Here is a 112,764-nt window from a genome sequence, read left to right as displayed (position 1 = left end):
TCCGTCGGCCGCTTATTTTTTTTATAAGATAGTGGTTTCGGCTTTTTGGTGGGGGGGGGGGGGGGTCCCCTTGCCCCCCCCCCCCTCCCGCCTTTCCTTGCTACGGTGGAACCACCCCGACGAGACGCGCCGTACCGGGCAGGCAAAGACGACGCATCCGTGTTCGTTCGCATGTTGTCGTCGGAGGTTCTGCCGTGGCCTGGGTTCTGTTGATCATCGCCGGTCTGCTCGAAGTGGGCTGGTCGATCGGGATGAAGTACACCGAGGGGTTCACCCGGCTGTGGCCGAGCGTGTTCACCGGCCTCGGAATCGTGGCGAGCATGGTGCTGCTGTCCCATGCCGCGAAGACGCTGCCGATCGGTACGGCGTACGGCGTGTGGGTCGGCATCGGCGCGGCCGGTGCGGCGATCCTGGGCATGGTCGTGCTGAACGAGCCGGTGACCGCCGCCCGGATCTTCTTCGTCTGTCTGCTGCTGGTCGCGGTGGTGGGGCTGAAGGCGACCTCCGGGCACTGAGGCTACCTCCGGGCAGCGAAGGTGCCTCCGCAGCGAAGGTGCCTCCGGCCCCTGAGTGCGTGAGGCGCCGGGGGGCGGGGGCCGGGGGCCGGGAGGTCGGGGGATCATCCGCCCGGGTGGCCGGGGGCTCAGCCGCTCGGGTGGCCGACGCTTTGGACGCCTTCGATGAAGCCGCCGCCGAAGGCCCCCGTACCGCCGTCGCCGTTCTCCCCGGGAGCGCCTCCGCCTCCCTCGGTGCCCGTGCCGTTTCCGGCTCCGCCGTCGCCGCCGGTCGCCCCCTCGTTCGTACCGCCTGTTCCGTCCGTACCGCCCGTTCCGCCGCCCGTGGTGCCTTCGGTTCCGTTTCCGGTGGTTCCGGCTCCCGCTCCGGTCCCGTTGTCGTTGCCCGGCGGGGCGGGGGCGGTCGGCGGGGCGGGGGTGGTGTCGGCCGGGGTGCTGGGGGAGGCGCCGGAGGGGGAGCCGTCCGGGGTGGCCGGTCCGGTGGTTCCGTTCTCCTCGTCGCCGGGCGCCTGCGGTTCGTCGGAGCCGGGGGCCGTCTCCAGGTCGAACTCCTGGGCCGGGGAGGAGCGCAGGGCCGCTTCCGTGTAGGCGGCCCAGGTCTCGGCCGGGACGCCTCCGCCGTTGACGCGGGGCAGGCCGAGGGCTCCGTACAGCGGGGTCTGGGCGCCGGAGTCGGGGTCCTGGCCCATCACGGCGACGACGGTCGCGAGGTCGGGGGTGTACCCGGCGAACCAGGCGGCCTTGTCCTCCTCGGCGGTACCGGTCTTGCCCACGGCGGGGCGGCCCGCGGCCTGGGCGGCGGAGCCGGTGCCGCCCTCCACGACGGAGCGGAGGAGGGCGGTGGTGGTGTCGGCGGCCTCGCGGGTGACGGTCTGCTCCGCCTTCCGGTCGGGCAGCTCGATCTCCGTACCGTCCTTGCTGACCTTGTCGACGAGGGTGTACGGGCGGTGCCGGCCGTGGTCGGCGAGGGTCGCGTACGCCTCGGTGAGGTCCAGGACGCTGGCGGTGGCGGGGCCGAGCGCGATGGAGGGGGAGGCGGTCAGGTCGGGGGTCTTCGCCGGGATACCGAGGGCGACCGCGGTCTCCCGCACCTTCTCGGGGCCGACGTCCTGCGCCATCTGCGCGTAGACGGAGTTGACGGACTTGTCGGTGGCGGTACGGACGGTGATCTGCCCGTAGTCGACGTCGTCCTCGTTGGCGGGGTCGTAACCGGTGGAGCCCTGGGCGCCCTGGACGGTGCGCTTGTTGGTGCCGTCGTAGTACGTCTCCGGGGTGATGCGCCGGCCGTCCTGGGTGGCGGAGCCGTTGGCGACGGCGGAGGTGAAGACGAACGGCTTGAAGGTGGAGCCGACCTGGTAGTCGCGGCGGGTGGCGTTGTTGACGTACTGCTGGGTGTAGTCGATGCCGCCGTACATCGCGACGACCTCGCCGCTCTCCGGGACGATGGAGGCGCCGCCGACGCGCACGTTCCGGTCGGCCTCGCGGTCCTTGCTCCGCTTCGCCATGACGTTCTTCTCGACCGCTTCGACGAGGGCGTCCTGCTTCTTCTTGTCGAGGGTGGTGGTGATGCGGTGGCCGCCGGTGGCGAGGGTCTCCTCGTCGATGATCCCGTTGCCGGTCAGGTACTCCTCGACGGCCTGCACCAGGTAGCCGCGCTGTCCGGAGAGGCCGGTGGAGGGCTTGGCCTCGCCGGGGACGGGGAACTCGGTCGTGGACCGTTCGCCGGAGTCCAGCCAGCCCTCCTTGACCATGCCGTCCAGGACGTAGTTCCAGCGGCTGAGGGCGGCGGGCTTGTTGCCGGGGCGGGCGACGACGTCGTACGCGCTGGGGGCGTTGAGGAGGGAGGCGAGGTACGCGCCCTCGGCGGTGGTGAGGTCCTCGACGTTCTTGCCGTAGTACGCCTGGGCGGCGGCCTGGATGCCGTAGGCGTTGCGCCCGAAGTAGCTGGTGTTGAGGTAGCCCTCGAAGATCTGGTCCTTGCTCTGCTCGCGGTTGAGCTTGATCGCGATGAAGAACTCCTTGGCCTTGCGGACGACGGTCCGCTCCTGGCCGAGGTAGTAGTTCTTGACGTACTGCTGGGTGATGGTGGAGCCGCCCTGCTTGCCCTTGCCGGTCACCGTGTTCCACCCGGCCCGGAACATGGCCCGTACGTCGACGGCGGGCTGGTGGTAGAAGTCGCGGTCCTCGGCGGCGAGCACGGCCTGCTGGACGGTGTCGGGCACCTGGGAGAGCTTGATCTTCTCCCGGTTCACCTCGCCGTCGCGGGCCAGGACGGTGCCGTCCTGGTAGAAGTAGACGTTGGACTCGGCGTCGGCGCCGGCGTTGGCGGCCGGGATCTCGACGAGCTGGTACCCGGCGAAGAACCCGCCGACGAGCAGGAGGGCGAGGCCCAGGAAACCACCGACGAGCATCCGCCAGGTCGGGAAGAGGCGGCGCCAACCGGTCCGCCTGGGGCGTTTCGTGCGCCCCTTCTTCTGTCCCGGCTTTCCCGGGCTTCCCGAGCTCCCCGGGCCTTCTGAGCTTCCCGGGCCTCCTGAGCTTCCCGAGGCTGAGGGGTCCCGAGGGGCCCAGTTCTGTGGCGCGTCGCTCATGTCGGTGGGGGCTCCTCGGGTGCGGTCAGTTCTCCCATAGTGCCCGTTTCGCCGGGAAACCCTCGTATCATCCTCCGATCTCCCCCGTTCTCCGTCTCCGTGCTCCCTCCTTCGCCGCTTCCGGAAAAGCGGTCGCGGCCGTTCTCGCCCCTGTACTAGCGTCGGTCGCTTTGGTGTCGAGAGAGGGGGAGGGGACGGCGTGCGGCTGTACGCAGTGGTGGCGGCGGGCGGGTTCCGGCGTTACGCCACCTACCGGACGGCGACGGCCGCGGGGGTGTTCACCAACACCGTCTTCGGGTTCATCCTGGCGTACACCTACACCGCCCTGTGGGCCGAACGCCCGCAGCTCGGCGGGTACGACACCTCCCAGGCGCTGACGTACGTCTGGCTCGGGCAGGCCCTGCTGATGGCCTGCGCCATGATGGGCGGCGGCTTCGAGGACGAGCTGATGGAGCGGATCCGTACGGGGGACATCGCCGTCGACCTGTACCGCCCCGCCGACCTCCAGCTCTGGTGGCTGGCGGGGGACCTGGGCCGGGCGGTGTTCCATCTGCTGGGCCGGGGGGTCGCACCGATGTTCCTGGGGGCGCTCGCCTTCGATCTCGCGCTCCCCGGCTCACCGTGGACGTGGCTCGCGTTCCTCGTCTCCGTCCTGCTGGGCATCGTCGTCAGCTTCGCCGTGCGCTACCTGGTCGCGCTGTCGGCGTTCTGGCTGCTGGACGGGGCGGGCGCGATGCAGATCGCCTGGCTGCTGGGGCTGTTCTTCTCCGGGATGCTGCTGCCGCTGAACCTCTTCCCGGGGCTGCTCGGCGAGGTGGCCCGGATGCTGCCGTGGTCCTCGCTGCTCCAGATCCCGGCCGATGTGTTCCTCGGCAAGCACACGGGGTGGGGGCTGGTGGAGGTGTACGCGTTCCAGGGTGGCTGGGCGGTGGCGCTGCTGCTGGCGGGGCGGCTGCTCCAGACCGTGGCGACGAGGAGGGTGGTGGTGCAGGGTGGCTGACACGGTGGCGGTGCGGACCGAGGAGAGCCGGGAGGCGGGAGGCGTCGCGTACTTCGCGTACGAGGAGCGGCCCCGGCTGCTGGAGGGCGTGCGCGCGTACGGGCTGATCGTGGCGATGTGGGTGCGCTCGACGATGGCGTACCGGGCCTCGTTCGTCATGACGACGCTCGGGAACCTCGCGGTGACCGCCTTCGACTTCGTCGCGATCCTGCTGATGTTCACGCACGTCGACGCGCTGGGCGGCTACACGCTCCCCGAGATCGCCCTGCTGTACGGGGTCTCGGCGACCGCGTTCGGGCTCACCGATCTGCTGCTCGGGTCGATGGACCGGCTGGGCCGGCGGGTGCGCGACGGAACGCTGGACACGCTGCTGGTGCGGCCGGTGCCGGTGCTGGCCCAGGTGGCGGCGGACCGGTTCGCGCTGCGCCGGATGGGGCGGATCGTCCAGGGGCTGGTGGTCCTCGGCTATGCCCTCCTCACCCTGGACATCGCGTGGACGCCGCTGAAGGCGCTGATGCTGCCGCTGATGGTGGTGAGCGGCGCGGCGATCTTCGGGGCCGTCTTCGTGGGCGGGGCGGCGTTCCAGTTCGTCGCCCAGGACGCCTCGGAGGTGCAGAGCTCCTTCACGTACGGCGGGACGACGCTGCTCCAGTATCCGCCGACGATCTTCGCGAAGGACCTGGTGCGCGGGGTGACGTTCGTGGTCCCGCTGGCCTTCGTCAGCTGGCTGCCCGCGCTGTATGTGCTGGACCGGGAGTACCCGCTGGACCTGCCGCAGTGGGTGGCCTTCCTGCCGCCGGTGGTCGCGGCGGGGTGCTGGGCGATGGCGGGGCTCGGATGGCGGGCGGGGCTGCGGGCGTACCGGAGTACGGGCAGTTGAGGGAGTTGAGGGAAGGAAACGGAAAGGAAAGGGAGTCGGGAACGGTGGACGGGTTCGCACAACAGGTCACGGGCGTGGGCGGCGAGGGTTTCATCACCCTCGACGGCGTCGAGAAGGTCTTCCAGGTCCGCCGGAAGGCCGGTCTGCTGCGCCGGGAGCGGCAGGAGGTCCGGGCCGTGGACGGCATCAGCTTCCAGGTGGCGCGCGGCGAGATGGTCGGCTACATCGGCCCGAACGGGGCGGGCAAGTCGACCACGATCAAGATGCTGACGGGCATCCTCACCCCCAGCGGCGGCAGCCTGCGCGTGGCGGGCATCGACCCCTCCCGGGAACGTACGCGCCTGGCCCACCGCATCGGTGTGGTCTTCGGCCAACGGACCACCCTCTGGTGGGACTTGCCGCTGCGCGACTCGTACCGGCTGATGCACCGCATGTACCGCATCCCGGACCGGCGGTTCCGGGAGAACCTGGACCGCTGTGTCGAACTCCTCGACCTGGGCGAGCTGTTGGACGTACCCGTACGGCAACTCTCCCTGGGGCAGCGGATGCGCGGCGATATCGCGGCGGCCCTGCTGCACGATCCGGAGGTGCTCTACCTGGACGAGCCGACGATCGGGCTCGATGTGGTCTCCAAGGCCAAGGTGCGCCAATTCCTGAAGGAGTTGAACGCGGACCGGGGGACCACGGTCCTGCTGACGACGCACGATCTGACCGACATCGAGCAGTTGTGCCGCCGGGTGATGGTGATCGACCACGGCCGTCTGATGTACGACGGTTCGGTCGCCGGTCTCCATGAGGTGGGGGAGAGCGAGCGGATGCTCGTGGTGGACCTGGAGCGCGAACTCCCGCCGATCGTGCTGGAGTCGGAGGGGTCGGGGCCGGGATCGGGGCCGGTTCTGCGGGCGGTCAAGGTGGAGGGCCCGCGACAGTGGCTGGCCTTCCCCGCCTCGATGTCGGCCGCCCCGCTGGTGGCGCGGATCGCGGCGGATTACCCGTTGCTGGACCTGTCGGTGCGGGAGCCGGACATCGAGGCCGTGATCGCGAAGATGTACGAGGCGGCGCCGTGAAGATGTACGAGGCGGCCGCCGTGAGGTGTGCCCTTCGCACGGCCCTTTGAGGTGCCCCTCGCACGGCCCTTTGAGGTGCCTTTCCGGCCGACGCGCGCAGGTCCTGGGCCTGCACGTCTGTGCTGGGAACGGGTGCGTTCAATAGGCTGCGCGGTATGACAAGTGAACGTCCGGAAATGCGTGCCTCCGATGCTGAGCGTGAGCGGATCGCCGAGTTGCTGAGAGAGGCCGTGGCCGAGGGCCGGCTGGAGATGGACGAGTTCGAGCAGCGCCTCGAAACGGCCTATGCAGCCCGTACGCACGGGGAGTTGGAGCCGCTCGTCCGGGACCTTCCGGCCCCCGGCACGGCGGTGACCCCGGTGGGCTCCTCCGCCCCGGCCCCGCTGCGGGGTTCCGCCGCGAGCTGGCCCGCGCGGATCGGCGGCACCGCCACCTCCAAGGGCGCGTTCGCGTTCTGGAGCGGCTTCAGCCGGAAGGGCCGCTGGACGGTGGGCCGGAAGTTCACCGCGTTCGCGATGTGGGGCGGCGGCGAGATCGACCTGCGCGAGGCGAACTTCGAGGACCGCGAGATCGTCATCCGCTGCTTCACGATCATGGGCGGCCTCCAGGTGACGGCCCCGCCGGAGCTGAACGTGGACGTCCGGGGCATCGGCATCATGGGCGGTTTCGGCGAGGGCCCGAACGAGGACGGCGAGCCCGCCCCGGACGCCCCGCACGTACGGATCACCGGCTTCGCCCTGATGGGCGGCGTCGGCGTGGAGCGCAAGCGGACGAAGGCGGAGCGCCGTCGGCTGAAGGAGGCCGAGGAGATCGAGAAGGCCGAGCGGGCGGTACGCGAACGGCAGCGGCTGGCCGGCCTGGACAAGGGCCCGGAGGACGGCGGGGGACGCAAGGAGCTGGGCTGAGCGGGGCCTGGGCTGAGCCGGGCCTGGGCTGGTCTGACCTGGGCTGGGCTGGGCTGGCCCGGCCCCCGGCCCGGCCTGAGTCGGCCTTGGCCTGTCCTGCCTGTCTCCGTACGTCACCCCCGTACGTCACCCCTGTACGTCACCTCACAGCTCGTCGGACTCCGGCGTGCGGGCCCGCTCCACGGTCGTCAGGTCCACCCGCTCGCCGAGCGCCCGGTACCCGGCGTCGTTGAAATGCAGGTGGTCGCCGGAGTCGTACGCGGCGCGGAGCCGGTTCGGCGCGTACGGGTCGCGTACGGCCTCGTCGAAGTCCACGTACGCGTCGAAGACGGAACCCGCCCGGATCTCCGCGTTGACCGCCAGCCGTACGGCGTTGCGCTCGGGCGTCCAGGTGGGGAAGCCCTCGAAGGGGGTGAGCGTCGCGCCGACGACGGTCAGCCCCTGGGCCCGCGCCTGCTCGGCGAGGGTGCGCAGGCCGGCCACGATGCGCCGGGGGTCGGTCTCCTGGGGCGCCTGCTGTACGTCGTTGATGCCGAGGGCCACGATCACGGTGCGCGCCCCGGTGACGGAGAGCACATCGCGCTCGAACCGGTCGGTCCCGGCCTGGCCCGCCGAGCCCTGGGTGAGGAGCCGGTTGCCCGCGATGCCCGCGTTGGCGACCCCGTACCGCCCGCCCAGCCGGTCGGCGAGGACATCGGTCCAGCGGGTGTTGGCGTCGGTCGTGGAGCCGCTGCCCGCGGTCAGCGAGTCCCCGATGACGACGACGGTGCCGGGTGCGGCCTCGTTGCGGACGTCCACGGCGGTGAGGTAGCGCCAGCGGGTGGTGGACCAGGTGCCCTTGTTGTCGGCGAGGTAGGACGTCTGGTGGGTGTTGGGGTGGTAGGTGACCGGGCCGCTCGCGCGCGGGGTGCGGAAGCTGACCTGGAGGTCGGAGTCGGGGGCGACCGGTACGACGACCGGGTCGCTGACGACCCGTCCGCCCGCCGCGATGGTGACGGCGGAGGCGCCGTCGAACGTCACCGGGCGGGTGTTGACCGTGGCCCGGTCGACGAGGAGCGGGGTGGTCCCGTACAGGTTGGAGAGCGTGATCCGGGCCGCGTCCCCGCCGACGCTGGTGTGCACGACGTTACGGATGGTGCTTCCGGGAAAGCCCTTGCCGGTGTCCGGCTCCGGGCCGACGGGTGCGGTGGTCCAGGTGGCGACCCAGTTCCCGGCGGCGTTGGCGGGGGCGACCGGGTTGCGGGCCGCCGCGTGCGTCTCGGCGGGCGGGGGCGCGGCGGGCCGGGTCCCGGCGAACAGGTGGGTGCCGAGCACGGCGGCGACGGCGGCCAGTACGGCGGTGCCCGCCACGAGGGCGATGAGCAGGGCGTACCCCTGGCGGCTGGGCATGTGCGGCGGTTCTCCTTGTGATGATCGTGCTGGTCCCATGATGCGACAGGCCGCGGGGAACTCGACGTGCGGCCCGGGAGTAGGGGAAGTAGGGACAATGCGTACGTCACGGGGGCGAGGCGTACGCGGACGGGTGGAGCGCATGGAACGGACCGGTTCCGGAGGGCAGGACGCGGTGGAGCAGCCAGGGGAGTCAGGGCAGTCAGGGGAGCCGGGGAAGCCAGGCGAGTCGGGGGAGTCCGGGGAGTCCGGGGAGCCTGGGCAGGGCCCGGACTCCGGAGGGGCTGGTTCCGGAACGCGGGCCGGTTCCGGAGCGCGGGCCGGGACCGGGACCCGGACCCGTAAGGAGCTCGGGGCGGCGCCGGTGACGGGCGGGTCCGGGAAGGCCGGGTCCGCCGGTTCCGGCGGGTCCGGAGGCTCCGGTGGCTCCGGTGGCTCCGGTGGGGCCCCCTTGGCTGCGGGCCCGCTCGCCTCGTTCGCGTACACCGCCGCCGACGAGGAGAAGCAGCGCGGCGTCCGGCGCATGAAGATCACGGCGACCGGCCTCCTTCTCTTCGTCGCGCTCGTCTATGTCCTGGCCACCTGGGCGGAGCACTCAGGTGTGGAGGGCTGGCCGGGCTACGTCGCGGCGGCTGCCGAGGCGGGGATGGTGGGCGCTCTGGCGGACTGGTTCGCCGTCACGGCGCTCTTCCGGCGCCCGCTCGGCCTGCCCATCCCCCACACCGCCATCATCCCCACCAAGAAGGATCAGCTGGGACAGTCCCTCGGTTCCTTCGTCGGCGAGAACTTTCTCTCCGGAGACGTCATTCGTGACCGAATTCACGCTCTGGGGGTCGGCCGGAGGGTCGGCGCGTGGCTGTCGGAGCCGGAACACGCGGACCGGGTCACCGCCGAGCTGGCGACCGCGCTGCGCGGCGCGCTGACTGTGCTGCGGGACTCCGACGTCCAGGCGGTGGTCGGCGAGGCCATCACCCGGCGGGCCAACGCGGTGGAGGTCGGCCCCGGTCTCGGCAAGATGCTGGAGCGGGTGGTGGAGGACGGCGGCCACCGCAAGGTCGTCGACCTCGTCTGCGTACGGGCGCACGACTGGCTGGTGGAGCACGGTGCCTCGGTGATGGACGCGGTGCAGGGCGGGGCGCCGGGGTGGACCCCGCGCTTCGTGGACAAGCGGGTGGGCGAGCGGGTCTACAAGGAGCTGCTGCGGTTCGTCACGGAGATGCGGGACATGCCGGGCCACCCGGCGCGCGCCTCCATCGACACGTTCCTCACCGACTTCGCGGCCGACCTCCAGGGCGATGCCGACACCCGGGCCCGGGTGGAGCGGCTGAAGTCGGAGATCCTGGGCCGGGACGAGGTGCAGGACGTCATCGCGTCGGCCTGGTCCTCCGTCCGTACGATGATCATGGCGGCGGCCGAGGACGAGCGCAGCGAACTGCGGCTGCGGGCCCGCGCCTCCCTGATGTCGCTGGGCGCCAAGCTGTCGAGCGACGAGCGGCTCCAGGGCAAGCTGGACGGCTGGCTGGAGGACGCGGCGGTGTACGTGGTCACGACGTACCGGGCCGAGATCACCTCACTGATCAGTGAGACGGTGGCGAGCTGGGACGCGGACCAGACGTCGAAGAAGATCGAGGCCCACATCGGCCGCGACCTCCAGTTCATCCGCATCAACGGCACGGTGGTGGGCGCGCTGGCGGGCCTGGCGATCCACACGGTGTCGCGGGCGCTGGGGGGCTGAGCCGTTTCACTGGGCTATGGGGGCTGTGGGGGCCGTGGGGCCTGAGGGGCTTTGCGGAGCTGTAGGGCCTTACGGAGCTGTGGGTTCCGGGTGCGTACCCGTCCTGTCGTACGGGTACGCACCCGGCTTACGCGGGGGAGTTGCCCGGTAGTACGGGCGTGGCGCGGCGAGTGTTCAACGCGGCGCGGACTTCTTTTGGAGAGCCCTCAGACCGTGGAGCGGCGGGTGACGGCCCAGGAGGCGGCGGCCACACCACCCGCGACGGCGAAGACGGCGGGCCAGGCGCCCACCTTCTTGGCCAGCGGGTGCGAACCGGCGAAGGCGGCGACGTACGCGACCGTCAGCGCGGTGGCCGCACGCGGTCCGGCCTGCCGGTTCCACTCGTACGCGGAGAGGGCCCCGGCGGCGGCGAGCGCGACCCCGCCGAGCGGACGCTTCTTGGTCCACCGGGCGACGCCGTAACCCCCGACGAGCCCGCTCGCCGCCACTGCCGCTGCCGGAACCTTCGCCATCGCCGCCACCATCACTTTCGTATCCGTATATCCGTGTGCCCGTCTCTCCGAGCGAGGCTAACCTCTGGCCGCTGACGGTTACGAGGGGGAGGGGCGGCACATGGGGACGACCGCAAGGACGATCACGGTGACGGGCAGGGACGAGGAAGACCGCCCGGTGCGCCTGTTCTGCACCGACAGCGCTGATGACGGCGAGGGCGACGCCGGGGGCAGAGGCGTCGACAGCCCGCCCCTCCTCCTGCTGCACGGCCTGGCCGGCCACTGCGGTGAGTGGGACGCGCTGACGGCCAGGTTCGCGGCCACGCACCGGGTGGTCGCGTTCGACGCCCGGGGCAGCGGGGCGAGTACCCGCCGCCCGGCGGACGTCTCCCGGGCCGCCCATGTACGGGATGTGGTCGAGGTCGCCCAGGCGCTCGGCCTCCCCACCGGCCGACTGGTCCTGGTGGGCCAGTCCATGGGCGGCCTCACGGCCCTGCTCACGGCGGCGGCCCACCCGGAGCTGGTCCGCGCCCTGGTCCTGATCGAGGCGGGGCCGGGCGGCCCGAGCCCGTCGCTGCCGGAGACCATCGGGGCCTGGCTGGACTCGTGGCCGGTCCCGTTCCCGGACGCCGGGGCGGCGGCCGCGTTCTTCGGAGGGGGAGCGGCGGGCCGGGCCTGGGCGGCGGGGCTCGTCCCGGGCCCCGGGGGACTGCGTCCGCGCGTGGACCGGGACGTCATGGTCGCCACGGTCCAGGAGAACGCCCACCGCGACTACTGGGACGCGTGGGACGAGGTGCGCTGCCCGGTGCTGGTGGTGCGGGCCGGGAAGGGGATGCTGAAGCAGCGGGAGGCGGACCGCATGGCCGAGCGCCGCCCGGGGACGCGGATCGCCGTGGTCCCGGACGCGGGGCACGACGTACACCTGGACGATCCGGCGGCGGTGTACGGGGAGATGGCGGCGTTTCTGGCGGAGGTGGGCGGGGGAGGGGCCCGGGCCTGAGGCTGAGGACCGGGCTCCGGGTGGCTGGACGTCACCGGTATAAGGTCTGGACCCGGCACACGAGGGTCATGGCTGGGCCGACGCCACTCGGTGGGCTCAACCACCTTAGGAAAGAAGGCGAGTTGAAGAGCACGACGTTCCGTATCGGCGGGGACCTGGAAGTACACCGGCTCGGGTTCGGAGCCATGCGACTGCCCACCGAACCGGCCCCCGACCGTGCGAGATCCCTCGCGGTCGCCCGCCGGGCGGTCGAGCTGGGCGTCACCTTGATCGACACGGCCCACCTGTACGGCGGGGGCGCCAACGAGGAGCTGCTCGCCGAGGCGCTGCACCCCTACCCGGACGATCTCCTGATCACCACGAAGGTCGGCGTCGCACGCTCGGCGGACACGGGGGAATGGGGCCTGGACGCCCGCCCGGCCGTGCTGCGGGAGCAGGTGGACCTGGCCCTGCGCCGACTGCGCGTCGAGCGGATCGAACTGCTCCAGCTGCACCGTATCGACCCGGAGACCCCGCTCGCCGAACAGCTGGGAACGCTGGGCGAGTTGCAGGCCGAGGGCAAGGTCGGTCACCTCGGCCTCTCCGAGGTGACGGTCGACGAGCTGAACCAGGCGCGGGCCCTCATCGACGTGGTGAGCGTGCAGAACCGCTACAACCTCCTGGAGCGCGAGCACGAACCGGTGCTCGCCGCCTGCGAGGCCGCCGGAATCGCCTTCCTGCCCTGGTGCCCCGTGGCCCACGGTGACGCGGGCGCGAACGCGGAGGTGGCCGCCGTGGCGGCCGAACTCGGCGCCACCCCCACCCAGGTCTCCCTGGCCTGGCTCCTCGCCCACTCACCGGTCATGCTCCCCATCCCGGGCACGGCGAGGGTGGCCCACCTGGAGGAGAACGTCGCGGCGGCCGAAGTGGCCCTGAGCCAGGAGCAGTACGACCGGCTGAAGGGGTGAGACGGACAGGGGGATGGGGAGGGGGCGGCAGGGGGCAGTGAGGGCACAGGGGCGGTGAGGGCAGAGGAGCGGTGAGGGCGGCGAGGCCCTCCGGGGCGGGACTGACTCCTCCCCGGAGCCCCGCCCCGCAGGGCGTGAGGCTCCCGTGACGCGTGTGACTGCCTTCACACCCCTGCCCGTTCTCTGTTTCTCCTGGTCCGGATGGCGTGAAACCAGCCCCGAGGGGCCCCTGTGAGTGTCGAAGCGTGGGCCGTGAAGCCCCCTGGAGGGGCGATTTGCCCCGTTCATCTCCCGTACATCTGGCGCCGTAGAGGCAGCTCACGGCAGGGGATCGGCAGCACCAACCGGGTTTACATCCCTTACCGCGACGGCCGTATTGCGGCACTTTTCCCGCTAAGGGGTCATGGGTGGAGAACATCCGTAATGTCGGACCTGTTTACAGCGGGCGTCACTGTCCGAAACGGATTGTTGACGGAAAGAATGGCCCCGGGATACGTTTTTCGGCGTAAAAGGCAAGCCATGCAGACGGGAATCGGTGAAGGATTGTGGGAATAGTTGCCCAGGCTCTCAACGAATACCGATTAAGCGAGTCGGAGGCGGATAAGGTAGGTGAGTTGTCCGCGCTCGCCGCGCATTTGTCGGGCTCGCTCCCCATCGTCGCTTCGGGGCTCCTCCTGGATCTCCCCGAGGGTATGCGAAAAACGGTTCTCGATTTCGGCGCGGACGAGGGGACCGACGGATTCTGCCTGCTTCGCGGTGTCCCGGTGGGTGAGCTCCCGAAGACTCCGCAGGCTCATGAAGCGCACGTACTCGACAGGCACCCCACCAACGGGACCCTCATGCTCGTCGCGGATCTCCTCGGCTCGCTGACCGGGTATCAGGACGAGAAGTCCGGTGCCCTGTTCCATGACGTCCATCCCGTACGAGGGGAGGAGACCCGGATCGAGAACAGCGGTTCGGTCGCCTTCGACTTCCACACGGAGAACGTGCACCACCCCTTGCGCCCCGACTACCTGGGCCTGCTCTGCCTGCGTCAGGACCACGAGCGGATCGCCGCGACCCGTGTCTCGTCCGTACGGGACGCACTGCCCCTGCTGACGGACGAACAGGTGGCGGAGCTGCGGAAGCCGCAGTTCCACAGCCTGTACCCGACCTCCTTCGCGCGGAACATCGCGGGGCCGCGCCCCTCCGCCGGGCCCCACCCGGTGATCTTCGGACCGGCGGACCGCCCGTTCATGCGCTTCAACTCGCACAACACCCAGGGCTCCGAACCGGAGGCACGGGCGGCGCTGCGGGCCCTCACCGGGGCGCTGGAGGAGGTCTGCCGTGATCTGGTGCTCGCGCCGGGCGACCTCGTCGTCCTGGACAACCACGTCGTCGTGCACGGGCGCAGCGCCTTCACCCCCCGCTACGACGGGCATGACCGGTGGCTCCGGCGCTTCTACTCCCTGCGCACCACCCCTCTGTGGGCTCAGCGCATGATGTGGCACCCTCGCGTGCTGCCCGCGATGACGGAGATCCGCGGGGTCCTCTGACCCGGCGGACGATGCCCCGGCCGCCGGGAGCCGGGGCCGTTCGATGTGAAATGGTGAATGAGGAAGAGTGGAACTGTACGAAGTGCTCGGCCTGCTCCTTGCCGCCGCGGCGGCCGGCTGGGTGGACGCGGTGGTCGGTGGTGGCGGGGTTCTGCTCATCCCGGTGCTCCTGCTGACCTTCCCCCAGTACTCGCCGGCGGTGGCGCTGGGCACGAACAAGATCGCGGCGGTCATGGGCACCACGACCGCCGCGTACATGTACCAGCGGCGTACCGCACTCGACCGCTCGGTGCTGCTGCCCGCCGCCGGACTCGCGGTCCCCTTCGGCGCCCTCGGTGCCCTGTCCGCGTCGAGCGTCCCCACGAGCTTCTTCCGGCCCGTCATCATGGCCCTGCTCGTCATGGTGGCGCTCTTCGTCGCCTTCCGGCCCAGCTTCGGGGTGCAGCAGCGGGACATCGTCGTCACTCCGCGCCGCCGCACTGCGGCGATCCTCATCGCGGGTGTCGGGATCGGCTTCTACGACGGGGTCTTCGGGCCCGGCGTGGGCACCTTTCTCATCATCTCCTTCACCACCCTTCTCGCGACACAGTTCCTGGAGAGCGCGGCCATGGCGAAGGTGATCAACGCCTCGTCCAATCTGGGGGCCCTCGCGGTCTTCGCCTGGCAGGGAAACGTCCTGTGGGCCCTCGGGCTCGGAATGGCCGTGGGAAACATCGCCGGCGCGATGATCGGATCACGTACCGCGATGAAAAGGGGGTCCGGGTTCGTTCGGATTGTTCTGGTTCTCGTGGTCACTGGAATGGTGGCCAAGATGGCTTTCGACCAGTTCGTCTGACAGAAACTCGGCATCTGACAGAAACGCACTGTCCGGCAGGAACATGCGGTCCGGCAGAAACATGCCGTCCGGTAGAAACTCATCGTCTGACAGGAGCCGCCCTCTGGCAGAAACCCACCTTCTTGCAGAAACTCGCCCTCTGACAGAAACCCACCAGTCGACGGAAGAGGTTTTATGGCAAGGGAATTATCCGGGCTGCTGACCCTGACCGACTTCGAAGACGCCGCCCGATCCGTTCTTGACGCCGCCTCCTGGGCCTATGTGGCGGGCGGAGCCGACACCCAGCTCACCGTCCGTGCCAACACGGACGCCTTCGACCAGGTCTGGCTGCGCCCCCGCGCCCTCGGCGGTTCGGGCGCGAAGCCCGACACCTCGGTGACCCTGCTCGGGCAGCGGCTCGCGCTCCCGGTCCTCCTCGCCCCGACCAGCCCCCAGCGGCTGCTCCACGAGGACGCCGAGATCGCGACCGCCCGCGCCGCCGAGTCCGCCGGCACTGTGTCGATCGTCAGCACCGACAGCCATCACGTGTTCGCCGACGTGACCGGCTCCGTCGGAAGCGACTCCTGGTTCCAGCTGTACGCCTACCGGTCCCGGGACGACGTCGCCGCGACGATCGCCCTGGCGGAGGAGGCCGGAGCGACCGCGCTCGTGGTCACGGTCGACGCGAGTTACGCGGCACGCCGCATCAGCACCCGGCGCGCGGGCTTCCGTACCCCGGCCCACGTCGACTTCGGCAACCTGCGCTCGCTGGGGGTGCTCACGGGGGAGATCCCGGAGGGCGCCCGCATCGACCGGCTCCCGCTGACCTGGGACGACCTGGAGTGGATCCGGAGCCGTACGAACCTGCCGATCGTGGTCAAGGGCGTCCTGCGGGCCGAGGACGCCGAACGGTGCGTCGGCCTCGGCGTGGAGGGCGTGATCGTCTCCAACCACGGTGGACGCCAACTCGACGGAGCGGTGCCCAGCCTGATCGCCCTGGAACAGGTGGCCGCCGCGATCTCCGACCGCGCGCTGGTGCTCCTGGACGGCGGTGTCCGCTCCGGCGTCCATGTGGTCAAGGCCCTCGCGCTCGGCGCGGACGCGGTGTGCATCGGCCGCCCCTACCTCTGGGGCCTCGGCCTGGCCGGCCAGCAGGGGGTCGAGGCGGTGCTCGACCTCCTCCGGAGCGAGATCGAGGACACGCTGCTCCAGCTCGGCGCGGACTCCGTGGCGGACATCGACGCGGACTTCGCGATCAGGGCCCGCTGAGCCACGGCTCCGGGCCATGCCCTGAGCCACGGCTCCGGGCCATCCGCCGACCCCTTCCCCAGGCAAGGAGACACCCTGTGACCGTCCATTTCTCGCGCGGCATCCCTCCGCTCGAAGCGATCCCCTCCCTCGCCATCGCCGAGCTGACCGGCACGATTCTCTCCACGGAACCGGACCGGGTCTTCCAGTACGCGCCCATCGGCCACCACACCGGAGACCGCGAACTCCGGGACCAGCTCGGCGCGTTCCACTCCGTCGACCCCGACCGGATCTTCGTCACCAACGGCTCGCTCCAGGCTCTCGACCTGCTCGCCGCCCACCTCCTCAAGGACGCCCCCGGCAACCTGGTCCTGGCCGAGGCACCGACGTACGACCGCGCCGTCCAGATATTCGAGCGGCACGGCGGGCGGGTCTCCGGGGTGCCGCTGCGGCACGACGGACTCGACCTGGACGTCCTGCGGGAGCGCCTGCGCACCGAGGTGCCCGCGTTCGTCTACGTGATCCCCGACTTCCAGAACCCCAGCGGTGTGACGACGAGCGAGGAGAAGCGGCGCGAACTCGTACGCCTGTCCGCCGAGTTCGGCTTCACGATCCTGGAGGACATCCCCTACCGGGAACTCCGCTTCGACGGCACCGCCCCCACGCTCCTCGGGGAACTCGCGGACGAGGTCGACGGCGCCCGGGTGCTGACCATGGGGTCGCTCAGCAAGATCCTCAGCCCGGGGCTGAGGGTCGGTTACGTCATCGCCCCGCCCGGTGTCCCGCGCGCTCTGGCCGCACTGGCGGAGAGCACGTACCTGTCACCCGCCCCGCTGCTTCAGACGGTGGCCGCACGGGCCTTCGAGAGCGGGCTGGTGCGGCAGAACATCGAGGAGGTACGGAAACTGCTGCGCCCGCGCCACGACGCCGCGGTCGAGGCGGTGCGCAAGGTCCTCGGTGACGTCGCGCTGTGCGTGCCCGAGGGCGGTTACTACATCAGCGTGCACCTGCCGGTCCGGACCACCGAGGAGAAGTTGCTCGCCGCGGCGTCCGCTGAGAACATCGCCCTGACCCGCGGCTCGGCCTTCTACCCGGCCGACTCGGCACCCCCCGCAGGAACGGTGTTCCTGCGCCTGCCGTTCCAGTCGCTCGACGGCGAACAGTTCACGGCGGGCGTGGCCGGGCTCGCGGCGGTGGCGCAACGGGCCGGGTAGCGGCCCGGGCGGCAGACACGGGGTACGGGAAGCGGCGGGAGCCGCACGTCGGGGGAAGGGCACGATGACCACGGCCGGGCAGAGCACCGAGGACGGCGCCGGGGAGGATCCCGTACAGGACCCCGTACAGCCCCCCGTACGAACTCCCGTACAAGAGAAGGACCAAGGAACAACGGTCCAGGAGACACCGGACCAAGGGGCGAAGGAACAGGAACCCGCGTGGAAGATCGGGCCGGAGGCGATCGGGCCGGAGGCAGGGCGCCCCGGGGTCCTGCGGGACGCCTCGCTCTCCGCCGTCGTCGCGGGCCTCGTCACCGTCACGGTCTCGTGCTCCGGCCCCCTCCTCGTGGTCCTCGCGGCGGCGGCCGCCGGTCACCTCAGCGACGAGCAGACCGCGTCCTGGGTCTGGGCGGCGTGCGTGGGCAGTGGCGTGACCTGCGCCGTGCTCAGCTGGTGGACCCGTATGCCGGTGATCACGGCCTTCTCGACACCGGGCGCCGCCGTCCTCGTCGGCAGCCTCGGGGACTACTCCTACCCCGAGGCTGTCGGGGCCTTCATCATCAGCGGCCTCCTCATGGCGCTGATCGGCCTGACCGGCGTCTTCGGGCGGATCATGCGGCGCATACCGCCCGGGATCGTGGCGGGCATGCTCGCGGGGGTGCTGTTCTCCTTCGGGGCGGGCCTGTTCTCGGCGCTGGACACCGCACCCCTCCCGGTGCTCGCGGCCCTCGCCACGTATCTGGCGGTGAAGCAGAGGTCACCCAGGTACGCGGTCGCCGGAGCGCTCGTCGCCGCGGTACTCGCCACCGCCGTCGCACCGGGTTTCCACAGCACGCCCATGGACATCAGGTGGACCCTGCCCGTGTTCACGGCACCGGAGTTCAGCGGCGCGGCGCTCGTGGGGATCGCCGTCCCGCTGGCCGTGGTCACGATGGCCTCGCAGAACGCCCCCGGGCTTGGCGTACTGGCCGCCTGCGGGTACCGCCCGAACGACCGGCTGCTCATCACCGCCACCGGCCTCACCTCATCGGCGCTCGCCCCGCTCGGCGGACACGCGGTGAACCTGGCGGCGATCACGGCCGCGATCAGCACGGGCGAGGAGTCCCACCCCGACCCCCGGCGCCGTTACGTGGCCGGTCTGGCGAGCGGCTTCTTCTACCTGCTGACGGGCGTCTGCGGCGCCGCCCTGGTGGGGCTCTTCGCCGCGCTGCCCGCCGAACTGATCGCCGTCATCGCCGGGGTGGCGCTCCTCGGCACGATCTCCTCAAGCCTGGCCCAGACCCTCGCCGACGAGCGGGGCCGGGACGCGTCGGTGGTCACGTTCCTCACCACGGCCTCCGGCGTCACCCTCGGCGGAATCGGATCGGCGTGCTGGGGCCTGCTCCTGGGACTGGCGACACACGCGGCACTCTCGGCACTTCCTGTACGAAGGCGGCGGCGCCGGGACCGGGAGGAGAACCCCGTACCTGCCCCCGCCCCGAAGGGGGCGCTGGACGCGTAGCAGACTGCGCTGAACATGAGCGGCAACGCCAGTATGGCCTCGGCCACCTGCGGCGCCGGTGGCTTCAGTGGTGGGGGACAGGTGCTTTGTTGATGATTACTGCACTCAGGCCGATCCCGTTCCCCGGGAAATCTCCGGTGGTGGTGCTCCGCCGCAAGAGTGGGCCGATCATCGGCATCGTTGCCTTGGTTCTCGGCGGCTCGGTGAGTGCTTGGGTTCTCGTGGCGCACGCCGACAGGTCTTCGGTGCCGGACAGAGTGACGGTCGCGATGCTCGTCCTCTTCTGTATGCGGGTCGGCTGGCGAGCCGTCGGGCGGCCACGGGTCGAGGCTCATCCTGAAGGTCTGCTGGTCGTCGGCCTGATGGGGCGGAGCTGGATCAACGCGAGGGAGATTCGCCTGATCTCTACGGAGAACGGGATGACGGTTGTCCTGGCGGACGGATACGAGGTGCCCGTGTTCGCCTTCTCGGCCTCGATGCTGGACCGTGGCCGGACCGAGCAGGCCGCTTCGCAGCTGCGTGGTGTGCTGAGGAAGGGGGCGGTGGTGCGGGACCCTGTGCCGTCGACCCGTTCTCCGGACTTCACCTGGTTCGACCTGGCCTTCGTGCCGCTGCCGGTTTTGATGTTGCTGTCAGCGGCCGGGATCTGGGGAACCTGGAGCTAGGAATCTCGGCTGGTTCTTTCGGGGGCGAAGTCCGGAGGTGGTGGCCGCGGCGCCGCATGACATGGCGCGGCGGCCATCGGCTGTTCCCGCCCGTCGACGAGTCCGCAACGAGCTCCCCCCACCCGAGCTCCGTTCCAAACCGGCCCCGCCTCCCGCCCCGCCCCCGCCTCCCGACTATGGCTACCGAGCCAACTCCGCCGATCGCACCGCCCCCGACACCAGAGCAACCCCCACCCCCACACTCCCGAACACCCCGCAGCCGACGAAGACCGGCGCCACCCCCCACACCCCGATCGCCGCCCCGACCACCGGGTAGCTCAGCGGGGCCAGGCCCACCGTGGTGAGCATGATGACCGAGGTGACCCGGCCCAGGTACGCGGGGTCGGCGGCCGTCTGTACGAGGGCGTTGGCCAGGGTGCCGCAGATGCCCATGGCCAGACCTACGCCCGCAGCCAGCGCCACGGCGTACGGCAAGGTCGGGACCAGGGCGATGGCGGCCGCGCCCGCGCACCCGGTGAGCAGGGTTCCGGCCATCGTCAGTCCGGCCCGGGGGAGCCGGCCGGTGACGGTGAGCAGGACGGCCCCGACGGTGGCCCCGGCCCCGAAGCCGCTGACGATCCAGCCGTACCCCGAAGGTCCCCAGCCCCGCTCGCCGTTGAGCAGCAGCATGCCCACGTTGAGGGTCCCGGTGAGCCCGAACTCGCTGATGGCGGTCACCGCGATGAGCGGGCCGATGAGGCGGTGGCCGCGGATGTAACGCAGACCGCCGAGAAGGTCCTGCCAGGCGCTGCCGGGAGCCGGTGCCGGTGCGTCGTCCGGTGCCGCTGTCGTACCGCCCGCCGCGTCACCACGTACGTCCGAAGCCTCGGGCGCCGCCCCCAGCGGGCGCAGCCGTACCGCCAGCAGCAGCGGCAGCGACAGCGCGAACAGCAGCCCCGCGGCGGCGAACGCGGCCGACGCACCGCCCACCCCCATGGCCAGGCCACCGAGGGGCGGCCCCGCGATCTGGCTGACCCGCATCGACAGCGTACGCATGCCGGTGACGCGCGCCAGTTGGTCCGGGCTCGTGATGCGTGGCGGGAGGGCCCCGACGGCCGGGACGAACAGCGCGTCCACGGCCCCGAACGCGAGGGCCAGTGCCACCAGGATCCACACCGCGGGCGCGGTGACCGCGACTCCCGCCGCCACCGCGAGGATGAGGACGCACCGTACGGCGTCGCTGCCCAGCACGATCCGGCGCAGCCCGAACCGGTCGGCCGCCACGCCACCGCCCAGCATGAGGAGCGCGCGCGGCAGCGCCCCGGCCGCCATGACCAGGCCGACCTCCGTGGGCCCGGCGACCTTCTGGGCCGACCAGCCGAGGGCGACGAAGTAGATGCTGTCGCCGATGAGCGAGATGGTGTACGCGGCGAGCCAGCGCAGCACGTTGGCGTCGCGGTGGGCCGGGCGGGGCGCGGTGGGGGCGGGGGTCGGGGCCTTGGGTATGACGTTCTCTGGTGCTGCGGACATGGGGTCTCCCTGCGTACGGGCCGGGCGGAGGCGGAATTCCCCGGGGCGGGGGAATCGGGGGGAACCGGGGTGAACCAGGGGCGGGCTCAGGTCCGGAACGGGAACCCGTACAGATGCACCGACACGTGCTCGCGCCCCTCCGTCCTGCCCGCCTCCTTGGCGGCCTTGCCGCGTTCCCTCCACCGCCGGGTGATGACCTCCAACTCGTCGTTCATCTCGGCGAGTTCCGCAGGGGTCAGGTCCATCACCCACTCCGACCTGAAGGCCGCGTCGGTCCATTCCGCACCCCAGGCGGCCGTCTGGTCCAGGTAGGCCCGGTACTGGGCGGTCCGGTTCTCGTGGATGCCGCGCGTCACCGCGCCGACAACGGCGGCCCCTTCAGGTGTGTCCGCGAAGTCCGAGTCCCGGAAGCCCCACCCCTGCTCGGACGCCACCTGCCACCACCGCTCGCGGCCGTCCGTGCCCTGACCGCTCGCCTCGGCCACGAACCCGTGCTCGGCCAGCTTGCGCAGGTGGTAACTGACCAGCGACGGCGCCTGATCGGCCTGCTCGGCGAGTTGTGAGGCGGTCGCCGTGCCGGCGGCGTACAGGAGCCGGTAGAGCTGCATGCGCAGCGGGTTGGTGAAGGCCTTCAGCCGGGAGAGGTCGGTGATCTGCTCGGGTTCGCGCTTCGGAGGCATGCCCTCACCGTAGATGTGAAAGATTAGTTGCGCAATAAGTCTTTCACATTTGGGGGCGAGGGCTGCGCTGGCAGGAATGGCCTCGGCCCCGGTCTCGGTCCTGGTGGGACCGAGACCGGGGCCGAGGCGGGGTGGAGTGAAGTGGGGTCGGATGCGCGGGGACGCGCGACCCGGTCAGGCCTTGGCGGAGAACCAGCTGGTGCAGCCGTGGTTCGTGCTGCCCTTCTTGATGCAGGCACGGAACTGGATCTTGGTGCCTTCCTTGAGGTTCTTCGTCTTCTTGACCTGGGAAGGTGCCGGCTTGCCCTTGGTGTTGATGTTGATGATCGTCTTGCCGGTCGAGACCTGCTTGACCTGCCCCACGACGTAGTAGCCGTCGCTGCGCTTGTCGTTGACATAGAGGGTGTCACCGGTCCAGGAGCCCAGCAGTGGATCGGCGGCCCACAGGATCGCGCCGATGTTGTTCCGGTCGTGGTACAGGTTGAAGCCGCGGGTGCCGTCCTTCTTCAGCTCCTCCTTGTAGGCGATCTCCTTCCAGGTGAGCTTGGGGGCTGCCTGTGCGGCGGGCGCGGTCAGGACGGCGCCGGACAGGGCGAGACCGATCACAGTGGCGACGGCTGCGATACGGCGGCGGGCGTTCGAGCGCGGCATGTTTTTCCTCCATGGGTGGCGCCTGCACCGGGTGGGTGTCCCCCACGGCGCCGATGGTGCGATGGTGCGTTGTGAGGAGGCTAGTGGCCGATTTGCGTCCCATCGTCGGGGTTGGGACATCCTGGGATGGAAGCGCCTCTGACCTGCGTGAATTGACTGGGAGTGGGACGATCCCGGGACGTGGGACGCCGTGTGGGCCTGGCTGGGAACGATGCTTCGGGAGCTCGCTGGCCGAAAAGGAGGGCCATCTGAGCCGTCACCTCACGCTGCTACCGCTCCTGGTCCTCGGCGGTCATCGACTCCTCGGCCTCGCACCCCCCGGCCCCACCCCACCTCAGTCCAGCGCGACGCGGGCGGTGACCGGCAGATGGTCGCTTCCGGTGGCGGGGAGGGTGCGGATGTGGCCGACGGTGGCTGAGCGGGCCATGACCTGGTCGATCCGGGCCACCGGCAGGGCGGTGGGGAAGCTGAAGGCGAAGCCGCGCTCGGGGACGTTCAGCTGCGAGGTCAGTGGGGCCAGTCCGCGATCGTCGACGGTGCCGTTGAGGTCGCCCAGGAGGATCACGGTCTCCACTTCCTCGGCCCGGATGAGGTCCCCCAGCAGCCGGGCGCTCTCGTCGCGCCGGGAGGAGGCGAGCCCGCCGGGCCCGACCCGTACCGAAGGCAGGTGGGCGACGTACGCGGCGACCTCCCCGTACGGCGTCCGCACGACGGCCCGCAGCCCCCGGCTCCACCCCTCCGTGATGCCGCGCGGCTTGATGTCCACCAACTGGGCTTCGCCGAGCGGGTACTTCGACCACAGTCCTACGGTGCCGTGGACGGCGTGGTACGGATAGTCGGCCCCGAGGACGTTCTCGTACGCCGGCAGCCCGGGCATCACCAACTCCTCCAGCGCGATGAGATCGGCCCCGGTCGCTGCGAGCGCACGGGCGGTCCCCGTCGGATCGGGGTTCTCGTCACTGACGTTGTGCTGTACGACGACCAACTCCCGCCCACCGGAATCGGCTTCGGCCTCCGGCAGCAGCAGCCCACCGAACCCCTGCACCCAGACGGCCACCGGCAGGAGCAGCGCCACCAGAGCCGCACCGGACCGCCGCACGAGAGCGGCCACCAGCAACAGCGCGACGACCACCCCGGCCCACGGCAGGAAGGACTCCAGCAGACTCCCCACCCGCCCGGGGGAGTTGGGCACGGCGCGATGAAAGGCCAGCACCCCGGCCACGAGGACGGCGAGCCCGGCAACCACCCACCCCCGCCGCCCCTCACCGCCCGGGCCCCGCCACCTCGCCGCCCGCGTCACACCACCGTCTGCCCGCTCCACCATGTCTTCCCGTCCGCTTGGCCTTGCCCTTCAGGACGAGTGGCCAGGGGGAACGGTTTCCGAGGGGTTGCCGGGGCGGGGCAGTGCGGTGCGGGGCCGGGGGGCTCCTCCGGTCCGTGCTGCTCCCTCGGGCTGTGCTGCTCCTTCGATCGGGGGGTATACCCGCCCGGGGCATGGCCTCCCGTCCGCGTACCCCTGGAACAGGACCACCCGGCGCAGGAGCGGGCGGGGGCGGTTGCTGGTTGACTTGAGGGGCAGGCGGGCCGAGGTGCCGTACGCGCCGGGCCCCTTCCGAGCATGGCGGTGCGCGATGCCCAAGCTCCTGGTCGTGGAGGACGACGCCGCTTCCGTACTGGCGATGCGGGAGCTCCTCACGCGGGGCGGGTACCGGGTGGTGACGGCCACAGACGGTCGCGAGGGCCTGCGGCTGATGTTCGCGGAGCGGCCCGACCTGATGCTGCTGGACCTGCTGGTGCCCGAGCTGGACGGCTGGCGGGTGATGGCCCGCGCCCGCGACCTGAGCGATCTGCCGGTCCTGGTCGTCTCCGGCCTGGACGATGTCGAGCACCGGGTGAAGGCGTTGCGTGCGGGGGCCGACGACTATCTGGTGAAGCCCTTCCACCCCGAGGAGCTGCTGGCGCGCGTCGAGGCGCTGCTGCGCAGGGCCGGGCACCGGAAATGGGCCGGTGAGCGGGTCGGGGAGCATCTGCGGCTGGTGCCCGAGCGGCGGGCGGCGGTCTGGTACGGGGGTGAGGCGCGGCTCAGCGAGATCGAGTACCGGCTGCTCCAGCTCCTCGTACGCAACCGTGGCCGGGTCGTCACGGCGAAGCAGCTGCTCACCCGGGTGTGGGAGGACGAGACGGCCATCGGCGGCGACAGGGTCAAGTTCGGCGTCCTGCGGCTGCGCCGGAAGCTGCGCGAGGCGGCCGGGCCGGAGGCGCCGGACCCCATCGAGGCGGTACGGGGAGCGGGGTACCGCTTCGTGACCGCGGAGGAGATCGGTCAGGGGGGTGCGGAGGGGGCCGACGAGGGGGGCGTGCAGGAGGCTGCAGAGGAGATCGCGCAGGAGGCCGCGGAGGAAATCGACCGAAAATAGGCCAAAAAGGGGACGAAGGTCCCGTCCGGTAGGGGGCGAATGCCCGGGAAAGACGTCCCGAAGCGGGCTGGGGGGAGCCGGAGCAACCGTCGGGCAACCGACGCGCAACGGATACGGCAACTGTGTTCCGTAAAGCTCAGATATATGAACGCTGAAGCAGACAGCCGTGTCGCCGTCGTCCTCGGAACCCGCCCCGAGCTGGTCAAACTCGCCGAGCCCATCCGCCTGCTCGGTCCGGCCGCCCGGGTCGTGCATACCGGCCAGCACTACGACGACACGCTGTCCGGCAACTTCCTGGACGAGCTCGGACTGCCCGAGCCGGAGTACCTGACCGGCGTCGGCGGGCAGCCCCGGGCCGTCCAGGTGGCCGCCGCCCTCGCCGCGCTGGACGAACGGTTCGCGGCTGAACCGCCACGCGCGGTGATCGTCCAGGGCGACACCAACGCGGCCCTGTCCGGCGCCCTGGCCGCGAACGCGCGGTCGATCCCGCTGATCCATGTTGAGGCGGGCCTGCGCAGCCACGACCGCGCGATGCCCGAGGAACACAACCGGGTGGTCATCGACCGGCTGGCCGACATCCTGTGCGCGGCGACCCCGGAGAACCGCGAGCTGCTCCTCGCCGAGGGCGTCCCGGACCACCGGATCGAGGTCACCGGCAACACGGTGGTGGAGGCCGTCCACGAGCACCTGCCCCCGCAGCCCGAGCGGACCCGCCTCCTCGCCGGTCTGGGCCTGACCCCGGACGCGTACGTCCTGGCCACCGTCCACCGCCCGGAGAACACCGACGACTCCGCCGTCCTGGCCACCGTCCTGCGCGAGCTGGCCGCGATCGGCCGCACCATCCCCGTCGTCCTCCCCCTCCACCCGCGCACCCGCGCCCGGATCGAGGCCGCCGGTCTGGGTGTGCTCCTGGACGGGATGACGGTGCTCGACCCGACGGGCTACGGCACGTTCCTCGCCCTGGCGCGGCACGCCGCTCTCCTGGTCTCGGACTCCGGCGGTATCCAGGAGGAGACCACCGTCCTCGGCCGCCCCCTGGTGGTGGTCCGCCGCTCCACCGAGCGCCCCGAGGCGTTCGCCGACTTCGCCGACTTGGTGGAGCCCGGCCCCGGCATCGGGACGGCGGCCCGCCGTCGCCTCGCCGAGGGGGCCCGTGGCCTGCGCCGCCTGGAGGCCCTGCCCAGCCCGTACGGCGACGGCACCGCCTCCCGCCGGATCGTGGACCTGATCACCCGGCTGCCCCTGCCCCTGCGCCACGTCCCGCACGCACCGCTACCGTCCCCGGCACTGGCGACGGCGGCCTGAGGCCGGACGCCGCGCACTCGATCGGCACCGCACGAGACGATGCGGGACCCGGTGACGTACAAGGCCATGGGTCAGTAGCACTGCACAGCCCGCGCAAGTTCTGTCCCGTCCAGTCCTGTCCGGTTCCGTCCGTCCGTTCCGTACGAGGTCACGCGACCGGGACGGGTGCCGTCCGTACGAGCCCCTGCGCAAGCAATCCCGTACGAGACGACCCGCACGGCCCTCCGCCCGCTCCCTCCGTCCGCTCCGTACGCGGATGGCACGGGTCGTACCGATCCTTCCCCGCCACCCCCCCTCCCCTCCCCTCCCCGGAGTCTTCGTTGGCCCCCCACCTCCTCCTCTACGTCTTCCCCTTCCTCCTGCTCGGCGGCTTTCTCGTCTACTGGGCGGGCTCCCGGCACGCCTACACCCGGCGCAGGCCCACCGAGCAGGGAGACGCCGCCGCGTGGGACTGGCACTTCTTCGTGCCCTGCCGGGACGAGGAGGCCGTGATCGCGACGACGGTCGACCGGCTGCGGACCGACTTCCCCGCCTCGTACGTCTGGGTCATCGACGATGCGAGCGACGACCGTACGGGCGAGATCGTGGCGGCCCTCGCTGCCGAGGACTCGCGGATCAGGCTGGTCACGCGGCGCCGCCCCGAGGCCCGCATCGGGAAGGGCGCGGCGCTCAACGCCGCCTATGACGCGCTCGACGCGGAGCTGGGCGAGGGGGGAGCGGACCGGTCCAGGGTCATCGTCTGTGTGGTGGACGCCGACGGCAGGTTGTCGCCGGACGCTTTGGCGTACGTCAGTGGTCCGGACGGCTTCGGTGACCCGGAGATGGGCGGCGTACAAATCGGCGTACGGATGCGGAACGTGGACGACGAGCGCCCGCGGCCCGACCGGGGCCGGGTCGTCAACGCGTACGCACGGTTGCTGATCCGGATGCAGGACGCGGAGTTCGCGGTGTCCAACACGGGGATGCAGCTGCTGCGGTGCCGGACCGGTTCGGTCGGCCTCGGCGGCAACGGCCAGTTCACCCGTCTCTCCGCGCTCGACCGGATCGCCGCCGCCGAGCGCCGCCCCTGGAAGCAGGACGCGCTCCTGGAGGACTACGAGCTGGGCCTGCACATGCGCCTGGCCGGCTATCGGGTCACCCACATCGCCGACACCTGGGTCACCCAGGAGGCGCTGCCCTACACCCGGCGCTTCCTGACCCAGCGCACCCGCTGGGCCCAGGGCAACATCCAGTGCGTGCGGTACGCGACCCGTATCGTCGGCTCCCGTCACTACCGGGCCCGTGGCGTGCTGGAGTCGCTCTACACCTTCTTCCAGCCGATCGCCCACCTGGCGGTTCTCGTGCTGACCGTGGTGCTCGTCTCGGTCCTCGTCACCGGCTTCGCCGCAGGCGCCGTCCTGCTCGCCGCGTGGCCGCTCGCGCTGGCGCTCGGGACCCTGTCCATCGTGCCGTTCCTGCTGTGGGGCCCGGTCTACCGGCGGGAGTTCGCCCCGGACCGCTCGCGCGCCGCGGGAGTGCTTTGGGGAATCACGCTGTGGCTGTACGCCTACCACCTGTTCATCGTCTCCGCCCGAGGCTCCGTACGACTTGTACGCGGCCGAACCGGCTGGGCGAAGACCCGCCGCAACGCGGAGACGGCGGTGGCCGGGCCTACCGCCACGGAGAGCTGAGCAGATGCGGGGCTGATGTCACCAACTTTTTGCCCACACAGTGCCTCCGGGCCCTCTGCCTGCGTTGTCAGGCATTGCTGCATGGGCACTCTGGTGGGTCTCGCCTAGCTCGCAGAGAACGTCGTCACCATGGCGGCGGTGCACTGGGGGTCTCTTCTGCTGGATGGCGGGACAGCGAGCGGCCCCGCCCGTGTGCCGTTGGGGCACGCGGACGGGACTGCCCCGGGGAGGCGAGGCGTGCCGCTAGTCGTCGTTCTTCGGCGGCAGCACGAATCCTCGTGTTGGGCCGCTCTGCCTCTTGGGGGCAGGGTCGGGGGTGGACGTTGGAACCAGCGCTGCCAGTGCTGCCAACGCGTCCGCAGTGACGTCCTTGCGTGATTCCGGGTCGGCCTGGTCGAACACACGCCACGGGCCCGTCAGGTTCTCGGGGTTCTCCGGGGCGACGACGCCGGGAATTCCCGAACCGTCTCAAAACACTGTCGACTTGGCGGGCCTGTTCCGCGTCCATGTGATCACCTTCCGTTGAGTGAGGGGAAGGTCAGTTTCCGCCCCCGCCCCCGCCGTGAGTCGCGCAGTTACCTGGGCGGATCGTGCCGCAGCCACTGCCGCTACTGCACCCTGTGTGCTGACACCGCGCCGCCACACCCACCAACGCCTTGGTGGGGCCCGTCTAGAGATCCACGTCTGGCGCGTACCCGGCCTGCTCGATGGTTGCCATGGTGCGCGTGAGGACGTGCTCGTCGTAGCGACCGGAGTCGGGGCGCTCGGGGTAGTGGTGGACAAAGTGGCCGAGCCCATCGCACAGCGTGGCGTACAGCTCCGTGTGCAGGATCAGAGAGTGCCAGCCCTCATCGACCACCTTGGACGGGGCGATGCGGACCGTGGGGAATTGCGCGGCGGCGTGAACGAACTTCAGCGCCTCCGCGACGATCTGGGAGGCCGTACCCTCGTCCATGCCGGGGTTGTTGTCCGTGACCGTTGCGACAACACCCCCCCAGCCGTTCGGGGGTGAGCAGCACACGTGCGTCTCGCATGTCGTTGCCTTCCTGTTGTGGTTGACCCGCTCCGTCCGTCGTCCTGTCCAGGGGCGAGATCGGACGGAGCGGGGCCCTGCTTCGTGCTCGCACTAGGCAACAGTCTGGATACGGAGAGCGGTACTGTTAGAGGGAGGGGCAGAGTTAAGAGCGTTTAGCAGCCGCAGCGCAGGAGTTGGGGCCAGTGAGCACACGTCAGCCGAACGCCGGTTTAGGTCAGCTCTTCCGCGAGAGCGGGTGGACCATGCGACAGTTCGCCCAAGCTGTAAACCGCCTGGGGACGGAAATTGGATCTCCACTGAAGTGCCAACAGGCGTCCGTGCACCAGTGGTTGAGCGGTCACCTGCCGCGTGAGGCGGTCAGATCTCTGATCCTCGAGGCACTCGCGCGCAGGCTCAACCGGCCTGTCACCCGTGAGGAAGCCGGCTTTCCGGCGGCTTCGGAATCATCTGAGCAGTCGACGACGGTGGAACAGCTAATCGACCTCGGGAGGCAAGACATGGACCCATCGCGACGCAAGCTCTTAGCGGCGGGCATGTATTCAGCGGTGCTAAGCGTGCCCGCATTCTCCGCTCTGACAAGTGCGGCGAGTGCCGATGATCGAGACCGCCTTACTCGCCCCTCTGGTCGCATTGGGTCTGGCGAGGTTGAAACAGTTCGTCGAATGACGGATAAGATCGCAGAAATCCTCGATGAATTGGGCGGTGGACACGCGCGGCCGATGGCTGCTGCCTTCCTGGTCAACACGGTAGCGGGGTACCTGCACGCTGCCGCGTCGGAGAAGGTTCACCGCGACATGCTCTCGGCCGCATCTGACCTGACATACCTGACTGGGTGGATGGCCATGTACGAGCGGGCGCATGGGCTGGGGCAGACCTACTACTTGCGCGCCTTGGACCTTGCCCGCGAGTCAAGCGACCAGCTGACCTACTCGCGAACTCTTCGCGGCATGAGCCTCCAAGCCTCCCACCTGCGCCACGGACGGAAGGCGCTGGAGTACGCCGACTCAGCGGCAGAAGCAGCGCCCCAAGCTGGCCCGCGCCTTACTGCCTTCTTGAGAGGGCAACAGGCTCATGCGTCCGCCATGGTCGGAGATCACCGGGGGGCTATGCAGCGGCTCAAAGAAGCAGAGTTGGCGCTGAGTCAAGCCGACTCTCGGCGTGATGCGGTGGGCGGCTACAATCAGGCTTCATTTCTTTTTCATGTCTCGCATGTGCACTACGGAAAGCGGGACATCGAGAATTCGATCAAGGCACTTCGGAATTCCATTCGAGTCATGTCTCCACTGGAAAGGCAAGGGAGGCTGCACGCTCACGCGGTGCTCGCCCAGAGGCAGCATGAAATCGGGCATCTTGAGGAGTCGTGCACGTCGTGGGAACGTTTCCTCGATGACTATGAAGCGTTGTCAACTGCGCGAGGTGATGAGCACTTCGACAAGCTACGCGCTCTCAACGCGCCCCGGCAGTCCCCGGTAACTCGAAGGCTTCAAGATCGAATCCATGCAGTAGCGAAGCTGAAGGCGGCATAGCTCGTCTTTCCGGCCTACTGCCCTGCCCTGTCCTGGTTGCGGGCCGTGTGGAGGGGTGGTCTGCCGGTAGACAGTCTTGAAACGCGCCACGGAACGGTTGGCACGGTAGCGGACAGCCACCAGCAGCACCCGGTCCTCCAGCGGCAGGCACCATGGTTGGCCGCCGCTGGCCCGCTACTGCCCCGTCGAGCGGACCTTCGCCCGCTTGAAGGGTGCGGGACAGCCCTTAGCCAGCAGCGATGGCCGAGTAGGCCAAGACATCGGCCGGAATCTGCTGGAAGAGCTTCCACTCAATCGCCATGGGATTGCTGCCCGTGTGCTTGACGTACTCCGCCGGCCCCATGAGCATCCACGGCTGAGGGCCACCGATATCCGTCTTCTTGTATCGGCGCACAAAGAGAAGGACGTGCGTGCCCTTCTCCTGGTGGGTCTGATAGCGAACCCCTGTGGGGGACTTCTCCGATGTCTGGTTCTGCGACTCCCAGTGGAAGAGGAAATCGTTGAGGGCGTAGTCCCTGTAGCGAGTCTCGGGTGAGAAGTCCTTCTCGTCCTTCTCAAGGGTGACGAACAGAGCATCGGTCTGGATGTTCTCGCACCACTTCACCCCCTCGCGGAAGTGTCCCGGCTTGAAGCCGTCCACGGCGGCCTGGCCCAGGGCTGGGAGGATCTCTTCCCGGCTGTAGGAGGCGTGGATAGTGAGCGGGATGGCTGCATGCGTCCCGAGGAGCGGCACTGGAACATGATCGGCCCGCTGTAGGACATGGGCGAGCACTTGGCGCAGCTCGTCACGGAAAGCGTGCTGATGACGGAGCGAGTCCAGCCCCGCTTGGTAGCTGGAGAAGCCCTCTCCCAACGGCCAGAGCGAGAAAAAGAACATGCGGGCGTAGCCCTGTTCCTGTTCGCTGAGTTCTTCGTAGGCAGGAGCGTCATCGGCTAGCAGTTTGCTGTAGGCCGCAACGCGCAGTGGGTCGTCGACATGAAGGAAGGCGGAGACCCGCTTGAGGAGAGGCTGCTCGCCTTCAGGGTCGACCGCGTCCATGAGCTTCGCTCGCCGCAAGAGACCCGTCCACGAGTTTCCGTTGCCACGGTAGAGCTCTTTGAGTTCCCGGCCGCTCTCTTTGAGGAAGTCCGCGAGGCGCGGTGTCGCGTAGGAAGCGACCTCGCGGGCCAACTGCGTGACGTTGACCGCGATCTGCGTGCGGATGTTGTCAATGATCCGTTCCTTGGCCTTCGTCTCAAGGATGATCTGGCAGCCGGACGGCAGTTGTGGGAAGTCTTGCTCGATGTTGTTGAGGAGGCGGTTGCGGGTCAGGTTCGTCAGGGCGCGGAACTGCTCCTCGAAGCGGAATTCCTTACGGTGCTGGCCGATGAAGTCCAAGACCGTGAGAACGGCCTTGTCCTCCGTGCGTCGCAAGCCGCGGCCCAACTGCTGAAGGAAGACGGTGGCGCTGGAGGTGGGGCGCAGGAGGAGCAAGGTGTCGACGTCAGGGATGTCGAGCCCCTCATTGAACAGGTCGACGGAGAAGATGACTTGGAGCTCTCCGGAGCGCAGGTCGTCAAGTGCGGTTTTGCGATCGTGCGGTGGAGTCTCGCCAGACAGGGCGACAGCGTTGAGCCCCGCGCGTCGGAAGAAGTCAGCCATGAAGTGCGCGTGTGCGACCGATACACAGAACCCCAGGGCGCGCATGGAGTCGGGGTCGGTGACCTTGTCCTTTACTGCCTGCACCACAAGCCGAGCCCGTGCGTCGTTGCCCGTGAATAGATTGCTCAGCGCCGCGGAGTCGTAGGCTCCGCGCTTCCAGGTGACAGCGCTCATGTCCGTGTTGTCGGTGACACCGAAGTAGTGGAAGGGGCTGAGGAGTTCGTTCTCCAGCGCCTCCCAGAGTCGCATCTCCGCCGCGATCCGGCCATCGAAGAACTCGTCCTGGATGTTCAATCCATCCATGCGTTCTGGAGTGGCTGTCAAGCCTAGAAGCTCTTGGGGCCGGAAGTGGTCCATGATCTTGCGATAGGTGGGTGACGTGCCGTGATGGAACTCGTCGATCACGATCACATCGAAGTGGTCGGGGGCGATGCGGTCCAGAGCCTGCGCGGTGAGTGACTGGACACTGGCGAACACATGGTTCCACCGGTTGGGGATCTCGCCACTGAACAACAGCTCACCGAAGTTCGCGTCGATGAGGACGTTTTGATAGACGCGCAAGGATTGCTCCAGGATCTCCTTGCGATGGGCTACGAAGAGCAGGCGTGGGTCGCGTCCGAGTGTCTGACGCAGGCGCTTGTAGTCCAGCGCCGCCATGACGGTTTTCCCGGTGCCCGTGGCTGCGACGAGGAGATTTCGGTGTCGGTCGTGCACTGTGCGCTCGACTTCGAGGCGTTCGAGCATGTCTCGCTGGTGCGGGTACGGGCGGACCTCTAGGCCGGAGAGGGTGATGCCTGTAGATCCGGGGCGGCCGCTGCCACCAGCGCGGGACAGGGCGTCGTCCAGCCGCTGTGCGTCCTTGTCAGGGTCGTACGACTCGAAGGCGGGCTCACTCCAGTAGGCGTCGAAGGTCGCCTCGAACTTGCGGATCACTGAGGGGGTTGCGACAGAGGAGAGGCGGACGTTCCATTCGAGTCCGTCGAGGAGCGCTGCCTTGGAGAGGTTCGAGCTGCCGACGTACGCCGTGTCGAAGCCGCTGCTGCGGCGGAAGAGCCACGCCTTGGCGTGTAGGCGGGTGGAGCGGAGCTCGTAGTTGACCTTGACCTCAGCGCCGAAGTCTCGTACCAGGCGGTCCAGAGCGCGGCGTTCGGTGGCGCCGATGTACGTCGTCGTCAGCACACGGATGGGGATGCCGCGCTCGCGCGCTGATGACAGGGACTTTTCCAGCACGCGGAGTCCGTGCCACTTCACGAAGGCGCAGAGTAGGTCGACGCGGTCAGCTGTGGCCAGCTCTGCGCGCAGCTCGAAGCCCAGGCTGGGGTCCTCGGGGGCGTTCGTGATGAGTGCCGTCTCGGACAGCGGTGTCGCTGGACGTATGGCGTAGACGCCCGGCGCCTCCTGTTCCGCGACGGCCAACAGCTGTCGCGGTCCATCGGTGACGAGATCGACCCACTCCGTCGCACCCTCGATCGTGTTGAGCGATTCCAGGATGTGATTGGCCGCAATCACCTGCTCGGCAGGGGAAAGGCCCTGAAGTACCTGCCGCACGGTGGCACCGATATGGCGGGAGAGCACGTGAGGTGCCGACTCCTTGCCGACTGACGCATCGATGGAGCGCCAGCCCGTGGAATCGAGCTGCTTCATTCGTTCAGCGAGCCGATGAGTGATGAGCGATTCGTAGAGCCCAGCAACCGGTGCGTCGTCTGAAATATCGTTGGGCATGCCCCGAGTCCCCCTCATTTGGCTGCGTACTGCATGTGCAGTTGTATCAAGGAGGACTGACAGTGTGGGCAATGGCTTCGGAAAGCAGCAGGAGCCGCTACTGCGAAACGCGGTCAGCGGCCCCTGTCATGGACGTGCAGCAGGCGTCACCCGCCCCCGTGGCATCCCCCATATGCCTCCCCCGACCCGCACCAGCAAGCGGCTGTGCGGGAGGGGGGCCACGGGGTGGCGCGGCCTCGGGCGGCGAGGGTGGTGGCGTATTGGGGGAGGAGGCTGGGGGTGGAGGGGGAGGTGGCTTCGGAGGCGGCGAAGGCCTCGTACGAGGGGACCGTGCCCGTGACGATGCCCAGGTTCGGGGTGCCCGTGGTGTGGAGGTCGCGCAGGGACGCCTCCAGGCGGGACAGGTGCGTTGCCCGGTCCACGTACTCCTCGGCCAACTCGGGGTACGTCGTGAGGAGTTCGCGGAGTTCCTGTTCGGGCCAGTGCAGCACCGCCACCGGGAACGGGCGCGAGAGTGCCGTACGGTACGTGCCCAGCTCCGCGCGCAGGCGGGTGATCTCGGCCTTCAGCTCCGCCGGGTCCGAGGAGCCCAGGGACCACAGGCGCTTCGGGTCGTGGAGTTCGTCCAGGGGGACCGGGGCCGTGTGCAGCGCGCCGGCCAGTTCGTCCCAGGTGTCGTGGGGGAGGGCGAGGAGGCGGCGTACCCGGTGGCGGCCGGTCAGCAGGGACTGCGTCGTGTACGGGACCTCCTCGCCGGGGGCCAGCAGCAGGGTCAGCGCGGTCGAGAAGAAGTCGTGCGCCGACTCCAGCTCGTCGTGCGCCTCCAGGGTCTCGGCGGCGACCTGCCAGGGCGCCGCGTCCAGGGGGCCCGCGGCGCGGATGCCCTCGATGATCGCGCGGGCCTCGGCCTCGTGCCCGTACTCCCAGAGGTTGGCCGCCTTCAGGGCCTTGATCAGGTGCGGGTTGTCGACGGTGGACTCGGGGGCGGCGAGCAGGTCGTCGTAGAGCGTGCTCGCGCGGGCACGGTCACCGGCGAGTTCCAGATGGGCCGCGGCCTGGAGGACCAGCGGTTCCTGGTCCTCGGGGTACTGCGCCGCGGTGCGCAGCAGGCGCTCGGCTTCGGTGGTGTGGTCGGCAGGCGTGTCGGGGCGCATGGACCACACGGTACTGGTGGGCGGCGGCCGTCGGGGGGAGAGGTCTGAAGCGGGGCCGGAAGTGGGATGGGGGGTGGGATGAGGTGTGGGGGTGGGGTGTGGGGGTGGGGTGTGGGGTGGGGCATGGAGTGGGGGATCGGACGGGGATCGGTAGGTGTGGGAGCGGAATCGGCGGATACGTATGGAGAGTTCTGGGGGTTGGTCCTATCGTGCCCGCCGTGGGGGAATGGGAGCGCGGTGGAGGGCGGGCACCGGTTCGTTTCGCGGTGCGGCGGGGGAGCCCCAGAGTCCGGGGGCGGGACCTTCTTGTGCGCGGGCTCTGGGGTTCCGCCGAGCTTGTCGTCACCCTTGGGGTCGTTCTCCTTCTCCTTGTCGTCCATCAGTTGTGGTGGACCAACCGGCAGGCCCGTGAGGATGCCGGGCGGACCGTCCAGGCCCTTCAGCGGGAGTGGGGCATCCCCTCTTCGGAGCTGGTTCCTCCTGTTGGCCGGAGCGGCGGGGGTCCTGTGGGGGCTGAGCCCGGGGCCTCCGCCAGTCCCCTCGTCCCGCGGGGGTCCGGCGGGTCGGCCGCTCCGTCCGGTCCCGGTCGCGCCGCCTCCCCCCGCTGGGACCACGCCTACGCAGTCCTCCGCATCCCCCGCATCGGCCTCACCGCCCCCGTCGCCGAGGGCACCGGCAAGGGCGGCGTGCTCGACCGGGGGTACGTCGGGCACTACTCCCGTACCGCGCAGGCCGGGCAGGCCGGGAACTTCGCGCTCGCCGGGCACCGCAACACCCACGGCGAGCCCTTCCGCCGCATCGACCGGCTGCGGCCCGGCGACCGGATCACCGTGGAGACCCGGGACGCCGTGTACACGTACACCGTCGACAAGGGCCTCGCGCAGACCCTCCCCTCCGACAGCGGGGTCATCGCTCCCGTTCCGCGCAGCAACGTCACCACCTCCGTCGGGTACAGCGAGCCCGGCTACTACCTGACGCTGACCACCTGCACCCCCGAGTTCAGCTCCCGCTACCGGCTCGTCGTCTGGGGGAAGCTCACCGCCATGCGTCCCCGGTGAGCCGTGTGTCCCAGCGTGAGCCGTGCGTCCCCGATGAGCCGTGCGTCTCGGCGTGCGCCCCCGTGAGCGAAGCCTTCGGACGCAACCGGGCCCGGCCGATCATCGTGTATAACGAATGGAGTGCCAGGAGTCACCGGTACGAGTACCGAGTACCGAGTGCGGAGAGACGGAGAGGAGGCGGCGCCCATGCGCGACGCCGACCCCTTGCGCTCCGCCTTCGCCCGGTTCCTCCGGCCCGTCGGCCTCCTGGTCCTCCTCCTCGCCGAGATCCTCCTCGCCGAGGGCGGCGGCCTCTCCGCCGCCGTCGCGCTCGCCGCCACCGCCGCGGCCGGCTCCGCACTCCTCGCCTGCTCCGTCATCAGTGCCCGCTGCGCGCCCCCGGTGCCCCGCACCCGGGTCCGTACGGCGATCAGGGACCGCGAGAAGCGCACCGCCTTCCTGCCCCAGCGCGACCCCGACGCCCGGGGCCGCACCAGGCCCCGAGCCCCCGGGCACGCCCTCCTGACGGCCGCCGCCGCGTAGGGCTCTCCCGCACGTCCGATCCGTAGCGCCCCGCACCGGCCGTCCTGCCGCGTACCGAAGCATCACGTACCGAGCACCCCGTACGTGTACGTACCTCTCCCGGCACGACGAGACCCCCGGAGGGCTCACCCATGTCCGCCTTCATGTCCGCTTTCGCGAGCCTGGTCGGCTCCCTCGCCGATCTGCTCCAGCCGCTGTTCCACGGCGCGTCCGCCGCCGCCGCGATCGTCCTCTTCACCGCCCTCGTACGGCTCGCCGTCCACCCCCTCTCGCGGGCCGCCGCGCGGGGGCAGAAGGCCCGTACCCGGCTCCAGCCGCAGATCGCCGAGCTCCGCAAGAAGCACGGCAGGAACCCGGAGCGGATGCAGAAGGCGATCATGGAGCTGCACGCCGCCGAGAAGGTCTCGCCGCTCTCCGGCTGCCTGCCGAGCCTGCTCCAGATGCCGGCCTTCTTCCTCCTCTACCACCTGTTCTCCAGCGGCTCCATCGGCGGCGAGCCCAACGCGCTCCTCAGCCACGACCTCCTCGGCGCCCCGCTCGGCGGGCGCTGGCACGACGCCCTCGCCGGCGGTGGCGTCTTCGGGGCGCAGGGCCTGGTGTACGTCGGGCTCTTCGCGCTCGTCCTCGCCGTGGCCACCTTCAGCTACCGGCTGACCAAGCGGCAGATGGCGGCCAACCCGATGGCCCCCGCCACCGGCCCCGACGGGCAGCCGGTGCCCGGTATGGGGGCGATGGTGAAGATGATGCCGCTGCTCTCGTTCGCCACCCTGATCACCGTCGCCGTCGTACCGCTCGCCGCCGCCCTGTACGTCGTCACCACCACCCTGTGGAGCGCCGTCGAGCGGGCCTGCCTGTACCGCGACGTGTACCGGGACATGGACGACCGGGGTGCTGCGGGCCGGGGTAAGGGCCGCGGCACGGCTTCCGCGGGCGGCACCATGGCCAAAGCGGCGTAGTCGGGCCGGGCGACCGCGCCGGTCCAGTGTGTGAACGGGGTCTTGCGGAGTGATCCCGGCTCTTGGAGGATCAGACAAGCTCGTCGCCGGCCGCAACCCGCCGAGGGGCCCCACCTCGAACAAGAGGAGTTGGACCGTTGAAGCTGCTTCGAGTCGGTACGGCGGGCGCGGAGCGCCCCGCGCTTCTCGACCGGGACGGGATTCTGCGTGATCTGTCGGGGATCGTCCCCGACATCGACGGCGATCTGCTCGCCGACGCCTCGACCCTCGACCGGGTACGGACGGCCGCCGGCACCCCCGGTGTGCTGCCCGCCCTCGACCCGGCGGGCCTGCGGGTCGGGCCGCCGCTGGGACGCATCGGCAAGATCGTGTGCATCGGGCTGAACTACCACGACCACGCCGCCGAGACCGGGGCGGCCATCCCCGCGGAGCCGATCCTGTTCTTCAAGGCCCCCGACACCGTCGTCGGGCCCGAGGACACCGTGCTCGTACCGCGCGGCAGCCGTAAGACGGACTGGGAGGTCGAACTCGCGGTCGTCATCGGCCGCACCGCCCGCTACCTGGACTCCGCCGAGGAGGGGCTCGCCCATGTCGCCGGGTACGCCACCGCCCACGACGTCTCGGAGCGGGAGTTCCAGATCGAGCGCGGCGGCACCTGGGACAAGGGCAAGAACTGCGAGACGTTCAACCCGCTGGGCCCCTGGCTGGTGACCGCCGACGAGGTGCCCGACCCGCAGGCCCTGCCGCTGCGGCTCTGGGTCAACGGCGAGCTGAAGCAGAACGGCACCACCGCCGACCAGATCTTCCCGGTCGGTGAAGTCGTCCGCTATCTCAGCCACTTCATGACGCTCTACCCGGGCGATGTGATCAACACCGGTACGCCCGCCGGGGTCGCGATGGGGCAGCCCGAGCCCAAGCCGTATCTGAAGGCGGGGGACGTGGTGGAGCTGGAGGTGGCGGGCCTGGGGCGGCAGCGGCAGGAGCTGAAGGACGCGTAGGCCTCGCGGGTGCGCGAAGGGGGCTCTGCCACTCGTACGGTGGTGGCGCCCCCGCTCCCGTACCGCCGCTGCCGCCCCCCTCACACCCCCAGCGCCCCCCTCACACCCCCAGCGTCGCCGCGAACTGCTCCAGCGCCTCGACCACCATCGCGTGGTCCTCCGCCTGCGGCAGCCCCGACACCGTCACCGTGCCGATCACGCCCGCGCCCCGCACCGCGATCGGGAACGAACCGCCGTGCGCCGCGTAGGTGTCCGGGTCCAGGCGGGACGACTCCTCGAACGTCGTGCCCTTGGCGCGGAAACGGGTGCCGACCAGGTACGAGCTCTCGCCGTACCGCTCGACCACCTTGCGCTTGCGGTCGATCCACGCGTCGTTGTCCGCGTTCGAACCGGGCAGCGCCGCATGGAACAGCTGCTGCGGCCCGCGCCGGATGTCGATCGCCACCGGGGCGTGCCGCTCCCGGGCCAGTGCCACCAGCAGGCTGCCGAGCGCGAACGCGTCGTCGTGGGAGAAGTGCGGCAGGGCGAGCCGGCGCTCCTGGGCGATCAGCTCGGAGATCGTGGGGGAGGAGGTGGTGCTCATGCGGGGTGCTCCTCGTGGGGGAGGTTTCCGGACAGGGTTACGGAGACGCCCTCGCGGGCCGAGCGGCGTGCGGCTTCCAGTACGTCCAGGGCCGCTGCCGCCTGGAGCGCGGTGACCGGGTTCTCGCCGATGCCGCGCAGGGCGGCGGTGACGGCGGCGTAGTACGCGGGGTAGTCGCCGGGGAGCGTACGGACCGGGGTGCCGCCGCCGGTCAGCGGGGACTCGCCGGAACCGATCCGGCCCCACACCTCCTCCACCTCCTCGCCCCACGGCTCACCGGCCGCCGGGCGCAGTCCGGCGCGCAGGGCCGCCTCCTGCGGGTCCAGGCCGTACTTCACATAGCCCGCCGTCGAGCCGAGCACCCGGAAGCGCGGGCCGAGCTGGGCCGTGGTGGCGCTCACGTACAGGTGCGAGCGGACCCCGTTGGCGTGCGTGATCGCGATGAACGTGTCGTCGTCCGCCGCCGCGCCCGGACGCCGTACGTCGGACTCCGCGTACACCCGCACCGCTGCTCCGAACAGCACCAGCGCCTGGTCGACGACATGGCTGCCCAGGTCGTACAGCAGACCGCCGATCTCCTCCGGGTCGCCCGACTCGCGCCAGCCGCCCTTCGGCTGCGGGCGCCAGCGCTCGAACCGGGACTCGAAGCGCTGCACCTCGCCCAGCTCGCCGTCGGCGATCAGGGCCTGGAGCGTACGGAAGTCGTTGTCCCAGCGGCGGTTCTGGAAGACCGAGAGCAGCAGCCCGCGCTCCTCGGCGAGGGCCGCCAGCTCGCGTGCCTCGGCGGCGGTCCCGGCGATCGGCTTGTCCACGACCACGGGGAGGCCCGCCTTGAGGGCGGCCGTCGCGAGGGAGACGTGCGTCTTGTTCGGGGAGGCGATCACGACCAGGTCCAGCTCGTCCGCGCGCTCCCACAGCTCGTCCGGCGAGGCGGCGAACCGTACGTCCGGGTGGGCGGCACGGGCCTCGGCCCGGCGTTCCTCGTTCGCCGTGACGACCGTGTCGAGGACCAGACCGCCGGTCGCGGCGATCAAGGGGGCGTGGAAGACGGAACCGGCCAGGCCATAGCCGACGAGGGCGACGCGGAGAGGGGCGTTGGCAACCATGTGTTCCACCATGGATTCCACTTAAGCAACGCTGTTGCCAAAGTGCAAGCGACCGGCACAATGGGGCGGGTGAAAGGGAGTGGAACGGTGAACGGGAGCCGGGCAGAGGCCGGGGTGGGTGTGCCGGTCCGGACGAAGGCCCAGACCGGGGTGAACCTGCCGGCCCTGCGCCACCACAACGCGGCGCTGGTCCTGGACCTGCTGCGGGCGGCCGGGGCGGAGGGCATCAGCCGACTGGAGCTCGCCGAGCGCACCGGCCTCACCCCGCAGGCCGTCAGCAAGATCACCGCCCGGCTGCGGACGGAGGGGCTGGCCACCGGAGCGGGTCTGCGCCCCTCCACCGGGGGCAAGCCGCGTACGGTGCTCCGTCTCGTCCCCGACGCCCAGTACGCCGTCGGGCTCCATCTGGACCGCGACGGGCTCACCGCCGTACTGGTCGACCTGGCCGGGCGCTCCGTCGCGTCCACCCGCGCCCCGCTCGACCTCGGCGCCCCGGCGGACCGGGTGCTCGCGGACGCGGCCGACGCCGTACGGGACCTGAGCGCGGCCGAACCGCACAAGCCGGTGCTGGGCGTCGGCGTCGCCGTACCCGGCCCGCTCGACCACCGGAACGGCGTGCTCCACCGCGTCACCGGCTTCCCGCAGTGGGACGGCTACCCCCTGCGCGACGCCCTCGCCGAGCGCACCGGCCTTCCGGTCACCCTCGACAAGGACACCAACGCCGCCGCCCTGGCCCTGGCGCTTTCGCCGAGCGAGCCGCCCGGCGACTTCGCCTACCTCCACCTCGGTACGGGGCTCGGCGCCGGGCTCGTCCTGGGCGGCGAGGTGCACCGGGGGGCGCGGACGGGGGCGGGGGAGTTCGGCCACCAGACCCTCCAGCTGGACGGGCCTCTGTGCGGGTGCGGCGGGCGCGGCTGCATCGAGGCCCTCTGCCTGGCCGCCGAGGCGCGCGGCGACCGGGCGGAGGCGGCCCGGGTGCTGGGCGCGGGCGCGGCGAACCTGGTGGGGCTGCTCGACATCGACCGGGTCGTGCTGGGCGGGCGGACGGTGGCGGCGGACGAGGACGCGTACGTACGGGGGGTCCGCGCCGTGATCGCGGAGCGGGCGGCCCGGGGCGGGGGCGGGGACACGGTGACCGTCACCGTCGCGGGGGGCGGGGACCGGCCCGTCGCGGAGGGTGCGGCGCAGCTGGTGCTCGCGCCGGTGTTCGGGCGGGTGGGGGAGCGGGGGTAGGGGGCGGTCGGGCTGCGGGCGTGTTCGGAGCCTGACCGCCCCCTACCGGTCAGGCTGCGGGCGTGTTCGGAGCCGACGCTCGTACGGAGGTGGCGGCGGGCGCGCGTACCAGCAGGGCGGCCATCACCAGGGGAGCCACCGTCAGGTACACGACCCATAGCTCACCCCCGGCCGTGCTCCCCTGCCACGCCATCACCAGGGCGATGCCGCTCGCCACCACCCAGCCGCTGTCGTAGGCGATCATCAGCCGCAGGCAGGTGGCCATCGGGCGGCGGCGGACGTGGACGACCTCGATCCCGCCGCCGATCAGCAGGGCCGCGCCCGAGGCGGCCATCAACCAGGCCGGTACGCCGAGCAGTTCGCCGCCCCAGCCGTTGCCGAGGACGAAGGCGGCGCCGAGCACCACCTTGAACACGCCGTCACCGATGGCTCCCGCAAGCATGCGTGACATGAGTACTCCTTCTCGGTCCTGGCCCTGCGTGTCCTGGCCCTGAGTGCGCTTCCGTAATCTGATTACTAGAATAATCAAATTATGAGAATGACGAGAGCCGAAACCAAGGAACGCAACCGCCGCGCCCTCCTGGACGCCGCGTTCCACGTCGTCTCCCGGGACGGGCACCGCGCCCGGCTCGACGAGATCGCCGAGCGGGCCGGGCTGACCACCGGGGCCGTCTACTCGCTGTTCGGCAGCAAGAGCGGGCTGTTGGGTGCGCTGGTCACCGACTACCTCCAGCCGCACTACGCAGAGATCGAGCAGGCGATCCCGGCCGACGCGGATCTCCTGGGAGCGGTCGACGCCTTCGCCCGGTACTACCGGCGGAGCTGCGATGCGCCGGACGCGTCGGCCGACCAGTCGTTGCAGTTCACCCTGTTGGACATGGCCCTGCACGACGCCGAGGTGGGTCCCCGGCTGGCCGGGTCGGTCCGGGCGGAGGAGGAGCGGCTGATCGCCCTGTTCACCGGCAGGCCGCACGGTGGAACCCGCGTGACGCGGGGCCAGGCGCAACGCCTGACCACCGCACTGCGGGCCGTGCTCATCGGCCTCGGCCAGGGCGTCCTGCTCGGCCTCGCCCCGGCCGCCGACGAGCAGTACTTCGCCGATACGGCCCGCGCCCTGGTGTCGGGAGCGAGCCTGCTCGACGGCCCGCCCGAGGGCAGCGGCGGGGCGGGACCTTCCGCGGGCCTGTCGGCCGGGTGAACGGGAGCGGCCGAGAGGGGAGCGGGCCGGGCCGGGTCTCAGCGCTTCCTCTCCGGCGCGGGTTTCTCGCAGAGGAAGGGGTCGAGGAGGCCCGGCGCGGCTCGGACCGCGAAGTCCAGGCTCTCCCGCGCCTCGATGTCCGGGGTGTCGTACCCGCCGTACCCCGCCGCGGTCATGGTGGAGACGCTCCGCAGACCGAGGCGGCGCTGCAGGAGCGATTCGCGGATCACGACGGTGCTCACGGCCGAGCGCCGCAGAACGGTCGTGGAGCGGCTGAGGAGTCCGGAACGGGTCACCAGGTAGGACCCGCTGATCGTGTGGCCGAGCGCCCGGTAGGCGACGAAGGCCGCGCCGAGGGCGCACGGCCAGAGCGCGGCGGCCGCCCAGATCGCCGCGTACGGCAGTACGCCGGTCACCGCCATCCACAGCAGGACGAGAGCGATGCAGGCGGTGGTCAGGGTGGCCCACCAGAGGCGGCGGCGAAGAGCAGTCCTCGGGTGGGGCGTGAGCGGTGCGTGGAGGGGCTTCTCCTCGGCGCCGAGCACCTCGGTCGCCACGCGCCGGGTGACGGACACCGGGCCCCGGGGCAGGATCGCGGCGGGCTGGGACATCGACCACAGGCTGAGTCCGGTGGTGATGAGGCTGGTGTCGCTGACCCCCATCCACCGCCACAGGACCGGTTCGGATATCTGCACCCCGCGCACGCGGTTCTCGTCGCGGTTGACCTCCCGCGTGGTGAGGAGGCCCTGACGGGTGCGCAGCATGGTGCCGTCCGGGCCGGGGACCCGGGCCAGTTCGAAGTTTCCGTACTCCACGAAGTAGGTCACGGTGAGCCCGGCCGCGCCGAGGACGGTGGCGGCGAGGAAGGCGACGGCGGCGGTGCCCGCCCAGCCGAGGGACTTCCAGTCCAGCAGCCCGGAGACGAAGCCGGCGGAGTCCACCCCGAAGGTGTCGAGCAGCCAGTAGGTGCCCCACCCGAACCCGACGGCCATGACGTACGCCCAGCTGTTGAACATGTTGTAGACGAACCACCGCGGTTCGAACCGCGCGAACACGGTGAGGGGCCGGCCTGCGCCGGGCACCACCGGCTCGCTGTCTTCGGCGGCGGCGGTACGTTCGGGCTCACTGCGGCCGGGCTCGCTGTCTTCGGCGGCGGCCGTGCCCGCCGGGTCGAGGAACTCGTCCCGCAGGGCCAGCGCGGCGGCGGTGCTCACGGCGTCCAGCTTCAGCGCGGACTCGCCGTCGACGGACTGCTGTCCGGCACCGATGTTCACCACCCGCAGCCCCGAGAGCCGGTGGCGCGGCCTGGCCTCGATGTTGACGCTGCGGATGCGGTCGCGCTGGATCGACCGGTGCACCCGCAGGAAGACCCCGGTCCTCAGCTCCACGTGCGAAGCGGTGACCCGGTACCGGGTGAAGACCCAGCGGAGGGCGTCGGCGAACGCACCGATGACCCCGACCGCGGCGAACCCGATGAGGGGCCACAGCTGCCCGGAGCCGGGGTTGATCCCGACCACCAGGATGGCGATCCCCGCGGGCATCAGCGACAGGACGCTCTGGGCGAGATCGACCCAGATCACGCGGGGGCTGAGCCGCTGCCAGGGGTGGCCGGAGGCCGCGTCCGAAGGGTGCGGGGCGTCGCCTTCTCCGGGGCGGGGGCGCGGGCCGTCCTCTCCGGGGCGGAGGCCGTCATTCCCGGGGCGAGGGTCGTCGGGGCTCACGTGGCATCACCGGGGGTGAGCTGGGCGGTCCGCGTCAGCTCCGCGGCGACCCGCGCGGCGGTCTCCTTGTCCAGCCCGCAGATGTCGATCGCTCCCCGCGAGGACGCGGTGGTCACGCGCAGGGTCGACAGGCCCAGGAGCTGTTCGATGGGTCCCTGCACGGCGTCCACCGTCTGTACGCGGGAGAGCGGCGCGGCTCTCCACTCGCGCACCAGCCACCCGGTCCGGGCGAAGACGGCCTCGTCCGTGGTCTCCCAGCGGTGCACCCGGTACCGCAGCAGCGGCTCGATCGTCACCCCCACCACCAGGAGTACGGCGGACCCCGCCACGGCCACGATCAGCCACGGCCGGGCCGCTTCCCACAGGGCGTACCCGGTGATCGCGGCAGCCAGGACCGGCCCGGAGCCGGCCAGCGACTGGAGCATCCACCAGCCGATGGCCCGGCGTTCGACCGGGTTCTCCGGTGGCCGGAGGGTGAGTTCGGATATGGCGTGCTCCGGGGCGTTCATGCCGGGTCCTTCCCGATGGCGTGGTCGATGAAGTCCAGGAGCACAGCGGTCTGCCCCTTCAGGTCGATGTCGGGGTCCATGGCCCACGACTCCAGGACGCCGCTGGCGCAGCGCAGGATGATGTCGGCGACACCCCGCGCGTCGAACGGGCGTAGCTCTCCGTCATGCTGACCCTGGGTCAGGATCTCCGCGAGTCCCTCGACCTCCTCGGCGAGCTCGTCGGTGTAGGCGTGCGAGCCGTCCTCGCTCCGGTGGTTGGCCATGATGTCGCTCATCGCGAGGAACTGGGTGCGGTGGGCGCCGAAGAAGTCCAGCTCGGACTCGATCCAGGCCCGCACCTGCCCGGCAGCCGTCTCCTGGGCCGTGATCCGGGCCTCCATGTACTCCCAGCCCTGGTTGAAGAACTGGTTCGCCACCAGGCGGAGGAGCTCGTCCTTGCCGCTGAAGTGGTAGGTGATCACGCTCTTGCTGATGCCGGCCTTCTCGGCGATCCGCGCGAACGAGGTGTGGGCGTAGCCGACTTCCGCCACCACTTCGGCGGCGGCCTCGACGATCTGGGCGCGGCGGGCCTGTTCGATGAACGACGGGCGCTTCCGGTCGGACGGACCGGTATTCGTTCGCATGGGCAGAATTTAGTCCGATCGGACTGATTCGGCAAGGGTGGGGGCGCCCTGCCCGAAGACGACGAGGCCCGGGGTCACGGCTCGGCGCTGGTCGGGTGATCGTATGAACGGTGTCGGCATGTCGACTCTCGGGACTCGCGCGCGCGTGTTTGCGTCGGAGGCCACGATCGGTGGCCCCCGCCCCGGTCGTCCGCGAGCAGCGAAGGGTGTCCCCCATGTCCCCCACCTCCTGCGCGCGGCTGCGTGACGCCCGCGCGCGTGCCGCCCTCGGGCTGGCCGCCGGAATCGTCGTGCCCGCCGCACTCCTGGGCGTCCCGCAGGCCGCCGCCCGGCCGGGTCCGGCCGTTCCCGCCTCCTTAGCCGCCCAGACCGCCGACGCGACCGATGCTGCGACCGATACGGATGCGGAGGCTGCGGCCGATACCGATACCGATACCGAGGCCGTTGCCGGCGCCGCTGACGAGCAGCCCGCCTGCGGTGATCCGGAGGCCAAGGAGTTCCCCATCGAGGCCCGGATCCAGGGCGCCCCGAAGACGTACCCCTCCGGCGGCGGCTACGGCATCTGGTCCCTCGACCTCACCAACACCACCGCCACCTCCTGCCGCGCCCTGCACCCGGTGCTCGTGCTCACCGACGAGGACCGCAGGCTGACCGCCGACCAGATCCAGGTGAAGTTCTCCGAGCCCGGCCGCCCCGGAACCGAACACCGGGTCAGCTGGGAGACGACCGATCGCCACGAGCAGATCGGGGTCTTCGACGGCGGCGGCGAGGACTTCCTGGGCTTCACCGTCCCCGCCCGGGGCGCCGTCAGCGTCCGGGTCCGGATGGCGTTCACCTCCGACACCGTGCCCGGCCGGGTCACCGCCCACGCCGCCGTCGTCCAGCGCCATCACCAGGACAAGGCCAAGGGCGGTGGCCGGGAGGACGGGGACTGGGTGGGGGAGTCGGGGGCGTACCGGTTCGTGATCATCGACGGTGCCACGGGCGAGTACCCGAGGCCGGAGTGGACCGGGGCGGACGTCGGGGGCCGTACGGATGTCCCGGCCGAACCCCGCCCCCGTACGGAGACCTCCTCCACGCCCACGCCGGCGCCCACCGGCACGGGCGCGGGCACCGGCTCCCGTACCCCGGAACCCGTCCGTCCGGGCGACCCCGACAGTTCGGCGCCTCCCCGGGTGGACGGCGGCAAGGAGAGACCCCCGCTGCCGCCCCCCTACGCGACCGGGCGCCCGCTCCCCGAACTCGCCCGCACCGGACCCGAGCTCCTGCCCTGGGCCGGGGCCGCCGCCGCGCTGCTCGTCCTCTGCGGCGCGGCCCTCGTGACGAAGGGCCGCCGGATGCGCCGGACGGAAGGCTGACCGCCCTGCGCCGGACCGCCCCACCTGGTCGTTCATCCGCGTCTGCCACCATCGGGCGGTGGACTACCCGAACGACCAGGCACCTGGCTCACCGATCCGCTCCGGCATCCCGGAGCACGGCCGTATCCCCAAGTACTACGCGGTCAAGGCCCAAATCTCCCTGTTGCTGGACGAGTTGGGCGAGGGCGGGCTCCTGCCCACCGAGCGGGACCTCGCCCTGCGCCACGAGGTGTCGCGCGAGACCGTCCGGCAGGCGCTGCGCGAACTCCTGCTGGAGGGGCGGCTGCGCCGGCAGGGGCGCGGGACCGTCGTCGCCGGGCCCAAGCTGGAGCAGCCGCTCTCGCTCGCCAGCTACACCGAAGGGGTCCGGCGCCAGGGCAGACGGCCCGGCCGGCACCTCATCGGGCTGGAACGCTTCCCCTGCCCCGAAGCGCTCGCCGCCGAGATCGGGGTGGACCGGGGCGAACCCGTCTGGCACCTGGAGCGCGTGCTGCTCGCCGACGACGAGCGGGTGGGGCTGGAGAGCACGTACGTCAGTGTCGCCCGACTCCCGCGCCTGGACATGGAGTTCGACCCGGACTCCTCCTTCTACGCCTACCTCCGCGACCGGCTCGGCATCGCGTTCGGGGACGCCGACGAGCGCATCGAGACCGTGCTCGCCACCCCCCGCGAGGCCCTGCTCATCGGCACCCCGCCCGCCCTGCCGATGCTCCTCCTCCACCGCCTCTCCCGGGACACGGAGGGGCGCCCGCTGGAGCGGGTGCGGACGCTGTTCCGGGGGGACCGGTTCTCCTTCACCACGTATCTGGGCGGCCAGGGGCGTGGTTCGGCCGAGCCGCCCCCGACCGTATGACATCGCCTGGCCCGTCCGTCGCCCGCCGCCTGTCGTCCGTCACCTCCTCCCGCCGCCTTCTCCCGTCACCGAAGCCCGTCACTCCTCCCGTTACCTCCTTCCGTCACCGCGGCCCGTGCCGACGCCAGGCGGCGGCCAGCACAGGTTCCACGGCGAGGCCCTGCGGGCCGAGGTTGACGAGGGCGTTCATCTGCCGCAGGGCGGAGAGGAGCAGTTCGACATTCGGGTGATCGGGGTGGAGCAGCTCGGTCAGGTCGTCCAGGGGCAGCGGGGCATCGAACTCGTCAACCAGCTGATCGACAACCGCGTGGAGTTCGACGGCGTCCTCCAGCCCGGTCGACTTGAGCAGCCGCAAGCCCTCCGCGCCCTTGATCTCCTCGGCCAGCTGAACGAGCGCCTTCCGTGGTCCCTGACCCTTGATCGCCAGTTCCAGCAGGCGGTCCAGAATGCTCGGCCAGCCGCCGGTGATCTTCAGCAGGGCCGACCGTTGCGCCGGGTCCGAGTACGGCGCCATCGGGTCCTGGCCGGAGGTCCAACTGCGCAGCCCGTCCGCTGTGGCCAGTTGCAGGTAGACCGTGTTCTCCTCATCGGTTGCGGTCAGTTGGCGCAGATGCTCGATCCGCGCCGGGTCCAGGAGCGCCACGACACATCTGCTGACCCCTTCCGGAGGCTGCAGGGCGAGTGCCTGGTCCAAGGAGTTCCGCAGGGAGCTCGGGCTGAACTCCCTCATGTCGCTGACGATGATGCGATGCCTGGGTCCGGGCCTCCCGGTCTGCAGTTCCTTCCGGTAGTTGCTCGGTGAGGCGGGGGTGATCAGGGGCGCGATCCTGCCCGGAACACGCTCCTGCTGGCCGACCAGGGCCTTGTGGACGTCGTCGAGTCCGGCGGCCGACGATCCGACCACGATGCGGAGGCCGTTGCGGCGTTTCGTCAGATCGGCGATCTGAGCCTCGGTGAGCGGGCTGATGCGGCCGTCGGGGAGGGGCCGTCGGGTGTGCGCGGCGGACAGGGCCGTGACGGCTTCGCTCTCCTGGGAGGACAGCTCCTCCTCGATGCTCGAAGGGGTTCCGAGGAGAAGCAGCACATTCGAGGAGCGCAGCCGCCAGCCCGTGTCGTCAGCCGCCAGAACGCCCAGCCCGACCATCTCTTCCAGAAGGGCCCGGTACTCGTCGGGTGGTGTGGCCGACAGTGCCTTCGGCCACCATTCGCAGCATTCCGCGCGGAGCTCCCTGCCCGCGATGGGCTGGTCCACGCCGGATCGGTAGGCGTACAGAGCCAGGACCAGGGCGATGAGCTTGTAGCGGGGGTCGAGGTGCAGGGTGAGCCGTACGGTGTCCCGGATGCTCTTGGCGAGGGTCGCCGAGCCGATCACCCTTTCGAGGGTGTCCTCGTCGATCGTCCACGGAGGCCCGTCCGCCTGCACACGGCGGCTGTGGGTCTCCAGCACCAGGGCCAGCCCGATGTGCTGAATGATCTTCGGGTGGTAGTTGGCGTACGTCAGGGCGCGATGGATGAGGGTGTCGCTCTGGAACCTGATGCCGAGCGCCTGCATGGGCTCGTGGAGCAGCCGGTATGCGGCACCGGGACTGAGCGGGCCGATGACGAGGGGCTCACCGAAGTGGGCACCTGCCAAGGGCTGGTTGGGAAGCGCGGCGAAGCGCTGGACCTGGTGCAGCCCCGCGAAGACCGGCTTGAACCGTCGGCCGTTCGAACTCATCAGATTGCGCAGGGCGGTGGTGTGCACGAAGCCCTCGCGGGCGTCCCCGTCGAAGAACTCGTCGCATTCGTCGAAGAGGATGAGCAGCTTCCGTGCCCGGTCCTGCTGGAGCCAGCGGCCGATGTCCTCCTCGACCTGGTGCATGGTGCTTGCCCGGTTGCGGCGCCTCTCGGCGATCCCTTCATGTTCCAGACTGCGGGAGAGGAGATCCCAGATGTCGCCCGGCGTGAGCCCCATGCCTGACGGCAGCGGGATGTAGAGGCTGATGTGGTGCCGCGTCTGCCGATAACGTGCGGCCGCGGCCTTGAGGAGGGCCGACTTGCCGAGCCTTCGGCCTCCGTAGAGGATGCTCGATCCCTGGGCGTCGAGGACGGCCGACAGTTCGTCGCTCCGGCCGTAGAACATCTCGGAAGGCAGCGTGTCGCTTGCCTCGGGGAAGAACGGTGTGACTGCGCTGAAGGGCGCGAGGACGCGTTCCGTTGTCGAGAACAGGCCCGTGCCCCGGGCGGCGAGGAATGCCAGGGCCGACGCGTCGAGCACCAGGACCGGCTTGTCCCGTCGGGACAAGCACTCTCTGGCCAGCGCGCGGCGCTGGGCCACGGTCATGGATCCGGCGACCACCACCAGCACCGGGAGCTGGCTGACGTCCTGCTCGATCCAGCCGAAGAGGGTCCGGACGTCGGAGACGGCTCTCGTCGTCATGACGCGCAGTCGGCCCTCGGCTCCGGAGCCGAACTGGGGAAGCCGGCAGGGCCCGACCAGCTTGACGTCGGTGATGTCGAACCATCGCCGGGTCGCGGGACTGGTCAGACCAGCGTTGAACTCGTTGGCGTACTCGATGCCCGCCAGTCGCAGGGCCAGTTTCAGATGGCGCTCCTTGGAACGCAGCGTGTTCCATTGGCTGTGCAACTGCTGAAGTGCGGTGAGCGCGTCCGCTGCCTGGGATCGCTGGGCCGACGACAGGGCCGAGAAGTCCAGTCCCCTGTGGGTGCCGCCGTGGGCGGCTTCACGGATCAGCTCGGGGGTGATCCCGGACTGCAGTGACGCGCAGACATCGGGGAAGAAGGCGTCGAACTCCTTCGCCGGTTCGGCCGTCGGGGGGTCGGTCCCTTCGCGTGCCGCGATGAGGAACTCTTCGGCCGTGGCCAGGTCACCTTGGGTGATCAACGCGCGGATCTGGTCGGCCACGGACGCGGACGCGCCCGAATTGTTGAGCTGCTGGGCCGCTACCGCCTGGAACTTCTTCCGGGCCTGCTCGCGGTACTGCTTGAGCTGTTCGACGATCTCGCCGCATTCACGGCGTATGGTTCCCAGGTTGTCCCCGTCGAAAGCCTGCTTGGCCGCCTCCAGGCGCGCCGTGACCAACGACCTGCCGGGTTCGGGCAGTTGCCCCAGGCGTGCGGCTGTCTCCGCCTGGTGCCCGACTCGCTGGTGCAGGGCCCTGACCTCTTGGTGACTGACCGCGCGGAGCCGATGGTGTTCCTCGCGGAGCTTCTCGATCGTGCCCGCGCTCCCGCCCTGCAACTCGAACATCTCCAGGGAGATACGGGCGGTCGCGTAGTTCTCGGCAGCGGCATGTGCCCGGGCCGCCGCCTCCCATCCCGTGTGCTGTGCCTGTGCCACCTCGTCGACGGTGACGGGGCGCAAGGGGTTGAGATCGGCGTCGAACTCCAGGGCGGAGCACCGCAGCAGATCGACGTTGAGGGCGATGTTCGGTGCGCTTTCGGGCCCCGGGATCCTGCCCGCGCCGAGCACCGCCGTACTGGCACTCATCGAGGCCAGGGCCAGACCCGCGGCCGCCTGGAGCAGCGGATCGGTGGACGCGTCCGCGGTGAGTCCCTGCGCGCTGAGTTCGGTGGCGAGGTCCGTGCTCAGGGGGGACAGCCGAGTGGCGAGATGGGAGAAGACGGGAGGCGGAGTGAAGGGTGCCAGGTTCTGTACGGCTGTGAGCCACTCGTGGACGATCTCCAGGGATTCCTGCGCGTACTGCAGGATCCGCCGTCTCGCCGCCCCCTGTAGCCGGGAGGCCGACTTCTCCTTGAGGCCGGTATCGGTCTTGGCCAGTCTCCGGCCCAGGGATTCGGGCTTGCGCAGGTCGATCAACTGGGAACGCACGGAGTTCAGCCGGGCACGGTCGTCACGGGCCACGGCGAACAGCAACGATCCGATCAGGCCGTCCTCGGCCCACCAGGCACGCACGATCTCATTGGCACGCGCGAAGTGGAGGGTGCGCGGCTCAGCGAGGCTCCCCCGGGCCAGCGCACTCACCGAACTCACGTCGACATCGGGGAGAGTGCCGTCGTCGCTCGCTCCGGATGCCGGGGCGAGCGCCTGAACAGTGAGCTGACCGCGCGCACAGGCCTCCGCGACGATGCTCAGCGTGGCGCGGAGCGCGGGCATCCCGTGCAGCGAATCGTTGAGACGGCTCAGCGCTTCTCCGGCGCCGGGATCGCCGGAGACGAGGCAGACGCGCAGAAGTGCGGCGGCGCGCAGGAGACGTTCGGAAACGGTCTCCGCCCGGTCGGGGTGGACGGCCGACTCGGCACGGAAAGCGTCGGCGCATGCTCCGGTGGCGGAGCGCATGGCCTCGGCGAGGACGAACATCGCCAGGGTGGTGGCGAGTTCCTCGCTTCCCGATGCCCGGGCCGCGTGGTGAGCCAGCGCCACTTCCCCCTGGACGAGTGACTCAGCGATGACCTCGGTCTGCGGAGCCGTGGTCACCGGTGCCCGGTCGGCGGTGGAACGCCGGGCGTCGGACTCCTTGGCGGGATCGCAAGGCTCGTCACAGTCCGTCTGCTGCACACCGACGGGGCTCGTGCCCGGGGCGGAAGCCGCAGGCGTTGCTCCGATGACCTCCTGCCGCCCGGGTTCCGTGCTCGACGGAACCGACAGGATTTCGTCGGCCCCTGAGACGTTCCGGTCCCGCGCTGGGGCGGGGACCGGAACGCGCCCGTCGGACTCCTTCTCCTCGGCCGCCGGTGCGGCGGGGGCATGCGGCACGGCCGCGGGGGACTCGTCACCGGATGCGGGGGAGGGAGCCGTCGGCCCGCTCGCAGGGGGCTCCGCCGACGCCTGGCCTTCCTGGTCATGCGTATCGGCTGCGGCGGATGTACGGGGCCCGGGAGCCGCAGGACCCGAAGCGTCCGGTGCCATGGCCCGAGGCGCCGGAACGCGGGGGGCGGCTGACGCTTCGGGGAACGTCAGCTTCCCCCGTACGACCAGGAGCACGACACCGCACAGATCCTCCGGCAGCGCACTGCGGAGGCGGGCGTCCAGGCGCTCCACGCCCACATCGTCGTCCCGCTTCACGGAGTCGGCCAGTTCCACCACATCCGCCAGGAGGGTGGCGAGGGTTTCCTCCCCGTCCTGCCATGACGGGGACGAAATCAGCTGCTGCGCCTGTGCCCGCAGGGCTTCGACGGCTGGGTGGGTCCGGGGTCCCGGCCCTCCGATGATGCGATCGAGGCTTGCCCGCAGGGTCTCCGTGGTTCCGAGCCGGGCTGCGCGGTCCCGGAGCAGCTTCAGTACGGCCGGGAGCCGGTCGGGTGGCTCCGGAGGCCCGGAACCGTTCGTGGCCGGGGCCAGGGCCGAGTGCAGAGCGTCGCTGAGCTCCAGGAGTTCCTGGACCGGTTCCCAGGAATCCGAGGCCGGGAGCATGCCTCTGCTCAACTCGTCGGCAGCTCGGCGCAGGGAGATCTCGGCGCCCTCGAAAAGTCTCTCCAGCTTCCGCGCGGTGGCCTCGCACCGGGCGGACGTGTCCAGGGCGATGGCCGCCCGCCCGGAACCGCCGGCTTGGCCCGTGTCCGTCGCATGCCCGGATACGGCACGCCCGGATACGGAGAGCAGTTCGGTCCATTCCTGTGCGAGCTGATCGCATGCGTCGGCCAGTGCGGCCACCTGATCGGCGGGCCACGACGGCAGGGCGCGATGGCGCAGGGCCCAGGCGAGAACGTACGACTGCCCAGGGTCGGCGTCCCAGAAGGCGAAGGCGGCCAGGAGCAGTTCGTCGCGTGGTGCCTGCGTGAGGCTCTCTTCGAGAGAGTTGTCGCGTTCGCCGTACAGCCATTGAGCGCGTGCCTGGGCCAGGCTTTCGTTGAACGGGCCACCCAGTGTCTCGGCATCCTGCAGCCGTTGGACGGCGGGGCGGGCCGAGCGCAACTGGGACAGGGCGTGCGCGCAGATGGTGGGGGTCAGCCGGCCCATGGCCGGTACCCGCAATCGTTGCAGCAGCCGCGTACGACGGGTCTTGCCCATGCGGTTGAGCAGGTCGCCCAGTCGCTCCTGATCGAGCAGAGCGAGAACATCGCCCAAGGGATCTCCGAGCCGGTCCAGCCCCTGAACCACCCTGTTCCTGGCACCGGGCGGCGGCTCGGCTTCCCGGCTGCGTGCCTTCGCGGCCATCTTGACCTTTGTCATCCGTACTCAGATCACCTTTCCTCGGGCTGGGCCACATGCCGGTGCCACGGCCTGCCCGGTCCGCTTCCTTTGAGATGGCCGTGCACGAAGGTCATGCCGGGAGGCAGCTCCGTGTCCGCACCGATGCCTTCGATCTCCATGCGCCACCGCGCGTAGTCGCGCCGGGATTCCTGTGAGGGCTGTTGTCCGTCCGGGAGCCGGCGCCTCTGAGGCCTGATCCAACGGCGGCTCAGCGGCTGCCCCGGTGGATGGTCCGTGTCGTCCCAGCCGGAGGCCGAACGAGCTCGGAGGGCTTCCGGGGTGGCAGGCCACCACGTGAAGACATCAGGCCCGTCCTGCGGAGCGCTCTGCTGGGTCAGCAGGTCGAGCAGGGCCATGTCCTCACACGTGTGGATGACCGTCCAGAGCAAGGCCGGAGAACGGATGTCCGATCCGAACAGTGCGGCGGTCAGCCGGACGCCATCCAGTCGGCGGCTGTCGGCCGGACCGGCTTCTCCGTCCCGTTTGAGCGCCTCGATGATGAGGTGTTCGAGGGCTGCGACAGCCGGGCGCCACGACGGCCGGGGCGACGGGGGCCGCCCGGCCTCTCGGTCAGGTGCGGGTGGTGGCACGGTGAGCCCCGCGGCCCGGAGGAGTACGGACGCGTCGTACTCCCACAGGACGGTTCCGAACCCCTGGATCTCCGCAGGAGGCGAGAGCCGGACGGTCGTGGCGGTCAGCCTCCGGCCGGCCCGCGCAGCCGCGACGGTCAGCCGTGTCCCGGGTGGGAGACCTCGCGGCCAGGCGACCGGGCGGACCGCGGACCCCGCCCGGCGGACTCGCTGCTCGGCGAGCCCACCCGGCAGCGCGACCCCGTCGTGGTGCAGGTGGAGGATCAGCTCACCCTGCGGCAGCAAAGCCAGGACGGAGCGGCCCAGTTCCAGCCGCCCCGTCTCCAGGTCGGACCTGCTCAGCGCGACCGTGAGGACCATGAGCTCGTCGTCCATGTGCACCACGGAGACGTGGCTCGCGTCATCGGCCGATAGGGACGCCGCTCCGGCGGCCACCGGGCTCAGCCCCTCGGGAGGCGCCTGGCTCTCCGCGTACCCGACCCCGGCGGGACTGAGCGGATCCAGACCGGCGAGAAGGCTGTGCACGGGCAGGGGCTGTGCCCGCCAGATGCCACCTTGCTGCCAGCGGTCGTCGAGCCGTACATCGAGGTCGGGGGGCGACCCGCGGTGGGTCACCGCGTCCGCGAGGGCAAGGTTGGCATCGACGACCAGGGCCACACCCGAGACTCCGGACAGCCGGTCCGGCCGGTCCGTGCTTCGTATGAGGGTGTCGAGGAGGGGCCACAGGGCCGTATAGCGGGCACGGCCGCCGGGGGCGGGCCGACGGACCGCGCTGAGCACTTCCCCGGCGGGCGCGGAGTCGGCGAACGCGGAGCTTTCGGCGCCGGACCTGCCGTAGAGCCCCCAGACGCGCAGCCCGGGGGCGGAGGCCATGATCTGTCCCAGACAGCTGACCGCCGCCCGGACCGCGTGCGCGATGTCGGACTCCGTGATCTCGCCGTTCTCCTCCAGCAGCCATCCCGGCAGCGGCCCCGAGTCGAGCAGCGGCCGGGCCGGTCCGGCGAGGTGGGCGGCGAACGACCCCGCCTGGTCGCGTGCCGAGACATCCCGGACCACTGAGGGGACAGGGCCCACGAGGTGACCGTCCTGCCACCCGCCGCCCGGGCGCAGCCAGCGGCCCCGCTCCACCAGCTCACCCGTGCTCAACGGGCCGAACACGTCGGTGTCGACGATGATCCGCTGCCGGTCGAGGCGGTCCGCGGCGGGAGCTCCGGAGAGGGCCCCCGCCGCCCAGCCGTCCTGGTCGACATCCTCCTGCGCCCCCATTACCGCCGCCACCTCCCCCCAGAGTTCCCGGGTGCCGCGGGTCAGCCTGACGAACGCCCCCGCGGGCAGTACGGGAAGGGGGCCGCCGACAGGCGCGGTGACGAACGCGTCCGGGTCGGGTTCCACGGTGTAGCGGCGAAGCCGAGGGGAGTAGTCGAAGTAGAGAGCGTTGAACGCGCCGCAGGCGTGGAGGAGACCACCTCTGGCTGCCGCGACCTCTTCGAGGCGATCGGCGACGGCCGTTCGCCATCGGGTCGGCACATCCTCGAACTCTCCGAAGATTTCCGGACACAGCAGCGAATCCCCGCCGGGACGCCCCATCGCAGCACCTTCCCCTCACCGACCACCCTGTCGGCGCGTACTGCCGCTATTCGTACCCCAAGGCATGAGCGGAGCGCAGCGTTATCGCAAAGGTTCGGAGCGTGCTGGTGATGATGTGGATCGCGATCAGGTGGATAACGTAATGATAACGGGTCTAGTCCAAGCTTGGGGGGTCGTTCACCATCCCGTTGTCGACCGGATGTGTCCGGGACATGCGCCCCGAGGAGCGTGGCCGTCGTGAGAGTCATCGTCGTAGGAGCCGGCGTGGTGGGAACCATGCACGCCTGGCACGCAGTCAGCCGCGGCCACGAGGTCGTACAGATCGAGCGCGAGAGTGAGGCGCGCGGGGCGTCGCTCCGTAATTTCGGACAGATTTGGGTCAGTGGCCGGGCCGGTGGGGAGGAGCTGGAAACGGCCCTGCGCGCCCGGGAGTTGTGGGAGGGAATCGGGCAGCGGGTGCCGGGGCTCGGTTTCCGGGCCTGTGGGTCGCTGACCCCGCTGCGGACGGCGGCCGAGGTCGCCGTGGCCGAGGCGGCGCTCGCCCGGGCGGATGCGTCGGCGCGCGGCTACAAGCTGCTCACCGCCGAGGAGGCCCGCGCCCTCAATCCCGCCCTGCGCGGCACCTTCACCGCCGCCCTGTGGTGCGAGCGGGATGCGGCCGTCGAGCCGCGTACCGCCCAACTCGCCCTGAAGGCCGAGCTGCTGGCCTCCGGGCGGTACACGTATCTCGGGGGCCGCGAGGTGCGCGAAGTCGTCGGTGCCGGGTCTGTGCGCGACGACCACGGTGACGTCCACACCGGGGACGCCGTGATCCTGGCGACCGGGGCCTGGCTCGGCGGGCTCGTCCGGGAGCTGGCCGGGCCCGGGCTGCCCGTGCGCCGCGTCCGTCTCCAGATGATGCAGACCGACCCGCTCGGCGAGCCCCTCACCACCTCGGTCGCCGACGCCGACAGCTTCCGCTACTACCCGGCCTACCGCGGCGAGGCGCTCGACGCCCTCAACGCCCACCAGCCCCAGGACCCGGTCGCCGCCGAGCACCGCATGCAACTCCTCATGGTGCAGCGCAGGGACGGCGGGCTGACCATCGGGGACACCCACGAGTACGAGCACCCCTTCGCCTTCGACACCGTCGAGGAGCCGTACGAACACCTCACCCGGGTGGTGGAGGCCTTCCTCGGGCGGCCGTTGCCGCGCGTCAGGCACCGCTGGGCGGGCGTCTACGCCCAGTGCACCGACACCTCACGCGTCGTCCACCGCCAGGAGGTGGCCGATGGGGTCTGGCTGGTGACCGGACCCGGCGGGCGCGGTATGACGTGCTCGCCCGCCATCGCCGAAACGACCGCCGACGAACTGGGCTGGTGAACCTCATGACTTCAGCGACGCACCCGACCGACCACGACTCCTTCGGCCTCGTCGTCCTCGACATGGCCGGGACCACCGTCGCCGACGGCGGTCTCGTCGAGCAGGCCTTCTCCGCCGCCGCCGAACGCCTCGGCGTGCGGGCCGGGTCCGATGAGCACGAGCGCCAACTCGCTTATGTACGGGCCACCATGGGCGAGTCCAAGATCTCCGTCTTCCGGCATCTCTTCGGGGACGAGGAGAAGGCCCAGTACGCCAACACCGCCTTCGAGGAGGCGTACGGAGACCTCGTCGACGGCGGCCGTATCGCCCCGATCCCCGGAGCCCGGGAGGCAGTTGAGCGCCTTGCCGCGGAGGGCCGTACCGTCGTCCTGACCACCGGGTTCGCCCGCACCACCCAGGACGCCATCCTCGCCGCCCTCGGCTGGCAGGACCTCGTCCCCCTCACCCTCTGCCCCGCCGACGCGGGCGGCCGGGGGCGCCCCTGCCCGGACATGGTGCTGGCCGCCTTCCTGCGCACGGGCGCGGTGGACGACGTACGGCGGATCGTGGTGGCGGGGGACACCTCGTACGACATGCTCAGCGGCGTACGGTCCGGCGCCGGGATCGTCGCGGGCGTCCTCACCGGGGCCCACGGCCGGAGCCAGTTGGACCGGCACGGCGCCACCCATGTCCTCGGGTCGGTCGCCGAGCTGCCGGACCTCATCGCCGAGGCCGAGGCATGAGCGGCGAGGCCCCCGCCACCGTGCCCAGCGGCATCCGGTTCGACGCGGTGAGCGTCGCGTACGGGGAGAACACCGTCCTGGACCGGCTCGACCTCACCGTCGAACCCGGCGAGGTCATGGCCCTCCTCGGGCCCTCCGGCTCCGGCAAGACCACCGCCCTGCGCGCCGTCGCCGGGTTCGTCCGGCCCGCCTCCGGGCGGGTGTTCATCGGCGGGCGTGATGTCACCCGACTGCCCCCGCACCAGCGGGGGATCGGGATGGTGGTCCAGCAGTACGCGCTCTTCCCGCACCTCAAGGTCAAGGACAACGTCGCCTTCGGCCTCAAGGCCCACCGCACCCCCAAGGCCGAGATCGCCGGGCGGGTGACCGAAGCCCTCGAACTCGTCGGCATGGCCGCGTACGCCACCCGCTACCCCCGCGAGCTCTCCGGCGGCCAGCAGCAGCGCGTCGCCATCGCCCGCGCGCTCGCCATCCGCCCCGGCGTCCTCCTCCTCGACGAACCGCTCTCCGCCCTCGACGCCCGGCTCCGCTCCGGCATGCTCGCCGAACTCGCTCGGCTGCACCGCGAGTTGCCGGACGTCTCCATCCTGTACGTCACCCACGACCAGGTCGAGGCGCTCACCCTGGCCGACCGCATCGCCGTCATGGACCGCGCCCGGCTCCAGGACTGCGGCACCCCCGAGGAGCTCTACCGCCGACCCCGTACGGAGTTCACCGCGTCGTTCGTCGGCAACGCGAACCTTCTTCCGGTCACCGTCACCGGGGCGGGGCGCGTCGAGCTGGCGGGCGCCGCCCTCGACGTACCCACCGCGACTGCCGCCCTCGACGTACCCACCGCGACCGCCGTCCCCGGAGCCGCCGCCACCCTCTGCGTCCGGCCGCACCTGGTCGGGCTCGGCGCCGGGCCCAACGCGCTCACCGGCACCGTCACCGAGGTCCAGTGGCGCGGCTCCACCCACCGCGTCCACGCCGACGTCGACGGCCACCGCCTGATGGCCGACCTCCGCGAACTGCGCGAGCCCCCGGGCCTCGGCGAAACCGTCACCCTGCACTTCGCGGCGGAGGACGCGGTGCTGCTCCCGGCGAACACGGCGAGTGCGATGAGTGCGATGAGCGCCCAGGAGGTGGCGAGCAGTGGCTAGCACCCTCGCCGTCCGCCGGAAATCCATAAGCCTCACGAGGACACCCACCTGGGTCTGGGCCCTCCCGCCCGTCCTGATCCTCGCGCTCGGCTTCCTCTACCCGCTGGCCCTCGTCGTCCGGCAGTCCCTCACGCCCGACTCCCTGGACGAAGGCGGCGGTGCCTCCCTCGCCCCCTACACCGAGGTCTTCGCCTCCGCCGCCTTCCGCGATGCGCTCACCACCACCGTCTGGCTCGCGGTCGGCGCCACCGTCGGCTGTCTGGTCCTCGGCTTCGTCCTCGCCCTGGTCATCGCCTTCGTACCGTTCCCCGGCGGCAAGGCCGTCGCCCGGTTCATCGACGTCTTCCTCTCCTTCCCGTCCTTCCTCATCACGCTCGCCCTGCTCTTCATCTACGGGTCGGTCGGCATGGCCAACGGAGCGTGGACGGGCGTCACCGGGGCCGCCGAAGGGCCCTTCCACTTCCTGACCACCCCCTGGGGCGTCCTGCTCGCGGAGATCACGTACTTCACGCCCTTCGTCATGCGCCCGCTCCTCGCCGCCTTCTCCCAACTCGACACCGCCCAGCTGGAAGTGGCCTCCTCACTCGGGGCCGGGCCCCTCCGGATCGTGCGCCAGGTGATCCTGCCCGAGGCGCTTCCCGCACTCGCGGCGGGCGGCAGCCTGGTCCTGGTGCTCTGCCTCAACGAGTTCGGGATCGTCCTGTTCACCGGGGCGAAAGGGGTCACGACGCTGCCGATGCTCGTCTACACCAAGGCGATCCTGGAGTCGGACTACCCGGCCGCCTGTGTCGTCGCCGTCGTCAACATCGTTCTCTCCGTGGGGCTTTACAGCCTCTACCGGGTGGTGAGCCGCCGTGTTGGTGCATAGCCGTACGGGCAAGTGGGCCACCTGGTCCGCCTTCGCCCTCCTCTTCGTCCCGCTCTTCGCGGTGCCCCTCCTCGTCATCCTCGCCGCCTCGTTCGCCACGAACTGGTCCGGCGCCCTCCCCTCCGGCCCCACCACCGAGCGCTACGCCGCCGCGACGAGCGGCGACTCCCTCCAGGCGCTGACCACCAGCCTGGTGACCGCCCTCTGTGCCGGCGTGCTCGCCCTGGTCCTCGGCGGCTGGGCGGCGCTCGCGGCCGACTCCCTCGGCCGGCGCGGGAAGCGGGTCCTGGACGCGCTGTTCATGCTGCCGGTCGCCGTGCCGTCGGTGGTCGTCGGGCTCGCGGTGCTCGTCGCCTTCAGCCGGCCGCCGGTCCTCCTCAACGGCACCCGCTGGATCGTGATCATCGCCCACACGGTCCTGGTCACCGCCTTCGCCTACCAGTCCGTCTCGGCCGCCGCCCGGCGTCTGGACCCGATGTACGAGCAGGCGGCGGCCAGCCTCGGCGCGAGCCCCGCCCGGGTCCTGTGGCGGGTCAGGCTGCCACTCCTGCTGCCCTCCCTCACAGCGGCGGCCGGGCTCTGCTTCGCCCTGTCCATGGGGGAGTTGAGCGCCACGATGATGCTCTACCCGCCCGACTGGACCCCGCTCCCGGTGCAGATCTTCGCCGCCACCGACCGTGGCTCGCTCTTCACCGGAGCCGCCCTCGCCGTGGTCCTGATGGGGACGACGCTCCTCGCCCTGACGGCCGTCTCCCGCATCCGGACCCGCGCCTCCTACCGCTGATCCCGAACCCCTCCCCGTAACAACTGCTTCAGGAGAAGACATCCCATGCGCACCCCTGCCCTCACCCGGCCCGTCGCCGTCCTCGGCGCCCTCTCCCTCGCCGTCGTCACCCTCACCGCCTGCGGCGGCTCCTCCGCCGCCTCCGACGCCAAGGTCGTCACCGTCTACAGCGCCGACGGCCTCAAGGGCGAGAACGGTGACGGCTGGTACGACAAGGTCTTCAAGGAGTTCGAGAAGGAGACCGGCATCAAGGTGAAGTACGTGGAGGGCGGCTCCGGCGAGATGGTGCAGCGCACCGTCCGCGAGAAGTCCAACATCCAGGCCGATGTGCTCGTCACCCTGCCGCCCTTCATCCAGCAGGCCGACGCCAAGGGGCTGTTGGCGGCGTACGAGCCGAAGGGCGACGACCAGGTCGACGCGGCGGACAAGGCGCCCGACGCCAAGTGGACCTCCGTCGTCAACAACTACTTCGGCTTCATCTACAACAAGAAGCGGCTCGCCGACCCGCCCCGCACCTGGGAAGAGCTGCTGGACGCCTCGTACAAGGAGAAGATCCAGTACTCCACCCCCGGCGTCGCGGGCGACGGCACCGCCGTCCTCATCAAGGCCATGCACGACTTCGGCGGCAAGGAACCGGCGATGGAGTACCTGAAGCGGCTCCAGACCAACAACGTCGGCCCGTCCGCCTCCACCGGCAAGCTCGCGCCCAAGGTCGACAAGGGGGAACTCCTCGTCGCCAACGGGGACGTCCAGATGAACTTCGCCCAGTCCAAGGACATGCCCAACCTCGCCATCTGGTTCCCGGCGAAGGGTGACGGGAAGCCCACCAGCTTCGCCCTCCCCTACGCGGCCGGGCTCCTCGCCAAGGCCCCGCACAGCGAGAACGGCAAGAAGCTGCTCGACTTCCTCCTCTCCGAGCAGGCCCAGCGCGATGTCAGCGCGGTCGGCGGCGGCTTCACGGCCCGTAAGGACATCAAGGCCACCGACGCCAACGCCACCGAACTCAACGGGCTGTTGGAGGGCGTGGAGATCTTCGAGCCCGACTGGGCGGACATCGGCACCAACCTGGACACGTACATCGACGCCTGGAAGACGGCCACCGGAAGCTGACCGGCCATCTTTCGGCCACGGTTCCCTGCGAAGGTCTCACCCGCACCGCGAAGCTCTGGACTCCGCCCGCTTGTCTCGCAAAGGTAACGGGTCTGGTCCAGAAGGAAGTTCACGCTCTCCCGAAGTCATCCACCCCGTGTCACCGTCCCCTCCGGAGGATCACGTGTCCCGATCCGTCTCCCGTCGCTCCGTGCTCGCCACCACCGCCGCGGCGGCCACCGTCGCCGCCGTCGGCCCCCTCGCCACCGCCACCGCCGCCCACGCCGCCCCGCCCACCCTCCCCAACGGCACCAGCAAGGACAAGGTCCTCGTCGTCGGCATCGACGGGCTGCGCCACGACGTCATCGCCGCCGCCGGCGCCCCGCACCTCAAGGGGATGATGGCGAACGGCACGTACGGCACCTCGCTGCTGTACGCGAACCCGATGGCCGCCACCTCCTCCGGCCCCGGCTGGTCGACCATCTCCACCGGCGTCTGGCCCGACAAGCACCGGGTGAAGGACAACTCCTTCGCCGGAAAGAACTACACGCAGTACCCCGGCTTCCTCGCCCGCCTCGCCCAGGTGCGGCCCGAGCTCTCCACGTACGCCGCCGTCGACTGGAAGCCCCTGGACACCCAGGGCACGGTCACCGCGGGCGCCGACGCCAAGCTCGTCCTGGACGGCGACCGCGACGGCTACACCGGCCACGACGCCACCATCGCGGCCGACACCGAGTCCATCCTGCGCAACCAGAACCCGGACGTCGTCTTCGCCTACCTCGGCCAGGTCGACATCGTCGGCCACAACCTCGGCGCGGCTCACGCCCAGTACCGCGCCGCGATCGACGTCGTGGACGGCTACCTCGGCCGGTTCCTCGCCGCGGTCAAGGCCCGTCCCTCGTACGCCACCGAGCGGTGGACCGTCATCGTCGCCACCGACCACGGCCACACCGACGCGGGCGGCCACGGCGGCAGTTCGATCGAGGAGCGCCGCACCTTCGTCCTCGCCCAGGGCCCGGGCATCGCGGCCGGTGCCACGCCCGGGGACACCCGGCTCGTCGATGTCGCCGCCACCGTCTTCAAGCAGCTCGGCATCGCCCCCGACCCCGCCTGGGGCCTGGACGGCAAGCCGATCCAGGAGCGCTCCACCGACCCCTTCGAGGCCCTGTACCCGGCGCTCGCGGGCCGGGTCGACGAGACCGGCATCCCGGCCGGGGTCCTCGGCTGGACCCACACCGCGCCCAGCGGCTGGTCGGTCATCAACTCGGCGATGGGCACCGGGGGAGTGGCCGAGTGGCGCGGCTGGGCCTTCGCCACCGACGAGTTCTGGAGCCGCACCCAGCGCGACCAGTCCCGTGAGCTGAACGTCCGCTCGCGCGGGATCTTCGCGGTCGCCGACTCCGACGAGTGGGACGACAAGGCGTCCTCGGGCCGGTTCGACTCGACGCTGGTCACCCCGGCGTACGCGGTCGGCGGCAGGTCCACCGTGACGCTGGACTTCACCACCTTCTACCGGCCGGAGGGCAGCCAGAGCGCCCGCGTCCTCGCCTCCTGGAACGGCGGCACCCCGACCGCCGTCCGCACCTACACCTCCGAGGTGGTCTCCCAGCCGCAGTCGCTGAGCCTCGCCGTCCCGGCCGGGGCCACCAACGTGAGCTTCCGGTTCCACTACACCGGCAGCAACAACTGGTACTGGGTGATCGACGGGGTCAAGGTCACGGCGAGCTAATTATGCTGGGGGTGCCGGGACGGCGTGGTCCGGGCACCCCCAGCACGCAGTACGCACGGCAGGAGTCCCCGCACATGGCAGACCGCAAGCCGATCACTTCCTGGCTCACCGACATGGACGGCGTCCTCATCCACGAGGGCACCCCGATCCCCGGCGCCGACGCCTTCATCAAGCGGCTGCGGGATTCCGGGCTCCCCTTCCTCGTCCTCACCAACAACTCCATCTACACCGCCCGCGACCTGCACGCCCGCCTCAGCCGCATGGGCCTGGACGTGCCGGTGCGGAACATCTGGACCTCCGCCCTGGCCACCGCCCAGTTCCTGGACGACCAGCGCCCCGGCGGCACGGCGTACGTCATCGGCGAGGCCGGGCTCACCACCGCGCTGCACGACATCGGGTACGTGCTGACCGACCACGACCCGGACTACGTGGTGCTCGGCGAGACCCGTACGTACAGCTTCGAGGCGCTCACCAAGGCGATCCGGCTGATCAACGGCGGCGCCCGCTTCATCTGCACCAACCCGGACGAGACCGGGCCGTCCGCCGAGGGCCCGCTGCCCGCCACCGGTTCGGTCGCCGCCCTGATCACCAAGGCCACCGGCAAGGAGCCGTACTTCGCGGGCAAGCCCAACCCGCTGATGATGCGGACCGGGCTCAACGCGATCGGCGCCCACTCCGAGACCAGCGCCATGATCGGCGACCGGATGGACACCGACGTGCTGGCGGGGCTGGAGGCGGGGATGCAGACGTTCCTGGTCCTCACCGGGCTGACGGGCGTCGCGGACATCGACCGCTACCCGTTCCGGCCGTCCCACGTCGTCGACTCCATCGCGGACCTGGTCGACCTCATCGACCTGCCGGACCAGGCGGACCGGCCGTAACCGGCAGTACCGCCCCTGACCTGCGAGGCCCGCATCCGCAGTCCCTCCGCCGTCGCCCGAATGGAGGACTGCGGATGCGGGCCGCGAGGCCAGGCGTGAACCTTCCCCTAGGAGGTTCACGATGCGTTCACTGCCCACCACGTTCTGTGCCGCAGCGGCGGCCGCGCTCATAGCCCTGCCCGTGTCCGCCGCCCAGGCATCCCCGGCCGCCCGGGCCGGCGACGACGACAACGACCGGAGGACCGGGACCGTCTCGGTCACCCCGTCCACGACCGCCCCGGGCGGACAGGTCGAACTCTGGGTCGACATCTGCGGCAAGGGACGGGAGGCCAAGGGGAACTCCGACGCCTTCACCTCGGTCGCCCACTTCCGCCCCGCCGACAACAAGGGCCTCTTCGCCCAGGCCACCATCCGCTCCGATGCCGAACCCCGCGCCTACGACGTCTGGGTGACGTGCGAGAACGGCAAGGGCAAGGCGACCGGCACCCTCACCGTCATCCACCACAACCGGCCCTCGCCCGTGGCTCCCGTCAAGGCGGGCGGCGGAGGCACCGCCACCCTCGCCGAACGGGGAGCCGACTCCGAGGGGCCCGGTCTGCGGCACGCGGTGATCGGTCTGGTGCTCGCCGGAGTGGCCTCCGTGGTCGTCGCCCTGCGCACCTCGCGCCGCCGCCGCGACCCGGCCGCGGACTGACATGTCCGCCCCGGACCGCCCGGCAGGCACCGGGCGACTGCTCACCGGAGTGGCCTGGGCCGTGCTGCTGCTCGGCCTCTGGCTCTGGGGGCGGGACGCGTCCGGCGGGATATCGGCCCCGACCACCGGGGACGTCGCCGCGGTCGGCCGCCCGCTCGGGGCCCCGCTGCCCCCGGCGCGCGAACCGATCGGGGGCGCCGCCCCGCGCACGGTGGAGGTCCCCTCGGTCGGGATCGACGCCCCGGTCGTCCCGCGCGGTCTCGACAAGGACGGGGCCATCGACCCGCCCCCGTACGACCTGCCGCGGACGGCTGGCTGGTACGGCAAGGGCACCGAGCCCGGCGCCGAGGGGGCGGCCCTGCTGGTCGGCCATGTCGACACCGAGACGCGACCGGCCGTCTTCTACGGGCTCAGCGCGGTGCGGCCGGGCGAGCAGATCCGGGTGACCCGGGCGGACGGCAGCGTCGCCGAGTTCACCGTGGACGACGTCCAGGTCGTCACCCGGGAACGGTTCGACGCCGAGAAGGCGTACGGGCCCCGCGTGGACGGCCGGGCGGAGCTGCGGCTGCTCACCTGCGGCGGGAAATACGACAAGAAGACCCGTTCGTATACGGCGAACGTGGTGGTCTCGGCGTACCTCACCGGGGCGAAGGACGCGCAGGAAGGCATGAGCCGCGCCTGACGGGCGGCGGACAGAAGCGAACAAACCCGGCCCGGCCGGCCGCCCCTGGGGGGGGGGGCCGGCCGGGCCGGTCCTCGACCGCGTGCACCGGGCCGCGGGAGTCGCCCGGCGCGGTACGGGAGGTCGGTGCGGTACGGGGCCGATCTCTGCCGCCACTGTAGGGGGACGGGCTCCGCACCTCATCGACTTTCGAACAAGATGTCCGGAACCGACGCCTCTGTGTGAGCGTTGTAGGGGCGGGAGATGAGTCCGTTGCCACCGCTCCGGGTGGGGCCGGGCGCCCGCAGGGGCTCCGGTCCGCTGTGCCAGGATGGTTCGGACCGGCAGCACATCGGTGCAAATCCATGAGAAACAGCGCAAGCAGTGCAGGCAGTGCACCCAAGGGGGAGTGGATGTACGGCAGTTACACCGGCCGGTCCCAGGCGCGCGGGCGCGCGACGGCGGGCCTCAGGACGACCGGTACGGCGGCGGCGGTCTGCGCCGCCCTGCTGCTGGCCGGCTGCTCCGGCGGCGGAGGCGACGACGGGGACGGCGGGGACAGCGCCGGCCCTCCGGTCGTCGAGCAGCAGCCCAAGGGCCAGGACCCGTACTGGGTGAACCCCGACGGGAACGCGGCCCGCCAGGTCGCCGCGTACACGAAGGGCGGCGACGAGAAGAACGCCGCGCTGATCCGGAAGATCGCCGAGCAGCCGGTCGGCGACTGGATCAGCCCGGACAACGCCGAGGCCCAGGTCAAGGGTGTCACCGAGACGGCCGCGAAGGCCGACCGGGAGGCGCTGCTGGTCCTCTACAACATCCCGCACCGCGACTGCGGCCAGTTCTCCAAGGGCGGCGCCGCCGACGGCAACGCCTACCGCGCCTGGCTGGAGAGCGTCGCCAAGGGCATCGGGGACCGCCCGGCCACCGTGATCCTGGAGCCGGACGCCCTGCTCCACCTGGTCGACGGCTGCACCCCCCAGGAGTTCCACGAGGAGCGCTACGACCTCCTCAAGGGCGCCATCGAGCGGCTGAAGAAGCAGCCCGCCACCAAGGTCTACCTGGACGCGGGCAACGCGGCCTGGCAGACGCCCGAGGCCCTGTACCAGCCGCTCCAGCGGGCGGGCATCGCGGAGGCGGACGGCTTCTCGCTCAACGTCTCCAACTTCCAGACGACGGCCGTCTCCACCGAGTTCGGCAAGAAGCTGTCGGCGAAGATAGGGGACAAGCCCTTCGTCATCGACACCAGCCGCAACGGCAACGGCCCCTACCGGGGCGGCGACCCGGCCGAGACCTGGTGCAACCCGCCGGGCCGCGCGCTGGGCGAGGTCCCGACCACGCAGACCGGCGACGAGCTGGTCGACGCCTACCTGTGGATCAAGCGCCCCGGCGAGTCCGACGGCGAGTGCAAGGGCGGCCCGAAGGCGGGCGACTGGTGGCCGGAGTACGCCCTGGACCTGGTCCGCGCCACGAAGTAGGCAGCGAGAAGGCCGCCTCCCGGGAGCGGGTCTTCCGGGAGGCGGCCTTCCGCCATCACGTACGTACGCCTACGGCACCTCCACCCACATCCCCTCGGACGGGGTGCCCTTCTCGTCGGTGACGAACAGCATGTACCAGCCCGCCGGCACCAGCGCCCGGCTCTTCGGCACGGTGACGGTGATCCCGTCCGCCGACTTCTCCAGCTCCAGCGCGATGGTGCGCTGGTCGGTGTCGGTGACATGGGTGACCGCGGAGGGCCGCATCAGCTTCGCCGAGGTGATCTTCGAGGCGTGCTGCGTGGTGAACATGCCGGTCCCGCCGCGCTTGATGCTCTTGGGCCCGGCCGTCAGCTCGGGCCGGGAGCCCCGGAAGAGGTAGGGCGGGGTGTAGATCTCGACGCGCTGCTCGAAGACACCGGGCCGGGTGTTGGCCTTGTCCGAGAAGAGCGAGTCCGAGCCGAAGATCATGACCCGTCCGTCCGGCAGCAGCACGGAGCCCGAGTGGTAGTTGCGCCCCACCGCCGGGTCCGCGACCCGCTTGTACGTGTCCGTCTTCGCGTCGTACAGCCGGGCCTGGAGCACGTTGGAATCACTGCGCCCCCGGTAGTCGCTGGAGCCGCCGGTGACCAGCAGCGAGTCGTCGGGGAGCAGCGACGCGCTGGGGTAGCGGGTGCCCTCGGAGAGGGAGGCGCCGTCGGTGAACTCCGGGTTCTTCTTCTGGAGGTCGACCAGCCGGGACTTCTCGCTGGCCTTCTCCGACTCGCCGACCCCGCCGCCGCCGATCACCATGAACTTGTCGTCCTGGGCGGGAGGCAGCCGTACGGTCGCCGAGGTCTCCATCTGGTCCGGGTCGCTCAGCCCGGGGACCTTCTTGAACTTGTTGGTGGACAGGTCCCAGACGCCCGGGTCGCGGCCCACGTCCGCCGGACCGTAACCGGCGTTGGAGCCGGAGTAGAAGAGCTTGCCGTTGTTGAGGAGGAAGACCGCGGGGTAGGTCGGGAACTTCCGGACGATGCCGGTGTACTTCCACTTCTTGGTCTTCGGGTCGTAGATCTCGTCCTTGCCGGGGACGATCTGCCCGATCTCGTCCAGACCCGAGAGCGCGAGGACCTTGCCGTCCTCCAGCGTCGTGAGGGTCGGGTACCAGCGGGCCTCCTTCATCGGGTCGACGGGGATGTACTTCTCCGCGATCGGGTCGAACTCGAAGGCCTCGCGGATGCCCTGGAAGTCCTTCTTGTCCAGGGCCAGCTTCTGGGCGATCCCGTAGACGTTGCGCTTGTCCGTGCCGGTGAGGCCCGCGATCCGGTAGTTGTCCTCGGTCCCGGTCTCGTACTTCTTGCCGGTCTTCTCCGCCTCGACGTAGATGCGGCCGAGACCGGCGTTGTTGTGGAGGAAGGCGCCGGTGTTCTTGTCGAAGACCCGGGTGGCCTTCTCCACCAGCACCGGGTCCTTGGAGATGAACGTCTTGCCGTTGTCCCGGCCGGTGAACCGGGTGCCCGCGGGCAGGGTGATCGGCTTGTCCGGGTCCTCGTTGTGGACGATCATCAGGCCGCCGGCCTTGGTGACGTCGCCCTGGAGCTTCTCGTAGCGCTTGGTGCCGCCGGCTATGAGGAGCTTGCCGTCGGGCAACTGGGTGTGCCCGGCGCAGAACATGTCCTTGGGCGTGTGGATGTCCTTGAAGGTGTTGGCCTTCGGGTCCCACAGCACCGAGCGGAAGCTCTTGGCGTCGAAGTTCTTCTGGTTGTTCCCCGAGCCCGCGACGAGCAGCACCTTGCCGGTGTGGAGCAGCGCCGCGTGGATCGTGTTGATCCTGAACTCGGAGGGGATGTCCAGGAAGGACCAGTAGCCGTTGGCCGCCTTGTAGTCCGGCTGGTTGATCTTGTACTCGTGGTAGCGCTCGGTGCTGAAACGGTACAGCCACGGCCCGTTCGCCCCCGCGAGCGCGAGAACCACCGCCGTACTGATCGCCAGGCGGCGGGTACGGCGGCTCGGACGGTACTTCATTTCTTACGTCCCCCAAGGGCGATCTGCATGGTCTGGTCGTTACCGGGTGCGCCTGGTGTGCCGGGCGTACTGGCTGTGCCGGATGCGCCGGGCAGTGGCTGTGGCCGGGGCTCCGGGGCCGGGCCGCCGCTGCGGTGCGAGCCGCCCGTCCGGCGTTTCTTCTTCTCGGCGCGGATCGTGTACCGCCAGCCGATGATCGGCGCGGCGGTGATCAGCAGCGCCAGGGAGGCCCACGTGATCATCGCGGGATGGTTGTGGCCGAAGAAGAACGAGGAGACCATCGACGCGCCGAAGACGAAGATGAAGAACAGGTGGATGCGGAAGGTGCCGAAGAGGGTGTCCGGGCTGGAGGAGTCGCCCTTGGGGGTCACCACGAACGAGCTCTTGCGGCGCAGCACCGCATCCATCAGCGAGCGCGCGTAGATCGGCGCGGAGAGCGCGGACATCACCATGCCGGCCAGTCCGCCGGAGCCCTCGGGCTCGTGCGGCGAGACGTTGTGGCGGCGGTTCCAGATGTAGAGGCCGATCTGGAGCGCGGAGGCGTTCCCGTACAGCATCATCCAGATCGTCGGGTCGATCTGGACACCGGAGGCACCCATACCGAGGAACAGGGCGCAGCTGAGGGCCGCGAGGATCCAGTTCATCGCCGACATCGGATAGAAGATGATCATCATCGTGTAGTTGAAGAGCTTGCCGGGCGGCATGGACCCGAAGCCCTTCCAGAACTGCCCGATGATCGTCTCGTACGTACCGCGCGACCAGCGCAGCTGCTGGGTGAAGAAGTCCGTCCACGCGGTCGGGCCCTCGCCGACGGCCAGCACGTCCGGGGTGTAGACCGAGCGCCACTTCTTGCCGGTGACCGGGTTGCGGTGGCGGTGGATCTCGAAGCCGGTGGCCATGTCCTCGGTGATCGAGTCGTACAGACCGCCGATCTGCTTGAGCGCGGTGATGCGCACCGCGTTGCTCGTGCCGACGAACATGGGGGCGCCGTAGCGGTTGCCCGCGCGCTGGATCAGGGCGTGGAAGAGGAACTGCTGGGACTCGGCGGCCTTGGTGACGAAGGTGTCGTAGTTGCCGTAGACCTGCGGGCCGATGACGAAGCCGACGTCCGGGTCGCGGAAGTAGCCGAGCATCCGCTCCAGGTAGTTCGGCAGCGGGATGTGGTCGGTGTCGACCGAGGCGAAGAAGTCGTAGTCGCCGCCGTGCGCGTCCAGCCAGGCGTTGTAGTTGCCGTGCTTGGTCTTGGCGCGGTGCGGGCCCTTGGCCTGGTTCCAGTGGGCGACGCCCTTGCGGGAGAAGTGGTGCACGCCGAGCCGGGCGCAGACCTCCTTGACCGCCGGGTCGTTGCCCTCGTCCAGCAGCCAGACGTGCATCAGCCCGCGGTGGCGGATCTTGACGGCCGCCTCCAGGGTCTTCGTCACCATCTCCAGCGGTTCCTTGCCGGGGACGAAGGAGGTGAGGAAGGCGACCCGGGTGCCGGTCTCCGGCACCACCGGGACCGGGTCCCGGGCGACGAGGGTGGCATGCGCGTTGGACAGGACGTTCATCGTGCGGAACAGCTCGATCAGCCCGATCGAGACCAGCATGATGATGTCGAGGACCAGCAGGAGATCGTTGTCAAGATTCGGATCGCGGTCGGTCCAGTGGCTGGGCTGCATCAGCCAGGCGAAGAGACCGAGCGAGACGAGCGGAGCCGCGCCGAGCAGGAGTGCCGCGCGCACCCGGTGCGGCTCCTGGGATATCAGCGAGCGGTACTGGACCTTGTACGGCTTGCCCGCGGGGGGCTGCGTCAGCGGCCCGGCCAGCCGACTGTAGTGCTCGTAGTCGTAGCGCGGCAGCTCTTTCTTCGCACGCCGCCGCGCCCCTCCGGCTTTCAGCTGCGCCGGTATCCGGAGCTGCGTGGTCCGAGAAGCTTCGTTCTCCGGCCGGTCGCCTGGCGGCGTCGACGTCATGGGTCATCCCCCCGCACGCATCGTGGTGCGTGACTGGTCGGTCTCTACGTGTACGGCGGGACCCCGGTTCTTCACCGGGCACGCACACGGTGGCGGGCCACCTTCACCACAGACACGGATGGGTGGCCTTCCGGTTGCATGATGCCCCCTCGGAGTCCGCTCCCGAGCGGGACCCCCACCCCGCGGAGCGGACAACCGGAACTTCACGTTCTGCTGACCCAACTGTACGGATCACCAGCCCCCTTGGGGCCTGTCGACCCCCAGACAGATTGTCCGACAGTGAACGGGACCGCAAGGGTGAAACAGACTGTTTACCAGCCATACGCACGATTTGGGTAGTGCCGGTAAAGGGGGCGTAAGGAAGTGATGGACAGCGCCCCCCGAGCCGCCGCCTCCGCCTGGTTACGCTCCGCACTCCATCTGTCGCTTTCCGTGCAGGGGTAGGGGGTGTCGTCGATCCCGAAGCAGGGAATGATCAAGGCCCCCTCACACTCGGTGAGGGGGCCTTGACTGTGCGTGCGCCGTCAGGGACTCGAACCCCGGACCCGCTGATTAAGAGTCAGCTGCTCTAACCAACTGAGCTAACGGCGCCTGCTGACCTGGAGAACTCTACCCGACTCCGGCAGGTGCTCCGGACCATTTACCCGCCGCCACGCCCTGTCGGATGGTCGTTTTTTCCCATTGGTCCGTCAAAATACGTTATGTCGGGAGTGTTGAGACACGGACGCCCGTCGCAGCTGCGCCCAAAGATCTTGACGAGTGACGAGTGCGGAGGGGAATCGCATGACTGTGCCGGTCTTCGAGGAGTACGAGCCCGCCATCGACTGCACCTGTGCGGGGTGCGCCCTGCAACGGCGGACCGCCGCGCGGGCCGTCCCGGTACGGTACGGCGGCCACCCCGCCGCGCACGGTGCCCGCCGGGCCCTGGTCCTGGCCACCGCCGCCGGGATGGTCCTCTCCTGCGGGGCCGCCGAGGCCGCGGCCGCCGCCGGCCACAGCGTGGGAGCCCCCCGGGCCGACCCGGACCCCGTCCCCGAGGGCCCCGAGCCGGCCACCACCCCGCAGGGCGAGAAGGGTCCCCTGAAGGGGGCCGGTGCCTCCGGGGCCTCCTCCGACGGCGCGGTCCTGGCGAAGACCACCCGGGCCGAGATCATCAACCGGGCCAAGCGGTGGGTCGCCGCGAAGGTTCCGTACAGCATGGAGAAGTACTGGTCGGACGGGTACCGGCAGGACTGCTCCGGCTATGTGTCCATGGCCTGGAACCTCGGCACCAACGAGTGGACCGGCAGCCTCGCGAGCTTCGGGACCCGGATCGCCCGCGCCGACCTCCAGCCCGGCGACATGCTCCTCTTCCACAACCCCGCCGACCCCTCCAAGGGCTCCCACGTCACCATCTTCGGCGGCTGGACCGACTACCGGCACACCCACTACATCGCCTACGAGCAGGCGCGCCCGCGCACGCGGAGGCAGTCGACGCCCATGGCGTACTGGAACAACTCCGACCGGTACGTCGCCTACCGCTACAAGGGCGTCAGCGCCGGCTCGCCCGGCTCCGGCTCCGCCACCGCCTTCCCCGGGGCCGACAAGTTCGGCCCCGGCGCCGACAACGCCCATGTCACCCGGCTCGGCGAGATGCTGGTGGCGCGCGGCGGAAAACGGTTCTACGAGATCGGCCCCGGGCCCGTGTGGGGCGCGGCGGACCGGCGGGCCACGCAGGCGTTCCAGCAGGCCCAGGGGTGGCGGGGCGCGGAGGCGGACGGCATCCCCGGCCCGGACACCTGGCGCCTGCTGACCACGGGCACCGGCCGTGACATCCCGGCCGCCGCCACGGGCGGCAGCCCGAACACCTCCTTCGCCTTCCCCGGCCGCGGCTATTTCCAGCCGGGTCAGTCCAACAGCCATGTCGACCGGCTCGGCAGACAGTTGGTGAAGAAGGGATACGGCAGGCACTACGTATCGGGCCCCGACCCACGCTGGACCGAGGCGGACCGCCGCAATGTCGAGGCGTTCCAGCGGGCCCAGGGCTGGCGCGGCAGCGCGGCCGACGGATACCCGGGGCCGGAGACCTGGCGCCGGCTTTTCGCTTGACGGGCCAGAGGAGTGAGGGCCTGACGGCCCCGACGGATGACGGATGACGGATGACGGAAAGGAACAGGGAACCGGTGACCCCAGACCAGAACCCCCAGCCCCGCCCCGACCACGACCCGCGCGGCGAGACCCCCATGCCGCTGATCGACGACGTGGCGCTGCACCCCGCGCCGCACGCCACCTTGCCGCCACTGTTCCGCCCCAAGGAGGAGGAGCCTTTGGCGACCGATCCGGGCCCGGATGCGGTGGGGGGCTCGGGCCCGGTGGCGGAGGACGTGGGGGTGGGGCCGGTGGTGGACGAGGCCGGTGCGTCTGACCCGAGCCCGGACCCGGACCCCGTGGTGGGCGAGGCCGACGGCCCCCGCCCTGACCCGAGCCCGGCGGTGGACGACGCCGATGCCCCGGCCCCCGCCCCCCAGCTCAAGCCGGTACGCCTCGATCACCCGGGCCGGAGTCTGCATCTGGAACCCGGTGTCCCGCATGTCCGGACCGTCCGCCCGGAGGGCCCCGGTTCCGGGTCCGGGTCCGACCTGGCCGACGGGGGCCCGCACTTCCAGCCCGTCCGGCGTTCGAGGACGGAACCCTCGGCGGAGTGGACCCCGCTCCCCGCGTACGCCGAGGAGGCCGGGCCCCGCCCGAAGCCTGCCCCCGACGCGCGTACGGGTACGGGCCCGGGCACCCCCGACGACACCGGCCCCGGCCTCGGCCCCGACACCGAGCTGGACCTCGTCCTCGACCTCGACCTCGCCCCCGGCGCCCGCGCCGCCTCCACCGCCGTCTCCGTCTCCGTACCGGCTCCGCACCCCCCGCCCCACCCGCGCCGCCACTCCGTCATCCTCAACGAGTCCACCGCCTCCATCCCCGTACACCTCCTCTTCCGCGACGATCCGGAGACCCCCGAACCCACCGCACTCCCCACGGCCGTGGCCCGCCGCACCACCCCCGACCGCACCGGCCAAGGCGCCGGCCCCGCCGACCGCACCCCCCGCCCCCGCTCGCCCCACCCCCGCGTCGAGCCCCCCACCCGCCCCGCCCCCCTCGCCGACCCCCGCCTCGCCGAGCGTTCCGGCCCCGCCCTCTCCGGGTACGCCGCCCTGCTCGCCGGGGCCGCCGGACTCCTCGGCGTACTGGCGGTCCTGTGGTGGCGCGGGGCCCTGCCCGCCGCCGTACAGGGCGCCGTGGGCCTGGCCCCCCGCCCGTACGAGGGGATCGGCGCCGGGGTCTGGGCCGGGCTCGCCCTCCTGGGCGCCCTCGTCGTCCTCGCGCTCGGCGGCCTGGGCCGCGGCCGCGTCGGGTACGCCTGGGTGCTCACGCTCTTCGGCGACTACCGGGGCAGCGTCCGGCGCACCGGCCTGGTCTGGGTCTCGCCCCTCCTGCTGCGCCGCCGCGTCGACGTACGCCTGCGCCACTGGCGCAGCGAACCGCTCCCCGCCGTGGACGCCAACGGCACCGCCCTGCGCGTCGTCGTCCTGGTGGTCTGGCGGATCAAGGACACCGTGCGCGCCGCCCTCGGCATCGAGGACCACGAGGCGTATCTGCGGGCGCAGGTCGAGTCCGCGATGGCCCGGGTCCTCTCGCAGCTGCCCGCCGACGCGTTCCACGAGGACGCCCCGACTCTCCGTGACGCGGAGGCAGTTGGCGACGCCCTGACCCGGATGCTGAAGGCGGACTGCGAACCGGTCGGCGTCGAGGTGTACTCGGCGCAGCCGACCGGAATCGAGTACGCACCCGAGGTCGCGGCGGCGATGCAGCGGCGGCGGATCGCCGCCATCGACGCCAAGCACCGCGACAGCGTGCTGACTTCGGTGGTCGACGCGGTGGACGACACCGTCAACCGGCTCACCGCGCGCGGCATCGTCGAACTCGACGACTACGAACGCAAGGCGCTGGTCAAGGACTTGACAGTCGCTTTCTACACCGGCCGCAGCGGCGGGGGAGACGGAGCCTGAGCGGACCGTACGTCGTCGAAGGGGCCCGGGAGCGTGACGCCGGGCCCCTTTCGCGTTCCCGGAATCCGATGCTCATTGGTCTGGACATGTTCATGCAGCGTCAATAATCTAAGACTTGGTCTAGACCGCAGCATCCCCACTCTGCACCACGACGCATCACGCACCACACATCCCCATCACGCACCAAGCGCGCAGCATGTCGAGCAGTGCTCATGAACCTCCCCCACGTTCTAGAGGAGCGACAGCAATGCGGAAAAAGGTAAGCGCGGCCGTGCTCGGCCTCGCGGTAGCGGGCGTCTCGGTGCTCGCCACCACCAGCGCCAGCAGCCACGGCTACACGGACTCGCCCATCAGCCGCCAGAAACTCTGTGCCAACGGCACGGTCACCGGCTGCGGCAACATCCAGTGGGAGCCGCAGAGCGTCGAGGGGCCCAAGGGCTTCCCGGGCTCGGGCCCCGCCGACGGCAGGATCTGTGCCGGCGGCAACGGGCAGTTCGCCCAGCTCGACGACCCGCGCGGCGGCAACTGGCCCGCCACCCAGGTCACCGGCGGACAGGGCTACAACTTCCGCTGGCAGTTCACCGCCCGCCACCGGACCAGCGACTTCCGCTACTTCATCACCAAGAACGGCTGGGACTCCACCAAGCCGCTCACCCGGGCCGCGCTGGAATCGCAGCCCTTCATGACCGTGCCGTACGGGGGCCAGCAGCCGCCGGCCACGCTGACCCACCAGGGCACGATCCCCACCCAGAAGACCGGCAAGCACATCATCCTCGCCGTCTGGGACGTCGCGGACACCACGAACGCGTTCTACGCGTGCTCGGACGTCAGGTTCTGACGCCGCGCGGGGCAGCCGCACGACTGCCCTGACATCTCCACCTCTCCCGCTGTGGCTCGATACGGCGGCCCTGGGCCGGGGCCGCCGTTGTCGTCGGCCGGGCCGCAGCGGAACCGGAGTGGGAACAGCACAGTGGGCGGCCTCCGTGAAGGAGACCGCCCACTGGTGTGTCGTGCGCCGTCAGGGACTCGAACCCCGGACCCGCTGATTAAGAGTCAGCTGCTCTAACCAACTGAGCTAACGGCGCCTGCTGACTCGAAAATAATACCTGGTCCCGAGGGATGCTGATGACACCCGCCTCCCGGGGCCGCTTCTACGCGCTCTGGCGGGAGCTGACCATGTCCGGGATCAGCGGGCCGATCCAGGCGGCGAACGGCTCCCACAGCTCCGCCCCCGCCGCCCGGACGATCTCGTTGGGGTCCTCGGCGGCGTCGAGGCCGAGGCGCTCCCGCAGCCAGGCGCGGAACGCCGGGTTCTCCGGGCAGGGGTCCCACTCGTCGTCCTCCTCGCGCTCGTCGTAGTAGTCGAGGCTGTCCCACTCGCCCATCGGGGACCAGCCGGCGGCGACGACGCGCAGCAGCTCGGGCAGATCGCGGGCCACGACATGGACCCCGCCCTCGTCGCCCAGGAAGAGCACCGGGAGCGACGCGAGGTCGGCGCGGTCGTCCCGCAGCCAGATCGCGTACGTGGAGCCGGAGCCGTTCGCCTGCGCGAAGGGGCGGATACGGCCGGAGAGCTGGGGGTAGCCGCCGTCGTCCTCGCCGAACGGGAGCAGCTCGAAGCCGGGGGCGTAGAAGTCGTCGACGCTGTCGTCGAACTCCCTGAGCTGCTTCAGCAGCGGTATGGGTGGGTGCATGGCGGTGAGGCTACCCGCCGCCGGGACCGGCCGGGGCGGACCCGGCACCGCGGCGCCGGGCTGACATGGCACCGGGGTGCCGGGCCACCGCAGTAGTGCCAGGCCCCGGGCGGCCACGGCACCAGCCCCAGGGCCCCTACAGGGCCAGCGACAGCAGCACCGGAGCCGCGCGCCGGTTCAGGGTGTCCGCCGCCTCGCGGAGCCGGTGGGCCTCCTCGATCGGCAGCGAGAGCGCGAGGCATCCGGCGGTGGCCCCGGCCGTCAGCGGGACCGCCGCGCAGACGGTGCCCACCGCGTACTCCTGGAGGTCCAGCACCGGGACCGTGGCGGGCTGGGCGTCCAGCTTGGAGAAGAGGACCTTCTCGTTGGTGATCGTCCGCGAGGTGAGCCGGGCGATTCGGTGCCGGGAGAGGTGGTCGCGCCGCCCCTCGTGGTCGAGCTGGGCCAGCAGGCACTTGCCGACCGCGCTGGCGTGCGCGGAGGAGCGGAAGTCCACCCACTCGTTGACCGCCGGGGTGAGCGGGCCGTCGGCGACCTGGACGACGCTGACCTCTCCGTCCACGTACCGGCTGAGGTAGACGGCGGCGCCGACCGAGTCGCGCAGCTGGTCCAGGGCGAGCTGGAGCCGCCCCTCCAGGGCCTGTCGGCGGGCCGCCCCGGAGCCGAGGAGGAGCAGTGAGGCCCCTATGACGTACGCGCCGTCGCTGACCTGCTCGACATACCCCTCGCGGCGCAGCGTCAGGAGCAGGGGAGCGAGATGCCCGGCCGGCAGCCCCGTCTCACGGGAGATCCGGTCCTCGGTCACACCGTCGCCGTGCCGGGAGACCGTTTCGAGCACGCGCAGGGCGTACTGCACCGAGTGGAACGGTGCGGTCGGCTCGGGCTTCAACGCCACGGTGTCCCCCTACAAGGTTGTGACCGCAAGCTTCGGGCCCACGATAGCCGCCGGGCCCCGCTTTCGGGGTGGCAGTTGACGAGTCAGTAGGGGCGCCCCGGACCTGTCATCTGGGGCGCACCCGTATGGCATATGCCAGCGTCATGGGCGGTGGGTCAATCGTGAGGTCACAGCACCGCGTTGAGGAACTCGCGCGTACGTTCGTGCGAGGGATCGGAGAAGATTTTCTCCGGCGTTCCGGACTCCACGACCCGACCCGCGTCGAACATCAGCACCTTCTCGGAGACGTCCCGGGCGAAGTTCATCTCATGGGTCACACAGAGCATGGTGATGTCGGTGTTCCGGGCGATGTCGCCGAGCAGCTCCAGCACCCCCGCCACCAGCTCCGGGTCGAGCGCCGATGTCACCTCGTCCAGCAGCAGGATCTCCGGCTCCATCGCCAGCGCCCGGGCGATGGCCACCCGCTGCTGCTGGCCGCCGGAGAGCTGGGAGGGGTGCGCGTCGACCTTGCCGGAGAGCCCCACCAGGTCCAGCAGCTCCCGGGCCCGGGTCTCGGCCTCCTCGCGGCCCTTGCCCAGGACGCTGATGGGCGCCTCGGTGATGTTCTGGAGCACCTTCATATTGGGGAAGAGGTTGAACTGCTGGAAGACCATCCCGATCTTCTTCCGGGACTCCCGCAGCTGCTTCTCGCCCGCCGGCTTCAGCGCCCCGCCCGGGGTGCGGACGTGGGAGAGCGGGGAGCCGTTGACCCAGATCACCCCGTCGCTGACCTTCTCCAGCGTCATCAGCAGCCGCAGGATCGTGGTCTTGCCCGAGCCGCTGGGCCCGATCAGGGTGACGTGCTCGCCGCGGTCGACGGTGAAGTCCAGCTCGTCCAGGACCACATGGTCGCCGTAGCGCTTGACCACCTTGTCGAAGCGGACCAGCGGCTTTTCCGTGCTCCCGGCCGCCGGGACCGCGTCCTCGGGGGCCGGAGCCTCTGTCTTCTTCAGCGGGGACTCCGTCTTCTTCAGGGGTTCAGTGGCCAAGGCGCTTCTCCAGCTTCCTCATCAACAGCGACGTGGGGTAGCTCGCGACCAGGAAGACCAGGCCCGCGAGGGTGAACGCCTCGGTGTACGCGAAGTGCTCGGCCCCGTACTTCCGGGCCTCGAAGACCATCTCCTGCACCATGATCACGGCGAGGAACGGGGTCTCCTTGAACATCGAGATCGCGTAGTTCCCGAGGGCGGGCAGCACATTGCGCACCGCCTGCGGCAGGATCACGGCCTGCCAGGTCCGCCGGGGCGGCAGCGACAGCGCGCGGCACGCCTCCCACTGACCCTTCGGTACGCCGTCGATCCCGGCCCGGTAGACCTCGGAGGTGTACGCGGCGTAGTGGACGCCCAGCACCACGATGCCGATGGTCAGCGGCTCGACCGTGTTGAACAGGGCCGCCGCGCCGACCAGTTGGACCAGCAGCGGGGTGGAGCGGACGAACTCCATGACGACCCGCACCGGGACCGTCACGAACCGGCTCGGCGCCCGCCCGGCCACCGCCACGGCCAGTCCGAGCACGGCGGCCACCAGGGTGCCGAGCACGGTGGCCAGCAGGGTGACCTTGAAGCCCTGGAGCACCAGGGGCAGGACCTCCCCGGCGGCCTCCCAGTCGAAGCCGTTCACGCGGTACCTCCCGTGGTGGCGGTGGTCGCGCTGCGGCTCTTGAACAGGCTCTTCGCGCCGGGCTCCAGGCCGAGCCGCCGCTTGGCGGTCCGCTCCAGCAGGTTCATCAGCAGCGTCAGCGCGTAGGCCAGCACGAAGTAGACGGCCAGCAGGGTCAGATAGGCGGTGAGCGTCTCACCTGTACGGTCGCGCAGCGTCTGGACCACCGTCATCAGATCGGCGGCCGAGATCAGCCAGAGCAGCGGGGTCGCCTTCAGCAGCTGGATCAGCAGATTGGTGAAGCTCGGGATCATCTGGACCCAGGCCTGCGGCAGGATCACCTTCCGCATCCGCCGCGCCGGGCTCAGGTTGAGCGCGATCGCCGCCTCGTACTGCCCGCGCGGTACGGAGTTGACGGCACCGCGCACGACTTCGGCGCCGTACGCACCGAAGTTGAGGCCGAAGGCGACCACCCCGCAGACCAGCGGGGTGAGTTCGTACCCCGTCAGCGGCGGCATCGCGTAGTAGAGCCAGAACAGCTGGACGTAGAGGGAGGTGCCCCGGAAGAACTCCACGACCACCCGGGAGACCCCGCGCGCCAGGAGCAGCCGGCTGCCCGCCATCAGCCCCAGCGCGAAGGCCAGGACGAGAGCGAGCAGCGCACCGAGGACCGTGGCCTCCAGCGTCACCCACAGCCCCGCCCGGACCTGGGGGAACTCCTCGGCGAGGAGCGAGAAGAAGTCACTCATACGTGTGCGTCCGCCCGCCCCGTCAGCCCTTGCACAGATCCGCGGTCTTCAGGTCGGCGGGCGGGATCTCCGTCTCCCCGAACCCGTACTCCTCCAGCAGCCCCACATAGCGCGAGCGGTCCGAGACGATCTTCTTCAGCTCCCGGTTGAAGGAGTCCCGCAGATCCTCGTTGCCCTTACGGAACACCGCGCCGCCCGGCGAGAACTGCGCCTTGCCGTTGATCTCCGGCACGAACGCCTCGGTGACCTCGGTGGCGGGGTTGGTCTTCGCCAGCCAGCGCAGCGAGATCCCGGTGAGCAGGAACGCGTCGATCCGGCCGCCCTTGACGGCGTCGGCCCCGTCCTGCGGCTTCTGCACCGTCTTGATCTTCCCGTCGGGGATGCCCGCCCCCTTGGCGTAACTTCCCTCCACCGCACCGGACATGACGCCGACGGTGATCCCGGCCTCCTTGGCGGAGGCCAGGTCGGTGATGTTCTTCGGGTTGCCCTTCTTCACCATCAGGGCGGTCGGCGAGATGAACTCCGGCTCGGAGAAGATCGCGTTGCCGCAGCGCTCCGGGGTGATCGCCATCCCCGCGCTGACCACGTCGTACTTCCCTGCCTGGAGCCCCGGGATCAGTCCGTCCCACTCGGAGAGCGTCGGCTGCAATTCGTCCACGCCCAGCGCCTTGAAGATCTCCCGGTGCAGGGTCGGCGCCTCGCCCTTCAGCTCCTTGCCCTCCAGATACCCGTACGGCGCCTCGTTGGCGTACGCGACCCGTACGAAGCCCTGCTTGCGGAGCTTTTCGAGGGCGCCCTCACCGGTCACGGACCCGGCGTCGGTCTTGCTGCAGGCCGTCAGCAGCCCGGGCACGACGAGCAGGCCGCCCACGGCCGCCGATCGGTTGAGGAAACCCCGGCGGGAGAGGTTGGGGAAGTCAGCCATGGTTCGCAATCTCCTGGAGCTCGAACAGTCCGGACAGGGTGAGTGCCTGCCCGCTCCCGTACGTCTATGCAGGAAGCCGGTCCATGTAACCGAACAGCGGCCGGAAGGTGACCTTCCCGTGGCCTGGGTGGGCGGAGGGTGACGATGTCACTCCGGTGGGGTGCCCTCCAGGGCCTCGGAGTTGCCGTCGGGGCGGTCCTCGGACGGGACGTAACCCCGCTCCTTGTCAACGACGTTGGGCAACTCCCGCCCGTCCGACCAGAGTTCGTACATCTCCACGAACTGCTCGCTCAGCCGGTCGCGCCAGCCGACCGTGTCCCCGCTCAGATGCGGCGAGATCAGCAGTCCCGGCACCTCCCACAACGGGCTCTCCTCGCCCAGCGGTTCGTCCTGGAACACGTCCAGCGCCGCCCCCGCCAGCCAGCGGCGGTTCAGGGCCGCCACGAGGTCCGCCTCCACCACGCTTGCCCCGCGCCCCACGTTGATGAACCGCGCCGAGGGCTGGAGCAGCCCGAAGAAGCGGGTGTCGAACATGCCGTACGTGGACGGGGTCAGCGGCACCGCGGAGATCACCCAGTCCGCGCGGGCCGCCAGCGGGCCCAGGTCCTCGATGCCGTGGATCGTGCGCCGGGCGGTCCGGCCCACCAGCGCCACCTGGACGCCCAGGCCGTGCAGCAGCCGGGTGATCTCGCGGCCGATGGGGCCCGCGCCGACGACCACCGCCCGCGAACCGGCGACCTGCTGCCCCTCCCGGTGGTGCCAGCGCCGCTCCCGCTGAAGGGCCAGGGTGGTGGGCAGATCCTTGGCGAAGGCCAGGACGAGACCGGCCACGTACTCGGCGATCGGGCGCTCGAAGATGCCCCGCGCATTGGTCAGTACGGTGCCGGAGGCGACCAGCTCCGGGCAGAGCAGCCGGTCCACGCCCGTGCTCGCCGCGTGCACCCAGCGCGGCCGGGGCCCCTCCCCGGGCCAGGCGTGGCGCACCGCGTCGGAGGTGAAGTCCCACACCAGCAGCACATCGGCCCCGGGCAGCCGGGCGGCCAGCCCCGCCCCGTCGGTGCGCAGGACCCGGGCCCGGCCGGTCAGCCGCCCCAGACGCGGGGGCGGATCGGCGTCGAGGACGAGGACGACGGGTTCCGGCATCGGTGGCTCATCACTCCGCAACGTCGCAGGTGGGTGGAGCGTGATCTCGGCTCCTGCACGGAGCGCGATCTCGGCTCCGGTGTGGAGCGTGATTTCGGCTCCCGCGTGGAGCTTGATCGCGGCTCCCGCCCACGCTCGCAGCCGCCCCGGCCCCCGTCAACACGGCCCGGACGGCCTCCGCCCACCCTCCGTCCCCGTCCCACCGGGGGAATACTTGACACTGACAGGGGCACCAGTGGCTTCCCGCGCCCGACGCGAAGGAAGGGTGAACATGACGACCGTAGGACTTCTCTACCCGGGCCACGCCGCCGAGGACGACTTCCCACGGATCGAGATCACGCTCGACACGGACGTCAGGCTGCCGCTGTTCTCCACCGAGGCGGGCGAGGGCGCGTACGACCCCGACGCCCTGCGCGAGAGCGGGGCGCCCGATCGGCTCACCGAGGGCGTCGAGGAGCTGCGCCTCGCGGGCGCGGAGGCACTCGTCTGGGCGAGCCCCGGCGGCAGCTTCGTCCACGGCTGGGCGGGCGCCCACGACCAGATCGCCACCCTCGCCCGGAGCGCGGGCCTGCCCGCCTCCAGCACCGCCTTCGGCTTCGTCCACGCGGTACGGGAGCTGGGCGCGGGCCGGGTCGCGGTCGCCGCCGCCTGGCCCGAGGACGTCACCGCGCTCTTCGTGGAGTTCCTGGTGGCGGGCGGTACGGAGGTGGTGAGCTCCCGGAGCGCCGGCCTCGCCACCGCCGCCGAGGCCGCGGCGTGGGAGCCCGGGCAGGTCAAGGAGCTCGCACGCGCCGCCGACCACCCGGACGCCGAGGTGCTGCTGCTCCCGGACGCGGCCCTGCACACGGCCGCGTACATCCCGGAGCTGGAGGAGGCGCTCGGCAAGCCGGTCCTCACGGCGAACCAGGTGACGGTCCGGGAGGGGCTGCGGCTCACCGACCGCCGGGTCTGGGCCCCGACGCTCGGCACCCTCTTCGCCACCCACCGGCCGGTGCCGGGCACGGTGGAGCCGAAGGGGATCGAGGTGCGGGAGTAGTCACCACGACCGGCCCCCGACGCCCCTCGTGCTCCTCCCGGAAATAAACGGAGCCATCCTCCTGTTGTACGCCTCCGATACGCGTACGTACGACGAGCACCACCGGGAGAGGGCCGACACGTGGACGAGATCCGAGGCGACGAGACGGGCGGCGACGGAATCCGGGGTACGGCGGCGGGCACCGCCCCCGTACCGCTCTCCGTGCTCGACCTGGTGACCGTGGGGCAGGGCCGCACCGCGACCCAGGCCCTGCGTACGGGTGTTGAGATCGCCAAGCTCACCGAGAGCCGCGGCTTCCACCGCTACTGGGTGGCCGAGCACCACTCCATGCCCGGGGTCGCCTCGTCCTCCCCGGCCGTGATCCTCGCGCACATCGCCGCCCACACCGAGCGCATCCGGCTCGGCTCCGGCGGCGTGATGCTGCCCAACCACGCCCCGCTGGTGATCGCCGAGCAGTTCGGCACCCTGGAGGCGATGGCCCCCGGCCGTATCGACCTGGGCCTCGGCCGGGCCCCCGGCACCGACGGCGCGACGGCCGCCGCCCTGCGCCGCAGCGACCGGCTCAACGAGGGGGCCGATGATTTCCCGCAGCAGCTCAGCGAGCTGATCCGGTTCCTCGACGACGACTTCCCCGACGGGCACCCGTACGCCCGCATCCACGCCGTACCGGGCCCCGTCCAGGCCACCGCCCCCGGCGGGGTGCAGTCCGCGCACCGGCCGCCCGTCTGGCTGCTGGGCTCCTCCGGCTTCAGCGCCCGGCTGGCGGGCACGCTCGGGCTGCCGTTCGCCTTCGCCCACCACTTCTCGGCGCAGAACACGATCCCGGCGCTCGACCTGTACCGGGAGTCCTTCCGGCCCTCGGCCGTGCTGGACGCCCCGTACGCCCTGATCGGCGTCTCCGCGCTGGCCGCCGACGAGGAGCGCGAGGCCCGTCGGCAGGTGCTGACCGGTGCCCTGTCGATGGTCCGGCTGCGCACCGGGCGGCCGGGGCTGATCCCGAGCCCGGAGGAGGCGGCGGCGTACGAGTTCTCCCCGATGGAGCGGGAGTTCGTCGACGGCTGGCTCGCCAACGTCATCCACGGCACCGCCGACGAGGTCCGCACCGGCCTGGACGACCTGGCCAAGCGGACCGGCGCCGACGAGCTGATGATCACCGCCAACGCGCACGGCGGCGAGGCGCGGCTGCGCAGCTACGAGCTGATCGCGGACGCCTACGGACTGCCGGGCACCGCCTGATCCGTACGGGTGCCGTCCGAAACGTACGGGCTCCCGAAGCGCGTTCAGTCCTGCTCCGCCCCCGGCCGGGCCGTGATCAGCGCCGCGATCAGCTCCGGCGCCACGGCCCGCGAGTACAGCCACCCCTGCCCCGTGTCGCAGCCGATCCGGCGCAGCCGCTCCGCCTGCCCGGCCGTCTCCACGCACTCCGCGGTGACGGTCAGGCCCAGGCGGTGGGCCAGCTGCACCATCGCCTCCACGATCGTCTCGTCGGCGGGGCTCGGATGCGTACCGTCCTCGTACCGGAAGCCCTTCACGAACGCCCCGTCCAGCTTCAGTACGGAGACGGGCAGGCGGCTGAGGTAGGCGAGGTTGGAGTACCCGGTCCCGAAGTCGTCGATGGCGATCCGTACGCCCATGTCGCTCAGCGCCTGGAGGGCTCGCAGCGGGCGGCCCCCGGAGCCCATCACCGCCGATTCGGTCAGCTCCAGCTGGAGCAGGCCGGGGGCGAGGCCCGTCTCGTTGAGGATCTGCGCCACGTCCGCCACCAGGTCGGAGTCCCAGACCTGGCGTACGGCGACATTGACGCTGATGAAGAGCGCGGGCTCGTCCGGATGGTCCAGCTGCCAGCGGCGCGCCTGGCGGCACGCGGTGCGCAGCACCCACCGGCCGAGCTGCACGATCGAGCCGTCCTCCTCGGCGATCCCGACGAACCGATTCGGCGACAGGACCCCGAACTGCGGGTGGTTCCAGCGCACCAGCGCCTCCACCCCGCGCACCACCCCGTCCGCCATCCCGACGAGCGGCTGGTATTCGAGGGTGAACTCGCCGCGCTCGACGGCGGGCCGGAGCGTGGAGGAGAGCGCCTGGCGGGTCATGCGGTGGGCGTTGCGCTCGGGGTCGAAGAGGGTCCAGCGGGCCTTGCCGTCGGCCTTCGCCCAGTACAGCGTGGTGTCGGCGGCCTGCATCAGACCGGTGGGCGAGGTGCCCGCCACCGGGCGTTCCACCACCCCGATCGAGGCCGAGACGGAGAGCCGCTGCCCGGCCAGGTCGAACGGGTGCTGGAGGGCGGTGAGCACCGAACGGGCGAGTTCGGTCAGCGCCTCCGTACCGCCGGAGTCCTCCACCAGGATCGCGAACTCGTCGCCGCCCATGCGGGCCACCAGCCGGCTGCCGCCCACGTTGCGGCCCGCGTCGCTCTCGGCGCAGTCGGTGAGCCGCCCGGCGACGGCGGCCAGCAGCCGGTCGCCGATCCGGTGGCCGAGGGTGTCGTTGACCGCCTTGAAGCCGTCCAGGTCCAGGTAGACGAGGCCGATCCGGCCGTGCCGGGGGAGCATCGAGTCGTCCTGGTACGGCGGGATCTCCAGGGCCACCGAGAGCCGCTCGAAGAAGAGCGTCCGGTTGGGCAGCCGGGTCACCGGGTCGTGCATCTGGAGGTGGCGCAGCCGGTCCTGGAGCTCGCGCCGGTCGCTGATGTCCGCCACCGTCAGCAGCACCCGCGCGGGCTCCGCCGCCGATGTCCCGGTCATCGGTACGACGGTGACCTCGGCCCACAGGGTGCGCCCGTCGGGGTGCTTGAGGCGGCGGGTGCAGCGGAACCGGGAGCGGCGGCCCTGGAGCACCTCGCGGTAGGCGTGCCAGGTGCGGTCGTCGGAGGCGAGGTCGACCAGCTCGGACGCCTGCCGTTCGGCCAGGGACCCGGGCGTCGTGCCCAGGAGGCCGCCGAGCGCCTCGTTGGCCCGGACGACATGTCCCCGGCCGTCCACGACGGCCATGGGGAGGGTCGCGGCGTTGAAGGCGGCGCGGTGGTCGCGCAGCTCGGTGGCGGCGGTGTCGGCCGCGGACCGGCCCGCCCCGGTCGTATGACGCTGACGCTCCGTGACCGGCGCGGGCACGGCGTCCGGGGATGTGCCTGCCGGGGCCCGGGGCCCTTCGGAGGTTCCGCTCACCGCTCGCTCCCGCTGTGAAGGTTGTCGTGAACAGGTGGGGTCGGACAGGGCACCGGGTGGTGAACCCGTGAAGGGGCCCGATCCACGCGGGAAAGCGTGGTGAAGCATAGAGGGTGGCGCGTCGGGCGTTCCAGCTCGCATCCGGCCACGGGTTTCGGCCGGGCCCCCCGAACGGCCGGTCCGCGCCGTTCCGTTTTGCCCGGACCTGATTGTTTCTGCGCGGTTCTGTTGTATCGGGGTGGTGTGCGGACCGGCGGTGACACTGCGTGAAGGTGTGGGGTGCGGTGGGGTGGGGGCTCGGTCGCCGTGACCCGTGTGGCTCGTGTGACCCGTGTGGGGCAGCACAACAGGGCGTACCGCCATGAACCGGCACAGGGTGGACGAGACGTACCGCGTTCCCTCACCCGGAGGTCGATGTGCAGCGTGAGCCCGGACCCGGGGCGGCGGAGCGGATGACGCTGCGCGGTCTTGCGGCCGCCCTGACCTCGCTCCTCGCGCTCGCCGCCACCTCGCTCGTCGCGGGCCCCGCCGTGGCCGCCGCGCGTGACGCGGCCCCGTGCGCGCTGCCCCGGACCTCGGCACACCACTCGCTGGGCCTGGACGACTGGAACGGGGCCTACCCCCGCCCCGACCGCAGCCTCGACGCGGTCATGATCTTCCTCTCGTTCCCGGACTCCGAGCCCGTGCTCACCCCCGAACTGCTGGCCGCCGACCACTTCCCCGCCACCACCCGGTTCTTCGAGCGGGCCAGCTACGGGCGCTTCACCCTGCGCGCCGACCCGCAGCGGACCTGGACGCGGATGCCCCGAGCCTCCACCTGGTACGGCATAGAGCGCGACTGGGAGGCCGAGCGGCGCACCGCCTACCTGCGCGACGCCATCGCCGCCGCCGACCCGGCCGTCGACTTCTCCGCGTACGACATCGTCTACCTGGTCGCCGACCCGGATGCCCCGGGCGTCGACTCCGACGCGACCAAGGTCGTCAACTTCGACCGGCCGCTGCGCGCCGACGGCACCGACATCCGCCGCGTCGTCACCGTCTTCGAACAGCACCCGCCCGACCGCAACGTCCTCGCCCACGAGACCGGGCACGTCTTCGACCTGGCCGATCTCTACCACCGGCCCACCGACGGCAAGGGCGACTGGGACACCTACGTCGGCGACTGGGACGTCATGGGCAGCCAGTTCGGCCTCGCCCCGGACCTCTTCGGCTGGCACAAGTGGAAGCTCGGCTGGCTGGACGGGCGCCAGGTCGTCTGTGTGCGGGGCTCGGCCGACCTCACCCTGGAGCCGGTCGCCGCCGCGCCCGTGCCCGGCGGGTCGATCGGGACCCGGCTCGCCGTCGTCCGTACCGGCGAGAACAGCGTCCTGGCCATCGAGGCCCGCAGCGCCACCGGGAACGACCGGGGGACCTGTACCGAGGGCATCCTGATCTACCGGGTCCGCAACGAGACGGCCTCCGGCGGCGGCCCGGTCGAGGTGGTGGACACCCACCCGGAGACCGGCTCCTGCTGGGACCGCTCGGTTTACCCGCCGCTCGCCGACGCCCCGCTCGCGGAGGGCGAGACCTTCACCGTGCCGGGCGAGCGCATCCGCGTGGAGGTGGCCGACCGTACGCCGTCCGGCTCCTGGACGGTCAGGATCACCACCGGCGTCTGAACGGCCTGCCTCACTTCCGGCACACGAAGAAGCCCCCCGCTTCCGCGAGGGGCTTCTTCCGTCGGTGCGCCGTCAGGGACTCGAACCCCGGACCCGCTGATTAAGAGTCAGCTGCTCTAACCAACTGAGCTAACGGCGCCTGCTGACGTCGTAGACATTAGCACCCTGATCCGCCCGAGGAAAAATCGAATGCCCGGACCCGTGGGAGGTCGCCGACCGGCTCACCCGCACACACGCCCAGAGCAGCACATCGGGTCCGGGCAGCCAGGGACTACGGGTGTCGGGCGCCACCAGCCAGCGCGGCCCGGAACCATCGGACGGGCAGGTCAGAGGCGGTACGGTGACGGCGTCGCCGGTCCCGTGACAGAGCAGCGGAGGCGGGGTGCGGGACGGCCCGCCGCCGCCCGAGCCCCACTCCTCCCAGGCCAGCAGCGAGGGCAGCCGCTGGGCGGTTCCGGGGGAGGCGAAGAGCAGCATCCGGCCCCGGTGCACGGCGACGGGACCGGTGCCGGGACCCTCGGCCCAGAGCCGCTCCAGCATCCGCCGCCCGAAGAGCGCGGGCACATTGACGACGTCGAACTGCGAGCCGCACGGCAGCACCCCGGGCGCGGCGGGGCGCTCCTGCCACTGGGCGAGCGTGGAGCGCGGGTAGGCGGCGGCCCCCGCCAGCCAGGCGGCCCCGGCGGCGGTCACCTGGGCGGCCTGCGCGCCGGTCTGTTCCCGCAGCAGGGCGAAGATGTCGACGGCGTGGGGCGCGGCGGCTCCGCCGGCCTGAAGGGTCGTTTCGTCTTTCAGCCAAGCGCTCATGGAGGAAAGGTCTACCGGGAGTGACGGAGAGGATTCCCAGAGTTGCCGGAAACGAGGACAGGGCGGGAGGGGAGGGAGTATCTTGCCCGCCGGAATATGCCACCGGACCTGACCCCCGGCCTGAGGGCGAGCCGGGGAGGCCTCAGGCGGTGGAGGCGTCCAGCAGGGACCGTCCGAACTCGATCATCTTCTTTGCGTAGTCCTCGGTCCACTCCGCGCGCTCCGCGACATCCGCCGCCGTCAGCCGGTCGAACCGGCTCGGATCGGCGAGCTGCGCCGCCGCCATCGCCTGGAACTCCACCGACCGGTCCGTCGCCGCGCGGAAGGCCTGGGTCAGCTCGGTCGCGCGGGCCAGCAGCTCGCGGGGGTCCTCCATCGACTCCAGGTCGAAGAAGTGCTCCGGATCGGCCGCCGCCTGAGACGGCTCGAAGAGCAGGGGCGCGGGGCGCAGCCGCTGCCGTTCGTTCCGCTCGGACTGTGTCATGTGCTGTTCCTCCCTCGGCGGGCGGCCAGGACGGCCACCCTCCATTGTCCAACCCGGCGCAAGAGGGCCACAGGCTTTGCGCCACGGGCCCCGCGCCTCTACGGCTTCCACGGGCCCTGCGCCCCTGCGGCTTCCACGGGCCCCGCGCCCCTACGGCTTCCACCGGTCCCGTGCCCCTGCGGCTTCCACGGGCCCCGCACCTCTACGGCTTCCACCGCACCCGGTGCTCGGCGAGGTGGGCCAGCACCGCGTGGTTCGCCTCCCAGCCGTCGGGGAACTTCACCGTGACGCCGAGCTGGACCGGCTCCGTGGACGGGTGCTCGTCCAGCAGGTCCGCCACCCCCTCCCGGCACACCACGACGCACGCGTGCCGGTGGCGCGAGGCCAGCACGCACAGGCGGCCCGTCTCCAGGTGGAAGGCGGTGGCGTCGGGGCGGCCGGAGAGCGGGTGCAGGACCACCGTGACGTCGAACTCGCGGCCCTGGAGGCGGTTGGCCGTGTCCACCGCGACCCCCGTGACGCCCAGCTCCGCGAGGGCCGCCCGCACCGCCGCCGCCTGGTCGCGGTGGGCCGTGCCGACCGCCACCCGGTCCGCCGTCACCGGAACGGGCTGCTCCGCCCGCTCGCTGGTGGCGACACCGCCCCGGTCCAGCAGCCGGCGGACCACCAGCGCCACCGCCCGTACCGCCTCGGGGTCCGTACGCGGGGTGTGCCGGGCGGGCAGCTCCAGCAGCCCCCACCCGGCCTCGGCCGCCTCGTCCAGCACCCGGTCGGGGCCCGAGCCGTCCGAGGCCACCCCGAACGAGAGCTTCCGGTCCCCGTGGCCCGTACCGCTGCGGAACGGTGTGTACGGGTAGAACGCGTCCGACACCAGCGGTGCCGCCGAGGCCGGGAGCCGCCAGGAGACCGGCAGCCGGTGCTGGGGCAGCTCCGGGTTGTGCGCGAGCAGCGTGGAGACCGCGCTCGCCGACGGGTCGTAGCTCAGCCCCGCCCACTGGTCCGCGCCCACGATCGAGAACGGGTCCAGCTGCCCCGGGTCCCCGACGAACAGCGCCCGCTCGAACAGCCCGGCCACGGCCAGCAGCGCGTCGGACCGCATCTGGTACGCCTCGTCGACGATCGCGTGCCCCCACGGCTCCACGTTCTTCACGTGCGCCCACTTGGCGGCCGTGGAGATCACCACGTCGAGCCCGGCCAGATCCGCCGCCTTCGCCGACTTCCGTACGTTGTCGAGGCCGTCGAGCACCCTGTCGTACGGGTCGGAGTCGCTGCTGTGCAGCCGCCCCACCGGCAGCTCCGGCTCCTTCTCCGCCAGCCGCACCACCAGGTCGTCGACCTGGGCGTTGGTCTGCGCGACCACCATCAGCGGGTGCCCGGCGGCGGCCAGCTCCAGGGCCGCCCGGACCACCAGGGTCGACTTCCCGGCGCCGGGCGGGGAGTCCACGACGATGCCCCGGGCGCTGCCGCGCAGGGTGTCGTCGAGGATCGCCCCGGTCGCCCGCGCCGCCGCCGCGCCCGGATCGAAGACGGTCGTCACAGCAGGTCCTCCGGGGTCACGGGGTCGGGGTGCTCCGCGCGCAGGGCGGCGTCCGCGCCGGGCGGGCCGCCGTGGGTCCACGGGGTCTCCTCCGGGTCGGGGAGCTTCGGGCCGCCGCGCTGGTCGTGCTCGAACAGGGTCCAGGCGATCCGCTCGCCCGGCTCCGGCAGCGAACCGGGCGCGGGCTCCCTGCCCCGGCCCATCCGGTCCATGATCCGCAGGACGAGCAGAATCTCGCCGCCCTGCTCCTCCTCCCGGTCATCCTCCTGCTCGGCGCGTACGAACTCCGCCGTCTGCGGCTTCCCGTCCAGCGAGCGGTACACCTTGGTCCGCTCGCCCAGATGCGGCCGCTCGTCCGTGCGGAGGGTGACCAGCGGGCGCGGGGAGGGCCGTTTGGACTCCGTGTACGCCATCTCGACGTCGACCACGTCCGCCAGGAACGCCTCGCCCGCCAGCCGCCGCCCCGCCAGCACCAGCGGATCGTCCAGCGCCTCCTGGGCCTCCAGCTGGGCCTGCGCGGTCTCGCGGGAGGCCAGCTTCTGCGCGGCCGTCACCGCGTCGTCGCGGCGCGGCTGCGGCGGCTCGCCGGAGCGCACCCGGTCCCGGTGGGCGGTGAACGACCAGCGGTCCCGGGTCCAGCGGTCCTCGGTCCGGGACCCCTCGGGCAGCTCCCGGAGCAGGTCGAGCCCCTGCCACACCCGGTCCCAGGTCGGCAGCATCACCTTCGCGAGGAGGGAGCGGATCTCCTGCTCGGCGCTGCTCAGACCGCCCAGGCGCTCGTCGGCCGCGAGCCCGTCCTCGGCCGCCGCGAACGCCTTGCGCGCCTGGTCGTACCGGTCGATCGCGGGGGCCAGAAGCCGGTTGTCGAAGGCCGGGTCAGTGGCGGGCCCGGCGGGCGGGCAGAGGAGCTGGCCCTCCTGGTCGCGGTCCAGCTCGGCGCGGAGGGCCGCCTCCGCACCGGAGGCGCCCTCCGGCGGGTCGATCCAGGCGAGCAGCGCCCCCAGGTGCTGGTCCTCCAGGCTGCTCTGGCCGGTCGCCCAGTGCCGGTTCAGCAGATCCGTGGCGGCGAGCAGCAGGGAGGAGCCGGGCACCCGGGCCCGCTCCCCGTAATGCGTGAGCCAGCGGCCGAGCAGTGGGACCCGGACCGGGGCCGGGTACGGCGTCTCCGGGTCGTCCTCGGCGGTCCGGCGGAACCGCATCGACCGGCCGAGCAGCCGCACGAACTCGATGCCCGCCCGGCTCGGCACGATCAGTTGCGGTGCGTCGGTGCAGAGCTCGGCCTCGACCTTGGTCCGCTTGCCGGTCGCCGGATCGGTCTCGTTGCGTTCGGTGGGCTCGACGACGTCCTCGTACGCCTCGATGTGCGGAAGGACCGCCTCCGCCAGCTCCGCGAGGAACGTGAACCGCAGGTCCCGGTCGCGCGGCTGGGCGACGGCCAGCAGCCGGGGCCGGTCGCGGTCCGTGCCGACCAGCGCGCCGAGCGGGGCCCCGGCCTCCCCGGCGGTGGTCAGCGGCACGATCACCAGCGGGCGGTCGGTGAGGTGGCGGTGGCGGACGGTCGCGAGCGGCTGGGCGCGGCCCGAGTCGACCGCCTCCAGCCGGGCGAGGGTGCTGATCAGCGACATACGGCCGCCCCCTCCCGGGCTTGTTCGCGCGGGACGGCCGCGCTTTCCAGGGCTTCCGTGCTTTCCAGGGCTTCGGCGCGCAGGACGGCGGCGCTCTCCAGGGCCTCCGCCCGCAGGGCTGCGGCCCGGCGCAGGGCGGCCACGGTCGGGTCGGCGGGGTCGCCCTCCTTGCCCGCGGCGGCGGCCAGCACCCCGGCCACCGTGGTCAGCCCGCCCAGCTCCCCGCGCACACTCCGGCCGAGCGTCTCCACGGCCCCCTCCGCCCGGGACCGCGCCCGGCAGTGGAAGGCCAGCTCGCAGGCGGCCAGGCACTCGGGGGCGTAGGCGGCGGTGACGGAGGAGACGGCGGACTCCAGCTCCTGCGGGGAGCACGCCGGATCGAAGGTCGTCCCCTCGGGGAGGGCCTCCGCGATGTCCTCGATGCGGGTGAGCCGGGTCAGCTGGCGGCGGGTCACGGCACGCTGCTTGCGTACGTCGACGACGGAGGCGGTCGGCAGGTTGGAGAAGTCCTTCGGGCAGACCAGCAGCACCCGGTGGCCGACCTCGGCCCCCTCGGTCATCGCCGCGACCCGCTCCAGGGCCAGCACGTAGACCGCGGCCTGACGGGCGGCGGCCCCGACCTTCGAGGCGTCGGCGGAGGCGTCGATCATCGGGAACGACTTGATCTCGACCACGGTCCAGCGGCCGTCGGGGTGCACCACCACCGCGTCCGGCTCCAGATAGGCGGGGGAGCCCGCCACCTCCAGGGCCAGCATCGGGTGGTCCAGCAGCGCCCAGCCGCCCGCCGCCGTCGCCTCCCGCAGGGCGAGCGCGGTGCGGGCGGCCCGGCCCTCGGGCCCGGCCGCGCTCAGATCGGGCGTGGCGACATCCGGGCCCGGGGCGGGGGAGGAGCCGCCGAGCCGCTCGTACAGCAGGCGCAGCAGCTCCGCGCCGCCGTCGGCCTTGACCCGGGCCTCGAACGCGTTGCCCCGCATGAAGGCGAACTGGGACTGCCCGAAGGGGGCGGGGGAGCCGAGGGCCTGGGCCAGCACACCCTTGTCCACCCCGGCGCCGTCCAGCAGGGCGCGGCGCTTGCAGCCGGGGTTGGCGGCGAGGGCGGCCAGCGCGCGGGCGTCGAGCGGATGCGGCGCGACGGAGGGGCCGCGCAGCTCAGCGAGCCGCTGCCGGAGCGTCGTCGTCGGCCGAGACGTAGGAGGCGTGTGCGGTGCCTGAGGCGCGTGCGGAACCTGTGGTGCCTGTGGTGCGTGCGGAACCTGTGGTGCGTGCGGTGCGTGCGGTGCGTGCGGTGCCTGCGCGCTCTGCCGCGCCGTCGGCTGTCGCGTCGGCTGCCGCGTCGGGGGAATCTGCGGAGGAGGTCCGCTGGCCGGGGATTCGCTCACCCGCGGAAGTCTTGCATCCGGCACTGACAATCGGGGACTTCACCGGTTCGGAGGCGGTCCGCACAGTGGCGGAGGCGGCCCGCAGCCGGCCCTTGACCCGGTCGGCCAGCCGCATGACCGGCCTGGTCAGCAGGGCCCCGAGCCCCATGACGGCCGCGCCCGCGACCGCGTCCAGAAAATAGTGGTTGGCGGTGCCCATGACGATGACCGTGGTGATCAGCGGGTAGGCGATGCCCGCCGCCCTCAGCAGCGGGTGCCGGGCGTGGCGCCACAGCAGGATGCCGCACCACAGGGACCAGCCGACGTGCAGGCTCGGCATGGCCGCGTACTGGTTGGTCATCCCGCTCAGCCCGCGCGGGGCGCTCGCGCCCTCGCCCCACCACCCGTACGCGCTGTACTGCGCCATCGTGTCGACGAAACCGTGGCTCGCGTCCAGCAGCCGGGGCGGGCAGGTCGGCATCAGCGAGAAGCCGACCAGCCCGAGCAGGGTCGAGTTCATCAGCCAGACCCGGGCCGACCGGTACGCGGCCGACCTGCGCCGGAACATCCAGACCAGGACCGCCGGGGTGACCAGGTAATGCAGCGTGGCGTAGGCGAAGTCGGCGGGTATGCCTATGGACGGGGTGCTGGTGAAGAGACGATTCAGCGGGTGTTCGGCGTTGAGGTACAGCGCCTGTTCGAGCCGCAGGATCGCCAGCCCGTGGTCGACCGCCGTGCTCACGTCCCCGCGCACCAGGAGGCGGCCCAGCGAGTACAGGCCGTACACCACCGCGATCAGTGGGAGCTCCGTCCACCAGCGGGGTCGATGACCGGTCGCGGGCAGGACGGTGGCGTGCGGCATCCGGTGGCTCTCCCCATGTTCATGCGGCCGAATGTTCATGCGGCCGACGGCGGGCGTTCAACCGTACGGTGACGGTGGGCCGCCGCCTCCTCCGGGGTCCTCGGGGCCCTGGGGACCCCGGGACGACCGGCGGGTGGCTGCTCGGAGAGGGACGTCGTCGCAGCCCCGGAGGTTGCGTTCCGGGGTGGTACGGGATGATGGAGGGCCCAGCACCACCGTTCCAGGGAGAGCCTTCATGGCACCGCGCATCCTGCTCGCCCGGCATGGCCAGACCCAGTGGTCGGTCCAGGGCAACCACACCGGCAGGACGGACATCCCGCTCCTGGACACCGGCCGCGCGGGCGCGAAACTGCTCGGGGAACGGCTCCACCGGGCGCCGTGGGCGGGGCTGCCCGGCGTCGAGGTCCGCACCAGCCCGCTCGTCCGGGCCGCCGAGACCTGCGAGATCGCCGGGTTCGGGGAGCGGGCGGAGCCGTGGGACGCGCTGATGGAGTGGGACTACGGGGCGTACGAGGGGCTGACCCCGGCGCAGATCAAGGCGGACCGGCCGGACTGGCTGATCTGGCGCGACGGGGTCCCGGAGGGGGAGAGCGTCGCGGAGGTCGCCGCCCGCGCCGACGAGGTGGTCGCCTGGGCGCGCTCGGCCGACCGCGACGTGCTGGTCTTCGCCCACGGCCACATCCTGCGCGCACTCGCCTCACGCTGGCTGGGCGAGGACCTGTCCTTCGGCGCCCGCATCCGCCTGGAGCCGACGTCGCTGTCGGTACTGGGGTGGGCGTACGGTGCGCCGGCACTGGAACGCTGGAACGACACGGGCCACCTGGAAAGCCTCTAGCCTGTCCGGCGCCCGCTCCCGACTTGTGGGGCGCCCCATTCAAGCCTGCGCGGCGCCCACTCCGACTTGTACAGCGCCCACTCAGGCCTGGGGGGTGCCCTCTTCTGACTTGTGCGGTGCCCACTCAGGCCTGGGGGGTGACCCCTTCTGACCTGTGCGGCGCCCACTCCACCCTTAGTACGGCGTCGACTCCCCCTGTGGGGCGCCTGCTCAAGCCCGTCCGGCGCTTGAGGACGGAACCCTTGCCTGGGTGGGCGGGCACTCTTTCGGACCCCGTGGCGCGGGAGATCCATGCCGTCCCCCGGAACGGGCTAGATGTGTGGTTCGGACAGGTTGGTGACGCGGCTGGCGGGTGGTTGGCCCCCGATTCCGGTGTGGGGTCGGTGGTAGTTGTACCAGTGCAGCCAGTCGGTGAATGCTTCCATCCGGTCCTGGTCTGAGGTGTAGGGCTTCTGGTAGGCCCATTCGTCGAGCAGGGTGCGGTGGAAGCGTTCGACCTTGCCGTTGGTCTGCGGGCGCCAGGGCCTGGTCCAGCGGGGCTGGATGCCCAGGCCGCGGCAGGTGTTGCGCCAGGTGTTCTTGCTGTAGGCCCAGGCGTTGTCGGTCAGGACGCGTTCGACCGTGATGCCCAGGGAAGCGAAGTGCGCGGTGGCCCGTTGCAGGAAGCCCGCGCAGGTCGGGGCGGTCTCGTCGGGCAGGTCTTCGGTGTAGGCCAGGCGGGTGTGGTCGTCGAGTGCGGTGTGCAGGTAGGCGTATCCGGCGCCGTCGCGGCGGTCCTTGTTCGGACTGCCGGCCGCCCGGCCCAGGACTTTGTGACCGCCGCCGTCGGGGATGCGGCCCAGCTTCTTGACGTCGATGTGGACCAGTTCGCCGGGTCGGGCGCGTTCGTAGCGGCGGACGGGCTCGCCGATGGCCCGGTCCAGGGCGGCCAGTGGCGGCAGGCCGTGCCGGACCAGGATGCGGTGGGCGGTCGAGGCGGCGATGCCGCATCGGACGGCCAGTCGTAGCGGCCCGATCCGGTGCTCGCGTCGCAGCCGGAGAACGTGCTCCTCGACGGTGGCCGTGGTCCTGCGGGGCTGGTGGTGCGGGCGGCTGGAGCGGTCGCTCATTCCGGTGACGCCGAGCTGCCGGTAGCGGCTGGCCCAGCGGGCGGCGGTGGTGTGGCTGACCTGGAAACGCTCGGCCGCCCGCCGCACGGGCCACCCGTCCTCGACGACGCAGCGGGCCAGACGGAGTCTCCCGGTCTCGGTCAGCGGGGCATTACGGTGGACCACGAGGGCCTCCTGATCTCGGTGGAGATGTCGCAATCCACACCGAACCCGGAGGCCCTCACCCATATCAAGAACCCAGCACGCGTGTCACCAACGTCCCGGGACAACACAGCTAGAGGGTTCCGTCCTCAAACGCCGGACGGGCTGGAAAAGCCCCCGGACGGGCTGGGGGCGGCCCCGGGCAGGATGGGAGGCACCCGGACAAGGTGGGGCCCGGGCGATCAGGAAGGCGGCCCCCGAGGCGCGGCCTCAGGCTGACAGCGACTCCCGGTGGCGGGTCAGGAACGACGCCGCCCCCGACACCCCACCCGGCCGGGCCTCCAGCACCCGCGCCGCCCCCGCCAGCATCCCCCTGATCCGCGAGGACTGGACCCGGTCCAGCAGGTCCAGCACCTGGTGGCCCGTCGCCGCCGCCTCGTCCACCCGCCCGGCCCGCGCCAGGTCACCCGTCAGCTGCGCCCGGTACAGCGCCAGGTTCCGGGTGAAGTGCGCGTCCTGGAGCGCCGCCGCCCGCCGCCCGTGCCGCGCCGCCCGCGACCAGTCACCCAGCGCCGACCAGCACTGCGCCTCCAGCAGCTCCAGCTCCGCCTCCCGGAAGAAGCTCATCCACTCCGGGTCACCCCCGGCGGGCCCCCGCTCGAACGCCGCCCGCGCACGCCCGATCGCCCGGTCGCACCCCGTACGGTCCCCGAGCCCCGCCCGGCCCCCCGCCTCCCGCAGCGCGAGCAGCGCCAGCAGCCGGGGCGAGCCCAGCGTGCGGGCCGCCCGCTGCCCGGCCTCCGCCGCCCGTACCGCCTCCCGGGGCCGCCCCGCGTCCCGGGCCAGGAACGACGTGTTGCAGAACGCGTGCGCCTCAAGACCCGCGTCCCCCGCCAGCCGCGACGTCGCCAGCGCCTCCGCGTAGTGCGAGCGGGCGTCGTCGAAGCGCCCCGAGTCATGGGCCAGCCACCCCACCGAGATGGCCAGCTCCCCCGCGCCCGCGTGCAGCCGGTCCGCCGTCGCCCGCCGGGTGGTGGTCCCCGCGTCCAGCAGCTCGTACGCCGCCTTCAACGGCCGCGCGGCCTGCCGGTAGAGCCCGTCCGCCCCGTGCCGGTCGTCCAGTACGCGAATCCGCCGTACCGCCTGCTCCACGGCGCTCACCTCGCTCTCGCCGACCCGGCGCTGCGCGGGCAGGGAGGCCCGGGAGGCGGCCAGGGCGGGCGCCCCGCCGAGACCCAGGGAGGCGGCGGCCACCGTGGCCGTGCCGCTCATCATGAACACGCGACGCAGCACGTCGCTCTCCTCGTCGGTGTGGTCGGTGTCAGCGGTGCCGCCGCGCGGGGCGGCGGGCTCGGACAGCGGAGCCGGTGGCGGCTCGGAGACGACCCGCGCCCCCCGCCCCCGTACGCTCTCGCGGGCCGAGAACCCCAGGTCGGCCAGGGAGGCCCCGGGGAACATGTGCAGGAAGACCCGTTCGTACGCGTAGTTGGGACAGCGGATCTCCCCGGACTCCACGCGCCCGATGTACCGGGCATCGCACGCGACCTGCTCACCGATCTCCCGTGCCGCCCTGCGTACGGCCGCCGCGAACTCCCCCGCGGAGCGCTGTCCGCGCAGTTGGCGGAAGACGAGGTTGGGAACTGCCCCTGTCGACACCATGGCCGGCCCCTCTCTGGTGCAAGCGGTGCACGCCGGGTTCTGCTTTCCGGTGTCCCGGCGGAGCAAGAACGTACCTGCTGTGACAGGGAACACACAGCGTGATTCCCGACAAAGAGGGGCATCCCGCCCGTGATCCGCCATGAACTGCCACCCTTTGCGGCGGTGTCGTCCCGTAGCCCTTGACGCCCCCGTGCCGTTGGTCCATGTGGAGACGGAGTGTGGCTCCGTTCGGCGATGAGAGGAGGGGTTCCCTTGCTGCATCTCGGCATGGAGAACGGCTCACGGACGACCGCGACGAACCCGACGACAACCACGGCGAACCCGATGACGACCGCGACGAACCCGACGACCACGGCGAACTCGACGGCGGCCGCGACGACCAACCCGACGGCGACCGTGACCGCGACCCCCACCACGGCCCCGGCGCCCGCGGAGGGGCCCTGCGACCTGGTCACCGTCCCCGCCCGGCAGGGGCTGGAGGCCGTCGACATCCTCCGCCGGGGCCGGGACCACGAGGCCGTCGGCCCGGTCCTGCACAACGGCGCCTGCGACACCCTCGGCTTCCTCGTGCCCCCGGGCACCGCCGACGCCTGGGACGTACCGGGCAGCGCCTGTACCCGGACGGACGGGCGCGGGCTGCGCATCCCCACCACCCCGCCCGCCGCCGGCTCGGGCTGGCTGCTCCCGCCCGCCGAGGACGCCCCGGTCACCGACCCCGCCGTGCTCCGCGCCGCCCTGGACCAGGCGGCCCGCCTGCTGGAGGCGGCCGACAACTGCCACTGAGCGGCGGGACCCGCCGCTCGGCCGGCAGTCACGGTGGGCCGGGACCCGCCACTGAGCCGGGCAGCCATCGGTGGGCCCGCGACCCGCCGGGCGCCCATAATGGCCGGACGGGCGGAACCCCCGCCGCTGCCGGTATCCCGGGCCCCCACCAGCAAGGACCAGCGCACGTGGCACGACGAGGAGCGCCGGCCGGAGGTACCGGGGGCAAGGACAAGGCCAAGGGCAGGAAGGACCGGCGCGGCGGCAGGGCGGAGCGCGAACCCTTCTCCGGCCCCGTGGGCAGCGGTCTCGCCGAGCTCATACCCGACCGGGAGCGCCCTGACGGCTGGACGCTGCGGCTCGACGGAGCCCCGCAGTCCCATGTGGACCTCGCCGACCCCACGTACCTCTCCTTCGCCTACCAGCGCAGGATCGGCCACATCATCGACCTCGCCGCGCCCCCGCTCCACCCCCTGAACGTCCTGCACCTGGGCGGCGGCGCCTTCACCCTCGCCCGGTACACCGCCGCGACCCGCCCCCGCTCCACCCAGCAGGTCGTGGAGGTCGACGCGGCCCTCGTCCAGCTCGTCCGCGACCGGCTCCCGCTGGACCCGCAGGCCCGCGTCCGGGTCCGGGCGGTGGACGCCCGCGAAGGGCTCGGCAAACTCCCGGACGACTGGGCGGACCTGGTCGTCGCGGACGTCTTCAGCGGCGCCCGCACGCCCGCCCACCTGACCTCCGCCGAATTCCTCACCGACGTACGCCGGGTGCTGAAGCCCTCGGGGCAGTACGCCGCGAACCTCGCGGACGGGCCCCCGCTCGCCCATCTGCGCGGCCAGGTGGCCACCGCCGCAGCCGTCTTCCCCGAACTGGCCCTCGCCGCCGACCCCGTGGTCTGGCGCGGCCGCCGCTTCGGCAACGCGGTCCTGCTCGCCTCCGCGCTGCCCCTGCCCGTCGCCGAGTTCACCCGCCGGGTGGCGAGCGACCCGCACCCCGGCCGGGTCGAACACGGGCGGGCGCTCATGGACTTCACCGGCGGCGCGGCGGTCGTCACGGACGCGGCGGCCAGGCCCTCGCCCGCGCCCCCGCCGTCCGTCTTCGAGAACCCCTGAACGACAGCGGGAGGCTTACGGTTCGACGATCTGGACCATCGGCGGATGTCCGTTCCAGGTGCAGAACGCCGAGTACGTCTTCCCGTTCTCCCCGCGCCCGTCGCTGAAGTCGACCCGGATCCAGGCGTCGTTCGTCCATACCTGCATCGACCAGCCCGGCTCCGGCGTCGCCGAGACCAGCTTCGCCGAACTGCTCCCCAGCTCGAACACGACCCGGCCGCCCGCGGTGCGGTACCCCTTCACCTCGCCCGACCCCGAGTCCGAACCCGAGCCGGAGCCGGATTTGGCGGCGGCCGGTGGTTCCGCCGGGGCGGCGCTCGACGGCGTGGAGGAGGGGCGCGCAGCCGGGGCCGAGGGGATCGGAGTGCTGCTGTGCGCCGAGGGGGAGGATGACGGCGAGGCGCGGTACGTCGACGAGACGAGCGGCTCCTCGGTGGACTGCCCGATCCGCTTCGGGGTCCCCGCACCCACGGAGATGGGCACGGCCCGGGGCGGGTCGTACGCCGTCCCCGTCATGACCGTGTGCACGCCCCACCACGACAGCGTGACCGCCGCGCCGGTGGCGAGCGACCACGCGAGCGCGTGTACGAGTCCTCGTTGCATCGGGCACATCCTGCACCACCCGCACCTGGACTGTCCCCCTCCGGTACTTCCTGCACTTCCTGCTGTACTTCCTGTTCCGGCCTTCCTGTTCCGGCCTTTGCGGAGGATTCCGGCGAGGTGGGACGGGGCGGGGACCCGGCCCCGCCGCATGGCGTACGGTGCCGCCCATGGCAAGTGTGCTCGTGGTCGAGGACGACCAGTTCGTACGTTCCGCCCTCATCCGGCACCTCAGTGAGGCCTCCCACACGGTACGGAGCGTGGGCACCGCGCTCGAAGCGCTGCGCGAGGTCGCGCACTTCCGCTTCGACGTGGTCATCCTCGACCTCGGGCTGCCCGACCTCGACGGCGGCGAGGCGCTCAAGATGCTGCGGTCCATCACCGACGTACCCGTCATCATCGCCACCGCCCGGGACGACGAGAGCGAGATCGTCCGGCTGCTCAACGACGGCGCCGACGACTACCTGACCAAACCTTTCTCCGTCGAGCACCTCTCCGCCCGCATGGCCGCCGTGCTGCGCCGCGCCCGCGCTGCCGGCGAGCAGGCGCCGCCGCCCCGGGTCATCCGCGTCGGCGGCCTCGCCATCGACCCACTGCGCCGCAGCGCCGAGCTGGACGGCGCCCAACTCGACCTCACCCGGCGCGAGTTCGACCTGCTGACCTTTCTCGCCGGACGGCCCGGCGTGGTCGTCGCCCGCAAGGAGCTGCTGGCCGAGGTCTGGCAGCAGTCGTACGGCGACGACCAGACCATCGACGTCCACCTCTCCTGGCTCCGCCGCAAGCTCGGTGAGACCGCCGCCCGCCCGCGCTATCTGCACACCCTGCGCGGCGTCGGCGTCAAGCTCCAGCCGCCCGCCGACACCCCGCACCCCGGCGCCCCGGCCACGGAGCCGCCCGCATGAGATGGGCCCTGGTCAAGGTGTGCCTGGCGGTCACCGCGATGGTCGTCATCGCCTTCGCCGTACCGCTCGGGCTCGTCATCCGGGAGATGGCCAGCGACCGCGCCTTCTCCGACGCGGAGCGCCAGGCCGCGATGATCGCCCCGGCGCTCTCCATCACCACCGACCGCGAGGAGCTGACCCGCGCCGTCCTCTCCACCGAACCGGGCGACCGGGGCCGACTCGCCGTCCACGTCCCGGCCCCCGGCAAGACGGCGGGCGGGGAGACGGCGGACGGGGAGGCGGCGGACGGGACCGAGGGCGAGGCGCTGGACATCGGCACCCGGCGGGCCACGCCCAAGGACGTCGAGACCGTACGCAAGGCCGGGCGCGCCTCCATCACCGAGGTCACCGACGGCTTCGCCCTGCTCCAGCCCACCGCGCTGTCCACCGGGGACATCGCTGTGGTCGAGGTGTTCGTCCCCGAGGGCGAGGTCTCCAACGGGGTCGCCACCGCCTGGCTGATCCTGGCCGGGGTCGGGGTCGCCCTGATCGTCGGCTCGGTGGCGGTCGCGGACCGGCTCGGCGTACGGATGGTCCAGCCCGCCCAGCGCCTCGCGGGCGCCGCCCAGGACCTGGGGGAGGGGCGGCTCGGCACCCGGGTCCCCGAGGAGGGCCCCACCGAACTCCGGTCCGCCGCCGTCGCGTTCAACTCCATGGCCGACCAGGTCGTCCAGCTCCTGGCCAACGAGCGCGAGCTCGCCGCCGACCTCTCGCACCGGCTGCGCACCCCGCTCACCGTCCTCCGGCTCAACGCCGCGTCCCTCGGCGAGGGCCCGGCGGCCGACCAGACCCGGGCGGCGGTCGAGCAGTTGGAGCACGAGGTCGACACGATCATCCGGACCGCCCGCGAACAGCGCCCGCAGACCCAGGGCGTGCAGACGGGCGCCGGAGCCGGGTGCGACGCCTCCGAGGTGATCCGGGAGCGGATGGGCTTCTGGTCGGCGCTGGCGGAGGACGAGGGGCGCGAGGTGCGGCTCGCGGGAGTGGACCGTACGGTACGGATCCCGGTTGCCCGCCCCGAACTGGCCGCCGCCCTGGACGCGTTGCTCGGCAACGTCTTCCGCCACACCCCCGAGGGCACCGCCTTCGCCGTGGACGTCCACCACAGCGGCGACGCGGTGATCGTCCTGGTCTCCGACGCGGGCCCCGGCATCGCCGACCCGGAGGCGGCCCTGGCCCGGGGCACCAAGACGGGCGCGGTCGGCTCCACCGGCCTCGGCCTGGACATCGTGCGCCGGGTCGCCGAGTCCACCGGAGGCGACCTGCGCATCGGCCGCTCCGTGCTCGGCGGCACGGAGGTCCGGATCTGGATCGGCCTGCACGGCACCAGCCCCGAGCGCGGCCGCCGCGGCCACGGCCGCCGGGTCGGCCGCCGAATCGCCTGGCAACGCCGCAAGACCCCCCGAACCCCAACAGCTCCCGGTCCCCGGAACTGACCTCCGGCGCCGCAGGGCGCCCCGGACCAGACAGTCCCCGGGCCCCGGCACTCGTCCCCCGGGCGGCCCACCATTAACCCGCGCCCATGCCCCCCTTAAGCCCACCCTAAGAACAGCAACTCCGGTCCGTAACGCCCCCTTTGCCGGTTCCGCTACCGCTAGCGTGCTCTCACGACCTCCACCCCCGGGTCCACGCCCATCCCCACCCCACGCCATCCCCACCCGCCGCCACTCCCACCGCGTCCGTGTCCCCCAGCGCGGCCGCACCGACCCCCACGCCGGCCCCCACCGCCACCGGTCGCCCCGGTGGCGGCGGGGAAACCCGGCACCTGGCACCCGGCTCACCCCCCTGAACCATCCCCGAACCGCCCCGCCCCCCACGCGCGCACCCCGGCCGGACCCCACCCCACCTCCGGCCGGGGTGCGCTCCTCCGGTCAGCCGCTCCTCCGATCAGCCAGTCAGCCGGACCCCGACCCCGCCCGGGCCCTCCATTCCTCCGCGTACTCGTCGAAGATGGCCCGGAGATGGTGCCCGATCTTCAGGTAGTCCAGATCGTCCAGGTTCGCCAGCGACACCCGTACCGACCACTCCGGCCCGTCGAAGCCGCCCCCGTTCAGCAGGACCACCGACGTCTGCTCGGCCAGCCGGAACAGCGGGTCCACCGGCTCGTAGTTCGCCTCCAGGAACGCGGCGAAGGGCTTGCCGTGGACGCGTTCCGCCTCGGCCAGCAGGTCCAGCTCGATGTAGTACGCGGCCCGCTTCGGGTCCTCCGAGACCTTCATGTGCACGCCCTCCAGCAGGAGTTCGAGCCGCTGCCGCACGATGGCCCGGATGCGGTGCTTGTACTCCTGGCCCTCGTCGAGCATGTCGAAGAGCGAGAACAGCGCCATCATCACCTGCTGCGGGAGCGAGAGCCCCGCCGTGTGGTTCAGCGCCACCTGCCGCGAGTCCGCCACCATCCGGTCGATGAACCGCATCTTCTCCGGCTCCAACGACAGTGTGCCGTAACGCCGGTTGAGCCGTTCCTTCTCTTCCTCGCCCTGTTCCGACAGCATCGCGTCGATCACGTTGTCGTCGTGGAGCGCGATCACCCCGAGCCGCCACCCCGTGGCCCCGTAGTGCTTGGAGTAGGAGTAGACGAGGAGCGTGTTGCGCGGCAGGTCGGCGGCGAGCGAGCGGAAGCCCTCGACGAACGTTCCGTACACGTCGTCCGTCACGATGATCAGGTTCGGGTTCTGCTCGCCGACGATCGAGACGATCTGCTCGGCGACCTGCGAAGAGAGCGCCAGCGAGGGCGGGTTGCTCGGATTGACGCAGCAGACCATCTTCACCGAAGGATCCGCCAGCTTGGCGATCTCCTCCGGCGGGTAGCGCCACTGCCGCACCCCGGTCTCGGTGAACAGGTTCGCCTCCACGTGGACCACGTCGAAGCCGTACGTGTCCAGCTCGGGAATCTCCAGGTACGGGGTGAACACCGGGACCATCAGGGCGATCCGGTCACCCTTCTCCAGGATCCCGTTCTTCATCAGCGAGTCGAAGATGTAGCACATCGCCGCCGTGCCGCCCTCGGTCGCGAACAGGCTCAGCGTCTGCCCCTCGGGCGGCCGGTGGTCGAACATCTCGTCCGCGAGGTAGCCGCGCACGATCTCCTCCGTGTGGCGCAGAATCCGGTCCGGCACCGGGTAGTTGTCGCCGATCGAGGAGTCCGCGAGCTCGTGCACGAACGCGTCCCGGTCGAAGCCGAACCGCTTCACCGCCAGGTCCACGCTCGCCTTCAGCAGCTCGATGCCGGGGAGCTCCGGATGCGTACGGACGAAACGTTCGAACCGGTCCGCGCACCCCGACTCCTCCGGCATCCCGCCGAGGTTGTCCGCCGTCCAGACCCGGCGGGACTCACTGATCGCGAAGTAGCCGAGCGCGTGGTACGCCTCGCGGGGCCCGGTGGCGGTCCAATTGGGGTTGCCCCGGCCCGCGTTGAGCATCGCCCGGGTCGTCCTCCCCTTCTGGCCGGGCTTGTCGCTCTGCGCGGCCGTCGCGATCTCGATGAACTTGTCCTTCAGCTCGAAGGGGGAGAGCCGGGCGAAGGCCCGGATCTCCTCGCGGCTGAGACGGGTCTTGGGCATGGTGTCCGCTCCGTACGTTGGTCAGGCCCCCAGCACGCCGACGAGGATCGGCCCGGTCAGCGGCAGCAGGAAGTTGGAGAGCGTGTACGTGATCGTGTAGCCGAGCAGCGGTACGGAGCTCTGGGCCACCTGGGTGATGGAGGTGATCGCCGGGGTCGAGCACTGCTGTCCGGCGATGGCGCCGATCAGCAGCGGCTTCTCGATCTTCAGCAGCTTGCGCCCGACGATCAGCGAGATCGTGGCCGGGACCAGCACCATGGCGATGCCCGCGAACGGCAGCAGCGCCCCGTACTCCTTGAGCAGCGGCCAGGCCTGCGGCCCCGCCGCCAGCCCCGTACAGGCGATGAAGACGGCCAGGCCCATGTCCTTGAGCGTGGTCGCGGCCGCCGGCGGGAAGGCACCGAAGGTCTGTTTGCGGGAGCGGAACCAGCCGAAGAGCAGGCCGGAGATGAGGCAGCCGCCGCCCGTGCCGAGCGACATCGGGACGTCCCCGAGCTTGACCACGATCTGGCCGAGCAGGGAGCCTGCCACGATGCCGAAACCGATGTAGACGAAGTCGGTGGAGTCGTTCTTGACCACCGCGCCGATCTTGGCGACCAGCCGGTTCAGCCCGCCCCGGGCGCCTACCAGGGTGAGGACGTCACCCCGCTGGAGGACCGTCTCCGCGCTGGCCGGGAGGTGCTGGTCGTTGCGGAGGACATCGGTGATGTAGACGCCGTCCTCGCGGAACTCCGGGTGCGTCTTCTCCAGCCGGTCGATGGTCGAGCCGGCGGTGGCCTTCTCGGTGACGGCGACCTGGCGGGTGGCGAGCGGGGTGTCGAGCCCCGGTACGGCCGAGGTCTCCGGGCCGATCTCCCGGCCCGCCTCGATGATCGCCGAGCGTCGGCCGACCGCCTGGATCAGGTCGCTGAGCGTCAGCTCCAGGCCGGGGGAGGGCGTCAGCAGCTTGCTGCCCCGCTTGATCCCCTCGACCGTGATGTGCCCGCCCAGCGAGCTCTCCAGGTCACCGACCGTACGTCCGTCGGCCAGCGTCACCAGATAGGTGCGGCCGACCGTGCCGGGCAGCGCCTCGCGCTCGTCGTCCTCCAGACCGGCCTGGCCGCCGCGCATCTTCTCCCACAGCTCACGGGAGGCGTCGGCCAGGTTGATGCGGAGCAGCATCGGCATGATCTGGCTGGTGAAGAGCACGATGGTGATCAGGCCGAACAGGTAGCAGACCGTGTAGGCGGTCGCCACATGCCCCTGGTACTGGGTGATCTGCTCGGAGGTCAGGTCGCTGAGCTTGCCGATCGCCTCGGTGGCCGTACCCACGACGGCGGACTCGGTGGCCGCCCCCGCCAGGATTCCGGCCGCCGTGCCGACGTCCAGGTCGAAGGCCTTGGCCAGCCCGTAGGCGATCCCGAGGACGCAGACCAGCTCGATCAGACAGAGCGCGAAGAAGCGCAGGCTGGAGCGGTTGAGGTTGGCGAAGAACTGGGGCCCGGCCAGATAGCCGAGCGAGAAGATGAACAGCGCGAAGAAGACGGTCTTGACGTCGTCGTCCACGCTGACGTTCCGGGTGCCGATCAGCAGCGACACGATCAGCGTGCCGCAGATACCGCCGAGCGTGATCGGGCCGACGCGGAGTTTGCCGACGAGGTAGCCGGCGGCGAGACAGAAGAAGAGGGCCAGTTCGGGATGGTCGCGCAGTACGCCCATCCCGCGTCACTCACCGGTTCCGGTGCCGGTGACCGGAATGATCAAAGGGAGCATAGGTGACATAAGGGCGAAATTAACAGGGGTGGGCCCTCTCGGCACTTCACCCCGCCCCGGCCGCCCCCGTTCACCTCTCGATGGGTGGCCGGGGCCGCCGCCCCCGTGTGACGTGGTGGACATCCTTCGGCAACGGAATCGTCTTCAACTCTTGACACCCACCCCCTGGAGGCAGGAACCTTCCGGCATCGGCGCATGGGAGCGCTCCCACAGGGGTGGGAGGGGATCTCGCGCGCTTCCTTCCTGTCTTTCCGTAGGACTCCCCGGAACAAGGAGCAGTGGAATGCGCATCACCCGCAGCGTTGCCGGCCGACGCCGGAGAACCGCGATCGTGGCCACCACAGGCCTGACGGTCACCGCCCTTCTCCTCACCGGCTGCGGCGGCTCGTCCGACTCCGGCAGCAAGGGTGCCGACGCCGACGGCAACATCACGCTGACCGTGGCCGACTTCGGCCAGTTCGGGTACAAGGAGGCCGGGCTCTTCGAGAAGTACCACGAGCTGAACCCGAAGATCACGGTCAAGGAGGACACCACCGCCGAGGAGAAGAACTACTACCCCAAGCTGCTCCAGCAGCTGAACTCGGGCAGCGGCCTCGCCGACGTCCACGGCATCGAGGTCGGCCGGATCAAGGAGATCGTCGACACCAAGGCGGATTCCTTCGCCGACCTCTCCAAGGTGATCGACGTCGACGAGTGGGTGTCCTGGAAGGCCAAGCAGGCCACCGCTCCCAGCGGTGCCGTGATCGGGGCGGGCACGGACATCGGTCCCATGTCCCTCTGCTACAACCGTGAGCTGTTCGAGAAGGCCGGGCTGCCCACCGACCGCGCCGAGGTCGCGAAGCGGACGGCCGGCGGCTGGGAGGACTACCTCGCGCTGGGGGAGGAGTACAAGAAGAAGGCGCCCGCGGGCACGTACTTCATGGACTCCGCGAGCGCCATGTTCAACGCCGTCGTCAGCTCCAGCCCCGAGCAGTACTACGACGCGGGCGGCAAGCCGGTCTACAAGGAGAGCGCGAGCGTCAAGAAGGGCTGGGACCTCGCCGCCGAGGCCGCGTCCAAGAAGCTGACGCAGGGCCTGGCCCAGTTCGAGGACCAGTGGCAGTCGGCCCTGCGCAAGAGCACCGTCGCCACCGTCGTCTGCCCCGCCTGGATGGCCGGCCAGATCTCCACGTACGCCGGTGACGCCAACAAGGGCAAGTGGGACATCACCAGCGCCCCCGGCGCCACCGCCGCCAACTGGGGCGGCTCCTTCCTCGCCGTACCGAAGTCCGGGAAGAACGTCGACGAGGCCGCCAAGCTCGTCAAGTGGCTGACCGCGCCGGAGCAGCAGGCCGCCGTCTTCAAGGCGATCGGGGTCTTCCCGTCCAACAAGGGCGCCTACGAGCTGGCCGACGTGAAGAGCGCCACCCTGCCGTACTTCAACGACGCCCCCATCGGCCAGATCTACGCGGACGGGGCGAAGTCCATCCCCGAGGCGGTGCTCGGCCCGAAGGACGGCGTGATCAAGGACTCGATCTCGACGCAGATCAACAACATGGAGCAGCGCGGGACGAAGCCCGGCACCGCCTGGGACGCGGCGGTCCGGACGGTCGACAAGGCGATCGGCTGACCTGAACCACCCACGCGCCGGGGCCGGGCGGACGACTCCTGCCACGCCCGCCCGCCCCCGCCGTCTGCCTCCTTCTGCCCCGCAGCGTCCGCCCTCGCCCTCTGCCTCCTTCTGCCCCCGCAGCGCCTGCCCCCGCAGTGTCCGCCCCCGCTGTGCCCGCCTCTGCCCCCCTCCGCTCATTCCGTCCCCTCCTGCACTCCGCCCCCTCCTACATTCCGCCCGTCCGCTTCCGGCCGGAGCGCCCCAGGGAAGGACTCCCGCCCGTGGCAACCTCGACCCCCACCCGGGACGCGTACGTACCCCCGCCCCGCGAACCGCAGAAGGAACCACCCTCCGAGCGGCGGCAGTTGTGGCGCAGCCGGCTGTGGCGGTTCGACGACAAGGCCTCCCCGTACGCGTACATCGCGCCGTTCTTCCTCGTCTTCGGGGCCTTCGGCCTCTACCCGCTCATCTACACCGGCTGGATCGCCCTGCACCGGGTCTCGATGACCGGCCTGAACTCCATGGAGTGGGTGGGCTGGGAGAACTTCGACAAGATCCTGCACGACCCCGAGTTCTGGACCTCGGTCAGCAACACCTTCCTGATCGGCGTCATCTCCACCGTCCCGCAGCTCCTGATGGCGCTGGGCCTGGCCCATCTGCTCAACTACCGCCTGCGCGCGAGTACGTTCTGGCGCACGATCATCCTCACGCCGTACGCGACCTCGGTCGCCTCGGCCGCCCTCGTCTTCGCGCTGGTCTTCCGGGCGGACGGCGGACTGCTCAACTGGACGCTGGGCCTGGTCGGCTTCGACCCGGTCAACTGGGCCAACGGGCACTGGACTTCGAAGCTGGCCATCTCGATCATCGTGATCTGGCGCTGGACCGGCTACAACGCGCTGATCTACCTGGCCGCCATGCAGGCGGTCCCCAACGACCTCTACGAGGCAGCCTCGTTGGACGGCGCCTCGCGCTGGCAGCAGTTCCGCAAGGTGACCATCCCCTCGCTGCGGCCGACGATCCTGTTCACGATCGTCATCTCGACGATCGGGTCCATGCAGCTGTTCGGTGAGCCACTGCTGCTGGAGGGCGGCGCGCTCGGTGCCACCGGCGGCAACGAGAACCAGTACGAGACGCTCAGCATCTACCTCTACAACTACGGCTGGAACCTCGGACACCTCGGTCCGGCGGCCGCCGTCGCCTGGGCGATGCTCGCGCTCCTGCTCCTCATCGCGGCCGCCAACTGGCTCATCGGCCGCTACGTCCGCAAGTCCGGCTCCGCGGTCTGAACGGGAGCGATTCCATGACCATGACCAGCCCCACCCCCACCGCCCCCGTGAAGCCCGTACCGGTCCCGGGACGCGGTGCCCCACAGCGCCCGAGCCGCTTCCGGATGGGCGCGGGCCAGCAGATGAAGGGCGGCCCGTTCGCGTACCTCGCGCTCGCCGTCGTCGGCTTCGGCTCGCTGCTTCCGCTGTACTGGACCCTGGTGGCGGCCTCCCGCACCCAGGACGAAGTCCTCGCCTCCACACCGCCGTTCCTGCCGGGCGGCATGCTGCTGGAGAACGTCCGGACGGCCTGGGAGCAGGCCAACCTCGGCAAGGCGATCGTCAACAGCGTCATCGTCTCGTCGTCCATCACGGCCGCGACGCTCTTCTTCTGCACGCTCGCCGGGTACGCGTTCGCCAAGATGCGCTTCCGGGGCCGGGGTTGGCTGATGACCGCCGTCATCGCCACGCTCACGATCCCGCCGCAGCTCAGCGTGGTTCCGCTCTTCATGATGATGTCCGGCCTCGGCTGGGGCGGACAGCTCGAATCGGTGATCTTCCCGACGCTGGTCAGCGCGTTCGGCGTGTTCTTCATGCGTCAGTACCTGATCGAGGCGCTGCCGTACGAGCTCGTCGAGGCGGCCAAGATCGACGGGGCGAACAACTTTCGCATCGTGGTGAGCGTGGTGCTGCCGGTGGCCCGTCCCGCGATGATGGTGCTCGGGATGCTCACCTTCGTTCAGGCGTGGAACGACTTCTTCTGGCCCTACCTCGCCCTCAACCAGCAGAACCCGACCCTTCAGGTGGCGCTCGGCCAGCTCAGCGCCTCGTACACCCCCGACCAGTCCATCGTCATGGCGGGCGCGCTGATCAGCACGCTGCCGCTGCTGGCGGTGTTCGTGCTCTTCGGCAAGAAGATCGTGGGCGGGATCATGTCGGGCGCGGTCAAGGGCTGACGCCACCCGGCCCGTCCTCGACCTCCCTCTCCTCTCCACCTCACCCTTCCCACCACCCACCTGGGAGCGCTCCCGCATGACAGTAGTACGACCCGACACAGCCCCGCAGCAGGCGGCCCCGGCCCCGGCCCCCGCCCCCTTCCCGGCGGGCTTCATCTGGGGCGCCGCCACGGCCGCGTACCAGGTGGAAGGAGCGGCCGCCGAGAACGGCCGCACGCCCTCCATCTGGGACACCTTCAGCCGCACCCCCGGCAAGGTGCTCGGCGGCGACACCGGAGACGTGGCCGCCGACCACTTCCACCGCTACCGCGACGACGTGGCCCTGATGAAGCGGCTCGGTCTCAAGGCGTACCGCTTCTCCGTCTCCTGGTCCCGCGTCCAGCCCACCGGCCGGGGCCCCGCCGTCGAACGCGGCCTGGACTTCTACCGTTCGCTCGTCGACGAACTGCTGGCGGCCGGCATCACGCCCGTCGCCACGCTCTACCACTGGGACCTCCCGCAGGAGCTGGAGGACGCGGGCGGCTGGCCGGAGCGCGCGACGGCGGAACGGTTCGCGGACTACGCGGCCATCGTGGCCCGTGCGCTCGGTGACCGGGTCGGCATGTGGACCACGCTCAACGAGCCCTGGTGCACGGCCTTTCTCGGTTACGGCTCCGGGGTCCATGCCCCCGGCCGCACCGAACCGGCCGCCGCCCTGAAGGCCGCCCACCACCTCAACCTGGCCCACGGCCGGGCGACCGAGGCGCTGCGCACCAACCTCCCCGCCACCGCGCAGACCTCGGTCACCCTCAACCTCCACCAGGTGCGCCCGCTGACCGGCAGCGAGGCGGACGCGGACGCGGCGCGCCGGATCGACGCGGTGGGCAACCGGATCTTCACGGGCCCGATGCTGAAGGGGGCGTACCCGGAAGACCTCCTGACCGACACCGAACGCATCGTGAACTGGCCCGAGTTGATCCACGACGGCGACCTCGCCACGATCGCCGCCCCGATCGACGTACTCGGCGTCAACTACTACACGCCCACGATCGTCTCGACGCCCGTCTCCGGCGCCGGGGACACCCGTAACGATGGCCACGGCAACAGCGACCACTCCCCGTGGCCGGGCTCCGAGCATGTGGCGTTCCATCTCGCCGAGGGCAAGCCGCGCACGGCCATGAACTGGTCGGTGGACCCGAACGGCCTGCACGCCCTCCTCATGGACGTCTCCCGCGAGAACCCGGGCCTGCCGCTGATGGTCACCGAGAACGGTGCGGCCTTCGAGGACGTCCCGGACGCGGACGGCCAGGTCCATGACGCGGAGCGGATCGCCTACCTGCACGGCCACTTGGCCGCCGTACAGCGGGCGGTGGCCGACGGGGCCGACGTACGCGGGTACTTCCTCTGGTCACTGATGGACAACTTCGAGTGGGGGTACGGCTATGCGAAGCGGTTCGGCGCGGTCCACATCGACTACGCGACCCAGCGCCGTACGCCCAAGGCCAGCGCCCACTGGTACAGCGAGGTGATCGCGCGGCACGGCTTGCCGCCGGAGGCGTGACGCGGTGAGAGCGGCGGGGGGCCCGGCGGGGGCGCCCGCCGGGGCCCCCCCCGGCCCGCCGGGCCCTGGGGGGGCGGCCCACAAAACAAGGCAAATAAAAAAAAACAA

Annotated in this window: 91 protein-coding genes, 3 tRNA genes and 1 riboswitch; of the genes, 52 read left to right on the top strand and 42 right to left on the bottom strand. The window is 71.2% G+C overall.

The window, feature by feature from the left end; translation table 11 throughout:
* The first annotated feature begins 99 nt into the window (after positions 1–99).
* Positions 100–158, top strand: a riboswitch (guanidine-III (ykkC-III) riboswitch).
* Positions 159–194: 36 nt separating this feature from the next.
* Positions 195–515 carry a multidrug efflux SMR transporter gene (locus tag ACFW9Z_RS25075; protein WP_018488630.1) on the top strand — a complete coding sequence of 107 codons (321 nt, stop codon included), beginning with the start codon at positions 195–197 and terminating at the stop codon, positions 513–515.
* A gap of 128 nt (positions 516–643) precedes the next feature.
* On the opposite strand, the gene ACFW9Z_RS25070 is transcribed toward ACFW9Z_RS25075, so the two are convergent.
* Complete coding sequence (locus ACFW9Z_RS25070; protein ID WP_384644647.1) at positions 644–3,106, bottom strand: transglycosylase domain-containing protein; 2,463 nt, start codon at positions 3,104–3,106, stop codon at positions 644–646.
* Positions 3,107–3,305: 199 nt separating this feature from the next.
* Between ACFW9Z_RS25070 and ACFW9Z_RS25065 the strand changes: the two genes are divergently transcribed.
* From ACFW9Z_RS25065 to ACFW9Z_RS25050, 4 genes are all read left to right on the top strand, one after another.
* The gene (locus tag ACFW9Z_RS25065; protein WP_384644645.1) at positions 3,306–4,106 is read left to right on the top strand and encodes an ABC transporter permease; all 801 of its coding nucleotides are present in this window, start codon (positions 3,306–3,308) and stop codon (positions 4,104–4,106) included.
* Positions 4,099–4,986 carry an ABC transporter permease gene (locus tag ACFW9Z_RS25060; RefSeq protein ID WP_384644643.1) on the top strand — a complete coding sequence of 296 codons (888 nt, stop codon included), beginning with the start codon at positions 4,099–4,101 and terminating at the stop codon, positions 4,984–4,986. Before ACFW9Z_RS25065 ends, ACFW9Z_RS25060 begins: the two co-directional genes overlap by 8 nt.
* Positions 4,944–6,053: an ATP-binding cassette domain-containing protein gene (locus ACFW9Z_RS25055; protein ID WP_384644641.1), complete on the top strand. Its 1,110-nt coding sequence runs from the start codon at positions 4,944–4,946 to the stop codon at positions 6,051–6,053. The genes ACFW9Z_RS25060 and ACFW9Z_RS25055 overlap by 43 nt, the downstream gene beginning before the upstream one ends.
* A 176-nt stretch (positions 6,054–6,229) precedes the next feature.
* A complete protein-coding gene (locus ACFW9Z_RS25050; protein ID WP_384644740.1) occupies positions 6,230–6,958 on the top strand; it encodes a DUF1707 domain-containing protein in 729 nt (242 codons plus the stop codon).
* 144 nt (positions 6,959–7,102) lie between these two features.
* Here ACFW9Z_RS25050 and ACFW9Z_RS25045 read toward each other — a convergent pair whose 3' ends face one another.
* Positions 7,103–8,347, bottom strand: a complete 1,245-nt coding sequence (locus ACFW9Z_RS25045; protein ID WP_384644639.1) for an SGNH/GDSL hydrolase family protein — start codon at positions 8,345–8,347, stop codon at positions 7,103–7,105.
* A 142-nt stretch (positions 8,348–8,489) separates the two neighbouring features.
* Between ACFW9Z_RS25045 and ACFW9Z_RS25040 the strand changes: the two genes are divergently transcribed.
* Positions 8,490–10,082: a DUF445 domain-containing protein gene (locus ACFW9Z_RS25040; RefSeq protein ID WP_384644637.1), complete on the top strand. Its 1,593-nt coding sequence runs from the start codon at positions 8,490–8,492 to the stop codon at positions 10,080–10,082.
* Between the two features lie 206 nt (positions 10,083–10,288).
* Here ACFW9Z_RS25040 and ACFW9Z_RS25035 read toward each other — a convergent pair whose 3' ends face one another.
* Complete coding sequence (locus tag ACFW9Z_RS25035; protein ID WP_384644635.1) at positions 10,289–10,594, bottom strand: hypothetical protein; 306 nt, start codon at positions 10,592–10,594, stop codon at positions 10,289–10,291.
* 100 nt (positions 10,595–10,694) lie between these two features.
* Here ACFW9Z_RS25035 and ACFW9Z_RS25030 point away from each other — a divergent pair, with 100 nt between their 5' ends.
* From ACFW9Z_RS25030 to ACFW9Z_RS24995, 8 genes are all read left to right on the top strand, one after another.
* Entirely contained in the window at positions 10,695–11,573 is an 879-nt protein-coding gene (locus tag ACFW9Z_RS25030) for an alpha/beta fold hydrolase (RefSeq protein WP_384644633.1), read from the top strand.
* Between the two features lie 122 nt (positions 11,574–11,695).
* Complete coding sequence (locus ACFW9Z_RS25025) at positions 11,696–12,520, top strand: aldo/keto reductase (RefSeq protein WP_384644631.1); 825 nt, start codon at positions 11,696–11,698, stop codon at positions 12,518–12,520.
* 692 nt (positions 12,521–13,212) lie between these two features.
* Positions 13,213–14,055, top strand: a complete 843-nt coding sequence (locus ACFW9Z_RS25020; protein WP_384644629.1) for a TauD/TfdA family dioxygenase — start codon at positions 13,213–13,215, stop codon at positions 14,053–14,055.
* A 67-nt stretch (positions 14,056–14,122) separates the two neighbouring features.
* Positions 14,123–14,890, top strand: coding sequence for a sulfite exporter TauE/SafE family protein (locus tag ACFW9Z_RS25015; RefSeq protein ID WP_384644627.1), 768 nt, complete (start codon positions 14,123–14,125; stop codon positions 14,888–14,890).
* 174 nt (positions 14,891–15,064) lie between these two features.
* Positions 15,065–16,138, top strand: coding sequence for an alpha-hydroxy acid oxidase (locus tag ACFW9Z_RS25010; RefSeq protein ID WP_384644625.1), 1,074 nt, complete (start codon positions 15,065–15,067; stop codon positions 16,136–16,138).
* 77 nt (positions 16,139–16,215) lie between these two features.
* Positions 16,216–17,331: a PLP-dependent aminotransferase family protein gene (locus tag ACFW9Z_RS25005; RefSeq protein WP_384644623.1), complete on the top strand. Its 1,116-nt coding sequence runs from the start codon at positions 16,216–16,218 to the stop codon at positions 17,329–17,331.
* A gap of 64 nt (positions 17,332–17,395) precedes the next feature.
* On the top strand, positions 17,396–18,832 hold the full coding sequence (locus ACFW9Z_RS25000) for a benzoate/H(+) symporter BenE family transporter (RefSeq protein WP_384644621.1): 1,437 nt from the start codon (positions 17,396–17,398) through the stop codon (positions 18,830–18,832).
* Positions 18,833–18,924: 92 nt separating this feature from the next.
* A complete protein-coding gene (locus tag ACFW9Z_RS24995; RefSeq protein ID WP_384644619.1) occupies positions 18,925–19,497 on the top strand; it encodes a PH domain-containing protein in 573 nt (190 codons plus the stop codon).
* A 180-nt stretch (positions 19,498–19,677) separates the two neighbouring features.
* Here ACFW9Z_RS24995 and ACFW9Z_RS24990 read toward each other — a convergent pair whose 3' ends face one another.
* The 4 genes from ACFW9Z_RS24990 to ACFW9Z_RS24975 form a co-directional block, all read right to left on the bottom strand.
* Positions 19,678–21,006: an MFS transporter gene (locus ACFW9Z_RS24990; RefSeq protein ID WP_384644617.1), complete on the bottom strand. Its 1,329-nt coding sequence runs from the start codon at positions 21,004–21,006 to the stop codon at positions 19,678–19,680.
* A gap of 86 nt (positions 21,007–21,092) precedes the next feature.
* Entirely contained in the window at positions 21,093–21,686 is a 594-nt protein-coding gene (locus ACFW9Z_RS24985) for an ArsR/SmtB family transcription factor (RefSeq protein WP_384644615.1), read from the bottom strand.
* A gap of 174 nt (positions 21,687–21,860) precedes the next feature.
* The gene (locus ACFW9Z_RS24980) at positions 21,861–22,337 is read right to left on the bottom strand and encodes a hypothetical protein (protein WP_384644613.1); all 477 of its coding nucleotides are present in this window, start codon (positions 22,335–22,337) and stop codon (positions 21,861–21,863) included.
* A 334-nt stretch (positions 22,338–22,671) separates the two neighbouring features.
* Complete coding sequence (locus ACFW9Z_RS24975; RefSeq protein WP_384644611.1) at positions 22,672–23,661, bottom strand: endonuclease/exonuclease/phosphatase family protein; 990 nt, start codon at positions 23,659–23,661, stop codon at positions 22,672–22,674.
* Between the two features lie 307 nt (positions 23,662–23,968).
* On the opposite strand from ACFW9Z_RS24975, the gene ACFW9Z_RS24970 reads away from it, so the two are divergent.
* The 3 genes from ACFW9Z_RS24970 (at position 23,969) to ACFW9Z_RS24960 (ending at position 27,729) form a co-directional block, all read left to right on the top strand.
* Positions 23,969–24,754, top strand: a complete 786-nt coding sequence (locus tag ACFW9Z_RS24970; RefSeq protein WP_384644609.1) for a response regulator transcription factor — start codon at positions 23,969–23,971, stop codon at positions 24,752–24,754.
* A 144-nt stretch (positions 24,755–24,898) separates the two neighbouring features.
* Complete coding sequence (gene wecB / locus ACFW9Z_RS24965; RefSeq protein ID WP_384644607.1) at positions 24,899–26,059, top strand: non-hydrolyzing UDP-N-acetylglucosamine 2-epimerase; 1,161 nt, start codon at positions 24,899–24,901, stop codon at positions 26,057–26,059.
* A 320-nt stretch (positions 26,060–26,379) separates the two neighbouring features.
* Entirely contained in the window at positions 26,380–27,729 is a 1,350-nt protein-coding gene (locus ACFW9Z_RS24960) for a glycosyltransferase (protein WP_384644605.1), read from the top strand.
* A 670-nt stretch (positions 27,730–28,399) separates the two neighbouring features.
* Here the strand turns inward: ACFW9Z_RS24960 and ACFW9Z_RS24955 are convergent.
* Complete coding sequence (locus ACFW9Z_RS24955; protein WP_384644603.1) at positions 28,400–28,684, bottom strand: hypothetical protein; 285 nt, start codon at positions 28,682–28,684, stop codon at positions 28,400–28,402.
* Positions 28,685–29,427: 743 nt separating this feature from the next.
* Between ACFW9Z_RS24955 and ACFW9Z_RS24950 the strand changes: the two genes are divergently transcribed.
* Positions 29,428–30,291, top strand: coding sequence for a transcriptional regulator (locus ACFW9Z_RS24950; protein WP_384644601.1), 864 nt, complete (start codon positions 29,428–29,430; stop codon positions 30,289–30,291).
* A 226-nt stretch (positions 30,292–30,517) separates the two neighbouring features.
* Here the strand turns inward: ACFW9Z_RS24950 and ACFW9Z_RS24945 are convergent, their stop codons facing one another.
* Both ACFW9Z_RS24945 and ACFW9Z_RS24940 read right to left on the bottom strand, forming a co-directional pair.
* Positions 30,518–33,655: a DUF3427 domain-containing protein gene (locus ACFW9Z_RS24945; protein ID WP_384644600.1), complete on the bottom strand. Its 3,138-nt coding sequence runs from the start codon at positions 33,653–33,655 to the stop codon at positions 30,518–30,520.
* Positions 33,656–33,801: 146 nt separating this feature from the next.
* Positions 33,802–34,809 carry an SEC-C domain-containing protein gene (locus ACFW9Z_RS24940; protein ID WP_384644598.1) on the bottom strand — a complete coding sequence of 336 codons (1,008 nt, stop codon included), beginning with the start codon at positions 34,807–34,809 and terminating at the stop codon, positions 33,802–33,804.
* Between the two features lie 266 nt (positions 34,810–35,075).
* On the opposite strand from ACFW9Z_RS24940, the gene ACFW9Z_RS24935 reads away from it, so the two are divergent.
* From ACFW9Z_RS24935 to ACFW9Z_RS24920, 4 genes are all read left to right on the top strand, one after another.
* A complete protein-coding gene (locus ACFW9Z_RS24935) occupies positions 35,076–35,867 on the top strand; it encodes a class E sortase (RefSeq protein WP_384644738.1) in 792 nt (263 codons plus the stop codon).
* Between the two features lie 186 nt (positions 35,868–36,053).
* Positions 36,054–36,389 carry a DUF6412 domain-containing protein gene (locus ACFW9Z_RS24930; RefSeq protein WP_384644596.1) on the top strand — a complete coding sequence of 112 codons (336 nt, stop codon included), beginning with the start codon at positions 36,054–36,056 and terminating at the stop codon, positions 36,387–36,389.
* A gap of 131 nt (positions 36,390–36,520) precedes the next feature.
* Positions 36,521–37,345: a YidC/Oxa1 family membrane protein insertase gene (locus ACFW9Z_RS24925; protein WP_384644594.1), complete on the top strand. Its 825-nt coding sequence runs from the start codon at positions 36,521–36,523 to the stop codon at positions 37,343–37,345.
* Positions 37,346–37,482: 137 nt separating this feature from the next.
* The gene (locus ACFW9Z_RS24920; RefSeq protein WP_384644592.1) at positions 37,483–38,343 is read left to right on the top strand and encodes a fumarylacetoacetate hydrolase family protein; all 861 of its coding nucleotides are present in this window, start codon (positions 37,483–37,485) and stop codon (positions 38,341–38,343) included.
* A gap of 100 nt (positions 38,344–38,443) precedes the next feature.
* Here ACFW9Z_RS24920 and ACFW9Z_RS24915 read toward each other — a convergent pair whose 3' ends face one another.
* Entirely contained in the window at positions 38,444–38,926 is a 483-nt protein-coding gene (locus ACFW9Z_RS24915; protein WP_384644590.1) for a heme-degrading domain-containing protein, read from the bottom strand.
* Positions 38,923–40,032: a Gfo/Idh/MocA family oxidoreductase gene (locus tag ACFW9Z_RS24910; protein WP_384644588.1), complete on the bottom strand. Its 1,110-nt coding sequence runs from the start codon at positions 40,030–40,032 to the stop codon at positions 38,923–38,925. Before ACFW9Z_RS24910 ends, ACFW9Z_RS24915 begins: the two co-directional genes overlap by 4 nt.
* Positions 40,033–40,092: 60 nt before the next feature.
* On the opposite strand from ACFW9Z_RS24910, the gene ACFW9Z_RS24905 reads away from it, so the two are divergent.
* Positions 40,093–41,265, top strand: coding sequence for an ROK family protein (locus ACFW9Z_RS24905; RefSeq protein ID WP_384644587.1), 1,173 nt, complete (start codon positions 40,093–40,095; stop codon positions 41,263–41,265).
* Positions 41,266–41,314: 49 nt separating this feature from the next.
* On the opposite strand, the gene ACFW9Z_RS24900 is transcribed toward ACFW9Z_RS24905, so the two are convergent.
* Positions 41,315–41,716, bottom strand: a complete 402-nt coding sequence (locus ACFW9Z_RS24900; RefSeq protein WP_384644585.1) for a hypothetical protein — start codon at positions 41,714–41,716, stop codon at positions 41,315–41,317.
* An 87-nt stretch (positions 41,717–41,803) separates the two neighbouring features.
* On the opposite strand from ACFW9Z_RS24900, the gene ACFW9Z_RS24895 reads away from it, so the two are divergent.
* Positions 41,804–42,463 carry a TetR/AcrR family transcriptional regulator gene (locus ACFW9Z_RS24895; RefSeq protein WP_384644583.1) on the top strand — a complete coding sequence of 220 codons (660 nt, stop codon included), beginning with the start codon at positions 41,804–41,806 and terminating at the stop codon, positions 42,461–42,463.
* 38 nt (positions 42,464–42,501) lie between these two features.
* On the opposite strand, the gene ACFW9Z_RS24890 is transcribed toward ACFW9Z_RS24895, so the two are convergent.
* The 3 genes from ACFW9Z_RS24890 to ACFW9Z_RS24880 form a co-directional block, all read right to left on the bottom strand.
* A complete protein-coding gene (locus ACFW9Z_RS24890) occupies positions 42,502–44,043 on the bottom strand; it encodes a PH domain-containing protein (RefSeq protein WP_384644581.1) in 1,542 nt (513 codons plus the stop codon).
* A gap of 137 nt (positions 44,044–44,180) precedes the next feature.
* Positions 44,181–44,693: a PH domain-containing protein gene (locus ACFW9Z_RS24885; protein WP_384644579.1), complete on the bottom strand. Its 513-nt coding sequence runs from the start codon at positions 44,691–44,693 to the stop codon at positions 44,181–44,183.
* Complete coding sequence (locus tag ACFW9Z_RS24880; RefSeq protein WP_384644577.1) at positions 44,690–45,316, bottom strand: TetR/AcrR family transcriptional regulator; 627 nt, start codon at positions 45,314–45,316, stop codon at positions 44,690–44,692. Before ACFW9Z_RS24880 ends, ACFW9Z_RS24885 begins: the two co-directional genes overlap by 4 nt.
* Positions 45,317–45,531: 215 nt before the next feature.
* Here ACFW9Z_RS24880 and ACFW9Z_RS24875 point away from each other — a divergent pair, with 215 nt between their 5' ends.
* Both ACFW9Z_RS24875 and ACFW9Z_RS24870 read left to right on the top strand, forming a co-directional pair.
* Positions 45,532–46,674 (top strand): peptidase, encoded by a 1,143-nt coding sequence (locus ACFW9Z_RS24875; protein ID WP_384644575.1) that lies wholly within the window; start codon positions 45,532–45,534, stop codon positions 46,672–46,674.
* 58 nt (positions 46,675–46,732) lie between these two features.
* A complete protein-coding gene (locus ACFW9Z_RS24870; protein ID WP_384644573.1) occupies positions 46,733–47,527 on the top strand; it encodes a GntR family transcriptional regulator in 795 nt (264 codons plus the stop codon).
* Between the two features lie 103 nt (positions 47,528–47,630).
* Here ACFW9Z_RS24870 and ACFW9Z_RS24865 read toward each other — a convergent pair whose 3' ends face one another.
* Together ACFW9Z_RS24865 and ACFW9Z_RS24860 are read right to left on the bottom strand one after the other, a co-directional pair.
* Complete coding sequence (locus ACFW9Z_RS24865; RefSeq protein ID WP_384644571.1) at positions 47,631–53,660, bottom strand: hypothetical protein; 6,030 nt, start codon at positions 53,658–53,660, stop codon at positions 47,631–47,633.
* Between the two features lie 11 nt (positions 53,661–53,671).
* On the bottom strand, positions 53,672–55,858 hold the full coding sequence (locus tag ACFW9Z_RS24860) for a hypothetical protein (protein WP_384644569.1): 2,187 nt from the start codon (positions 55,856–55,858) through the stop codon (positions 53,672–53,674).
* A gap of 237 nt (positions 55,859–56,095) precedes the next feature.
* Between ACFW9Z_RS24860 and ACFW9Z_RS24855 the strand changes: the two genes are divergently transcribed.
* The 11 genes from ACFW9Z_RS24855 to ACFW9Z_RS24805 all read left to right on the top strand — a co-directional run bounded on the left by ACFW9Z_RS24855 (position 56,096) and on the right by ACFW9Z_RS24805 (position 67,265).
* Complete coding sequence (locus ACFW9Z_RS24855; protein ID WP_384644567.1) at positions 56,096–57,220, top strand: TIGR03364 family FAD-dependent oxidoreductase; 1,125 nt, start codon at positions 56,096–56,098, stop codon at positions 57,218–57,220.
* Between the two features lie 5 nt (positions 57,221–57,225).
* Positions 57,226–57,942: a phosphonatase-like hydrolase gene (locus ACFW9Z_RS24850; protein WP_384644565.1), complete on the top strand. Its 717-nt coding sequence runs from the start codon at positions 57,226–57,228 to the stop codon at positions 57,940–57,942.
* Positions 57,939–59,084, top strand: coding sequence for an ABC transporter ATP-binding protein (locus ACFW9Z_RS24845; RefSeq protein WP_384644563.1), 1,146 nt, complete (start codon positions 57,939–57,941; stop codon positions 59,082–59,084). Before ACFW9Z_RS24850 ends, ACFW9Z_RS24845 begins: the two co-directional genes overlap by 4 nt.
* Positions 59,077–59,952, top strand: coding sequence for a 2-aminoethylphosphonate ABC transporter permease subunit (locus ACFW9Z_RS24840; RefSeq protein WP_384644561.1), 876 nt, complete (start codon positions 59,077–59,079; stop codon positions 59,950–59,952). Before ACFW9Z_RS24845 ends, ACFW9Z_RS24840 begins: the two co-directional genes overlap by 8 nt.
* Complete coding sequence (locus ACFW9Z_RS24835) at positions 59,939–60,736, top strand: ABC transporter permease (protein WP_384644559.1); 798 nt, start codon at positions 59,939–59,941, stop codon at positions 60,734–60,736. Before ACFW9Z_RS24840 ends, ACFW9Z_RS24835 begins: the two co-directional genes overlap by 14 nt.
* Before the next feature lie 45 nt (positions 60,737–60,781).
* The gene (locus ACFW9Z_RS24830; RefSeq protein WP_384644557.1) at positions 60,782–61,846 is read left to right on the top strand and encodes a 2-aminoethylphosphonate ABC transporter substrate-binding protein; all 1,065 of its coding nucleotides are present in this window, start codon (positions 60,782–60,784) and stop codon (positions 61,844–61,846) included.
* 163 nt (positions 61,847–62,009) lie between these two features.
* Positions 62,010–63,554 carry an alkaline phosphatase family protein gene (locus ACFW9Z_RS24825; protein ID WP_384644555.1) on the top strand — a complete coding sequence of 515 codons (1,545 nt, stop codon included), beginning with the start codon at positions 62,010–62,012 and terminating at the stop codon, positions 63,552–63,554.
* A 74-nt stretch (positions 63,555–63,628) separates the two neighbouring features.
* The gene (locus ACFW9Z_RS24820) at positions 63,629–64,435 is read left to right on the top strand and encodes an HAD-IIA family hydrolase (protein ID WP_384644553.1); all 807 of its coding nucleotides are present in this window, start codon (positions 63,629–63,631) and stop codon (positions 64,433–64,435) included.
* A 121-nt stretch (positions 64,436–64,556) separates the two neighbouring features.
* The gene (locus tag ACFW9Z_RS24815) at positions 64,557–65,129 is read left to right on the top strand and encodes a hypothetical protein (protein WP_384644551.1); all 573 of its coding nucleotides are present in this window, start codon (positions 64,557–64,559) and stop codon (positions 65,127–65,129) included.
* A gap of 1 nt (position 65,130) precedes the next feature.
* Positions 65,131–65,811: a class F sortase gene (locus ACFW9Z_RS24810; protein ID WP_384644549.1), complete on the top strand. Its 681-nt coding sequence runs from the start codon at positions 65,131–65,133 to the stop codon at positions 65,809–65,811.
* Between the two features lie 392 nt (positions 65,812–66,203).
* Positions 66,204–67,265, top strand: a complete 1,062-nt coding sequence (locus tag ACFW9Z_RS24805; protein WP_384644547.1) for a glycoside hydrolase family 6 protein — start codon at positions 66,204–66,206, stop codon at positions 67,263–67,265.
* 69 nt (positions 67,266–67,334) lie between these two features.
* On the opposite strand, the gene ACFW9Z_RS24800 is transcribed toward ACFW9Z_RS24805, so the two are convergent.
* The 3 genes from ACFW9Z_RS24800 to ACFW9Z_RS24790 form a co-directional block, all read right to left on the bottom strand.
* Positions 67,335–69,269 (bottom strand): galactose oxidase-like domain-containing protein, encoded by a 1,935-nt coding sequence (locus ACFW9Z_RS24800; RefSeq protein WP_384644545.1) that lies wholly within the window; start codon positions 69,267–69,269, stop codon positions 67,335–67,337.
* The gene (locus ACFW9Z_RS24795) at positions 69,266–71,221 is read right to left on the bottom strand and encodes a glycosyltransferase (RefSeq protein ID WP_384644543.1); all 1,956 of its coding nucleotides are present in this window, start codon (positions 71,219–71,221) and stop codon (positions 69,266–69,268) included. The genes ACFW9Z_RS24800 and ACFW9Z_RS24795 overlap by 4 nt, the downstream gene beginning before the upstream one ends.
* Positions 71,222–71,738: 517 nt before the next feature.
* A tRNA-Lys gene (locus ACFW9Z_RS24790) sits at positions 71,739–71,812 on the bottom strand.
* 192 nt (positions 71,813–72,004) lie between these two features.
* Here ACFW9Z_RS24790 and ACFW9Z_RS24785 point away from each other — a divergent pair.
* The 3 genes from ACFW9Z_RS24785 to ACFW9Z_RS24775 all read left to right on the top strand — a co-directional run bounded on the left by ACFW9Z_RS24785 (position 72,005) and on the right by ACFW9Z_RS24775 (position 76,096).
* Complete coding sequence (locus ACFW9Z_RS24785) at positions 72,005–73,309, top strand: peptidoglycan-binding protein (RefSeq protein WP_384644541.1); 1,305 nt, start codon at positions 72,005–72,007, stop codon at positions 73,307–73,309.
* Positions 73,310–73,383: 74 nt separating this feature from the next.
* A complete protein-coding gene (locus tag ACFW9Z_RS24780) occupies positions 73,384–75,258 on the top strand; it encodes an SPFH domain-containing protein (protein WP_384644539.1) in 1,875 nt (624 codons plus the stop codon).
* A 247-nt stretch (positions 75,259–75,505) separates the two neighbouring features.
* A complete protein-coding gene (locus ACFW9Z_RS24775; RefSeq protein ID WP_384644538.1) occupies positions 75,506–76,096 on the top strand; it encodes a lytic polysaccharide monooxygenase in 591 nt (196 codons plus the stop codon).
* 173 nt (positions 76,097–76,269) lie between these two features.
* Here the strand turns inward: ACFW9Z_RS24775 and ACFW9Z_RS24770 are convergent.
* From ACFW9Z_RS24770 to ACFW9Z_RS24735, 8 genes are all read right to left on the bottom strand, one after another.
* A tRNA-Lys gene (locus ACFW9Z_RS24770) sits at positions 76,270–76,343 on the bottom strand.
* A gap of 66 nt (positions 76,344–76,409) precedes the next feature.
* Positions 76,410–76,952, bottom strand: coding sequence for a hypothetical protein (locus tag ACFW9Z_RS24765; RefSeq protein WP_384644536.1), 543 nt, complete (start codon positions 76,950–76,952; stop codon positions 76,410–76,412).
* Positions 76,953–77,088: 136 nt separating this feature from the next.
* Positions 77,089–77,847, bottom strand: coding sequence for an IclR family transcriptional regulator (locus ACFW9Z_RS24760; RefSeq protein WP_384644534.1), 759 nt, complete (start codon positions 77,845–77,847; stop codon positions 77,089–77,091).
* A gap of 167 nt (positions 77,848–78,014) precedes the next feature.
* Positions 78,015–78,875, bottom strand: coding sequence for an ectoine/hydroxyectoine ABC transporter ATP-binding protein EhuA (gene ehuA, locus ACFW9Z_RS24755; protein WP_384644532.1), 861 nt, complete (start codon positions 78,873–78,875; stop codon positions 78,015–78,017).
* Complete coding sequence (gene ehuD, locus ACFW9Z_RS24750) at positions 78,865–79,506, bottom strand: ectoine/hydroxyectoine ABC transporter permease subunit EhuD (RefSeq protein ID WP_384644530.1); 642 nt, start codon at positions 79,504–79,506, stop codon at positions 78,865–78,867. Before ehuD ends, ehuA begins: the two co-directional genes overlap by 11 nt.
* The gene (gene ehuC / locus ACFW9Z_RS24745) at positions 79,503–80,234 is read right to left on the bottom strand and encodes an ectoine/hydroxyectoine ABC transporter permease subunit EhuC (RefSeq protein WP_384644528.1); all 732 of its coding nucleotides are present in this window, start codon (positions 80,232–80,234) and stop codon (positions 79,503–79,505) included. The genes ehuD and ehuC overlap by 4 nt, the downstream gene beginning before the upstream one ends.
* Before the next feature lie 22 nt (positions 80,235–80,256).
* Positions 80,257–81,159, bottom strand: coding sequence for an ectoine/hydroxyectoine ABC transporter substrate-binding protein EhuB (gene ehuB / locus ACFW9Z_RS24740; protein ID WP_384644527.1), 903 nt, complete (start codon positions 81,157–81,159; stop codon positions 80,257–80,259).
* A 147-nt stretch (positions 81,160–81,306) separates the two neighbouring features.
* Positions 81,307–82,302, bottom strand: coding sequence for a D-2-hydroxyacid dehydrogenase (locus tag ACFW9Z_RS24735; RefSeq protein WP_384644525.1), 996 nt, complete (start codon positions 82,300–82,302; stop codon positions 81,307–81,309).
* 271 nt (positions 82,303–82,573) lie between these two features.
* Between ACFW9Z_RS24735 and ACFW9Z_RS24730 the strand changes: the two genes are divergently transcribed.
* Entirely contained in the window at positions 82,574–83,338 is a 765-nt protein-coding gene (locus ACFW9Z_RS24730; protein ID WP_384644523.1) for a decarboxylase, read from the top strand.
* Between the two features lie 120 nt (positions 83,339–83,458).
* Complete coding sequence (locus ACFW9Z_RS24725; protein ID WP_384644521.1) at positions 83,459–84,574, top strand: LLM class flavin-dependent oxidoreductase; 1,116 nt, start codon at positions 83,459–83,461, stop codon at positions 84,572–84,574.
* A 44-nt stretch (positions 84,575–84,618) separates the two neighbouring features.
* Here ACFW9Z_RS24725 and ACFW9Z_RS24720 read toward each other — a convergent pair whose 3' ends face one another.
* Positions 84,619–86,502, bottom strand: coding sequence for a putative bifunctional diguanylate cyclase/phosphodiesterase (locus ACFW9Z_RS24720; protein ID WP_384644519.1), 1,884 nt, complete (start codon positions 86,500–86,502; stop codon positions 84,619–84,621).
* Positions 86,503–86,954: 452 nt separating this feature from the next.
* Here ACFW9Z_RS24720 and ACFW9Z_RS24715 point away from each other — a divergent pair, with 452 nt between their 5' ends.
* A complete protein-coding gene (locus tag ACFW9Z_RS24715) occupies positions 86,955–88,160 on the top strand; it encodes a M6 family metalloprotease domain-containing protein (protein WP_384644736.1) in 1,206 nt (401 codons plus the stop codon).
* Positions 88,161–88,225: 65 nt separating this feature from the next.
* Here the strand turns inward: ACFW9Z_RS24715 and ACFW9Z_RS24710 are convergent.
* The 7 genes from ACFW9Z_RS24710 to ACFW9Z_RS24680 all read right to left on the bottom strand — a co-directional run bounded on the left by ACFW9Z_RS24710 (position 88,226) and on the right by ACFW9Z_RS24680 (position 94,833).
* Positions 88,226–88,299, bottom strand: a tRNA-Lys gene (locus tag ACFW9Z_RS24710).
* Positions 88,290–88,967, bottom strand: coding sequence for a bifunctional DNA primase/polymerase (locus ACFW9Z_RS24705; RefSeq protein WP_384644517.1), 678 nt, complete (start codon positions 88,965–88,967; stop codon positions 88,290–88,292). Before ACFW9Z_RS24705 ends, ACFW9Z_RS24710 begins: the two co-directional genes overlap by 10 nt.
* Positions 88,968–89,109: 142 nt before the next feature.
* Complete coding sequence (locus ACFW9Z_RS24700) at positions 89,110–89,451, bottom strand: hypothetical protein (RefSeq protein WP_384644515.1); 342 nt, start codon at positions 89,449–89,451, stop codon at positions 89,110–89,112.
* A gap of 202 nt (positions 89,452–89,653) precedes the next feature.
* The gene (locus ACFW9Z_RS24695) at positions 89,654–90,988 is read right to left on the bottom strand and encodes an AAA domain-containing protein (protein WP_384644513.1); all 1,335 of its coding nucleotides are present in this window, start codon (positions 90,986–90,988) and stop codon (positions 89,654–89,656) included.
* Positions 90,985–92,613: a hypothetical protein gene (locus tag ACFW9Z_RS24690; RefSeq protein WP_384644511.1), complete on the bottom strand. Its 1,629-nt coding sequence runs from the start codon at positions 92,611–92,613 to the stop codon at positions 90,985–90,987. The genes ACFW9Z_RS24695 and ACFW9Z_RS24690 overlap by 4 nt, the downstream gene beginning before the upstream one ends.
* Positions 92,604–93,761 carry a hypothetical protein gene (locus ACFW9Z_RS24685; RefSeq protein ID WP_384644734.1) on the bottom strand — a complete coding sequence of 386 codons (1,158 nt, stop codon included), beginning with the start codon at positions 93,759–93,761 and terminating at the stop codon, positions 92,604–92,606. Before ACFW9Z_RS24685 ends, ACFW9Z_RS24690 begins: the two co-directional genes overlap by 10 nt.
* Before the next feature lies 1 nt (position 93,762).
* The gene (locus ACFW9Z_RS24680) at positions 93,763–94,833 is read right to left on the bottom strand and encodes a phosphatase PAP2 family protein (RefSeq protein ID WP_384644509.1); all 1,071 of its coding nucleotides are present in this window, start codon (positions 94,831–94,833) and stop codon (positions 93,763–93,765) included.
* A 235-nt stretch (positions 94,834–95,068) separates the two neighbouring features.
* On the opposite strand from ACFW9Z_RS24680, the gene ACFW9Z_RS24675 reads away from it, so the two are divergent.
* Positions 95,069–95,668 (top strand): histidine phosphatase family protein, encoded by a 600-nt coding sequence (locus ACFW9Z_RS24675; protein ID WP_384644507.1) that lies wholly within the window; start codon positions 95,069–95,071, stop codon positions 95,666–95,668.
* A 311-nt stretch (positions 95,669–95,979) separates the two neighbouring features.
* Here ACFW9Z_RS24675 and ACFW9Z_RS24670 read toward each other — a convergent pair whose 3' ends face one another.
* Together ACFW9Z_RS24670 and ACFW9Z_RS24665 are read right to left on the bottom strand one after the other, a co-directional pair.
* Positions 95,980–96,942: an IS481 family transposase gene (locus ACFW9Z_RS24670; RefSeq protein WP_384644505.1), complete on the bottom strand. Its 963-nt coding sequence runs from the start codon at positions 96,940–96,942 to the stop codon at positions 95,980–95,982.
* A 246-nt stretch (positions 96,943–97,188) separates the two neighbouring features.
* Positions 97,189–98,577 (bottom strand): tetratricopeptide repeat protein, encoded by a 1,389-nt coding sequence (locus tag ACFW9Z_RS24665; protein ID WP_384644503.1) that lies wholly within the window; start codon positions 98,575–98,577, stop codon positions 97,189–97,191.
* Between the two features lie 324 nt (positions 98,578–98,901).
* On the opposite strand from ACFW9Z_RS24665, the gene ACFW9Z_RS24660 reads away from it, so the two are divergent.
* Together ACFW9Z_RS24660 and ACFW9Z_RS24655 are read left to right on the top strand one after the other, a co-directional pair.
* Positions 98,902–99,360 carry a hypothetical protein gene (locus ACFW9Z_RS24660; protein WP_384644732.1) on the top strand — a complete coding sequence of 153 codons (459 nt, stop codon included), beginning with the start codon at positions 98,902–98,904 and terminating at the stop codon, positions 99,358–99,360.
* Positions 99,361–99,527: 167 nt separating this feature from the next.
* The gene (locus ACFW9Z_RS24655; RefSeq protein ID WP_384644501.1) at positions 99,528–100,451 is read left to right on the top strand and encodes a spermidine synthase; all 924 of its coding nucleotides are present in this window, start codon (positions 99,528–99,530) and stop codon (positions 100,449–100,451) included.
* Between the two features lie 15 nt (positions 100,452–100,466).
* Here ACFW9Z_RS24655 and ACFW9Z_RS24650 read toward each other — a convergent pair whose 3' ends face one another.
* Positions 100,467–101,054: a hypothetical protein gene (locus ACFW9Z_RS24650; RefSeq protein WP_384644499.1), complete on the bottom strand. Its 588-nt coding sequence runs from the start codon at positions 101,052–101,054 to the stop codon at positions 100,467–100,469.
* A 167-nt stretch (positions 101,055–101,221) separates the two neighbouring features.
* On the opposite strand from ACFW9Z_RS24650, the gene ACFW9Z_RS24645 reads away from it, so the two are divergent.
* Both ACFW9Z_RS24645 and ACFW9Z_RS24640 read left to right on the top strand, forming a co-directional pair.
* Complete coding sequence (locus tag ACFW9Z_RS24645) at positions 101,222–101,953, top strand: response regulator transcription factor (RefSeq protein ID WP_384644497.1); 732 nt, start codon at positions 101,222–101,224, stop codon at positions 101,951–101,953.
* Positions 101,950–103,428 (top strand): sensor histidine kinase, encoded by a 1,479-nt coding sequence (locus ACFW9Z_RS24640; RefSeq protein WP_384644495.1) that lies wholly within the window; start codon positions 101,950–101,952, stop codon positions 103,426–103,428. Before ACFW9Z_RS24645 ends, ACFW9Z_RS24640 begins: the two co-directional genes overlap by 4 nt.
* Positions 103,429–103,887: 459 nt before the next feature.
* Here ACFW9Z_RS24640 and ACFW9Z_RS24635 read toward each other — a convergent pair whose 3' ends face one another.
* Positions 103,888–105,552: a bifunctional aspartate transaminase/aspartate 4-decarboxylase gene (locus ACFW9Z_RS24635; protein WP_384644493.1), complete on the bottom strand. Its 1,665-nt coding sequence runs from the start codon at positions 105,550–105,552 to the stop codon at positions 103,888–103,890.
* A 21-nt stretch (positions 105,553–105,573) separates the two neighbouring features.
* Complete coding sequence (gene aspT, locus ACFW9Z_RS24630) at positions 105,574–107,250, bottom strand: aspartate-alanine antiporter (protein WP_384644491.1); 1,677 nt, start codon at positions 107,248–107,250, stop codon at positions 105,574–105,576.
* 337 nt (positions 107,251–107,587) lie between these two features.
* On the opposite strand from aspT, the gene ACFW9Z_RS24625 reads away from it, so the two are divergent.
* The 4 genes from ACFW9Z_RS24625 (at position 107,588) to ACFW9Z_RS24610 (ending at position 112,656) form a co-directional block, all read left to right on the top strand.
* Positions 107,588–108,913, top strand: coding sequence for an ABC transporter substrate-binding protein (locus ACFW9Z_RS24625; protein ID WP_384644489.1), 1,326 nt, complete (start codon positions 107,588–107,590; stop codon positions 108,911–108,913).
* A 263-nt stretch (positions 108,914–109,176) separates the two neighbouring features.
* Positions 109,177–110,181, top strand: coding sequence for a carbohydrate ABC transporter permease (locus ACFW9Z_RS24620; protein ID WP_384644487.1), 1,005 nt, complete (start codon positions 109,177–109,179; stop codon positions 110,179–110,181).
* 14 nt (positions 110,182–110,195) lie between these two features.
* Entirely contained in the window at positions 110,196–111,116 is a 921-nt protein-coding gene (locus ACFW9Z_RS24615) for a carbohydrate ABC transporter permease (protein WP_384644484.1), read from the top strand.
* A 76-nt stretch (positions 111,117–111,192) separates the two neighbouring features.
* Positions 111,193–112,656: a GH1 family beta-glucosidase gene (locus ACFW9Z_RS24610; protein WP_384644482.1), complete on the top strand. Its 1,464-nt coding sequence runs from the start codon at positions 111,193–111,195 to the stop codon at positions 112,654–112,656.
* Positions 112,657–112,764: the final 108 nt, after the last annotated feature.

It is taken from the genome of Streptomyces sp. NPDC059452, assembly GCF_042750035.1.
GTDB lineage: Bacteria > Actinomycetota > Actinomycetes > Streptomycetales > Streptomycetaceae > Streptomyces.
The sequence above is the reverse complement of the archived record's forward strand: the minus strand, read 5'-3'. Positions and strand labels throughout refer to the sequence as shown.

Coding starts and splice junctions, on each gene's coding strand:
- ACFW9Z_RS25070 (WP_384644647.1), bottom strand. CDS start 3,106: ATGAGCGACGCGCCACAGAACTGGGCCCCTCGGGACCCCTCAGCCTCG.
- ACFW9Z_RS25055 (WP_384644641.1), top strand. CDS start 4,944: ATGGCGGGCGGGGCTGCGGGCGTACCGGAGTACGGGCAGTTGAGGGAG.
- ACFW9Z_RS25050 (WP_384644740.1), top strand. CDS start 6,230: ATGCGTGCCTCCGATGCTGAGCGTGAGCGGATCGCCGAGTTGCTGAGA.
- ACFW9Z_RS25045 (WP_384644639.1), bottom strand. CDS start 8,347: ATGCCCAGCCGCCAGGGGTACGCCCTGCTCATCGCCCTCGTGGCGGGC.
- ACFW9Z_RS25040 (WP_384644637.1), top strand. CDS start 8,490: ATGGAACGGACCGGTTCCGGAGGGCAGGACGCGGTGGAGCAGCCAGGG.
- ACFW9Z_RS25035 (WP_384644635.1), bottom strand. CDS start 10,594: ATGGCGAAGGTTCCGGCAGCGGCAGTGGCGGCGAGCGGGCTCGTCGGG.
- ACFW9Z_RS25030 (WP_384644633.1), top strand. CDS start 10,695: ATGGGGACGACCGCAAGGACGATCACGGTGACGGGCAGGGACGAGGAA.
- ACFW9Z_RS25020 (WP_384644629.1), top strand. CDS start 13,213: ATGCGAAAAACGGTTCTCGATTTCGGCGCGGACGAGGGGACCGACGGA.
- ACFW9Z_RS25010 (WP_384644625.1), top strand. CDS start 15,065: ATGGCAAGGGAATTATCCGGGCTGCTGACCCTGACCGACTTCGAAGAC.
- ACFW9Z_RS25000 (WP_384644621.1), top strand. CDS start 17,396: ATGACCACGGCCGGGCAGAGCACCGAGGACGGCGCCGGGGAGGATCCC.
- ACFW9Z_RS24995 (WP_384644619.1), top strand. CDS start 18,925: ATGATTACTGCACTCAGGCCGATCCCGTTCCCCGGGAAATCTCCGGTG.
- ACFW9Z_RS24990 (WP_384644617.1), bottom strand. CDS start 21,006: ATGTCCGCAGCACCAGAGAACGTCATACCCAAGGCCCCGACCCCCGCC.
- ACFW9Z_RS24985 (WP_384644615.1), bottom strand. CDS start 21,686: ATGCCTCCGAAGCGCGAACCCGAGCAGATCACCGACCTCTCCCGGCTG.
- ACFW9Z_RS24980 (WP_384644613.1), bottom strand. CDS start 22,337: ATGCCGCGCTCGAACGCCCGCCGCCGTATCGCAGCCGTCGCCACTGTG.
- ACFW9Z_RS24975 (WP_384644611.1), bottom strand. CDS start 23,661: ATGGTGGAGCGGGCAGACGGTGGTGTGACGCGGGCGGCGAGGTGGCGG.
- ACFW9Z_RS24970 (WP_384644609.1), top strand. CDS start 23,969: ATGCCCAAGCTCCTGGTCGTGGAGGACGACGCCGCTTCCGTACTGGCG.
- wecB (WP_384644607.1), top strand. CDS start 24,899: ATGAACGCTGAAGCAGACAGCCGTGTCGCCGTCGTCCTCGGAACCCGC.
- ACFW9Z_RS24955 (WP_384644603.1), bottom strand. CDS start 28,684: ATGGACGAGGGTACGGCCTCCCAGATCGTCGCGGAGGCGCTGAAGTTC.
- ACFW9Z_RS24950 (WP_384644601.1), top strand. CDS start 29,428: ATGACGGATAAGATCGCAGAAATCCTCGATGAATTGGGCGGTGGACAC.
- ACFW9Z_RS24945 (WP_384644600.1), bottom strand. CDS start 33,655: ATGCCCAACGATATTTCAGACGACGCACCGGTTGCTGGGCTCTACGAA.
- ACFW9Z_RS24940 (WP_384644598.1), bottom strand. CDS start 34,809: ATGCGCCCCGACACGCCTGCCGACCACACCACCGAAGCCGAGCGCCTG.
- ACFW9Z_RS24930 (WP_384644596.1), top strand. CDS start 36,054: ATGCGCGACGCCGACCCCTTGCGCTCCGCCTTCGCCCGGTTCCTCCGG.
- ACFW9Z_RS24925 (WP_384644594.1), top strand. CDS start 36,521: ATGTCCGCCTTCATGTCCGCTTTCGCGAGCCTGGTCGGCTCCCTCGCC.
- ACFW9Z_RS24915 (WP_384644590.1), bottom strand. CDS start 38,926: ATGAGCACCACCTCCTCCCCCACGATCTCCGAGCTGATCGCCCAGGAG.
- ACFW9Z_RS24910 (WP_384644588.1), bottom strand. CDS start 40,032: ATGGTTGCCAACGCCCCTCTCCGCGTCGCCCTCGTCGGCTATGGCCTG.
- ACFW9Z_RS24905 (WP_384644587.1), top strand. CDS start 40,093: ATGGGGCGGGTGAAAGGGAGTGGAACGGTGAACGGGAGCCGGGCAGAG.
- ACFW9Z_RS24900 (WP_384644585.1), bottom strand. CDS start 41,716: ATGTCACGCATGCTTGCGGGAGCCATCGGTGACGGCGTGTTCAAGGTG.
- ACFW9Z_RS24895 (WP_384644583.1), top strand. CDS start 41,804: ATGACGAGAGCCGAAACCAAGGAACGCAACCGCCGCGCCCTCCTGGAC.
- ACFW9Z_RS24885 (WP_384644579.1), bottom strand. CDS start 44,693: ATGAACGCCCCGGAGCACGCCATATCCGAACTCACCCTCCGGCCACCG.
- ACFW9Z_RS24880 (WP_384644577.1), bottom strand. CDS start 45,316: ATGCGAACGAATACCGGTCCGTCCGACCGGAAGCGCCCGTCGTTCATC.
- ACFW9Z_RS24875 (WP_384644575.1), top strand. CDS start 45,532: ATGTCCCCCACCTCCTGCGCGCGGCTGCGTGACGCCCGCGCGCGTGCC.
- ACFW9Z_RS24865 (WP_384644571.1), bottom strand. CDS start 53,660: ATGACAAAGGTCAAGATGGCCGCGAAGGCACGCAGCCGGGAAGCCGAG.
- ACFW9Z_RS24860 (WP_384644569.1), bottom strand. CDS start 55,858: ATGGGGCGTCCCGGCGGGGATTCGCTGCTGTGTCCGGAAATCTTCGGA.
- ACFW9Z_RS24850 (WP_384644565.1), top strand. CDS start 57,226: ATGACTTCAGCGACGCACCCGACCGACCACGACTCCTTCGGCCTCGTC.
- ACFW9Z_RS24845 (WP_384644563.1), top strand. CDS start 57,939: ATGAGCGGCGAGGCCCCCGCCACCGTGCCCAGCGGCATCCGGTTCGAC.
- ACFW9Z_RS24830 (WP_384644557.1), top strand. CDS start 60,782: ATGCGCACCCCTGCCCTCACCCGGCCCGTCGCCGTCCTCGGCGCCCTC.
- ACFW9Z_RS24820 (WP_384644553.1), top strand. CDS start 63,629: ATGGCAGACCGCAAGCCGATCACTTCCTGGCTCACCGACATGGACGGC.
- ACFW9Z_RS24815 (WP_384644551.1), top strand. CDS start 64,557: ATGCGTTCACTGCCCACCACGTTCTGTGCCGCAGCGGCGGCCGCGCTC.
- ACFW9Z_RS24810 (WP_384644549.1), top strand. CDS start 65,131: ATGTCCGCCCCGGACCGCCCGGCAGGCACCGGGCGACTGCTCACCGGA.
- ACFW9Z_RS24805 (WP_384644547.1), top strand. CDS start 66,204: ATGTACGGCAGTTACACCGGCCGGTCCCAGGCGCGCGGGCGCGCGACG.
- ACFW9Z_RS24800 (WP_384644545.1), bottom strand. CDS start 69,269: ATGAAGTACCGTCCGAGCCGCCGTACCCGCCGCCTGGCGATCAGTACG.
- ACFW9Z_RS24795 (WP_384644543.1), bottom strand. CDS start 71,221: ATGACGTCGACGCCGCCAGGCGACCGGCCGGAGAACGAAGCTTCTCGG.
- ACFW9Z_RS24785 (WP_384644541.1), top strand. CDS start 72,005: ATGACTGTGCCGGTCTTCGAGGAGTACGAGCCCGCCATCGACTGCACC.
- ACFW9Z_RS24775 (WP_384644538.1), top strand. CDS start 75,506: ATGCGGAAAAAGGTAAGCGCGGCCGTGCTCGGCCTCGCGGTAGCGGGC.
- ACFW9Z_RS24765 (WP_384644536.1), bottom strand. CDS start 76,952: ATGCACCCACCCATACCGCTGCTGAAGCAGCTCAGGGAGTTCGACGAC.
- ehuC (WP_384644528.1), bottom strand. CDS start 80,234: ATGAGTGACTTCTTCTCGCTCCTCGCCGAGGAGTTCCCCCAGGTCCGG.
- ehuB (WP_384644527.1), bottom strand. CDS start 81,159: ATGGCTGACTTCCCCAACCTCTCCCGCCGGGGTTTCCTCAACCGATCG.
- ACFW9Z_RS24735 (WP_384644525.1), bottom strand. CDS start 82,302: ATGCCGGAACCCGTCGTCCTCGTCCTCGACGCCGATCCGCCCCCGCGT.
- ACFW9Z_RS24730 (WP_384644523.1), top strand. CDS start 82,574: ATGACGACCGTAGGACTTCTCTACCCGGGCCACGCCGCCGAGGACGAC.
- ACFW9Z_RS24715 (WP_384644736.1), top strand. CDS start 86,955: ATGACGCTGCGCGGTCTTGCGGCCGCCCTGACCTCGCTCCTCGCGCTC.
- ACFW9Z_RS24705 (WP_384644517.1), bottom strand. CDS start 88,967: ATGAGCGCTTGGCTGAAAGACGAAACGACCCTTCAGGCCGGCGGAGCC.
- ACFW9Z_RS24700 (WP_384644515.1), bottom strand. CDS start 89,451: ATGACACAGTCCGAGCGGAACGAACGGCAGCGGCTGCGCCCCGCGCCC.
- ACFW9Z_RS24690 (WP_384644511.1), bottom strand. CDS start 92,613: ATGTCGCTGATCAGCACCCTCGCCCGGCTGGAGGCGGTCGACTCGGGC.
- ACFW9Z_RS24680 (WP_384644509.1), bottom strand. CDS start 94,833: ATGCCGCACGCCACCGTCCTGCCCGCGACCGGTCATCGACCCCGCTGG.
- ACFW9Z_RS24675 (WP_384644507.1), top strand. CDS start 95,069: ATGGCACCGCGCATCCTGCTCGCCCGGCATGGCCAGACCCAGTGGTCG.
- ACFW9Z_RS24665 (WP_384644503.1), bottom strand. CDS start 98,577: ATGGTGTCGACAGGGGCAGTTCCCAACCTCGTCTTCCGCCAACTGCGC.
- ACFW9Z_RS24660 (WP_384644732.1), top strand. CDS start 98,902: ATGACGACCGCGACGAACCCGACGACCACGGCGAACTCGACGGCGGCC.
- ACFW9Z_RS24650 (WP_384644499.1), bottom strand. CDS start 101,054: ATGCAACGAGGACTCGTACACGCGCTCGCGTGGTCGCTCGCCACCGGC.
- ACFW9Z_RS24645 (WP_384644497.1), top strand. CDS start 101,222: ATGGCAAGTGTGCTCGTGGTCGAGGACGACCAGTTCGTACGTTCCGCC.
- ACFW9Z_RS24640 (WP_384644495.1), top strand. CDS start 101,950: ATGAGATGGGCCCTGGTCAAGGTGTGCCTGGCGGTCACCGCGATGGTC.
- ACFW9Z_RS24635 (WP_384644493.1), bottom strand. CDS start 105,552: ATGCCCAAGACCCGTCTCAGCCGCGAGGAGATCCGGGCCTTCGCCCGG.
- aspT (WP_384644491.1), bottom strand. CDS start 107,250: ATGGGCGTACTGCGCGACCATCCCGAACTGGCCCTCTTCTTCTGTCTC.
- ACFW9Z_RS24625 (WP_384644489.1), top strand. CDS start 107,588: ATGCGCATCACCCGCAGCGTTGCCGGCCGACGCCGGAGAACCGCGATC.
- ACFW9Z_RS24615 (WP_384644484.1), top strand. CDS start 110,196: ATGACCATGACCAGCCCCACCCCCACCGCCCCCGTGAAGCCCGTACCG.
- ACFW9Z_RS24610 (WP_384644482.1), top strand. CDS start 111,193: ATGACAGTAGTACGACCCGACACAGCCCCGCAGCAGGCGGCCCCGGCC.